Raw genomic sequence first — 115,343 nt, 5'->3', positions numbered from 1 at the left:
CACCCCGATCGACGGCGCCAGCGCGCCGAGCAGCCCGCCGACGCCGATCAGCGTCGCGCCGACGAGGAACAGCCGCCGCGCGCCGCAGAGATCGACGAGCCTGCCGACCACCGGCTGGCCGATCGCGGTGGCCAGGTAGAGCCCCGAGACCAGCCACGCGGTCTCCGCGGGCGGGGCGCCCAGCGCGATGCCGATCGGGATCAGGGCGACCGCGATCATCGACGAATTGATCGGGTTGAGGATCGCCCCGAGGATCATCGGCGCGATCAGCCGGCGGTCGAACCGGTCCGGTGCGGCGGCCGCCGTCGGCGACATCCGCTGGAGGACGGCGGGGGCGTTCACCGGCTGCTGATCCGGTCGAGCAGGTCCATCGCGGCGATCACGGTGGCGCGCTCGTCCTCGTCGAGCCGCTCGTGCAGCGCCCGGGCGAGCCACTCCTCGCCCGCGGCGCGCGTGCTGTCGAGCAGCGCGCGCCCGGCGGGTGACACCGAGATCGTCTGGCGGCGGCCGTCGTCGGGGTCGCGCCGGCGCGTGACGAACCCGCGCTCCTCGAGGACCCCGACCGACGTGGCCACCGACTGCGGGCGCACGCCCTCGGCCGCCGCGAGCTCGCTGGCCGTGCGGGGACCGTCGCGGTCGAGCCTGCTGAGCAGGGAGGTCTGCGACGGGGTGAGCTCGTCGCGGTCGTGCGACTCGCGCAGGCGGCGTCGCAGGCGTCCGACCGCCACGCGCACCTCGTGCGCGGCGCGGACCGACGACGCGCTGAGCTCCCGGGTGTCCGCCACGCCGCCTACTGTAGTTCGTCAGTCTGGACTGTTCATCTCGGACTGCACAGTTGGTCCTGACGACCGCGTCACCCCACGGGGCCCAGCAGGCGGCTGACGAGCTCGGCGGGCACGGCGTAGTGGCGCTCGGTGACGTGGCGGGCCCGCTCGCCGTCGCCGGCGCGCAGCGCGTCGACCAGCTCGTCGTGCTCGTCGAGGGCGCAGGGCACGTGCTCGGGGAAGATCTCGAGGAACGTGCGGGGGATGCTGCGACCCGCCTGCGCGATCAGGCTGATCACCCGCCGGGAGCGGCAGGCGCGGTGGACGTCGCGGTGGAAGCGCCAGTTCGCCTCGGCGATCGGTCGGCCCGCGGCGGCCTCGTCGCGCATCCGGGCGCTCGCCGCGCCGAAGGCCGCGAGCTCGTCGTCGGTGCGCCGGTCGGCGGCGAGCTCGGCCGCGAAGCCCGACAGCCGCGCCATCAGCCGGAAGTTGTCGAGCGCCTCCTGGGGGGTCGTGCCGACGACGGTGACCCCGCTGCGCGGGGCGACGGTGACGAGCCCCTCGTGCTCGAGGGCCAGGCACGCCTCGCGGATCGGGGTCCGGCTCACGCCGAGCTCGAGCCCGAGGGCGTCGAGCTCGAGACGGGCACCGGCCTCGTAGGCGCCCGTGAGCACGCGGTCGCGGAGCTCGCGCGCCACGCGGTCGCGCACGGTGTCACCCAGCCGTCCCTCGTCGCGAGGCCGGCCGAGCGCCCAGGGCCCGTCGTCGATGACCGCCTCGCCGGTCGGGGTCGTCACGCGGATCACTCTCCTCTCCTCGTATCTGAAATACCAGATACCTCTTGACGCGGCCCGGGCCACGCCGACACGATCCTGATATACCAGGTTTCAGTGAGGAGGCCCCATGGCCCGGCCGTCCCAGATGTCGCTCGTGGCGTTCCTGCAGGCCTCGAACGTCTCGGTGTACTCGGGCTCCTGGCGGTACCCGTCCGCGAGCGACGACTTCCTCGACCTGCGCTACTACCAGCGGATCGCGCGCACGCTCGAGGACGGCACGTTCGACCTCATGTTCTTCGACGACCGGCTCGCGATGCCCGCGATCTACGGCGACGCGACCGACGACGCGGTCCGCTACGGCGCCCGCCCGGTCAAGCTCGACCTCACCGCCGTGCTCGGCGTGTGCGCCGCGGCCACCGACCGCCTCGGGCTCGGCGCCACCTACTCGACGACGTACTACCCGCCGTTCCACGTCGCGCGGACCTTCGCGACGCTCGACCACCTGACCCGGGGCCGGTGCGCGTGGAACGTCGTGACCAGCGTGAACGACGCCGAGGCGCGCAACTTCGGGGTCGAGGCCCACCTCGGGCACGACGAGCGCTACGACCGCGCCGAGGAGTTCGTCGACGTCGTGGCCCGGCTCTGGGACTCGTGGGAGGACGACGCCCTGGTGGGCGACCGGGAGTCCGGGGTGTTCGCCGACCCCGCCAAGGTCCACGAGCTGCACCACCACGGCGAGTACTTCGACGTCCGCGGGCCCCTCACGGTGCCGCGCTCGCCGCAGGGCCGCCCCGTGCTCCTCCAGGCCGGCTCGTCCGGCCGCGGGCGCGACTTCGCCGCCCGGTGGGCCGAGCTGATCTTCACCGCCGACCCGAGCCGCGAGGTGGCGGTCGAGCACTACCGCGACCAGAAGGACCGCATCGCCGATCTCGGCCGGGATCCCGACGCCGTGCGCATCCTGCCGATGGCCTACGCGGTCGTGGGGGAGACCGAGGCGATCGCCAAGGAGAAGGAGGAGATCTTCCTCGACCGCCTCGTGCACCCGATGGCGTCGCTGACGCTGCTCTCCGAGCTGCTGAACCACGACTTCTCCGGGCACGGCCTCGACGACGAGATCACCGACGACCTCATCGCGAGCGTCTCCGGGATCCGGGGCCTCGTCGAGGGCGTTCGTCGGCACACCGCCGGCGAGACGCTCACGCTGCGGACCCTGGCCGCCCACCGCGCGACCCTGCTGCAGGGCCCGCGGTTCGTGGGCACGGGGTCGCAGGTGGCCGAGGAGATGCACGACTGGTTCGACGGCGAGGCGTGCGACGGGTTCGTCCTCGCCGCCACGCACTTCCCCGGCGCGTTCGAGGACGTGACGCGGATGGTCGTGCCGGAACTGCGCCGGCGCGGGGTGTTCCGGCGCGACTATCCGGGCACGACGCTGCGCGACACCCTCGGCCTGCCCCACCCGGCGCGGATCCCGGCGTGACCGCGCTGCCGCTCGCGGGCCTGCGGGTGCTCGACATGGCCTCGCTGGCCGCCGCCCCGCTCGCCGCCACCTACCTCGGCGAGCTGGGAGCCGACGTGATCAAGCTCGAGCCGCCGGGCGTCGGCGACGCGATCCGCGGCTGGGGCGCCCAGCGCGACGGCGTCGGGCTGATGTGGAAGAGCGTCTCCCGCAACAAGCGCTCGGTCACCGTCGACCTGCGGACCCCCGACGGGCAGGACCTCGCGCGCCGCCTCGCGGCCGGCTGCGACGTCGTCGTGGCCAACACGCGGCCGGCGACGCTGCGGCGCTGGGGACTCGACTACGCCCGCCTGCGCGAGCAGGACCCCCGCGTGGTGATGCTCCACGTCACCGGGTTCGGGCTCGAGGGCCCGAAGGCGGAGCGCCCCGGCTTCGGCACGCTCGGCGAGGCGATGAGCGGGTTCGCGCACCTCACCGGCGAGCCCGACGGCCCGCCCACCCTGCCCGCGTTCATGCTCGCCGACGGCGTCGCCTCGCTCACCGCGGCGTACGCGGTGATGGCGGCGCTGTACCAGCGCGACACCGAGGCCGGCGAGGGCCGCCTCGTCGACGTCAACCTCCTCGACCCCCTCGCGCGGATCCTCGAGCAGTCGCTCCTGACCTGGGACGCGACCGGCACCGTGCCCCGCCGGTCGGGCAACCGGTGGGACATCTCCGCGCCGCGCAACACCTACCGGACCTCCGACGAGCGCTGGATCGCCATGTCGGGCAGCGCCCCGACCGTCGCGCTGCGGGTGTTCCGCGCGATCGGGCGCCCGGACCTCGCCGAGCACCCGGACTTCTCCGACCCCCAGCGCCGCCTGGCCCGCGCGGGCGAGGTCGACGCCGTCGTCGCGGACTGGGTCGCCGGGCGCCCGCTGGACGAGGCGATGGCCGTGTTCGAGGCCGCCGAGATCGCCGCGGCGCCGGTCTACGACGTCACCGACCTGGTCGCCGACGAGCAGATGGTCGCCCGCGAGGTGTTCCGCCGGGTCCCCGACGACCAGCTCGGGAGCCTGCTCGTCCAGGCGCCCGTGCCCCGGCTGTCGGGGGCGGCGGGCCGCATCGACCACCTCGGGCCCGCGCTCGGGGCGCACACCGACGAGGTGCTCGCCGGCATCGGCCTCGACCCCGGCGAGATCGACGACCTGCGCACCCGAGGGGTGATCTGAGTGGCCCGCCGCCGACCGCTCGTGCGTCGCAGCGAGCTCGCCACGCCCGCCAGCAACGAGCGCATGATCGCGAAGGCCGCCGCGTCCGGCGCCGACCTCGTGTTCCTCGACCTCGAGGACGCCGTCGCGCCCGCCGAGCGCCCGGCCGCGCGGGAGAAGGCCGTCGCGGCGCTGACCGAGCTCGACTGGGGCGCGACGACGCGCGCGGTGCGGATCAACGGCGTGGACACCGAGTGGGCGCACGACGACGTCATCGAGCTGGTCACCCGCGCGGGCGACCACCTCGACACGATCATCGTGCCGAAGGCGACCGCCGCCCGGGACGTGTGGTGGGTGGACGTCCTGCTCACCCAGCTCGAGACGAAGCTGCGCCGCGAGCGGAGGATCCGCCTCGAGGTCCTCATCGAGGACGTCGCGGGCCTCGCGCACGCCGAGGAGATCGCCACCGTGTCCGACCGGCTCGACGCGCTGATCTTCGGGGCCGGCGACTTCTCGGTCTCGCTCGGCGCCCGTGTCGACACCAACTTCGTCCCGACCGTCGACTACCCGGGCGACTTCTGGCACCACGCGCGGAGCCGGGTCGCCGTCGCGGCGCGCCTCGGCGGACTGCTCGCGATCGACGCGCCCTACCCCGACTACCGCGACCCGGAGGGCTACACGCGGGAGGCGCAGCGCGCCTCGGCGCTCGGGTTCGACGGCAAGTGGGCGATCCACCCCGATCAGATCCCGATCGCGAACGGGGTCTTCGCCCCGACCGACCAGGAGGTCGCGGAGGCACGGCGCGCCGCGGCGGCCTACCGCGCGGCGGAGCGCGAGGGACACGGGGCCACCGGGCTCGACGGCCGGCTCGTCGACGCCGCCCACGTGAAGCTCGCCGACGACGTGCTGGCCCGCGCGGCCGAGATCGAGCGCCGCGGGACCTGAACGGACCCGGGATCGCCCCGGACCTCCATCGACCGACCGGACGCGAAGGAGCACCCGCCCATGCCGAGAACACTCGTGCCGCCGCGGCGGTGGGTCGTCGCCACAGGCGTCCTCGTCATCACCGCCGTCGCCTACGTCGACCGCGTCAACCTGTCGGTCGCGACACCGGTGCTGATCAAGGAGTTCGGCACCACCGCGGCCGTGCTCGGTCTTGTGCTGTCCAGCTTCACCTGGACGTACACGCTCTGCTCCATCCCCGCCGGGCTCGTGGTCGACCGCATCCGGATCCGGGTGATCTTCCCCGTGATCCTCGCGCTGTGGGGCGTCGCGAGCCTGCTGACCGCCACGGCCCGTTCGGTCGGCGGGATCATCGCGCCCCGCCTGCTGCTCGGCGTGGGGGAGGCGCCCTTCGCCCCGGCCTCGATCAAGACCCTGTCCACCTGGCTCCCGCAGCGCGAGCGCGGTCTCGGCAGCAGCATGTTCATCTCGGGGGTCGCGCTCGGCTCGGCGGTCGGGCCGCCCGGGCTCGCCTACCTCGTCTCCGTCCACGGCTGGCAGAGCGCGTTCGTCGCGACCGGGGTCCTCTCGCTGGTGATCGCGGTGGTCTGGGCGGTGCTCTACCGGGCGCCGCGCCCGGAGGAGGACCACAGCGCGCCGTCGCCCCAGGAGTCCGGCGTCCCCGCGACGGCGCCGTGGCGCCCGCTGCTGCGCAGCCGCAACGTGTGGTTCCTCGTCGGCGGGTACTTCTGCCTGCTGTACATCCTCTACACGTTCGTCTCCTGGCTGCCGGGCTACCTCGTCGCCGACCGCGGGTTCACGCTGCTCGGCTCCGGGTTCTCGACGTCCCTGCCGTGGGCGTGCGCGTTCGTGGTCGGGCTGCTCGGCGGGCGCCTGTCGGACCGCCTGATGCGCCGGGGCGTCGCGCCGCTCGCGGCCCGCAAGGTGGTCCTCGTCAGCGGCATGGTCGCGGCGCTCACGATCGTCGGCGCGGCCGTGGTCGACTCCGCGGCCGGCGCGATCGTGTTCCTGTGCATCTCGACGTCGGGCATCGTCTTCGCCAACGGTGCGGTCTGGGCGGCGGCCCAGGACATCGTCCACGACCTCGGGATCACCGGATCCGCGTCCGGCTACGTGAACTTCTGGGGCAACGTCGGCGGCATCCTCGGCCCGATCGTGACCGGGGTGCTCGCCACGGCGACGTCGACGTTCCTCGTGCCCCTCGTGGTGGCCGGGGCGATCGCCCTCGTCGGCGCCCTGCTGTGGGGCCTCGGCCTGCGGACGGTCCGGACCGCGGTCCCGGCGCCCGCGACCGTGACGGGGTGATCGGCGGCCGGGAGCTGACCGCGGCGACCTGTAGACGTCCACAACGGTGCGGTGCGAGGACGGTCCCGCGGGCGACGGTGTGCTCGCCAGCATCGGCGCATGGAGAACCGCGAGGTGGCGTTCGGGCTCTGGTACGACTTCCGCAACCCGGTGCCGGACCGGCCGTTCAGCACCTTCTACCGGCAGGTGCTCGACCAGATCGCCTGGGCCGAGGAGATCGGGCTGGACTCGGCGTGGCTCACCGAGCACCACTTCTGCGACGACGGGTACACGCCGTCGCCGTTCACCCTCGCCGCCGCGATCGGCGAGCGGACCCGGCGCCTGCGGGTGGGCACCAACCTCATCGTCTCGCCGCTGCACGACCCGATCCGCCTCGCCGAGGACGCCGCGACGGTCTCGCTGCTCACCGGCGGCCGCTTCGACCTCGGCGTCGGCCAGGGCTACTGGGAGCGCGAGTTCGCGGCGTTCGGGAAGAACATCAAGAACCGCCCGAGCCTGCTCACCGAGGGCTGCGAGCTGATCCGCCGCGCCTGGTCCGGCTCGAGCGAGCCCTACGAGGGCACGCGCTACCGCTTCCCGGGCCTGCCCGTGACGCCGGTGCCCGAGCAGCCGCCGAAGCTGCTGGTCGGCGCGATGGCGGACCCGGCGATCGAGCGCGTGGCGCGGATCGCCGACGGGTTCCTCTCCACGCAGAACCACCACCACGAGACCTACCTCGACGCGGTCGAGCGCCAGGGCCGCCCGCGCAGCGAGGGCCGTATCTACGCCGGGCAGTGGGCGCTGATCGCCGAGGACCCCGAGCGCGAGTGGGCCGAGATCGGCCCGCTGGTGCTCGAGCAGCTCAACACCTACATCACGTGGGGCGCGTTCGGGCCGCCGGACGTGGTGCCGCGCTTCGCCGACCCGGACCAGATCGTCGGGGCCGGCGCCTTCGCCCTGTGGGACCCGGCGACCGCGATCGAGGAGCTCACCGCGATGCTGCGCGCGCGGCCCCAGATCCGCGACGTGCATTTCTGGGCGCAGCTGCCCGGCGAGTCCGTCGACCACGGGTCGCGGCGGGTCGAGCTGCTGGCGACCCAGGTGGCGCCGGCGGTGCGGGAACGGCTCCGGGCGCCGGCAGAGGCCCCGGCGACGGCCCCGGCATGAGAGCGCCCCTTGGGGGAACCCACAACGCCGCCGGCGCCGACGCCTCCCGGGTCGACGCGGCCCGTTCCTAGGTTCCAGCGAGCACCAGCCGTACGTGAGCGAGATTCCCGGCTATAGCCCCGAATTTCGCTCACGTACGACGAACGGACCAGCAGCGGGAGGACGACGTGGGACACCTCGAGGTGGAGGACGGCCGGCGGATCTACTTCGAGCACTACGCCGGCACGGGGCAACCGGTGGTCCTGGTGCACGCGTGGGGTCTGACGGCGCACTCCTGGGACACGGTGGCGCCCGCCCTGCTCGCGGACGGGCACGAGGTCGTGCTGCTCGACTGCCGCGCCTGCGGACGGTCGGACAAGGACTTCGCGGACGTCTCGATCACCGCGATGGGCGCCGACGTCGCGCGGCTGTGCGAGCACCTCGGCCTGCAGCGCCCGGTGGTCGACGGGTGGTCGCTCGGCGGGGCGGTGGCCGTCGACGCCGTCGCGCGGCTGGGCTCCGCGGCGGGCGGGCTCGTCCTCACCGGCGGCGCGACCCCGCGCTACACCGCCGCGCCGGACTGGCCGCACGGCGGCACCCCCGACGACGTCGAGGCCGTCCTCGCGGGCGCCGCCGCCGACCGCGCGACGACTTTCAAGGGCGTCTCGCAGGCAGTGTGCGCGGTGCCCGTGAGCAGCGACGTCGTCGACTGGATGTGGGGCATGTTCCTCGAGAACGGCCCGCGGGCCGACGACTCGCTGCGCGACCTCGCGACGATCGACCAGCGCAAGACGATCGGCACGCTCGAGGTCCCGGTCCTGGCCCTGCACGGCCGCAGCGACGGCTTCGTCGCGTTCTCCGGCGTCGAGGCCGCCATGGACCTCTACCCCGACGCGCGCCTCGTCGCGTTCGACGGCGTCGGCCACGCCCCGCACCTCGAGGACCGCGACACCTACCTCGCCGAGCTGCGGACGTTCCTCGCTGCGACAGGTGAGAAGACGGCCCGGTGACCGTGACCGGGGGGTGGCTGGTCACCGGGGGCACACGGGGCATCGGGCGGGCGGTCGTCGACCAGGTCGCGAAGGGCGGCGGGGCCGTCGCCGTCCTGGCCCGCACGCCCGCCGCGGAGCCCTACGCGTCCGACCGCGTCCTGGAGATCCCCACCGACGTCACCGACACCGACGCGGTGGCCGGGGCGCTGGCGCGGGCCCGGGAGCACCTGGGCGGGGTCGACGTCGTGGTCAACTGCGCCGGGGTCCACCGCGGTGGGCGCATCGCCGACCTCGCGCGCCGCCGGTGGGACGAGGTGCTCGCCACCAACCTCACCGGCGCTTACGAGGTCTGCCACGCCGCGGCGCCCAACCTCGCGGCCGGCGCCGCCGTCGTCAACGTCGGGGCGGTCGTCGGCTTCCGCGGCTTTCCCGGCGACAGCGCCTACGCCGCGGCGAAGGCCGGGCTGGCGGGGCTGACCCGGTCGCTCGCGGTGGAGCTCGCGCCGGCGGGGGTGCGGGTGAACCTCGTCGTCCCGGGCTTCGTCGACACGGCGATGACCGCGGGCCTGTCGACGGCGGCGCGGCGCCGCGTCGTCGCCGCCATCCCCGCCGGGCGGACCGGCAGCCCCGAGGAGATCGCCGACGTCGTGGTGTGCGTGGCCGGCGCGACCTACATGACCGGCGCGGTGGTGCCGGTCGACGGCGGGCTGATGGCGACGTTCGGGGGGACGGGGTGACCGAGGTCTTGTGCGGAACTCCAACCGTCACCACGCGACGACGTTCCGTGCGCGGCGGGAGAGTTCCTAGCGTCCGACCCATGAGCACCGCGACCCAGAGCAAGGAAGCCGCCAACAAGGCGGTCGTCACCGAGTTCATGGAGGTGTTCTCCCGCGGCGACGTCGACGCGATCCTCGGGTACCTCACCGATGACGCGACGTGGTGGGTCGCGGGCACGATCGAGGGGATCTCGGGCGAGAAGGACAAGGCGGCCTTCGGCGAGATGCTCGCCGGCCTCTCGACGCTCTCGACGACCGGCGCCATCGGTCTCACGCCGAAGGCCCTGACCGCCGAGGGCGACCGCGTCACGGCGGAGACCGAGTCGTACGCCGAGCTCACGAACGGCCGCGTCTACAACAACCTCTACCACTTCGTCTTCGAGCTCTCCGACGGGCGCATCCGCCGCGTCAAGGAGTACCTCGACACCGAGCACGCCCGCGCGATCTTCCTCGGCTGACCGGCCGCCATCTTTCTGCCCCAGGAGGTACATCCATGGACGTCGGCGTCCTTCTCGTCTTCCAGAACTGGTTCTCCGACAAGACCGACGACGAGGTGTTCGTGCAGGACACCGAGCTCGGGGTGCTCGCCGAGCAGTACGGGTTCGACTCGGTGTGGGCGGCGGAGCACCACTTCGACGACTACTCGATGTGCCCGGACAACCTGCAGCTCATGAGCTACCTCGCCGGGCGCACCGAGCGGATCAAGCTCGGCACGGGCGCGGTGATCCTGCCGTGGAACGACCCGCTGCGCGTGATCGAGAAGGTCATCATGCTCGACCACCTCTCGGGCGGGCGGACGCTGTTCGGCATGGGCCGCGGCCTGGCCAAGATGGAGTACGAGGCCTTCCGCACCGACATGGGCGAGGCCCGGGGCCGCTTCGACGAGGCCGCGCCGATGATCATCAAGGGCCTGGCCGAGGGCCTGGTCGAGCACGACGGCGCCCACTACCACCAGCCGCGCACCGCGGTCCGTCCCGGACCGAGCCGCTCGCTCGAGGGTCGCCTGTTCGGCGTCGCGATGTCGCCGGACTCGATCCCGGCGATCGCCTCGCTGCCCGTGCAGATGATGACCTTCATGCAGTACGACATCGGCACCCACGCCGAGGCGATCAACCGCTGGCGGGGCCTGCACCGCGAGCACCACGGCAGCGAGCCCGGCCCGCCGCTGCTGCAGGACTTCACCTACTGCCACGAGGACCCGGACGAGGCGAAGGCCGTCGCGCACGAGTACATCTCGCGGTACTTCCTGTCGGTGATCAAGCACTACGACTTCGCCGGCTCGCACTGGCGCGAGACCCCGGGCTACGAGGCCTATCAGGTCGGCGCCGACATGATCCGCGAGGCGGGCATGGAGACGGCGGCGAGCGCGTACGTCGACGCCAACGTCTACGGCACGCCCGAGCAGATCATCGGGAAGTACGAGGAGCGCCGCGACGCCGTCGGCGACTTCATGGCGAACCTGGCGTTCTCGTACGCGGGCCTGCCCTACGAGAAGGTGCACGCGAGCATGAAGCTCTTCGGCGAGAAGGTCGTGCCCGCACTGCACAAGATGCGCACCAAGACGCCGGCAGGCGTGTGACCCCTCCCGTTCGGCGCGTCCCGCAGGGCAGACTCGGCCTGCGGGCGCGTCGACGGGGAGGCGGTACCGGGATGACTGCTCTCGCTGCCGCACGCCCGGAGCCGCCCGGCGGCACCCCGCGCGAGCGGGAGGTCATCGCCGCCTTCGCCGAGATCACCACCGAGGCGATCACCGCGACCCGCCTCGAGGACCTCCTCGCCCTCGTCGGGCAGAAGCTCTGCCAGCTGCTCGGCGTGAGCCGCTGCTCGGTCTACCTGCGCCAGGACGACGACCGCTTCCGCGGCGCGGCGGGCTGGTGCGGCGACGACGGCAACATCAGCGCGGCGGTGCAGGCGCAGGAGGCCGGGATCCCCGGCGACGCCTTCAGCTGGGAGGTCATCCGCAGCGCCGCGCCGGTGCTGATCAGCGACGTCCGCAACGACCCCCGGCCGCACCGGCGCACGATGGAGCACTGGGGCGTGCGCGCCATGCTGGGCGTGCCGCTGGTGTTCGACGGCGACGTCATCGGGCTGATCTTCGTCGACAACGTCGCCCGCGAGCACACCTACACCGACGACGAGATCGCCCTCGGCGAGCTCTTCGGCGGGCTCGCCGCCCTCGTCATCACCCAGGCACTGCAGGCCTCGCGGCTCGCCGCGCAGGCCGAGGAACTGGACCGGCAGAAGCGCACGCTGGAGTACCTCGCCGACGTCCACGCCAAGCTCACCGGCGCCGTGCTCGAGGGCGCGGGCATCCGCGAGGTGGTCGGGCTGCTGAGCGACCTCGCCGGGTCGCCGGTCGGGCTGTTCGACGAGGACCTCGCGCTGCTCACCTGGGCCGCCCCCGCGCGCCTGCGGGCCACCGAGCCACCGGCGCTCGGGGAACGGGCCCGTGCCCGCCCGGCCCTGCGCGCGACCCTCGCCGGGCTCTCGGCGGCGCGCCCGAGCACCGTCGTCGACCCGTCCTCGGCGTCCGGGCTCGGCCGGCGCCACCTGGTCTGCCGGCTGATCGTCGAGGGCCGCCCCAGCGGCTACCTCACGGTCGTGGAGGCGGGACGGTCGCTGTCCGATCTCGACACCAAGCTCGCCGAGCGCGGCGCCGGCGTCCTCGCCCTGCAGGTCCTCTCCGAGCGCCGCCAGATCGAGGCCGAGGGCCAGGCCCGCGACGACTTCCTCTCCGACCTGCTCCACCACCACCGCGACGTCACCCAGCTCGCCCGCCGCGGGGTGCCGTTCGGCGTCGACCTCGCCGAGCCCCACGTCCTCGTGCGCCTCGCCGTCGAGAGCGGTGACGCCGACCTGCACGCCTCGGTGGCCCGCCGGCACATCGTCGCCGGCCTCGCCGCGCGCCTGGGCACCGACGAGCCGCCCGCCACGACCCTGCCCGGCGCGGTCGTGCTGCTCGTGCGGCTGGCCGGGACCGCCGGTCCCGACGAGGTGCGCGACCACGTCGCCGCCGTCGCGGACGCCCTCGCGCCGCGGGTGCGCGTGCGCGGCGCGGTCGTGTCCGCGGTCTGCCGTGAGCCCGAGGACTTCCCCCGCGCCCACCGCGAGCTGCGGGAGGTCGAGGAGCTCGCCCGCTCCTTCGGGCGCTCGCGCGGGGTGCTCACCGTCGACGAGCTCGGCCTGTTCCGCGTCGTCGTCGCGAGCGGGCGCGTGAAGGAGGCCGTGCGGTTCGCCGACGAGCTCGTCCGGCCCGTCCGCGAGCACGACGGGCCCGACGGCTCGCTGCTGGCGACCTGGCGCGCGTTCGTCGACGCCGAGGCGCGCGTGCAGCGGACGGCGGCCTGCCTCGGCGTCCACGAGAACACCGTGCGCTACCGCCTCGGGCGCATCCGGGAGATCACCGGCCGCGACCCGGTCGCCATGGACACGCTGCTGTCGGCCCGCGTCGCGTTCCAGGTCCTCGAGATGGCCGGCTGGTTCGACGGCGCCTCGTGATCGGGAGCCGTGATCAGGACCGGCCGGCGGCCAGCGCGACCGGCCCCAGGGCGGTCGGGGGGAGGTCCGCGTAGACCCGCCACACGTCGTCGGACGGGGACCAGCCGACGTCCGGGTCCTCGGCGGCCGCGGTCAGGAGCGGGTGCGGACGGTGGTGGGGCCGGCCGTCGCGGGTGGAGACGGTGATCCAGCCGCGACCGAGGGACTCGAGGAGGGCGTCGACGGCGGCGTCGCGCTCCGCGAGCGGCATCGGTCCGAAGTCGTTGCAGTACAGCAGCGCGAGCCGGCGCAGGAGGTCGCGGCCGAGGGGGAACGGGACCTGGAGGCGGTCCCAGTCGATCGCGGCCCGCAGCAGCGCGACCGTCGGGACGCGCCAGTACTCCGGGAGCAGCTGGGCCCGGGCGCGCGCCATCCGCAGGGTGAGGTGGTCGCGGGGTGCGGGGCTGTCAGGGGTGTCAGGGCTGGCGGGGTTCTCGGGGTCCGGGTCGATCGCGACGGCGTGGCCGGCGAGGGCCTCCCGGGCCGGCTGGGGGAGCGCGCCGGACCCGACGACCGCCCGCCGCGCGGTCACGAGCAGCCGGACACCGTCGGGCACCGTGGCGAGGAAATCACTGTCGATCCGGGCGAGCAGGGCCTGGTGGGCGTCGTCGAGCCAGAGCACGGCGCCGTCGCAGTGTCCGACCCAGGTCGTGGCCTCGTCGACCAGTCGGCGTGGGTCGGACCGCACGGCCTCGGGGAACCGCACGACCCGGTGGTCGGGCAGCCGGCAGCGCGCCGCGTGCACCAGCGCCCGGCTCGTCCCGGCGAGCCGCGGTCCGTGGGCCACGACGAGGGGACCGCGGTCGACCCGCGCGGCGAGGTCGGCGTCGGCGGCACGGGGGACGTAGCCCGGCGTGCCCCGGTCGCCCTCGTGCACGCCGAGCGCCACGGCGGCGGCCTCGGCGACTCGGGGTGGGCGCCGGCGCCACCCGCGCCGGAGCAGCGGTCGCTGGCTGGTGCTCGACATCGATGGCGACCCTACGTGACATATCGCATGCGCACCGTGACTGTCACGCGGTCGTGCGGGGCGGAGGCGAGGGGCGGGTCGGCGCTCGCGAGGCGCACCCGGCGATCTTGGCGGGCGCGACGTGCTCGGGCCGGATCGTCAGTGGATGGGGACCGCGGGGAGCTCGTCGGCGGTCCCGCCGCGTTCGAGCAACCGGCGCTCGACGGCGCGGGCGATGCCGTTCGCGGTGGCCCGGAGCGCCGGCACGAGGCGGGCGGTGGAGAGCTGGGCGGCCGGGAGCGTCGTCGACACCGCGGCCGAGACCGTGCCGTCGGCGGCGACGACCGGCACGGCCACGCTGCCGAAGCCGACCTTCGTCTCCTCGATCTCGACGGCGAACCCCGCCTTGCGGATCTCGACGAGCTGGGTGCGCAGGGCGTCGGTCGACGGTGTGCTGCGCGAGGTCGGACGGGCGACACCGGTCCGGGCGAGGCCCGCGACGACGGTCTCGCCCTCGGGGCGGGTGGCGAGCAGGACCTTGCCGGTGGCGGTGCACGTCGCCGGGAGGCGGCCGCCGACCTCGGAGTGGGTGAGGATGTTGGCCTCGCCGGCGACCTTCTCGACGTAGAGGACGTGCGAGCCCTCGAGGACGGCGAGGTGCACGGTGGCGCGGGTGGCGGCGAACAGGTCGACCAGCAGCGGGCGCGCCACGACGCGCAGCACCGCGGAGATCGGCACGCGCTGGCCGAGCTCGAAGATCTTGAGGCCGAGCTGGTAGGAGTCGCCGACGCGCTCCAGCAGGCCCCACTGCACGAGCTCCTGCGCGATCCGGTAGCAGGACGCCTTCGCGACGCCGGAGCGGCGGCTCAGCTCGGTGAGGCGCAGCCGGTAGGCACCCGCCTCGAACGCGCCGAGGATCAGGCGCGCCTTCCCGAGCACCGAGTTGGGGCAGCCGGCGTCCGGCTCCTCCAGCTCGGCCGGCTCGGCCCGCTTGTTCAGGGCGTCCACGGCGGGTGCAGCCATGGGTCCTCCTCACCGTGGTGGTGGCGTCACGCTCGTCCGGTCCGGACGGCACCGTCAAGGCCGTCACAGCCCCTGCGGGCGCCCAGGAACCGCCGGACCTCGCCGGCGACCTCGGCGGCGTGCCGTTCCATGAGCGCGAGCGTCCCGCCGGGGATCACCGCGCGGGACACCGACGCCGCGCCCGTGAGCGCGTCGGCCAGGGGATCGAGGGCGGGCAGCGCGAACGGGTCGGCGTCGCCCGTGAGCACCAGCGCCGGTGCCCGGACCTCGGGGGCGCGCCGCTCCATCGCGTAGCGCCGGCACGCGAGATGACCTTCGCGCGGGTCGACGCCCGGCGCGAGGGCGTCGCGCACCAGGCGGTCGAGCAGCGGGGAGACCGGCGCAGGGTAGTGCGGCGCCCGCTGCGCCCACCAGGTCGTGAGGTGGCCCCCGTCGTCGTCCCGGTCCGCGTCGTCGACGCCCGGGCCGGTCCGCGGGGCGTTCCGGAAGGCCTCGTCGGCCCACGGGGCGGACGAGAGGACGACCGCCTCGACGCGGTCCGGCGCGGCCGCGGCGACCTCGAGGGCGACCGCGCCACCGGTGTGGTGGCCGAGCACCGTGGCGCGCGGGACGGCGAGCGCGTCGAGCAGGTCCAGCGCACCGCGGGCGTAGTCCTCGATCGTCTGCGGCGCGGGGAGCCCGTGGCTCTGGCCGTAGCCCGGCATGTCCATCGCGATCACGCGGTGGTCGGTCGCGAGCAGCGGCATCAGCTCGCGGAACTCGTCGAGCGAGCGGGGGCACTGGTGCAGCAGGAGGATCACCGGGCTGTCCGCGCCCCGACCGCCGTCCTCCGCGTAGTGGAGCTGACCGCCGGGGGCGTCGACGTAGGCGAAGCGCGCTCCCATCGGCCCAGCGTGGTGGGCCCCACCCGTGCCGACGACGGGTCGGTCCGCTGAGCGGACCGGTTCGCCAGGCGGACCGCCGCGTTGTCCCGCGTGCGGCCGGGCGCGGACGGTGCCGGTCGGGGAGGTGGTGCGGTGCCGGGGACGGACGAGGTGGCCGACGGGGTGATCACACCGCTCGCGGCGCTGGCGCGGCGCGCCGCGCGCGATCCGGACGCCGAGCTCGTCCGCTTCTCCGACGGCGCACGGATCGGGGTCGGCGAGGTCGCGGCCGGGGCGCGGGGGCTGGCCGAGCGCCTCGCGGGCCTCGTCCCCCGTGGGTCGGCCGTCGCGACGTGCCTGGCGCCAGGCCCGGCGGCGGTGGAGACGATCTTCGCGTTGGCGGTGCTGGGCGCGGTCGAGGTACCGGTGGCCGCCGACCTCCCGGCGCCGCCGGTGCGGGCACTGCTCGCGACGACGGGAGCGTCCGTCGCCCTGGTGGACGCGCACACGGACCCCGAGCGGGTCGCGGTGCTGCGCGAGGTGGGGCCGGTCCTCGTCGTGGGGGACGCGGGCGGAACGCCGGCGCGCCACGTCCTGGACGAACCCCGCCGCCCGGTCGACCGACCCGCTCCCGAGCCCGGCGACCCCCTCGCCGTCATGAGCACGTCCGGCACGACCGGGCGGGCGAAGGCGGCGGTGCTGCCGCACTTCGCGGCGCTGCGCCAGGCGTGCACGGTCACGGCGGCGATGGGCTACGGCCCGGGCGACGTGCTGTTCAACGTCTTCCCGTGGCACCACATCAACGTCCGCCACGCGGGCCTGCTCCCCGCGCTGCTCTCGGGCGCGACGCTCGTCGCGCACCCGCGGTTCACGGCCTCGGGGTTCTGGGCGATCTGCCGCGCGGAGGGCGTGACGGCCTTCAATTTCATGGGCGCGATGCTGGCCATCCTGGAGCGCAGGCCGCCGGCTCCCGACGACGAGGTCCACGCCGTGCGCCGTGCCTACGGCGCCCCGGCCCCACCGGACCTGGCCGACCGCTTCCGGGACCGCTTCGGCGTCCTCGCCCTCGAGGCCTACGCCTGCACCGAGCTCGCCGACGTCGCCATCAGCACGCCGCGCCACCGGCGGCCGGGCACCGCCGGGAGGGTCGTGCCCGAGTACGAAGTGGCGATCATCGACGACGCGGGCCGTCCGGTGCCCGCAGGCGAGGTCGGGCAGATCGCCGCGCGGCCGCGGGCCGCGCACGTCGCGTTCCTCGGGTACGCGGGGGAATCCCCGTTCCCGGCCGGCGGCTGGTTCACCACCGGCGACCGCGGGCGCGTCGACGCCGACGGCTACCTGGCGTTCGCCGGACGCCGCGCCGACGTCGTGCGCCGGCGTGGGGAGAACGTCGCGGCGTGGGACGTCGAGGAGGTCGTGCGGGCGATGCCCGGCGTCGTCGACGTCGCGGTGGTCGGTGTCGACGCCGAGCTCACCGAGCAGGAGGTCCTCGCCGCCGTCGTGGCCGACGGCCCGGGCGTGACGGCCGGGGCGGTGCGCGCGTGGTGCGCGGGACGCCTGCCCCGGCACGCCGTGCCGCGCTACGTGCGCCTGCTCGCGGAGCTGCCGCGGACCGCGAGCGGGAAGGTCCGCAAGCCCGCGCTCGCCGCGGAGGGGGTCACCGCGGACACGGGGGACGGCGAGGTGGACCCGTGCGCGTCCTCGACCTGACCGACCGCCTCGGCGCCGCCGGGGCCCGCGCGCTCGTCGGGATCGGCGCGGACGTCCTGCGCGTCGACCCCGGGCCCGACGACGATCACGCCGGCCGGATCCACTGGCACGCCGGCAAGCGGTGGGTCCGCCTCGCCGAGGCCCCCAGCGAACGGGGACTTCGGGCGCATAGAAGCAGCGAACAGCGCGTTCGCTGCAACACCGGGGACCTCGACGACCTCGCCGCGCAGGCGGACGTGGTGCTGGAGAGCGGGCCGCTCGACGCCCTGCGCGGTCTGACGTCCGAGGGAACCTCCCGGTGGCCCGGCGCCGTGCACGTCGTGGTCACACCGTTCGGGCTCACCGGCCCGCGCCGGCACTGGCGGGGCGACGACCTCGTGCTCGCGTCGGCGGGCGGCATGACCTGGCTGGGCGGGCGCCCCGACGGGCCGCCCACCCCGCCGCCGTTCGAGGCCGCGCTCGGGCTGGCCGGGGTGCACGGGGCGATCGCGGCGCTGCTCGGGGTGCTCGCCGGCGGCGGCCAGCTGATCGACGTCTCCGCGCAGGAGGCCGTCGCGGCGACGCTCGAGACCGGCGCGATCACGTGGATCCACGCCGGGTGGGTCCCGGGGCGCACCGGCGGGGTCTACGAGCACGTCGCCCACCGCGTCTTCCCGGCGTCCGACGGGTTCGTCGCCGGCGGCTGGTCGGGCAGCGAGCGGATGTGGACCGACCTGCTCGCCTGGCTCGTCGAGGTCGGCGAAGCGGAGGACCTCACCGACGCCCGCTTCGCCGACCCTGTCACGCGGTGGCAGGAACGCCCGCACGTCGACGCCGTCGTCGCACGGTTCGCCGCCCGGCGCCCGGCCGCCGCGATCGCCGCCGAGGGGCGCCGGCGCGCGCTGCCGTGGGCGGAGGTCGTGGCGCCGGAGCGGCTGAGCACCAACCCGCAGCTGCACGAGCGCGGGTTCGTCCGCTCCGTCGGCGGTGTCGAGGACGTCGGCGCCGCGTGGAGCCCGGACCCGGTCACGGAGGTCCCGGCGCTGGTCGAGGCACCGGCGTCGGCCCCGTGGCGCCGCGACGCCGCGACGCGCCGGACACCGCGACGACGACCGCTCGACGGCGTCCGCGTCCTCGACCTCACGTGGGTGCTCGCCGGCCCGTACGCGACGCGGCAGCTCGCCGAGCACGGCGCGGACGTCGTCAAGATCGAGTCGTGGCACCGCCAGGATCCCACCCGGTTCTCGCCCGGCATGCGGCTGCGCCCCGGCGCCGGGCCGGACGACAGCGGCTACTTCCTCAACGTCAACCGCGGCAAGCGCAGCGTCGCACTGAACCTGCGCACCGACCGGGGCGCCGAGCTGCTGCGCCGGCTCGTGCCCGACTGCGACGTGGTGATCGAGAACTTCAGCCCGGGCACGCTCGCGCGCTGGGGCCTCGACCACGACGGCCTGCAGGCCCTGAAGCCGGGCATCGTCCTCGTCTCGATGGCCGGGCTCGGCGCGACCGGTCCGTGGCGCGACGCGGTGACGTTCGCGGATACCCTCGCGGCGATGTCCGGGCACACCCACGCCACGGCGGAACCCGGCGGGCCGCCCCAGGGTCTGACGTTCGGACTCGGCGACATGATCGCGGCGAACGCGGCGGTGCTCGCGACGCTGACGATGCTCGCCGAGGGCCGCGGCGGGCACGTCGACCTGTCCCAGCTCGAGGCGATGGCCGCCGCGGTGGGGCCGGCGGTCGTGCGGTCCGCGCTCGGCGAGGAGGTGCAGGCGACCGGCGGCGAGGTCCTCCGCGCCGCCGGCGACGACCGCTGGGTCGCGGTCTCGGTGACCGGCGAGGACGAGCGGCGGGCCCTGCACGCGCTGGTCGGCGACCAGGACCTCGCCGCCTGGACCGCCACGCGCGACGCCGCCGACGCCGCGACCGCGCTGCAGGGCGCCGGGGTCCCGGCCGCCGTCGTCGCCACCGGCCGCGACCTCGTCGAGGGCGACGAGCACCTCGCGGCCCGCGGCTTCTACCCGGTGCTCGAGCACCCGCTCGCCGGGCCGGTGCGCCACGAGGGCGTCGTCGCCCGCCTGTCGCGGACGCCCGCCGCGCTGACGACGCCCGCGCCGCTGCTCGGGCAGCACACCGCCGAGGTGCTCGGCGAGCTGCTCGGCCTCGGCGCCGACGAGCTCGCCGCGCTCGAGGCCGAGGGAGTGACCGAGTGAGCGTCCTGCAGGTCAGCCACGAGAACGCGGTCGCCACGGTGCGCATCGACCGCCCGCCCGCGAACGCCGTCGACCCCGCGATGATCGAGGAGTTCCTCGCCGTCCTCCCGCCGCTGGCCGTCGACCCCGCGGTGCGCGCGATCGTGGTCACCGGCACCGGGCGCTTCTTCGTCGCGGGCGCCGACATCGCGGTGATGCGCGACCTCTCGGCCGGCACGCAGGACCGGATGCGCCGGTGGATCGAGGTCCAGCGGATGATCGAGCGGGCCCCCAAGCCCGTGATCGCCGGGATGAACGGTCACACCCTCGGGGGCGGCGCGGAGCTCGCGCTGGCCTGCGACCTGCGGCTGCTCGCCGACACGGCGACGTTCGGCTTCCCCGAGATCGCGCTGGGTCTGTTCCCCGGCGCCGGCGGCAGTCAGCGGCTGCCGCGGCTGGTGGGTCCGCACGTCGCGACGAAGCTCATGATCTCCGGCGAGCGGCTGCCGGCGGAGCGGGCGCTCGCGCTGGGGCTGGTCGACGACGTGGTCCCGGCGGCCACGTTCGACGCCGCCCTCGCGGACGAGGCCGCCCGGTGGGCCGCCAAGCCGACCGCCGCGATCGGTCTGCTCAAGCGGGTCGTCGACGACGGCTGGGGGCGGCCGCTGCCCGAGGCGCTGGCGGTCGAGGCGGACGGTGTCCGCGCGCTCACCGCCACCGCCGACGCGGCCGAGGGGCTGCAGGCGTTCCTGGACCGCCGGGAGCCGCGCTTCCGCGGCCGCTGACACCCCCGCACGGTCCGGTGAGCGGACCGGGGCCGTGGGAGGGGGTCGCGCCCGGTGCTGCACTGGCGGGGGCAGTCGCGGGGACGGAGCACGGGCACATGACGGTGCACAGCAGGACCGGGCACAGCGGGACCGAGGCCGAGCGGGGGGCGCAGCGGCCGGTCCGCCGGAACCGCCGCGCGGGGAAGCTGCCGGGCCGCCAGGACTGGTCGACGTGGCCGCACTACCAGGCGGCCGCCGCGGGGTTCCGCGGCTACTGGTACCCCGTCTGCTACTCCTCGCAGCTCACCGGCAAGCCGAAGCAGGTCACGCTGCTCGGCGAGAAGATCGTCCTGATCCGCGACGCCGGCACCGCGTACGCGCTCGTCGACCGCTGCCCGCACCGCGGGGTCCCGCTCTCCGAGGGCTCGCAGCAGTTCCCGGGCACGATCTCCTGCCCGTACCACGGGTGGACGTTCGACCTGGCCTCCGGCGACCTCGTCGCGGCGATCACCGACGGCCCGCAGAGCCCGATCTGCGGCAAGGTCACCCAGCCCACCTACGAGGTCGCGGAGCGGCTCGGGATGGTGTGGGTGTTCGTCGGCGACGGGGAGGAGCCGCCGCCGATCGACGAGCAGCTGCCCGAGGAGCTCGTCGACAACGAGGCCGTCCTGGGCTCGCGGATGCAGCCGCGCGAGGGCAACTGGCGCTTCGCCTGCGAGAACGGCTACGACGAGGGCCACGCCAAGTACCTGCACCGGACGTCGCTGTGGCGGCTGTTCAAGTCGATGCCGGTGTGGAACGAGACGCGGATCGTGCGGCGCGGCCGCTGGATCTACCGGGTCCAGGAGAATCAGCACTGGACCGCGGACTTCCCCGGGCTCGGGCGCTGGGACTCGCAGGCCTGGTGGAAGCTCAAGCCGCCGACGACCACCGGGAACATCGGCAACACCGGCAGCCACCGCGAGGTCGACCCGGTGATCGCCGCGCAGGAGTTCCCCGGGTTCGCGTCGGTGAGCATGCCCGGCGTCCTGCGCATCGCGTACCCGAGCTTCATCCACTACGAGTTCTACGTGCCGGTCGACGCCGGGAACCACCTCTACGTCGGCGTCATGGCCGACTTCCGCAAGGGCACGGCGGCGCTGCCGTTCTACGTCAAGTACCTGACCTTCGTCCGCTGGCTCTTCCACGGGCAGTTCTCGGCGCAGGACAAGTGGATGGTCGAGCTGACCGACGCCCCGCCCGAGCGGCTCTACCGCCCCGACGACTCGCTGCTGCGGTGGCGCAAGCTCGCCGAGGAGATCACCTCGGAGCGGCACGCGCGGCTGCGGGCCGAGGGGATCGAGCCGTCGTGAGCAGCCGCATCGTCCTCGGCGTCGGCGCCTCGCACTCCACGCTGATGAACACCCACTGGGACCAGGTCGTGCACACCGACGGCGCCGAGCGGTTCCGCGACGGCCTGGCCGCGGCCCACGACGCGGTCGTCGCGGCGCGTCCCGACGTCGCGGTCATCGTCGGGTCGAACCACTTCCGCGGGTTCTGGCTCGACATGATCCCGGCGTTCACGCTCGGGGTCGGCGAGGTGCTCGGCGCGGGGGAGGCGGGCACGCCGAAGGGCCCGCAGCGCACCCGGCCCGACCTCGCGCAGGCCCTGGCCGAGGAGCTGGTCGACCGGGGCACCGAGGTCGCCCTCTCGGCGCGCCTGCAGATCGACCACGGCCAGACCCACGCGATCCAGTACCTGCTGCGCGACCTCGCGGTGCCGGTGATCCCGCTGGTGGTCAACGTCTTCGCCGCGCCGCTGCCGCGCGTCGACCGGTGCACCGCACTCGGCCGCAACCTCGCCGACGCGGTCGCGACCCTGCCCGGCGACCTGCGCGTCGCCGTCATCGCCTCCGGCGGGCTGTCGCACCGGCTGCCGTGGCCGTCGGACTGGCGCGACCCGCACGGCGAGGACGAGGAGTTCCTCGTGGAGGCCTGGCTCAACGGCCGCGGCGACTGGGAGTCCTACGACGGGCGCCGCCGCCAGATCATCACCGCCGCCCGGCCCGCGATCGCCGAGGAGTTCGACGAGGCCTTCCTCGCCGACCTCGAGCGCGGGGCGCTCGCGACCTACGGGATGTGGACCTCGGCCGACATCGAGCGAGCCGCGGGCAACGGGGGCCAGGAGCTGCGGACGTGGCTGACGATGGCGGCGGCGCTGGACTTCGCGCCCGGCCGGTCGCTGGCCTACGCGGCGATGCCGGAGTGGCTGACGGGGATGGGCGTCGCCCTCGTCGAACCCGGGACCGGGCCGTGAACGACGTCCTCGAGAAGGTCCTCGCCGAGGTCACCGAGGACCGCCTGCGTGCCGCGGCCCACGCGGTCACCGCGATCCCGAGCCCGACGGGCCGCGAGGCCCCGCTGGCCCGGCTGCTCGCCGACCGGATGGGCGCGGCCGGGCTCGCGGCCACGACCGTCCCGATCGACGAGCAGCAGGCGAGCGCGGCGGGGCGTCTGCGGGGCGCCGGGCGCGGTCAGGACCTCATGCTCTACGCCCCGATCGACACGCTGACCACGGGCGAGGAGGCCATCGACGTCCCGTGGATCGGCCCGTCGCTGCGTCCCGACATGCGCCCGGAGCCCCGCGACGAGGGCCCGTACGTGTCCGGGCTCGGCGCGAGCAACCCGAAGGGGCACGCCGCGTGCCTGCTCGTGCTGGCCGAGGCGGTCGGCGCGGTACGGCCCGCGACGGCCGGCGACCTCGTCGTCGCCTTCGGCGCCGGCGGGATGCCGACCAACGCCGTGGAGGCGCCCGGCTACCCGGCCCGGGCCAACACCGGTCAGGGCGTCGGCGCCTCGTTCCTGCTGGAGCGCGGCTGGTACACCGACCACGCCGTGATCGCGAAGCCCGGTGACTTCGTGGCCCACGACGAGGTCGGGCTGGCGTGGTTCGAGGTCACCGTGCCCGGGATCCACACCTACGCCGGCAGCCGGCACCGCCTGCCCTACCGCAACCCGATCGTCGCCGCCGGCGAGGTCGCGGGGCGGCTGGAACGGTGGCTCGCCGACTACCCGGCCCGGCACCGCACCGCGACCGCCGCGCCGCAGGGCGTCATCGGCGCCGTCGCCGGCGGGTGGGAGCGGATGCTCGCCGTCACGCCGGCGGTCTGCCGGCTGCGCCTCGACCTCCGTGTCGCGCCCGGCGACACGCCGCTGGGGATCAAGAAGGAGCTGGCGGCGTTCCTGGCCGGCGTCGACCCGGAGATCGGGCTCGAGATGGTGCTGGCGATCCCGGCGACGGCGACCGATCCCGACGCCCCCGTGGTGCGCTCGACGATCGCCGCCTGGGAGGCCACCCACGGCCGCCCGCACGCGCCCGTGCCGGACATGAGCGGCGCGACCGACGCCAACATCCTGCGTGCCCGCGGCATCCCGACGGCGCGGGTCGGGATGCCGAAGGTGTCCGACGCGGGCCTCGACCCGGACCCCGCGCAGGACTTCTCCCGGGGCATGAACACCGTCGACGTCCGCGCCATGCGCCGCCTGTGCGAGGTCCTCGCGCGCACGGCGCTCGACCTGACGAGCTGAGGAGGCTCACGCCGATGGCCCCACCCCCGCAGAGCCACTACGCCGACGGCGGCGGCGTGAAGTACCACTACCACGACCTGGGCGCCGGCCCGGACACGATCTTCCTGCACGGCGGCGGGCCCGGGTGCAGCGCGTGGACCGACTTCGGGCCCGTCGCCCCGTTGTTCGCCGCCCACCGGCGCTGCCTGCTCGTCGACATCCACCAGTACGGCGGGTCGGAGAAGTCGCGGATCACCGGCCCGATGTGGGACCACCACGCCGCGAAGACCGTCGCGCTGATGGACACCCTCGGCGTCGACCGCGCCGACCTCGTCTGCAACTCCTGGGGCGGCACCATCGCGATCGCGCTCGCCGCGACCTACCCGGAGCGGGTCCGGTCGCTCGTGATCACCGGCAGCATGCCCGTGTTCCACGGCCCGCTCGCGCCGCTGCCCGAGGGCGGGCGCCGCGGTCGCAACGCCCGCGACGCCTACTACGGCGGCGAGGGGCCGACGCGCGAGAAGATGCGCGCGCTGATCACGCGGCTGGAGTGGTACGACCCGGACGCCCTGCCCGAGGAGACCCTCGACCTGCGCTACCGCCAGAGCCTCGACCCCGGCGAGCGCGAGCTCGCGGCCATGTCGGACTCGCCGCGCGGCGACTGGCAGGACCTGTCGGGCGAGCTCGGCCGCATCCAGGCCCCGGTGCTGTTCATCTGGGGCATGCAGGACGCGTTCCTGACGCCCGACTACCCGCTGATGCTGGCCCGGATGGTGCCGTGCGGGAACCTGCACGTCATGGACCACGCCTCCCACCACCTGCAGGAGGAGCGCCCCGAGGCGTTCCACAGCGTGGTGCGGGGGTTCCTGGAGTCCGAGCCGTCGCCGGGCGCCCGCTCGGGGTCCCTGCAGGAGGAGGTGGCCGGACGGTGAAGCGCCTCGTCATCGTCCTGGTCGCGCTGCCGCCGGTCGCCGTGCTCGTGCGCCGGCTCGCGGCCCGCAGCAACACCCAGGTGCACCGGATCAACAAGGGAGCCCCGTCGTGAGCATCTGGACCGAGCTGAGCCCGCTGCCGTTCCGGCTCGAGTACGTCGACGCCGGCGGGGTGGAGACCCGCACGCTGCGCGCGGGCGACCCCGACGCCGAGGCCGTCGTGTTCCTGCACGGCACGAGCGGGCACCTCGAGGCGTTCACCCGCAACGTCGCCGCGCACGCCGCGTACGACCTGCACGCGATCGACATGCTGGGCCACGGCTGGACGGGCAAGCCCGACCGTCCCTACGAGATCGCCGACTACGTCGACCACCTCGTCGCCTACCTCGACGCGGTCGGCGTCGAGCGCGCGCACATCGTGGGGGAGTCGCTCGGCGGCTGGGTCGGCGCCCGGCTGGCGACGACGCGCCCGGAGCGGCTGCGGAGCCTCCAGCTGCTCTGCGCGGGCGGGACCGTCGCGAACCCGGAGGTCATGGACCGCATCCGCACGAGCACGAAGCAGGCGGTCGAGAGCGACGACGTCGAGCTCACCCGCCGGCGCCTCCAGCTGCTCATGGCCGACCCCGCGAACGCGACCGAGGAGCTCGTCGAGGTCCGGCACGCGATCTACCACGCGCCGGAGTTCGTGAAGAACGTCGACAACCTGCTCTCGCTGCAGGACATGGAGCGCCGGCAGCGCAACCTGCTCACGCCCGAGGAGCTGGGCCGGATCACCGTCCCGACGCTCGTGGTGTGGGGACGGGAGAACCCGTTCGGCGAGGTCCCCGAGGCGACGCGGATGCACGAGGCGATCCCCGGCTCGCAGCTCGAGCTGCTCGAGCACTGCGGCCACTGGCCGCAGCACGAGCAGGCCGCGCGCTACGACGAGATCAGCCTGGCGTTCCTGCGGAGAGCTCGGGGCTGACCGGCTCCTCGGTGGGGTGGTCGCTGCGCAGCGCGATCCCGGCGCCGATCGAGATCAGCGACCCCACGGCCATGTAGACCGCGATGCCGACCCAGCCGCCGGTCGCGTCCTGGATCGAGGTCGCGATGGCGGGCGCGAACGCGTTGCCGAGGATCGTGCCGAGCGTGAAGCCCAGCGAGAGCCCGCTGAAGCGCAGCATCGCCGGGAACGCCTCGGAGAAGAACACGGGGTACATCGCGTAGTTCGCCGCGTACGGGATGAAGATCGCGAGGAAGCCCAGGAACATCAGGAACCACGAGCGCGTGTTGAGCAGCGCGAACCAGACGAACGGCGTCACGACCAGGCCCGCGGCGCCCCAGAGGAACACCTTGCGGACACCGACGCGGTCGGCGAGGTGCCCGAACCACGGCACGAGCACCATGAGGAACAGCGCCGCGGGCAGCAGCGCCGCGAGCACGGCGGTGTTCGACAGCCCGAGCATCGTCTTGCCGTAGGACACCGAGTAGACCGTGGTGACCGTGAACATCGTGCCCGCGGCGATCGTCGCGAACGCCACGAGCAGCACGTTGCGCCAGCCCTGGCGCAGGACGTCGAGCACGGGCAGCTTGCGCACCAGGCCCGAGGCCCGCGCCTCGAGGAACGCCGGGCTCTCCTCCAGCGTGATCCGCACCCAGAACCCGACGCCGACGAGGATCGCCGAGAGCAGGAACGGCACCCGCCAGCCCCAGCTGAGCAGGGTCTCCTGCGGCAGCGTGAGCACGACGAGGAAGACGACGTTCGACAGGATCATGCCGGCCTGCGTGCCGGTGTTGACCAGGGCGCCGCGGAACCCGCGGCGGTGCGGCTCGGCGTGCTCGACGGTCATGAGCACCGCGCCGCTGTACTCCCCGCCGACCGAGAGGCCCTGCAGGATCCGCAGCGCGACGAGCAGGACGGGCGCCCCGACCCCGATGCTCGCGTAGGTCGGGAGCAGGCCGATGACGAACGTCGACCCGCCCATGAGCACGAGGGTCGTGACCAGCACGGCCTTGCGCCCGATCCGGTCGCCGAGGTGGCCGAACACCACGCCGCCGAGCGGGCGCGCGATGTAGCCGACGCCGAACGTCGAGAGCGCGATGAGCGTGCCGGACAGGGTGTCGAACGTCGGGAAGAACAGCTTCGCGAACACCAGCGACGACGCGAGCCCGTAGATCGCGAAGTCGTAGTACTCGACGGTGGTCCCGATCCAGCTCGCGAGCACGGCCTTGCGCGGGCTGTGCCGGATCTCCGATGCACTGGTCATGAGCGGGCTCCCGGTGGCTCCCCGTGGTGGGTTCCGGACAGCCTGCGACCGGTCGGGGCGACGTCCCAGCGCTCGGTCCGGTCAGTGAGACGGGCGGGGTGACCGGTCCGGGTCGGTGTGGGCGACGATCCGGTCGACCGCCTCAGCGGCGGGTCGGCGCGGTGGTGCTCTCGCGCAGGACGACCTCGGCCGGGAAGCGGAGGCGCCGGGGCCCGCCCGCGCCGCTCTCCTCGACCACGCCGTCCTGGGGGACGTCCAGGACCAGCCGCATCGCGGCCCTGCCCATGCCCGCGAGGTCGAGGCTCACGGTCGAGGTCGGCGGCGCGAGGTGGCGCATGACCGGGATGTCGTCGAACCCCATCAGCGACAGGTCGCCGGGCACCGAGACGCCCTCCTCGCGCAGGGCCGCGAGCGCTCCGAGGGCCATGACGTCGCTCGCGCAGAACAGCGCCGTGGCGGAGAGGCCCTCGCGGACGAGGTCGCGGGCGGCGTCGTACCCGCCGTCCTCGCTGAACTCGCGCTCCACGACGCGCACGGCCGAGCGGGGGAGGCCGGCCTCCTCGACCGCGTCCACGAACCCGCCCACGCGGTGCTCGACCGTGGTGAGCGACGACGGGCCAGAGGCGACGGCGAAGCGGCGGTGCCCGAGCTCGAGGAGGGCCCGCGCCACCGCGGCGCCGCCGACGGCGTTGTCGGGGAGCACGGCGTCGCCGGGCAGGTCGTGATGGCTGACGAACGCGTAGCGCCCGCCCGCGTCCTGGTGGATGCCGAGCTCGGCCCGCATGGCCTCGAGGTACTCGGCGTCGTCGAAGCCGCTGCCGACGACGAGGATCGCCTGCGCGCGCTGGGCCCGGAACGTCGACACGTACTCGATCTCGCGGTGCGGCGAGCGGAACGTGCTGCCGAGCATGACCAGCGCCCCGTGGGCGGACGCGACCTCCATGGCCCCGCGGGTGATCGCCGCGAAGTACGGGTCGCTGACGTCGTGCATGATCAGCCCGACGGTCGCCCGCGTCCGGTTGGCCAGGGCCTGCGCGTGCGCGTTCGGCACGTAGCGCAGCTGCCGCGCGGCCTGGAGCACGCGGGTCCTCAGCTCGTCGGTGACCACCCGGTCACCCCCGTTCAGCGCCCGGGACGCGGTGGCCACCGAGACGCCTGCTGCCTGCGCCACCTGGGCCAGCGTCACCTGACGCGTCGGCTGATCGCCCAACTCCCCACCCCTTGACCCCTCGCGACGGCGAAGTCTAGCTTCCCGGACAGCGCTTTCCGGAAAGCGCTTTCCCACGAGTGGAGGGGCCCGTGTCGCGACGCAGCGTCGGGATCGTCATGAACGGCATCACCGGGCGGATGGGCTACAACCAGCACCTCGTCCGCTCGATCCTGGCGATCCGTGAGCAGGGCGGCGTGCCCTGTCGTCCCGGTGCGGACGGCGAGGCGGTGCTCTGGCCGGAGCCGATCCTGGTCGGTCGCAACGAGGAGAAGCTCGCCGCGATCGCCGAGCGCCACGGCCTCGAGCGCTGGACGACCAGCCTCGAGAAGGCGCTCGCCGAACCCGATGCCGAGATCTACTTCGATGCGCAGAGCACCCCGCTGCACCGCGAGGCGATCACGACCGCGATCGCGGCGGGCAAGCACGTCTACGCCGAGAAGCCCCTGACCGAGGATCTCGCGGGCGCGCTCGAGCTGTCCCGGGCCGCGGAGGCGGCCGGGGTGCGCACCGGGGTGGTCGCGGACAAGCTCTTCCTGCCCGGCCTGCGCAAGCTGCGCCGCCTGATCGACGGCGGCTTCTTCGGGCGCGTGCTCTCGATCCGCGGCGAGTTCGGCTACTGGGTCTTCGAGGGCGACTGGCAGAGCCCGCAGCGCCCGTCGTGGAACTACCGCGCGGAGGACGGCGGCGGCGTCACGCTCGACATGTTCTGCCACTGGGAGTACGTGCTGCACGACCTGTTCGGCCGCGTGCGGGGCGTCCAGGCGCTCGCGCGCACGCACATCCCCGAACGGGTCGACGAGGCCGGCGCCACCTACACCGCGACGGCCGACGACGCCGCCTACGGCATCTTCGAGCTCGACGGCGGGGCGGTCGCGCAGATCAACTCCTCGTGGGCGGTCCGTGTCTTCCGCGACGAGCTCGTCGAGTTCCAGGTCGACGGCACCGAGGGCAGTGCCGTCGCCGGCCTGCGCCGCTGCCGCGTCCAGCACCGGTCCGTGACGCCGAAGCCGGTGTGGAACCCCGACATCGAGTCCGCGCTCGACTTCCGGTCCCAGTGGGCCGACGTCCCCGACAACGAGGTCTTCGACAACGGCTTCAAGGCCCAGTGGGAGATGTTCCTGCGCCACGTCGTGGACGGTGCGCCCTGGCGGTTCGACTTCCTGGCCGCCGCACGGGGTGTGCAGCTCGCGGAGCTGGGCGTCCGCTCCGCGGCGGAGGGCCGGCGCCTCGAGGTCCCGGAGCTGGGGCTGTGAGCGGGCTGCGCCTGCCGCGCGCCGACGGCTCGCTCGCGGCGTACGAGCTCGTCGGGGAGCCGCTCGTGATCGACTCGGCACGGGCGCGAGCGTCCAACCGGGTCGCCTACGCGGCCGCGCACGTCGTCGCCGACCCGCTCGCGGACAACACCCCGGGTCGTCCCGCGGTGCTCGACTGGGACGCCACGCTCGCCTTCCGCCACCACCTGTGGCGCCAGGGTCTCGGCGTCGCGGACGCGATGGACACCGCCCAGCGGGGTGCCGGCCTGGACTGGGCGGCGACCACCGAGCTGATCCGCCGCTCGGCCGCCGAGGCCGCGACGGTCGGCGGGGCGCTGGTCTGCGGCGCGGGGACCGACCAGCTACCGCCCGGCCCGCACGACCTCGCCACGATCCGACGGGCGTACACCGAGCAGCTCGCGGTCGTCACGGACGCCGGCGCGACACCCGTGATCATGTGCAGCCGAGCGCTCGCCGCCGCCGCGAGGGGCCCCGACGACTACGCCGCGGTCTACGGCGCCCTGCTCGACCAGGTCCAGGAACCGGTGCTGCTGCACTGGCTGGGGCCGGCGTTCGACCCCGCGCTGGAGGGCTACTGGGGCTCCGCGGACCTCGACCTCGCGACCAAGGGTCTGCTGGCGATCATCGGCGAGCACGCCGACCGCGTCGACGGCGTGAAGATCTCACTGCTCGACGCGGACCGCGAGATCGGCCTGCGCCGCGCCCTGCCGGCGGGTGTCCGCTGCTACACCGGGGACGACTTCCACTACCCGGAGCTGATCGCCGGCGACGAGCTCGGGCACAGCGACGCCCTGCTCGGCGTCTTCGACGCGATCGCGCCGGCCGCCGCCGCCGCGCTCGAGGCGCTCGACGCCGGCGACCGTGACGGCTACGCGCGCCTCTTCGCCCCGACCGTCCCGCTGGCCCGGTGGATCTTCGACGCCCCGACGTTCCACTACAAGACCGGGATCGTGTTCCTCGCCTGGCTGGCGGGACACCAGTCGCACTTCACCATGGTCGGCGGGATGCAGAGCGCCCGCTCGCTGCCGCACCTCGGCGAGCTGTTCGTCCTCGCCGACCGGGCCGGGCTGCTGCCCGATCCGGAGGTCGCGGCGGACCGGATGCAGCTCCTCCTGCGCGTCGCGGGGGTGGAGCAGTGACCGGCGCGCTCCGGCGGCTGAGCATCAACCGCGCCTCGATCCGCCAGTGGACGGTGCGCGAGCTCGTCGACGCCTGCGCGGCCCGCGGCGTCGGCGGGGTCGGGCTGTGGCGCGACGACGTCGAGGACGTGGATCCGGCCGCGGTCGGGGCACGGGTCCGGGACGCCGGGCTCGCCGTGACGTCGTTGTGCCGCGGCGGCTTCGTCACCGATCCCGACCCCGGCGAGCGCCGCCGGCGCCACGACGACAACCGCCGTGCCCTCGACGAGGCGGCCGCGCTCGGCACCGACGTGCTCGTGCTGGTCGCGGGCGGGATGGACGGCAACGGCACCGATCTGCCCGGTGCCCGCGTCCGGGTCGCCGACGCCGTCGCCGCGCTCGTCCCGGACGCCCTCGCCCGCGGCGTGCGGCTGGCCGTCGAGCCGCTGCACCCGATGTTCTGCTCGGACCGCTGTGTGATCAGCACGCTGGACCAGGCCCTCGACCTCGTCGCGGACTGCCCGGTCGAGGCCGCCGGTGTCGTCGTGGACGCCTACCACGTCTGGTGGGACCCCGGCCTCGACGCGGCGATCCGTCGCGCCGGTCCCCGCATCGCCGCCTTCCAGGTGTGCGACTGGGTCACCCCCCTGCCCGCCGGTGTGCTCACCGGCCGCGGGGTGATGGGCGACGGCGCCATCGACCTGCGGGCCATGCGGCGCGCCGTCGAGTTCGCCGGCTGGACCGGACCCATCGAGGTGGAGATCTTCAACGACGGCTGGCGCGAGCGACCGGGCGCCGAGCTGCTCGACCTGATGATCGAGCGCCACCTCGCCCACGTGATCGACCCCGAGAGCCCGACGCAGTTCGACGACGAGCGGAGCGAGGCGGCATGGACAGCATCGACGACGTGAGGGCCGGCGCGTCCACCGGCGACACGAGGGCGGTCACCCAGGACACCGTCGCGCGCCTCGAGCGCCTGCCCTTCGGCCGTGTCCACTTCCGGGTCGCGGCGCTGCTGGGCACCGGGACGTTCTTCGACGCCTTCGACTCCCTGGTCATCGCGTCGGTCCTGACCGTCGTGGTGACGACCTTCGGGGTGGGCTTCGGCTCGACCGGGCTGCTGATCAGCTCGGCCTACGTCGGCCAGTTCGTCGGCGCCATCGCCCTCGGGGCTCTCGCCGAGCGCTACGGCCGGCGCACCGCCTTCATCATCTCCCTCGGCTCGTTCGGCCTGCTCAGCCTCGCCGCCGCGTTCTCGTGGAACTTCGAGTCGCTGCTGGTCTTCCGGCTGCTGCAGGGCATCGGGCTCGGCGCGGAGGTCCCGATCGCGGGGGCGCTGTTCAACGAGTTCGTGCGCGGCCGCGCCCGCGGACGCATCGTGATGATCTACGAGAGCATCTTCAGCTGGGGCATCCTGCTCGCCCCGCTCATCGGGCTGCTGTTCTTCACGCTCTTCGGTCAGGACGTCGGCTGGCGGCTGCTCTTCGGGTTCGGCGCGCTGCCCGTGATCGTCGCGATCATCGCCTGGTTCAAGCTGCCCGAATCGCCGCGGTGGCTGGCGGACCGTGGCCGGGGCAGCGAGGCCGAGGCGCTGCTCGCGGAGATGGAGGCCGACGCACGACGCCGCGGCGGTGAGCTGCCCGCACCCGAGGTCACACCTCCGGTGACGGCACGGCCGACGCGCTTCGGCGAGCTGTTCAGCCAGGCCTACCGGTCGCGCACGATCCTGTCCTGGGTCACCTGGTTCTGCGGCTACTTCATCCTCTACGGCTTCTCCACCTGGCTGCCGACGCTGTACGTGCGCCTGGGTGGCCTGCCCACCGGCAACGCCCTGGCCCTCACCGCCGTCGCCAGTGCCATCTACCTGGTCGAGATCTACGCCTTCGCCTTCACCGTCGACCGGGTCGGGCGCAAGCCGTGGTTCGTCGCCGGCTTCGCGGTGGCCGTCCTCGGCGCGGCGGTCGGGGCGATCGCGATCGCCATGGGCGCCGTCGCGTGGCCGGTGCTGTTCATCGCGGGCCTGCTCATGGGGCTGGGCATCAGCCCGGTCACCGCCGGGCTCTACCTCTACACCCCGGAGCTGTACCCGACCCGCATGCGGGCCTGGGCCACCGCCACCGGCAGCAGCCTCAACCGTGTGGCCAGCGCGATCGGCCCGATCCTCGTGGGCGTCCTGCTCGGCGCAGGGCTCGGCCTGAGCAGCGTGTTCATCGCGTTCGGGGCCGTCGCGATCGTCGGGCTGGTCGTCATGACGTGGATGGGTATCGAGACCAAGCAGCGCGTGCTGGAGGAGCTGGCCCCGTGAGCACCCCGATCCGCACGACCCTGGTCGGCAGCTACCCGATCCCGTCCTGGCTGCGGGGCGCGCCCTCGCGGGAGGGGCTCACCGACGCGACGGCCGTCGTCCTCGCGCTCCAGCAGCGCCTCGGCATCGACCTCTCCACCGACGGCGAGATCTCGCGCTTCGACGTCGACCACCCCGAGACCAACGGGATGATCGAGTACTTCGTGCGCCCGCTCGGCGGCGTGCGCACGGAGATCACCCGCTCGGACGTCGCCCGGTTCGCGGCGACGGAGCACCTCGGGTTCCGGGCGAAGCCCGCGGGTGTCGTCGCCCGCGCGATCGACGAGGGCTCCCTCGACCTCGTCGCGGCCTACCGGGCGGCCCGCGAGCTCAGCCCGGGACCGTTGAAGTTCACCCTGACCAGCCCGTACATGCTCGCGCGCACCCTGCTCGACGAGCACTACGGCGACCTGCGGGCCCTGGCCACGGCGATCGCGGACGTGCTCGCCGAGCAGGTGCGCGAGATCGACGCCGAGGTCGTCCAGGTGGACGAGGCCAACGTGCCGGGTCGCCCGCAGGACGGCGAGCTCGCCGCCGAGGTGATCAACCGGGTGCTGGACGCCGTGCCGGGCACCCCGTCGGTGCACCTGTGCTTCGGCAACTACGGGGGCCAGCGCGTCCAGTCCGGACGCATGGCCACGCTGGTGCCGTTCTTCGCCGCCCTGCGCGCCGACCACGTCGTGCTCGAGGCGGCGCGGCACGACAGCGACGACCTGGGGCATCTGCGGGAGCTCGACGCCCTCCGGTTCGGCGTCGGGGTGATCGACGTCAAGGACACCCAGGTCGAGGGCGCCGACGAGGTGGCCAAGCGCATCGAGCAGGCCAGCGGGTGGCTCGGCGGGCCGGAACGGATCGACTACGTCCACCCCGACTGCGGGTTCTGGATCCTGCCGCGCTCGATCGCCGACGCGAAGATCGCGGCGCTGACGGCCGGGAGGGATCTGTTCCTTGGGCGCTGAGCACCTCGACGAGGACCTGGCGGCGGCCGACCGGCGCCTCTGGCAACCACCGGCCGAGGTCGTCGAGGACCTGGCCGCGGTGCCCGGTGACGTGCTCCTGGTCGGCGCGGGCGGCAAGCTCGGGCTGAGTCTCGCCCGGATGGCGCGGCTCGCCGCCGACGCGGCCGGCGGCTCCCGCCGGGTGATCGCGGCGTCCCGGTTCTCCGAGCCCGGGCGTCGCGACGAGTTCGAGGCGGCCGGCGTCGAGACCGTCGTCGCCGACGCGTCCGACCCCGCCGCGCTGGCGGCCCTGCCGGATGCCGACAACGTGGTCTACCTGGTGGGCCGCAAGTTCGGGACCCACGGCGACGAGTGGACCACCTGGGCGACGAACACCTACCTGCCCGCGCGGGTGGCCGAGCGCTACGCCGGCGCGCGGCTCGTCGCCTTCTCCACGGGCAACGTCTACCCGCTCACCCCGGTCGGCTCGGGCGGCGCGGACGAGCACACACCGCCGGGTCCGGTCGGGGAGTACGCGCAGTCCTGCCTGGGCCGCGAGCGTCTGCTGCAGCACCTCGCGATCACCCAGGCCACGCCGACCGCGATCCTGCGCCTGAACTACGCCATCGACCTGCGGTACGGGGTGCTCCACGACGTCGCGCGCTCCGTGCTCGCCGGCGAACCCGTCGACGTCACGATGGGCAGCGTCAACGTCATCTGGCAGGGCGACGTCAACGCGGTCACCCTGCGCTCGCTGCGCCACGCCGACAGCCCGGCCGACGTCCTCAACGTGACGGGGCCGGAGACGGTCTCGGTGCGGTGGCTCGCCTCCGAGTGCGGGCGTCGCCTCGGTCGCGAGCCGGTGATCGCGGGGGAGGAGGCGCCGACCGCGCTGCTCAGCAACGCCGCGCGGTGCACGGCCCGCTTCGGCTATCCGCGGGTGGGGCTGGCGGAGATGCTCGACTGGACCTGTCGGTGGGTGGCGGCCGGGGGCCCGAGCCACGGGAAGCCGACGAAGTTCGAGCAGCGCGCCGGGGCGTTCTGATGGACGCCGTGCGCGAGCGGCTGCTGCGGGACGGGACCGTGATCCCCGCGCACCCGCTGGCGCTGGATGCCGCGTGACGTCTCGACGAGGACCGTCAGCGGGCACTGACCCGGTACTACCTGGACGCCGGGGCGGGCGGGGTCGCCGTGGCCGTGCACACCACACAGTTCGCGATCCACGAGCCGTCGACCGGCCTGTACGAGCCGGTGCTGGCGCTGGCCGCCGAGGAGACGGCGCACCGTCCGGTGCTGCGCGTCGCCGGGGTGCTCGGCCCGACGGCACGGGCGGTGCGGGAGGCCGAGACCGCCGTGGCGCTGGGATACGACCTGGCGCTCGTCGCGGCGAGCTCGTGGGGGGACGCCGAGGAGGCCGTGATCCTCGACGGGCTCGCGGCGGTCGGCGACGTGCTGCCCCTGGTCGGCTTCTACCTGCAGCCGGCGGTGGGCGGGCGGCGCTTCGGCTACGGGTTCTGGCGGCGGCTGGCCGAGCTCCCGTCGCTGCGGGCGATCAAGATCGCGCCCTTCGACCGCTTCGCGACCCTCGACGTCGTGCGGGCGGTGACCGACTCCGGGCGCGGCGCGGGGCCCGACGCCGTCGTGCTCTACACCGGCAACGACGACGCGATCGTGGCCGACCTGCTCACCCGCTACCCGGGCGGGACACGGATGGTGGGCGGGCTGCTCGGGCAGTTCGCGGTCTGGACGGCGGCGGCCGTCGTGCTGCACGCGCGCATCCGGGAGATCGTCACCGCCGGCGCGCCCGTGCCGCCGGCCCTGCTCGGGGTGGCGGCCGACCTCACCGACGCCAACGCCGCGATCTTCGACGCGGCACACGGCTTCCGCGGGTGCATCCCCGGGATCCACGAGGTGCTGGTGCGCGAGGGCGTCCTGGCCGGGCGCTGGTGCCTCGATCCGGCGGAGGACCTGTCACCGGGGCAGGAGGCGGAGATCGACCGCGTGTGGCGGGCCTACCCGCACCTGCGCGATCCCGGCGTGCTCGGCGACCTCCTCAGCTCGTCGTCAGCTGTGTCGCCGGGCCCACCTGGCGCTCCCAGCGGTTGAGGGCCTCGACGTAGTAGTAGTCGCCGAACTGGATGCCCGTGTCGACCTGGCCCTCCTGCACGTTCTGCGTGCCGTGCAGCAGGACCGACGGGGTGTTCGTGCCCCGCGACAGGTAGGGCGGCGCCGAGAGCGGGGTGAGCAGGGTGCGCGCGCCGTCGACGTCGGCGTTCTTCTGCGCCGGGTCGGCGTCGAGCTCGTTCATCGCGAGCAGGGCGCTGGCGACGACGGCCGACGCCGAGGTGTCGCGCGGCTGCGACGGGTCCTGGGGCACGCTGAAGTCCCAGTACGGGACGTGGTCCGGCGGCAGGTGCGTCATGAACCAGTCGGCCGTCCGGTGCGCGGTCTCGAGGTAGCGCGGGTTCTGCGTGTACCGGTAGGCCATCGCGTAGCCGTACGCCGCCCACGCCTGGCCGCGGGCCCACGTCGAGTCGTCCGCGGCGCCCTGCTCGGTGTACTGGCGGGTCAGCTGCCCCGTCTGCTGGTTCCACGAGGCGAACTGGAAGGTGCTGCCGTCGGGCCGCACGATGTCCTGGAGCGTCCGGTCCGCGTGGCGGTTCGCCATCTCCGTGTACTGCGGGCGTCCGTTCTGCCCGGCCCAGTACAGGAGCTCCATGTTCATCATCGCGTCGATGTTCACGCGCACGTCGCCTGGATCGTCGGCGTCGTCCCACATCCGCATCACGCCGACGGTCGGCTTGAAGCGCTTCGCGATGGTGTCGGCGGCGGCGAGCGCCGTCTGCTTCGCCTGCTCGTCGCCGGTGAGCTGGTTCTGGACCGCGAAGGTCATGTACATCTTGAAGCCGAGGTCGCCGTCGTCGTGCGACGTCTCCGACGTCAGCGGCTGCGTCCAGCGCACGGCGCGGTCACGCCACGCCGGGTCCTGGGTGCGCTCGAAGACCCGCCAGAGCGTCGCGGGCAGGAAGCCGGCGGTCCAGTCGTCGGCCTCCTTGGTCTGCCACGTCCCGTCCGGGCCGGTCCGGGTCGGGTAGTTCGGCGGCTGGAGGGTGTCGGCCGTCGCGGCGAGGCGCTGGTCGGCGAAGGCGACGGGGCTCTCCTGGGTGCCCGGTGCCGCGTCGCGGGCGTCCCGGGCCGTGGCGGCCTGCGTGGGCGCGGGCTCCGGCGGCGATCCCGAGGGTGCCGAGCCGCCGCACGCGGCGGTGACGGCGAGCGCCGTGACGATCGTGGCCGCGAGGGCGAGCAGCCCCCGTGCCCTGTGCCGTTCCTGCGTCATCGCGATCCCCCCGGGTCGCCCGTCCGGTCGAGCGCAGGACGCTAACAGCCCGGGAGGATCGCGCCGATCCAGGTCAGCCGGCGAGCGGCGAGCGCTGCTGGTCGTGGTCCGCGCGGCGGGGCGCCGGGATGCTCGCGACGATCGCGGAGCGCCGCTGCGCCCGCTGCACCATCGCCGCCCGGGCGGCCTGCTCGCGCACGTCGGCGGTGGTCCGCTCGTCGATCGTGCCCCGGCGGGCGATGCTCACCAGCGGCGTGGCGACGAACGCGCCCATACCGACACCCAGCGCACCGACTGCGGCCAGAACGCCCATGATCTTCCCCCGATGGTCCCCGACGCGTTCCTCCGATGGAACGCTGATGCCCCGGGTGTCGCCGGGCGGCCGCTCGCTGTTATCGCCCGTGCGACACACCACTCGTTCGGCTGACGGGACGGGTCGGGGAAGTGCTTGGACGGCTCCGCGGTGCGTGCCCGAGGATGCGCCCGTGAGCCTCCCCGAGGCCGTCCGCGTGACGGCCGCTGATGATCTCTCCGCGTTCGACGCCCTGGTCGGCGACGCCCACGTGGTCGCGCTGGGGGAGAACAACCACGGCATCCGCGAGTTCGGGGCGCTGCGGGCGCGGCTCGTCCGGCACCTCGTGCGCGAGCGGGACTTCGGCGTCGTGGCGCTGGAGTCGGGCTTCGCCGAGAGCGCCCTGGTCGACGGGTGGGTGCAGGGCGGTCCGGGCGACCCGGACGAGATCGCCCGCGACGGGTTCACGTTCCGGGCGGGCGACGCCGCGGAGATGCAGGAGCTGGTCGGCGGGCTGCGCTCCCACGTCGCCGGGGGCGGGCGGGTGCGTTTCGTGGGCCTCGACCTGCCCGGTTCGGGCGGCTCGCCGGAGCCCGCGCTGCGGCGGGTGCGGGAGTCCCTGGGGTCCGAGGTGGACGCCCTCGTCGAGGCGGCGCTGAAGGCGACGGCGGGGTACGCGGCCGCGAACAACGGTCTCGCCCCGGGCCGCTACGCCGTCCTCGACGCGGAGGCCCGCGACCGGGCCACCGCCGCGCTGACCCGGGTGCTGCTGCGGGTGGAGGCGCTCGGGCCGAGGGCGTCGGTGGAGCGGCACCTGGCCCTCGGGGCGCTGCGCCTCGACGAGCAGCTGCGCGAGTTCGCCGTGCTGTTCGCGCCCGACCCGCCGGCGCGCGTGGTGTCGTCGCGCGACGTGTACATGGCCGAGACCGTGCGGCGCCTCCGGGAGTGGGCGCGCCCCGACGAGCGGATCGTCCTGCTCCTGCACGACGGCCACGCGCAACGCGTCCCGTTCACCTTCCTGCCCGGCGTCACCGCCCCGTCGGCGGGGACGCTGCTCGCCGAGGCCCACGGCGACGACTACGCCGTCGTCGGCCTCACGGCGCTCGCCGGCACGACCACGGGCCTCGCGGTCGACGAGACCGGACGCCACGGCATCACCGTGCACCCCGAACCCCTGGGGAATCCCGCGCCGGGCGGCGTGGAGCAGGCGGTGCTCGAGCTTGGCGGGGCCCCGGTGCTGCTCGACCTGCGCGCGGCTCGCGGGGACGTCGGCGGCCCGCTGAGCATCCGGCACGCGACGACCCACATCCCCGTCGACGTGTGCGCCGGCTACGACGGGATCTACTGCCTGCCGCAGCAGCAGACGTCGGCGTTCGTGGGCTGAGGGCGACAGCAGCGACGGCATCCCGCCGCTGGACGAGGGCTGCTGGAGATCAGGAGTGCGGTACGCACCTCGACGCGGTGCGGGAGGTGGCTGACGCACTCCTGATCTCTCTCAGACGGACGCCGTGACCTCCGGGACGGGGCCGAGCAGCTCGATGCCGTTCTGCGCGGCGACCGTCAGCACCGCGTCCATCGTCGGCTCGCGCTCGGCCGCGAGGGCGGCCACGGCGCGGGAGAAGCCCTCCATCGGCGCGCCCGGCGCGTGGACGACGAACGCCTCCGCGGCGACGCCGGTCTCGTTGCGGATCGTGTGCGGCGTGCCGCCGGCCAGGGGCATGACCTCGCCGGCCGTCGCGGTGGTGCGCGTGACCCGGCCGTCGTCGTCCGCGATGGAGAAGGCGAACTCGCCGGTGAGCACGTGGTAGACCTCGCCGGGCGCGTGCCGGTGCATCACGGGTGGTCCGCCACCCGGTGGCATCCGGACCAGGACGGCGAACAGCGCGCCGTCCGTCGCCTCGCTCGTCGCGAGCACGACGATCTCGTCCCCGCCCAGCCGCAGGCACTCGGCGGTGGCAATATCGACAGGTAGCTTGTCCATGCGTCGATAGACAGGAGGCCTGTCGATGTCCACCCGCATCCCGGTGCTGGCCGGTCACGAGCGCCCGGCCAACCTCGCGGTCCTGCTGCGGGAGGCGTTCGTCGCCCTCAACGACGTGGTGCTCGACCGGCTCGCCCACGACGGTCACGACGCGGTGCGCCCGGCGCACGCGGCGGTGTTCCAGTACCTCGACGACACCGGGACGACGGTCAGCCTGCTCGCCGAGCGGGCGCAGATGACCAAGCAGGCGATGGCGGAGCTCGTGCGCCATCTCGAGGAGCACGGCTACGTCGTCCGCGTCCCCGACCCGACCGACCGCCGCGCGAAGCTCGTCGTGCCGACCGACCGGGGCTCCGACGTGATCGCCCGGGCGCAGGGCCTGGCGCCGGAGGTCGAGGGCCGCGTCGTGGACGTCCTCGGCCGTGAGCGTCGCGACGCGCTGTGCGCCGACCTCCGGGCGCTGCGGGAGGCGTTCGCGTCGAGCTGAGGACCGTCGCCGGTGTCACCTCCTGTCGCCGGTGTCGTGTACACTCGAACACGTGAGCGAACGGGTGGGGGCGGCCGAGCGGGAGATGCTCGACCGCGCCCGCGCGCGGATGGTCGCCCGCAACGTCGAGCACTACCGGCTGCTCGAGGACGTCGCCGAGCTCGACCGCCGTGGGGTGGCCGAGCTGACCGGGGACCGGTGGGTCGACCGGCTGGTCGCCGAGCTGGGCCGGTACGACCGCGCGGAGGCGACCCGCCTGGTCGGGGAGTCCCGCGACCTCGTGCCGCAGTGGGCGCTGTCGGGGGAGCCGCTGGCCGCGCGCTACCCCGGCACCGCCGACGCGCTCGCCACCGGGGCGATCAGCTCGGCGCACGTGGCGGTGATCCGCCGGACCATGGCCAGGATCGAGAAGCTCGAGCACCTCGAGCCGGCGGTGGTGGCCGAGGCGGAGAGCAGGCTGGCCGAGGACGCCCGGGAGCTGGGGCCGCGCGGTCTCGAGAAGGCGGCGGCCCGCCTGCTGGCCCACCTCGATCCCGACGGGGCGGCTCCCGAGCCCGCGGGCGACGGCCCGGACGAGGTGCGGGTGCTCCGTCGCCGGGACGGCACGCTGGACCTGCGCGGGAGCATCCGCGACACCACGGCCGCCGCGTTGATCGACGAAGGGTTCGACGTGATGTCCGCCCCGGCCGGCCCGGACGACCACCGCGGGCTCGCCGCCCGGCAGGCCGACACGTTGATCGAGCTGTTCGCCGGCGCGACCGGGGCCGGCGGGCTGATCACCGACACGCGCCGCGAGGGCGGGTCCGAGGTCGACACCGAGGTCGGCGCGTGCGCCGCTGAGGATGCCGCGCAGGGTGCCCTGATCCCCGGCCCGCGGCGCCCCGAGCCGACGGAGACGTCCGCGCCGGCGTCCGCGGGCCGGGCGTGGCTGACGATCACCATCGACCACGGGTGGCTGCGGCAGGCCACCGGGCACGGCACCCTCGACGGCGAGGCCCTGGCCGACGTGCACACGGTGCGCCGCTGGGCCTGCGACGCCGAGATCATCCCCATGGTCCTCGGGACGCGCTCCGAGCCCCTCGACATCGGGCGTCGGTCGCGCGCGGTCACCGACGCGATCCGCCGCGCGCTGAACGTGCGCGACGGCGGCTGCGCCTTCCCCGGCTGCCCGCGGCGTCCCCGGCGCTGCCACGCCCACCATCTCGATCACTGGGGCGACGGCGGCGAGACGTGCCTCGAGAACCTGTGCCTGCTCTGCCTGTACCACCACCAGCTCGTGCACCACGGTCAGTGGACCGTCGCGATGGTGGAGGGCCGGCCGTGGTTCACGCCGCCGAGCTGGGTGGACCCCGACCGAAGACCCCGCCCCGGCGGGCGGCATCCCGTACAGCTCGAGCCCCGGTAGCGGCCCAGGCTCGCGAGCAGCACCGGTCCGCGACGTCGACGGTCAGCCGAAGCGGTAGCGGCTGCCGACCGAGCCGGGGACGAAGGCGTCGGGCAGCTCGGTGGCGAGGCGCATCTGCGCGCACCAGCCCGTGCAGTGCGCGGGCACGACGACGTCGGGCGCCAGGTCGGCCAGCGCGGCGACCGTGGGCTCGATGACGGGCTCGAAGCCGGGCCCCGACAGGTGCAGGCCGCCGAGCAGGGCGTGGAGGTGCTCCGCGCCGGTGAGCCGTAGGGCGTGACGGGCGATGTTGACCGCGCCGGCGTGACCGCAGCCCGTGATCACGACGAGGCCGCGGTCGCGGACATTCACGACGAGCGCCTGGTCGTCGACGATCCACGGGTCGGGGCGCCACGCACCGTCGACGTGGCCCTCGTGGTGCGGCAGGCCGTTCTCGAAGTCGGTGACCCGGTCGACCTCGCCGGTGACGAGCACGCAGCCGTCGAGGAGCACCGAGGGCGTGCGGCGCTCGACGAGGGTGAAGCCCTCGCCCTCGAGCGCGCGGCGCGACAGCGTCGGGATGGCGAACGGCGGCGCGCCCGGCGGGACGAGGCGCCGCGGGGTGAACGCACCGGGGTGGAGCACGAGCGGCAGCGCGCGGCGACCGAGCCAGCGCACGAGGCCGGGGAAGCCGCCGGTGTGGTCGCCGTGGCCGTGGCTCAGGACGACGGCGGCGAACGACGACGGGTCGACGTCGAGCCGGCGCCCGTTGCCCGCCATGCCCTCGGGGGAGATGCCGGTGTCGAACAGCAGCGTGTGCTCGTGGTCGCCGCGGCGCACGGTCACGACGGCGGCGAAGCCGTGCTCGGCGACCAGACCGGGCGCGGCCAGCCCGTCGGTGTACTGCTCACCGGGGACGCGCGGGCCGGTCCCCGTCCGCGCGCGGGTGGCGACGGCGTCGCCCGCGAGCAGCGCGTCGAAGAGGTTGTCGGTGAGCACCGTGACCGTGAGGTCGTCGACCGGCGCGAGAGCGATCGGGTCGACCGCGGGGCCGGGCGCCGAGCGGGGCGCGGCGAGCCGGACCTCGTCGGTGGTCGGTGTCTCCACGCACACGCGTCGGAGAGTAGGACCGCGCGGGATTGAACGGCAGGCGCACCGGGCACGCGGTGGGTGAGCACGAACCGCCGACTCCGGCCGGTTCTCCCTCGGCCCGTCGAGATGGTGGCGGGACGTCATCTTTCCCCGCGAGATCGCTGCGGCGGCCGAGGCCTCGAGACGCTCGACGGATCCGGCGCCCGTGGCGGTCTCTGCTGTTCTGCCACCAGGAGACCCTCCGATGACCTCCACGGTGCCTCGACAGGACGAGGCCCCCGAGACCACAAGCAACCCCGAGAACCCCGTCCGGACCGTCGGCCTGCTCGCCGACCCCGGGCTCCCCACCAAGCTCGCGGCCCAGGTCGCGCGCGACCTCCCCGACCTCCTGGCCCGGCGGCTGCCGGGCCGCACCTGGCAGGTGGAGACCGCCGAGGGCCCGGTCGGCCTCGACGCCGAGGGCCTCATGCCCATGCTGCGGACGGGCTGCGAGCACCAGCGCCGGCACGGCTGGGACGTCGTCGTCATCGTCACCGACCTGCCGCGTCGGGCGGGGACCGAGCCGCTGGTGTCGGACTTCGGGTCCGACGACGGCGTCGGTCTCGTCTCGGTGCCCGCGCTCGGAGCGGTCGGGCTGCGCCGGCGGCTGCGGGCCGCCGTGGTCGACCTGCTCGCGCATGGCCTCGCCGACCCGACGGCCACGACGGCCGCGACCGCGTCACCGACCCGGCCCACCCTCCTCTCCCCGCCCATCTGCCGGATCGCCTCGCAGCACGAGGGCATCGACAGCCACCTCGCGCTGACGGGGACACGAGGGCGCCTGCGCCTGCTCGCGGGCATGGTGCGCAGCAACCGCCCGTGGCGGCTGGTGCCGAGCCTGTCGACCGCCCTCGCCGCCGCCGCGGCCGGCGCCGCGTTCGGGATCTTCTACTCGAACATCTGGGCGCTCGCGGGCGAGGCGGGTCCCGGCCGGCTCGCGCTCGTCGCGGTGCTCGCGGTCGCGGCGATGAGCTCCTGGCTCGTCGCCGACAACCACCTCTGGGAGCACCCGCGCTCACACCGGCTGCGCGCCGAGGTGCACCTCTACAACGCCGCGACGACCTCGACGATCGTGCTCGGCGTCGTCTGCTGCTACGCCCTGCTGCTGGTGCTCGCGGGGACCGCGGCCGTGGTCGTGATCCCGCCGTCGACGCTGGCGGCGACGCTCGGGCACCCGGTCGGGCCGTCGGCGTACCTCGCGGTGGCGTCGATGGCGACGTCGATGGGCATCGTGGCCGGCGCCGTCGGGTCCGGCCTCACGTCGCCCGACGCCGTCCGCGCCGCCGCCTACAGCACCCGGGAGCAGCAGCGGCGGGCCCGGCTCGACCGCGAGGACGACCGGGCCGCCGAGGGCGAGCAGGCCGGCACCGGGTGATCCCTGCTCACGCCGGCTGACGCCGCCGGCGCGGCACCCGCGCCGGCGTGGGCGCGAGCACGACGCCGAGCGCGGCGAGGTCGTCCGCGGCCCAGCCCAACCGACCCCACGCGTCCACCAGCCGCAGCGTGGCCTGCGGGTGCTCGCGGCGCTCGGGGGCGTCGGCGACGGCGCGCAGGGCACGGTCGACGAAGTCGACGGGGACCCCGAGGACGACGTCGGGCGACCGGTGCAGGGTCAGCGCCTGCGCGACCGCGGTGTAGCCCGTGGCGAGCGCCCGGGCGTCGTGGTCGAGACGGTCCACGAGGTCCGGCCACGGCACCGCCGGTTCCCGCTGCGCGGGAGCGGCCGTGTCGTCGAGGGCCGAGCGGACCGCGCGCATGGTCCGGTGCACGACGCCGAGGACCGTGAACCAGTCGGCGTCGTCCTCGTGGCGCCGGCGCCGTTCCGCGCGGTACTGCAGGAAGTCGGCCTCGAAGTAGATCAGCTGGTGGTCGCTCACCCACAGACGCCGGGCGAGGTCCGTGCGGCTGCCGCGCCCGGTCAGCCACGCGGCCGTGGCCCCGAGCAGGTCGGCGAGGGCGTGCAGCGCCCGCGCGGCGTCGTGGCGGACCTCGCCGTGCCCGCCGGCGGGCCACACCGCCGCCCCGACCGCGATCCCGACCGCGGCGCCGACGGCGACGTCGAGCAGCCGCACCCCGGCCAGCGACGGGCCCGCCGGCGCGAGCTGGGCGAAGAGCACGGCGACGAGCACCGTGAAGAACGCCTGCCCGGCGATCATCCCGACCAGCTGCCCGCCGAGGACGGACGCGACGCACAGCACGGGGAAGAGCACCGCGTAGACGACCGCGTCCTGCCCGACGACCTCGAGCAGCCCCGCCGCCACGACCGCTCCGAGCGCGGTGCCGGCGATCGCCGGCAGCAGCGTGGCGCGGGTCGAGGTCACCGAGGTGCGCATCAGCGTCAGCGTCGCCAGCAGGACCCACAGCCCGTGGGAGAGGTCGAACGCGCCGGCGACGAGCCGGGCGAGGGCGAGGCCGACCCCGAGGCGGACGGCGTTCTGCAGGTACACCGAGCGCAGCGAGAGGTGCGCCCGGATGCGGCGGCGCCACAGCAGGGCGACCGGGGCCGTCGCCCACCACCCGAGATCCGCGGGCACCCCGGCGCGCCCGCGCGGGTCGGCGACCACCCGCGCGGCCGCGACCGCGATACGCGCCTCGGCGAGGACCTGGGCGACGGCGACGGCCGACCGCGCGTGCTCGACGGCGGCGTCACCGCCGTGGATGGTCGCGATCGCGGTGATCCGGCGCTGCGTGTAGGCCGCACGGGCGTCGTCGAGGAGGGCGACGTCGGGGAGCGTGCCGCGCCCGCGCAGCGCCGCCGACGTCCGGCGCAGCGCCGCCGCGGTGGTCGACAGGGCGGCGACGGCGTCCCCCGGCACGGCGCCGGCGCCGCGTTCCTCGGCCGTGAGCAGGGCCTCGACCCGGCCCTGCACCGACCGCAGGGCCGCCCCGAGGTGCGCGAGCCCGCGGTCCCGCGCCCCGGGGCCGGTCGGGCGTTCCTCCCAGGGCGTGACCTGCAGCTTCAGGCGGCCGACCGCGTGCGCGGCGGCCGCGCGGCGGGCCGGCAGGTCGGTGGCGCCGTCGCGCGTGACCGCGTCCAGCAGGTCGGCGAGCGCGCGGGCCGCCCCGGCCGCGCGGCAGGCGTAGGGCTCGACCGGGCGCGGCGGCCAGAGCAGGCGGTCGGCCAGCGCGAGCAGCCCCATCCCGAGGGCGAGACCGAGCACGCGCTCGGGCAGCGTGTCCGGGGCGAACGGCGGGAACGACGGGAGGATGTAGAGCAGCTGGAGCCCGTTGGCCACGCCGGCCGGACGCGGGCCGCCGATCGGCAGGAACGCGACGACGACGCCGACGACGAGCATCCCGGCCGTCGCCGCCCACGTGCTCCCCGCCAGCAGCGTGCCGATCGTGAGCAGCACGGTGCCGGTGACGAAGCAGCCGGCGAGGGTGCGCGTGCGCTCGCGCGGGGTGCCGACCACCTGGGAGAGCACCCCGAACCCGATCGCCCCGAACGCCGCGTAGGTCGCGGCCGTCGGGCTGCCGGCCCCGTAGCGGCAGAGCATGAAGGCGACCGTGGCGACGACGGCGACGCGCGCCGCCTTCCGCGTCGCGACCAGGCCCGGGTCGCGGCGCACCAGCCACCGCAGTCCTCGCCGTCCGGCCACGCGCCGAGTCTGCCGTGCCGACCACGGGGATTCACAGCGCTTGCACAGGCCGTGGGCGCGCCACCACACACGGCGATGATGGTGGCGCGGAGCACGGTGGGATCCGTGCCGGTTCCCCGCTACGGCCACGGCCCGTCCCTGCTCGACGGCTGGCTCCCCTGGACCGTCCAGGCGCTCGTCCTGCTGCTGCTCCTGCTGGCGGTCGGCCGGCGCAGCGGGCGGTTCCGGCGACGGCGGCTGCCGATCGTCGTCGTGCTCGGCGCGGCCGGTGCGCTCGGGGCGTGGCTGTCGTTCCGGGGGAGCGGGCTCGCGTCCGACCCGGCGCCGCTGCTGCTGTGGGTCTGGGTCGGGCTGACCGTCGCGGCCGTGGCGCTCGTGGTCGTCGGGTGGCCGGGCGCGCGCTGGTGGCGGCGGACGGTGTCGGTGCTCGTGGTCCCGCTCTGCGTGCTGTGCGTCGGTGTCGTGCTCAACCAGTGGGTCGGCTACGTGACCACGGTGTCCGAGGGCTGGGGCGAGGTCACGGCCGGACCGCTGCCGGACCAGATCGAGGCCGACCAGCTCGCGTCACTGCGCGGGAACCCCACGGCGACCGGCCACGTCGTCCCGGTCAGCATCCCCGCGACGGGTAGCGGGTTCGCCCACCGCGAGGAGTACGTGTGGCTCCCGCCCGCCTGGTTCACCGGCAGCACGCCGCTGCCCGTCGTCATGATGATCGCCGGGGAGTTCAACACCCCGGCGGACTGGATGCGCATCGGCGACGCCGAGGGTGTGGCCGACGCCTACGCCGCGGCGCACGGTGGCGTCGCCCCGATCCTCGTGTTCGTCGACGCCGGCGGGACGTTCAACAACGACACCGAGTGCGTCGACGGCCCGCGGGGCGCGGCCGCCGACCACCTGACCCGCGATGTCGTGCCCTACGTCGAACAGCACTTCGGGGCGTCGTCCGACCCGCGCCAATGGGGTGTCGTCGGGTGGTCGATGGGCGGGACCTGCGCGGTCGACCTCGCGGTGATGCACCCCGAGCTGGTCGACAGCTTCGTCGACATCGCCGGCGACGCCGGGCCCGAGGTGGGGACGCGGGACCAGACGATCGCGCGCCTCTACGGCGGCGACGCGGCGGCCTGGGCGCGGTTCGACCCGGCGACCGTCCTCGCCGGGCACCCGCCGTACCCCGACACGGCGGGCCGGTTCGTCGACTCGGCCGACGGGCCGGGGAGCCCCCGGCGCCCCGGCCGCCCGCCGGGTGGGGCCCGCGGTCCGGACGCCACGGATGCCGCGGACGCCGGCGTCGGCGGGCGCGGGGGCGGCGGCGCGACGGGCCAGGAGCTGCCCGAGGCGCAGGCGCTCTGCGCGCAGGCCACCCCGCGCGGGATCGCCTGCGCGGTCGACACGCAGCCCGGGCGGCACAGTTGGCCGTTCGCCTCGACCGCGTTCGCCGACGCCCTGCCGTGGCTGGCCGGGCGCCTGGCGGCGCCGGGCTCGCCGCCCACGGCGTGAGACCCGTCCGGTGTGCGACGTGCGCGAGGAAAGGTGCGCTCGCGGGCGCGCCGGAGGGGGATGACGATGGATGCCGACCGAGGAGCGAGGAGGACGCCGGTGACAGCGAGCGAGAGCGGACCCGTCGTCACCCGGGGCCTGCGGTACGCGTTCGGCGAGCACGTCGCGGTCGACGGCCTCGACCTCGCGCTCGCGCCCGGCGAGGTGTTCGGCCTGCTCGGCCCGAACGGCGCCGGCAAGACGACGACGATCCGCGTCATCACGACGCTGCTGCCGGCCCCGCCGGGCACGGTCACCGTGGCCGGTCTCGACGTCGCCCGGAACCAGCGGCGCGTGCGCCGGCTGCTCGGGTACGTGCCCCAGCAGCTCTCCGCGGACGCCTCGCTCTCCGGCCGCGAGAACGTGGCGCTCTTCGCCCGCCTCTTCGACGTGCCCCGCAGCGACCGGTCCGACGCGGTCGCCGGCGTCCTCGACGCCATGGGCCTCACCGAGGCGGCCGACCGCACGGCGTCGACATACTCCGGCGGCATGATCCGACGCCTCGAGCTCGCCCAGGCCCTGGTCAGCGCGCCCCAGGTGCTCGTGCTCGACGAGCCGACGGTGGGGCTCGACCCGGTCGCCCGCTCCGGCGTCTGGGACCGCATCCACGAGGTGCGCCACGAGACCGGCATGACCGTGCTCGTCACCACCCACGCCATGGAGGAGGCCGAGCTGCACTGCGACCGCGTGGCGCTGCTGCACCGCGGCCGCAAGCGGGCCGAAGGGTCGCCGGCCGAGCTCATGGCCGCCCTCGGTGACGAGGCGACCCTCGACGACGTCTTCCGCCACCACACCGGCGACACGCTCACGCCGGGGAGCCCCGCCGAGGAAGGAGGCCTGCGCAGTGTCCGTGCTGCCCGCCGCACCGCCCGCCGGGTCGGCTGACCGGTTCTCGCCCGCGGCCGAGGTCGCGCTGCTGGTGCGCCGCATCGGGGCGATGTGCCTCGTGGAGCTCCAGAAGCTGCGCCACGACCGCACCGAGCTCGTCACCCGCACCGTGCAGCCCGCCCTGTGGCTGGCGGTGTTCGGGACGACGTTCAGCCGCATCCACGCGATCCCGACCGGCTCGATCCCCTACCTCGACTTCCTCGCGCCGGGGATCCTCGCGCAGTCCGCGCTGTTCATCGCGATCTTCTACGGCATCCAGGTCATCTGGGAACGGGACGCCGGGGTGCTCGCGAAGCTGCTGGTGACGCCGACGCCCCGGGCCGCGCTGGTCACCGCGAAGGCCTTCGCCGCGGGCATCCGCGCGCTGGTGCAGGCGCTCGTCGTGGTCGTGATCGCCCTGCTGCTCGGGGTGGGGTTCACGGCGAACCCGCTGAAGCTGCTCGCGGCGGCCGCGGTCGTCGTGCTGGGCTCGGCGTTCTTCTGCTGCTTCTCGATCACGCTCGCCGGCGTCGTCCTCTCGCGCGACCGGCTCATGGGCATCGGGCAGGCGATCACGATGCCGCTGTTCTTCGCGTCGAACGCGCTGTACCCGGTGGACGTCATGCCGACCTGGCTGCAGTGGGTCAACCACGTCAACCCGCTGAGCTACGAGGTCGACGCCCTGCGGGGCCTGCTCATCGGCACCCCGGCGCGGCTCGGCGTCGACGCCGTGGTGCTCGTCGTGGCGGCCGCGGCGATGATCGTGATCGCGTCGGCGCTGCTGCCCCGGCTGGCGCGGGGCTGAGGGTCACCGCGGCGGTCACCGCGCCCGTGACCGCGTCCCTGCCCCGCGCTTGATGACCCGTTCCGAGGAGGTCGGCGCCGACGGGGCGGGCCCGGGCGACGCAGCACGTGCGTCAGCGGGCGGGACGGCGGGGGTGGCCGTCTCCCGGGTCCGGGGCAGGCAGCACTTCTTGTACTTGGCGCCCGAACCGCACCAGCACGGGTCGTTGCGGCCCGGCGGCCAGGCCAGGGGCTCCCCGACGGGGTCGGCGTCGGTCTCGCCGATGATCGCCGCCACGAGGGCCGGGGTCGCGACCTCGACGTCGAGCACCTCACCCTCAGCCGCGGCGTCCTGCAGCTCGCCCTCCACCAGCGCGCGGTGGGCGTCCCAGTCGGCGCCGAGGTCGCCGGCCGCGCCCGGCAGCGCGGCGAGGAGCCTCGTGAGCTCCGCCTCCGGGAAGAAGACGAGGTCCGGGGCCGCGTCCATCTCCTCGGCGAGCACGTCGTACTCGTCGGCCGGCAGGCCGAGGTGGGCGCGGACGTGGCGGCGGCGCGTGACGAGCTCGTCGACGACGTCCGCGGCCTCGAGCTGCTCGTCGGAGTCCGGTCCCGACGTCGACGTGGCCCGCTCCTCGCGCTCGACCGCCGTGTGCAGGGCGGCGGTGAGCCACTGCTCGGCGAGCTCGGCCCGCCCGTTCTCGGTGAGCGCGTCGGTGATCGCCGCGACGGCGCTCGCCTCGCGGTGCAGCCGCGGGCGCAGGGTCGTCAGCGCGGCCATGCCCTCGTCGTCGCGCCCGGCGCGCAGCAGGCGGTCCGCGTGCATCGCGTGCAGCCAGGTGGCGTCGTCGGTCCCCGCGCCGGCGGTGACCGACCGGGCCGAGAGGGCCAGCGCCTCGTCGTGGTCGCCGGCGCGCTCGTAGAGGTCGCCGGCGAGGCTCAGCGCGTAGCCGGCGTCGTCGGGGTCGGCGAGCCCGCCGTCGTCGACCGCGGCGACGATCCGCCGGGCGGCGGGCCGCGGGTCGCGCGCGTCGAGCGCGTCGGCACCGAGGTCGTCGAGGTCGTCGGTCGTCAGGAGCGGGGCCACCGCGTCACCGTAGGCGGCGGCCCCGCCCCCGGCGGTGACGCGGTCAGGCCGGCAGGTCGACCAGCTCGGCCAGCACGGCGCGGTGGTGATCGGCCGACCCCAGCAGCAGGGCCTCGGCGCGGGCGCGCTTGAGGAACAGGTGCGCCGGGTGCTCCCAGGTGAACCCGATGCCGCCGTGGAGCTGCAGGGAGTCCTCGGCCGCGAGCAGGGCGACCTCGGAGCCGTGGGCCGCCGCGACCGCGGCGGCGACCGGCAGGTCCGGCGAGCCGTCGGCGGCGCACCGCGCCGCGTAGCGGGCCGTCGCGCGGGCCTGGGTGATCGCCACCCAGAGATCCGCGAGCCGGTGCTTGAGCGCCTGGTAGGACGCCAGCGCCCGCCCGAACTGGTGCCGTTCGCGCAGGTAGGCGACGGTGTCGGCGAGGCAGCGCTCGGCGAGGCCCAGCTGCTCGGAGGCGAGGACCGCGGCCCCGATCCGCAGGGCGTGCTCGACGTCGGCGCCGGCGACGATCCGCGCCGGCGCGCCGTCGAAGGTCACGTCGGTGAGCCGGCGGGTCATGTCCAGCGACTCGGCGGTGGTGCGCGTGACGCCGTCCCCGCCACCGTCGACACCAGCCTCCACGACCGCGATCTCGGTGCCCGAGACCGGCACGAGCAGGACGTCGGCCGTGACGGCGTCGATCACCGCCGTGACGGTGCCCTGCAGCAGGTCGCCCCCGCCCTGGCGTTCGACGGTCACCGGTACCGGCCGCCCCGGCCCGCGGGTGGCGCCGACCGCGACGGCCGCGGTGCGCTCGCCCGCGGCGACGGCCGCGAGCAGCTCGTCCTCACCCGTACCGAGCAGCAGCGCCGTCGCGACGACCGTGCCGAGGAAGGGCACGGGCGCGACCGCGCGGCCCAGCTCCTCGGCGACGACGGCCACCTCGCGCCACGACGCGCCCGCGCCGCCGCGCTCCTCGGGCACGGCGAGCCCGGCGACGCCGATCTCCTGCGTGAGCCGCTTCCAGAGGTCGGTGTCGACCGGTTCCTCGGTGTCGGTGCGGGCGAGGACGACGTCCCAGGGCGCCTGCTTCTCGACGAGCGCGCGGACGCTCGCGCGCAGGTCCTCCTCGACGTCGGAGTAGAGGAGGTCGCCGGTCTCCGGAGTGCTCGGGGTCGGTGCTGCAGCGCTCATCGGGGCAGGTCCTTCCACGGGACGTCCTTGTCGGCGCGGGCCTCGGCGGGCAGGCCGAGCACGCGCTCGGCGACGACGTTGCGCAGGATCTCCGACGTGCCGCCCTCGATCGAGTTGGCGCGGAAGCGCAGGTAGCGCCACGCGGCGTCGCGGCGGCCGTAGTCCTCGACCTCGGGACGCCGCTCGGTGTAGTCGGGGTAGCGCAGGCCGTCCTCGCCCCGGAGCTCCAGCTCGAGCGACGAGCACTCCTGGTTCAGCCGCGCGTAGGTGATCTTCACGCCGGACCCCTCGGGGCCGGGCTGGCCCGCGGCCTGCTGCTGGCCCAGGCGCTCGGCGGTCAGCCGCGCCGCCTCGGTCTGCACCCAGAGCCGCAGCATCCGGTCGTGCAGGCCGGGAGTGTGCGCCTCGGGGTGCTCGCGCCAGCGCGCCGCGAGGGGGCCGACCGCGCCGCTCTCGCGGGGCAGCGTGCCCCCGCCGATCGCCACGCGCTCGTTCATCAGCGTGTACTGCGCGACGGCCCAGCCCTGCCCGACCTCGCCGAGGCGCTGGTCGTCGGGGATGCGCACGTCGGTCAGGAAGACCTCGTTGAACTCGGCCTCGCCCGTGATCTGGCGCAGGCCGCGGACCTCGACGCCCGGCGCCTGCATGTCCACCACGAAGTAGGACAGCCCGCGGTGCTTGGGCGCCGACGGGTCGGTGCGGGCGACGAGGATGCCCCAGCGCGCGTGGTGGGCCATCGACGTCCACACCTTCTGGCCGTTGACCACCCACTCGTCCCCGTCGCGGACCGCGCTGGTGGCCAGGCCCGCGAGGTCGGACCCCGCGCCGGGCTCGCTGAAGAGCTGGCACCAGATGTCCTCGCCGGTCCACAGCGACGGCAGCCAGCGCCGGTGCTGGGACTCGGTGCCGAAGCGCAGGATCGTCGGGGCGGCCATGCCGAGCCCGATGACGTTGAGGCGCGGCCGGTTCTCCGGTGCGCCGGCCTCGGCGAACGCGGCGTCGACCGCGGTCTGCAGGCCGTTCGCCGCGCCCAGGCCGCCGAGGCCGGCGGGGTAGTGGACCCAGGCGAGGCCGGCGGCGAAACGCTCGCGCAGGAACTCGGACGGCTCGGTGGTCGACGGATCGTGCTCGGCGAGGAAGGCCTCGACGCGCGCGGCGAGGTCCTCGGCGCCGAGGTCCGGTGGGGTGTCGGTGGACGTCACCCCTGCACCCTCCGTCGCCGATCGGCCCCTGTCGAGACGAGAAGGGTGGTGATCGCCCCGGGTGCTCCGCCGGGGCCGTGTCGTCGACCTCCCGGAGCACCGCGGCGGATCATGCCGCCGACGCCACCGCCTCGGTGATCATCGCGAGGACGGCGTCGGGCTCGCCCTCGAGGTCGTGCCAGGTCACCCGCAGCACCGTCCATCCGGCGAGGACCAGCGCGTTCTGCCGCCGACGACGTCGCCGCGCACGACCTCGGCGTCGTCACCGCGGCCTCGCCGACCACCGGCGAGCTGCGGGCCGGGATCGCCACGATCACGGCCGCCGGCACGGGGCTGCGCCGGCGCGCGAGCGCGTCCTTCCACGCGCGCTTCACCGCCCCGACCTGGTGCGAGGCGATCACGCGCGTCTACGACGGCACGGTCGCCGCACCGGTCGAGGAGGCGCTGCCGCTGTCCGCGTGACGACCTGTCAGGGTGCTCGCCGTGACCGACGGCAGCGGTGGTGAGGTGACGCGCTGGCTCGCCGGGCACGCCCGGCCGCTCGCGGCCCCCGACGAGCTGGTCGAGCAGACGGCCGACGAGGACTCCCCGGTGCCCGACGAGCGCCCCCACGACGGGGTGGGCGGGTGGGTGCGGGCGGCGTCCGGCGCGCGGGTGGTGGCGCTCGGGCCGGCCGTGGTGGGTACGCGGGAGCTCCCGCGCCTGGCGCACCGGGTGCTCGACGGCCTCGTCGCCGACGGCGGCGTGCACACGCTCGCCCTCCAGGCCAGCGAGTCGGGCGCGTCGCTGGTCGACGACCACGTGCGCGGCGGGACGGGCTCCCCGGGCGCGGCGCTCGAGGCGCTCGGGTCCTGGAGCTGGAACACCCGCGAGGTGCTCGACGTCGTCCGCGACCTAGCCGGCGAGCCGGGCCACGGGACGCTCCGCGTCGTCGGCGTCGACCCGCGGCGCCCGGCCACGGCCGTGCAGGTCGTGGGCCGGTTCCTGCGCACCGCGGCCCCGGACGTGCTGCCCTCGGTGCGCGACGCCCTGGCCGACCTCACGCTGGGGCACGGCGACCAGGCCACCCGCCGCGCGGTCGACCGCGTGCGGGAGCGGCTGGGGCAGGACGTGCCGGCGCTGATCGCCGCGACCTCGGCGCGGCAGCACGACGAGGCCGTCCGGCACGCCGGGTACCTCGCGCGGGCCGCCGAGCTCGCGGCCGCACCGCCCGGCGAGGCGGACGCGGTGGCGGGCCGGCTGATGGCCGACGCCGTGGTCGAGGCGCTCGACGCGGGCGGGCCCGACGAGCGCGTGGTGCTCTGGGCCCACGCCGATCACGTCGTCGTGCGGGACGGGTCGGGCGGGGACGCCCCGACGCTCGGTGCGCACCTGCGTGAGCGCTTCGGCGACCGCTACCGCGCCCTGGTGCTCTCGGCGGGGGAGGGCCGGACGCGCGCGGTCCGCCGGCGCCGGTTCACCGGTCGTGCCCGCACCCCCTCGGTGCACCGGCTCCCCGCCCCGCCGGTCGGTGCGCTGGAGGCCGACCTGCTCGCCGCGTCCGTCGCATCCGCCACGCCCGCCCCCGACCTCGCCCTCGACCTCGGTGCCCTCGAGGACGCCGGCACCCCCGCCGCGGTCACCGCCTGGGCCGCGGCGACGGCGTCGCGGCGCTCGGTCGGGGACGAGGTCTCGCCCGCCGCGCCCGCGACGGCGCTCGTGCCGTGCGTGCCGGGGAGCGAGCTGGACGGGTTCGCCGTGGTGCGCACGGTGCACCCGTGCTGGGTGCGCTGAGCGCTCCCGGTCGACCGGGACGTCACCGAGAGCACCGGGGTGATGGCGTGGGGCCCTGTCACTCCCGCGCGGCGAGCACCGCCCGCCCGCGCGGCGAGAGCTCGTAGCCGACCGCCAGCGAGTGGGTCAGACCCAGCGCCTTGAGCCGTCGGACGTCGGCCTTGAACGGGGCGGTCTCGCGGCCGAACGACGCGGCGAGGTCGGGCGCGCGCACCCCGGGACGTTCGCCGATCGTCGCGAGCGTCGACCAGGCCCAGGGCCCGTGGCCGCTGCGCGCGTCCATCGCGTCGAGCCGCCGGCACACGGCGGCGAGGTCGTCGCCGTCGGGCACGGACGCGGCGAGCTCGGCGCGCGGGTCGGGCTCGTCGAGCGGGTGGAAGCGCACGCGGAACAGCAACGCGTCGGGCGCCGCGTGCCGGTCCGCCTCGGCGAGCGCCGCGTCCACCGAGGGGAAGCCGGCGCGGCGGGCGTCGTCGGGGGTCAGGTCGCCGGGCTCGACGACGTCGACCTCGTCGACCTGCAACCGGCCCACCGGCGTCCGGTAGAGCCGGCCCGGGCGGACCTGGGCGCGGCGCCAGCGCCGGAACGTCAGGTCGACCTCGCCGCGCGCGATGGGCCCGGCGAAGCGCAGCGCGAACAGCACGCGGTCAGGTTCCCACGACGTCAGGCCCCGCCGTACGCGCCGCCCCGACGCGCGGTGGCGGTTCCGGGGTGGTCAGGCGGGGTCAGGCCGTCGCGCAGGTGGGCGATCACGTCGCCGAGGCGGTCGCGCGCCGTGCCGCCGGGTGCGTCGAGCCAGAGACCCACGGCCACCCGCACCGCCGTCATGGCCGCCGCCGCGACGGTGAGCACGTACGGGTCGGCCGCGGTGCGTCCGGTCCGTCCGGCGACGCCCTCGGCGAGCGCGGCCTCGGTCTCCCGGGTGGCGGCGTGCATCCGCCCGAGGAGCTCGGGGTGCTCGCGCAGCAGCAGGAGCTGTTCGTGCCAGATCCCGGACCCGGTGGCGGTGTCGAGGACGTCGCCGAGGACCGCGGCCACGGCGTCGAGCGGCTCCTCCGCGGCCGGGCGGGCGACGACGGCCGCGGTGAGGTCGCCGGCCGCCTCGGGCCCCGTGCCGAAGAACGCGTCGTCCTTGCTCGCGAAGTGGTTGAAGAACGTGCGCGGCGAGACGTCGACCTCGGCGCAGACGGCCTCGACCGTGACGCCGTCCGGGCCGTGCTCACGCCCGAGCCGGACCGCCGCCGCGCGCAGCGCCTCGCGCGTCGCGGCCTTCTTGCGCTCCCGCAGCCCGGTGCGCGCGGGAGCCGGGGTGCCGCTCGTGGTCAGGAGGACCTCCTGGCTCGCGGAGGGAAATCGCTTCGGTGTCCGCAACTCTGCAGTCGCTGAACCTTCAGCTACGGTAACCGGTCCCGCGCGCGGCGAACCGTCCCTGTGGAGGACCTCTCAGGCCCGCTCAGACGCTCGCGGCGCCGAGGACGACGACGAACAGCCAGAACACGATCCAGCCGACGATCGGGATGTAGCCCAGGACGAGCCCCGCGATCGTCATGCCGTGGCCCGTGTAGTGCCCGTTGCTCGTGTCCGGCCAGGCGAGGTGCCCGCAGATGACCGCAGGGATCGAGGTGATGCCGGCGGTGAAGAAGCCGAGGATGCCGCAGACGAGCGCGGCGATGGCGAGGCCGGACGCGGGCGGGCTCGGCTGGTAGCCGTAGGCACCGTAGGGGCCCGGCGCGCCGGGCGCCCCGGGGTACGGCATCGGCGAGGACGGGCCGGACCCGTACGGCTGCTCGTACGGCGCGCCGTAGGGCTGCTGGTACGGCGCGCCGTACGGCGAGGGGCCGTACGGGTCGGAGTAGGGCGTCAGTCCGCCGCCCGGGCCCTCCGTCGAGCCGTAGGGCTGCGGGTACTGCGGATCACGCGGCGGTTCCCACGGCGAGCTCACGAGTGGATCCTAGAGGTCGGGTCGGTGGTTTCGGGCGATTCCCGGCGCGACGTGACGCCGGGGTGTGCGTCAGGGGCGTGCGTCAGGGGAGCGGGATGACGACGTCGGCGTAGGTGTCGCCGTCGGTGTCCGCGACCGCGACCGGGCCGTGGTCGCCGTAGGGCGCGCCGTCGGTGACGGCCGCGTCGCCGTAGCCGTCCGCGTCGGTGTCGAGGACGACCTCGTCGACCTTGCCGTCGTGGTCGTGGTCAGAGACGGCGTACTCGTCGAAGCCGTCGTGGTTCCGGTCGGCCGACGCCGTCTCGGCGTACCCGTCGCCGTCGGCGTCGGTGGCCGAGGTCTCGTAGTAGCCGTCGCGGTCCTCGTCGAACGAGGTCATGGTGGGCGTGCCCGCCGGCTCCGAGAGGAGTCCGCCGTCGGCGCCGAACGTCGCGCCGTCGCTGGTGGTGTAGGTACCGGGGCTGGTCATCTCGGGGTCTCCCTCGCCGGAGTGGTCGGTGCGGACGACCCTGGGACGGCGCGGGGGGCCACGGATGTTCCTGAGGGAACTCTGGCAGCGTCCCTAGCCCGCGCGCCGGCGGCGGCGGATGGGCTCGACGCGGCGCAGCAGCACCGCGGTCGCCACCGCGAAGAGCACGACCAGGGCGGCGAGCGCGCCGAGGTCGAGCAGCCAGGTGGCGGCGTCGTGGTCCCACAACGGGTCGTGCTCGCGGTACGGCGTCGGCAGGCCGGGTCCGCTCGGCAGGCCGATGGTCGACGCGCCGAGCGCGAACCCCCACCGGGCCGGGACCAGCCACGACAGCTGCGCCAGGACGGGGCTGCCCTGGATCTGCAGCAGCGCGCTGGACAGGATGAACTGCAGCATCGCGAGCAGCACGAGCAGCGGCATCCCGCGGTCGGCGTTGGTGATGGCCGCGGACACCGCGAGCCCCAGGGCCATGCTCGCGACGGCGACGCCGACCAGCGCGACGACGATCTCGAGCGTGCCCGAGCCGAGCAGCACCGCCTCGTCGGGTGCCGGCCTGCCGAGCATCCCCAGCACGCCGAGCAGCACGGCCTGCACGCCGGTGATCGCGATCAGCACGCTGAGCTTGGAGAAGAGGTAGGCCCCGCGCGAGAGCCCGATCGCCCGCTCGCGGCGGTAGATCTCGCGTTCCTTGACGACCTCGCGGATCGACGCCGCCGACCCCATCAGCGCGGCGCCGACGACGAACACCAGCAGCAGGCTGTTCGGCGAGCCGGGCGTCCCGCGCGCCTGCGCGGCCTGGGACAGCCCCGTGTCCCCGGGCAGGGCGTGGGTGAGCACGGCCAGCAGCAGCGGCAGCGCCGCCATGAAGATCGTGTACTGGCGGTCGGCCAGCACCACGGCGAGGTAGCGCCGGCACAGCACCGCGAACTGCGAGAGCACCGGCTGCTGGCGCGGCGCCTGGTTCGGGGCGGTCGGGACGGGACGCCCGCGGCGGGCGTCGGGCGCGCCGACGTAGCGCGCCCACTGGGGCGAGCGGCGGTAGCGGTCGGCCCAGTCGGTGTGGTGGTGCTGTTCGAGCAGCAGGAACAGGTCGGCGAAGTCGGTGACGCCGAAGTAGGCGAGGGCTTCCTGGGGTGGGCCGAAGTAGGCGACGGTGCCGCCGGGGGCGAGCAGCAGGAGGCGGTCGCAGGCGTCGAGGTTGGCGACGTTGTGGGTGACCACGACGACGGTGCGGCCGTCGTCGGCGAGGCTGCGCAGGGTGCGCATGACGCTCTTGTCGAGGCCGGGGTCGAGGCCGCTGGTGGGTTCATCGAGGAAGAGCAGGGAGGGGCGGGTGAGCAGTTCGAGGGCGACGCTGGTGCGTTTGCGTTGGCCGCCGGACAGGGAGTCGATGCGTTGGTCGGATTGGCCGGTGAGGCCGAGCTCGCCGATCACGTCGTCGATGCGGCGGTCGCGGTCGGCGGCCGACACGTCGGTGGGGAAGCGCAGCCGGGCCGCGTACGCCAGGGCCCGGCGCACCGTAAGCTGGGGATGCAGGATGTCGTCCTGGGGCACGAGCCCGATGCGCTGGCGGAGCTCGTCGTACTCGCCGTAGAGGTCCCGTCCCGCGTACTCGACGACGCCCTCGTCGGCGGGCCGGAAGCCGGTCAGCGCGCGCAGCAATGTCGACTTGCCGGCCCCGGACGGTCCGACGACGGCCAGGAGGCTGCGCTGGGCGAGGGAGAACCCGACCCCGGAGAGCAGCGTCTTGTCGCCCTCGCGCACGACGAGCCCGTCGGCGCGGAAGCCGATGTCGCCGGTGTCGACGTGCTCGACCAGCCGGTCACCCTCGAGGTGGAACAGGGCGTGCCCGATGCCGACCACCGACGTCGACGACACCGGTGCCCGCCGCACCCGGGCCCCGTCGACGAACGTGCCGTTGGGGCTGCCGAGGTCGACGATGTCCCACCCGCCGTCGGGGCGGCGGACGAGCTCGGCGTGGTGCCGGGAGACCAGCAGGTCGGCGACCACGACGTCGTTGTCGTCCGCGCGGCCGATCCGCACGCGCGGCGACGTGCTGCGGCCGGGCGCCGGCGTGGTCGCGAGCTGGTGCACCGCGGAGAGGCGGCCCTGCGCCGACGACCGCGCGGCGGCCGGGACGACGGCCGTGCCGTGCGGGCCGGCCGCCGGCTCGGGGGTCGGCGACGGGGGCGTCAGGACGGCGAGGTGCACCTCGGGGCCGGCCGCGGGATCGCCGAGGCGCACGGCGACCGGGCCCGTCAGGATCATCTCGCGGAACGGCCGCCCGAAGGCGAACGACCCGTTGCGGCTGCGGTCGACCAGCTGCCAGCCCTCGGGCGTGGCCCGGATCCGCAGGTGCTCGCGGGAGACGCGCGGACCGATGACCTGCAGGTCGGACGCCTCGTCGCGGCCGACACCCAGCGTGCCGCCCGGCGGGACGGTCCGCCGCTGCCCGCCCGCGCGCACCTCGAGGGGACCGGTGGCGGGGGTACCGGGGCGGGCGAGGTGGTCCGGGGCTCCCATCAGGGCAGGAGCATGAAGGCCATCCGGCCCTGGGCGTCGACGCCGACCACGGCCCCGTTCGCGGCGTAGCGGTAGATGCCGGAGCGGCGCTGGGGTGGCTCACGCAGGGCCGCGAGGAGCTGCTCGCGGTTGGGGGCGGTGGTGAGCAGCGGCGCCACCTGGGACCACGGTGCCGCGTCGAACGCGGCGGCGGGCCGGTAACGCGACTGCACGCCGGGCAGGTCGCCCGTCCCGAGGGCGGTGTAGAGGCCGCCGACGCCGGTGGCCACCGCGGCGGGGAGCGCACGACCGGTGGTGTCGGTGACGGCGGGCTGCCCGACCGGGACCTGGGGCGGCGCCGGGTTCCCGGTGCCCTGGAGCGGCGGGGCCTGGGGCAGGGGCGCCGCGACCGGCTGGTCCTGGGTCGCGGCCGGCGCGGCGGCCGACCCCGCGGGCTCCCGGACGAGCGTCACGACCGCGAGACCCGCCGCGACGACGATGGCGACGGCCAGGGCGACGCTCGCGATCCACGGACCCTTCGACGGGGCGGCGCCGGTCGTGGTGTCCACCGTGTCCGCGGTGGCCGTCGACGCCGTCATCGTCCCGACCCCGGGCGCCACAGCAGCGGCGCGGTGCTCGTCATGTCGGCCTCCTCGGTCGGGTCCCGCGGCAGTCTCGGCCATCTCGATCGCGAGCGCACCCCCTCGGCGCACTCTTCGACGTCACGGCGCCGGGAGCCGGGGCACCGCCGCCGCGGCGAGGCCGGTCGCGGCCGCGCAGCGGTCCTCGGGCGGCCCGTGGACGGAGACCTCCAGCAGCTCGACCCGCGGCGAGCCGTCGACCGCCGTGTACGCCCGCTGGGCGACCGCCACGTCGCACGAGTCGCGGCGGTCGGTGACCGTCGCGGGCCGGCCGCCGACGTCCGCCGTCGCGGTGAAGGTGCGGCGTCGCTCGACGGCGACCTCGGCGACGGTGCCTCCCGCCCCCGGTTCGGAGCCCCAGCGGCACGACCAGCCGCCGACACCCGGGGCGACGCGGGCGGCGTCGAGGCCGGGCACGGCCTCGAGGTCGTCGGGGTCGAGCAGGGCGCACGCGTCGACCGTGGTCAGGGCCGCCGGCGGGTCGGCCGTGGCGCGGCGGGGCAGGGGTGCGCCGGCGAGCAGCGTCCGGACCGTCGCGTCGGTCGCGGCGTCGGCGGACGCGCACGGGTCGGCGGACGACCCGGAGGCCGGGGCCGCGTCGACGGCGACCTGCACCCCTTCGGTGGTCACGACCGTGCGGGAGCAGATCCCGTCCCGCGGGGCGGACCGCCGGACGACCAGGCTCCCGACCCGCTCCTCCCGCCCCTCGGTGACCGCGGTGGCGACCGGCTCGAGCGTCGCGACGACCACGACGTCCCCGCCCGGGACCGCGGCGAGGACGGTGCACGCGGCGGGGCTGCCGAGATCGGGCACGACCCGTGCGGTCCCGCTGATCGCGGCGGGGTCCGTCACGGCGCACGGCTCGACGGTGCGGGCGTCGCCGATCACGGCGGGGACGACCCGGTCGCCCGCACCCGCCGCCCCGCCCGTGCCGCCCGTGTCATCCGTGCCGCCGCCGCGGAACGACAGTGCCGCCGCGACCACGCCGGCGAGGAGCACGAGGACGGCCACCACCGCGACGACGACCAGGCCGCGCCGGGAGCGGGCGGGCGGCGGGGTCGACGGGCCCGGTGGGTGGGGCGGGTGTGGCGGGCCCGGTGGGTGCGGTGGGCGCGGTGAGAGGGGAGCGCGGGGCGGGGCCGACGCGGGCCCCGCGGGCGGGCCGCCAGCCGGGGAGCGGGGCGCCGGCGCGGCGGGAGCCGGGCCGGCCGAAGGGGAGGCCAGGACACCGACGCGGGTCGTGGGACGGGCGTCCGTGGGCGGCGCGCCGAAGGGCTCGGGACGGGTCGGCGACCAGGCGCCCGTGACCGCCGCGGTGCTGATGACCTCGGTGCGCCGGATCGCGGGCTCACCGTCACCTGTGTCCGTGGGTCGCCCGGCGGGCTCCGCGGGGGTCGCCGCGCCGTCCGGGGGCGATCCCTCGAGCGCGTGCAGGTCCTCCTGCAGCGCGGTCGCGAGCCCGCCGGCGGTCTCCGGGCGGGCCTGCGCGGCGCGGGTGAGCACGGCGGCGAGGCGCTCGGCCGTGTCGTCGTCGGCATCGACCACGGGCACCGCGGCGAGGGTCGCGGCCAGGGCGCGGGCGTCGTCGTCCTCGGCGCCGGGGCGGTCGTCCGGGCGCGTCCCCGACGGCGCGCCGAGCAGCCGGATCCCCGCGCCGTCCGACCCGTCCGACCCCGCAGCCCCGACCAGCACGACGTCCGCCCCGATACGGCCGTGCACCAGCCGCGCCGCGTGGGCCGCCCGGAGTGCCCCGGCGAGCACCAGCGCGTACCCCAGCAGCCGGTCGGCGGGCACCGGGTCGAGGGCGGCGAGCCCGCGGGCGCCCGCCGGCACCTCGTGGACGAGCCACAGCCTGCGGTCGGCGCCCGCGGCGACGTCGAGCACCGGCGCGAGACCGGGGTGCGGGTGCTCCCCGCCGCGCCGGACGTCCCGGGCGACGCGGGTCAGGGCACCGGGGTCCGGCGACCCGCCGTCCGGGGCGAGCGCGACCGCGACGACGTCCCGATCGTCCCACGTGTCGCGGGCCGAGCGGACGAGCCCGGAACGGGCCGCGCCGAGCCGGTAGTGCCCGCCGGAGAGCGACTCGCCGTCGCTCCCCGGCGTCCCGCCGGTCCCCTCCGTCACAGGGCCGTCCCGTCCTGGTGCCGTCAGGGGTCGGGCGTCAGCCGCCGAAGGTCGTCCGGGCCCGGAACTGCACCCGCTCGAAGACCGTGTTCGACTGGTCCAGCGTCGTCGTCCGGATCTCCCAGCTGTAGGGCAGGCCGTTGTAGATGCCGGTGGAGTAGACGGTGCCGTTGGACTGCGCCGTGTAGAGCGGTCCCTGCTCGACCCCGCCGGACTGCCAGACGTCGAAGTTCTCGATGCGCGGTCCGAGGGCGGCGGTGTCGTTGTACCAGGACTGGGCGCCCGAGGAGTCCGGCCAGCGCGCGAAGATCACCCGTGCGCCGGGGGCCGCGCTGGAGAAGTCGCAGACGTAGGCCTCGGTGGGGTTCACGCCGGTGCTGGTGGTCAGCTGGTCCGCCGATGTGGACGGGCGGCAGTTCGACGTCGCCACGTCCGGGAAGACCTGCGAGAGCGCGGGCTGCCCGGCGGGGACGGCCGGTGTCGTCGAGGCCTGCGGCTGCGAGGTCTGGGGGCCGGGGTTGACCGGCGGGGCGGCCGGCGTCGGCGAGCTGCCCTGGTTGAGCAGCACGACCGCGCCGACGGCGACGACGAGCAGCAGCACGACGACGCCGGCGACGATCGCGACGACCTTGCCCTTGCCGCCCTTCGGGGGCTGCGGCGGCTGGCCGTACCAGCCGGCCTGCGGCCCGCTGCCGCCCGGCGGCGGGAACTGTCCGGTGCCCGCCGGGCCGTACCCCTGGCCGTAGGGCGCCGTGCCCGGGTAGCCCTGGGCGAAGCCCTGCGGCCCGCTCTGGCCGGGCGCGCCCTGACCCCACGCCGGCGTGCCCTGCGGGCCGGAGCCCTGGGGCGAGCCGAACGGGGACGGGGGTCCGGAGGGTCCCGTCGGGGCCGCGGGGGTCCACGGCTGGGCCTGCGGGCCCGAGGGTGCGCGGGGACCGGGGACGTGGGTGGGCGTGCCGCTCTGCGGGCCGCTGGTCGCCGCGGCACCGGCGGCACCGGCGGCACCTGCCGCCAGGCCCGCCGCCGCGGGGCCGACGCTCGGGGTCCGGGACGTCGCGTCGTCGGCCGGTCCGGTCGTCGTCGGGGACACCTCGCCGCCGACGGCGCGCACCGCGGCGTCGGCGAAGTCGCCGGCGGTGGCGTAGCGCGCGGCGGGGTCCTTAGCCATCGCCTTCGCCAGCACCTCGTCGAGCGCGGGCGGCGAGCCCGGCGCGATCTCCGAGAGCCGCGGGGGCGTCTCGTTGAGGTGGTCGTACATGAGGCCCGGCCCCTCGGAGACGAAGGGCGGGCGCCCGGCGATCGCCTCGAAGAGCAGGCAGCCCAGCGCGTAGACGTCGACACGGCGGTCCATGTCGCGGCCCACGAACAGCTCGGGGGCCATGTAGGCGAGCGTGCCGATCGCCGAGCCGGTGCCGGTCAGCGAGCTCTTGGTGTCGCCGCCCATGGCGCGGACGATGCCGAAGTCGACGAGGTAGACGAAGTCGCGCCCGCGGTGCTGGGTGATCAGGACGTTGGACGGCTTGACGTCGCGGTGGATCAGCCCGTCGTCGTGCGCGGCGTCGAGGGCGTCCGCGGTCTGCCGGACGATCTCGGCGGCGCGGCGGGGCTCGAGACGTCCGTGGCGCTCGATCTCCTCGGCGAGGTCGACGCCGGAGACCAGGCGCATGTCGATGTAGAGGCGCCCGTCGATCGTGCCGAAGTCGTGGATCGGGATGACGTGCGGCGACGAGAGGCGCGCCGCCGTGCGCGACTCGCGGCGGAAGCGCTCCTGGTAGTCGCCGTCGTCGGCCAGCCCGCCGTGCAGCCGCTTGACCGCCACCGTGCGCTGACGGGAGGTGTCGAACGCGCGGAACACCTCGCCCATCCCGCCCCGCCCGATGCGCTCCTCGAGGCGGTACGGCCCGAACGTCTCCGTCGGCTCGCCCGACGACGGCGACGGCGAGTGGCCGGGGGCCTCGGTGCTCATGGGGCGTTCTCCTGATCGGGGTGCGGCGGAGGAGGTCGAGCGGGCAGTCGGGGCACTGCTCCGGGAGGTCGATCCCCCGGGGGTGAAAGTCACCGAGAGTATGTGCGATCGCGGTGTGTGAGGGCCATAGCTCTCACACTTTTCGCAGAGTTCCCTCACGTTTGGTGATCTCTCGGTCGTCGGAGAGCCACGTCGGGGTGGCACGTGGCTCCGGACGGGGTCCGCTCAGGCCGGCACCCGGGCGGCCGGCAGGAGGCCCATCGACGGGAGCACGCGGTGCGCGTCGTCCAGCGCCCGGGCGATCACGTCGAAGCTGTACGGACGATCGGCGTAGGCCGCCGTGGTGTAGACGGTGCCGTCGGTCGCCGCGCGGGTGTGCCGCGGTCCCTGCGCCGCGCCGGTGCCGTCGACCCAGGTCGCGAGGCCGTCCAGGCTCGGGCCGCCGCTTGCCTGGTCGGTCTGCCACCGCCGGGCGTCGGCCGCGGTCGGCCACTGCGTGTAGTAGACGTACGTCCCCGGCACGACCGCGCCGTGGTCACAGCGGATCACCGCCACCGGCCGCGCGCCGGTCGACGTCGCGTACTCCTGGGACCCCGGCGCGTACGGCGCGCAGGCCCCGCCGAGCCGGGCGACGTCGGGGAACGCGGCGGCGAGCCCGCCGTCCGGGGCGGGGGCGGTGAGCGGGGCCGTCGGCGGCGGATGGGGGTCGTCCCCGGCGACGACGCCGGTGACCGTGAGCAGCCCCAGGACGGCGACGACCGCGGCGACGATCCCGCCGCCGATCCACCGGGGCGTCCGGGACGGCGCCCGCCGTGCCGGTCGCGGCGGGGCGGTCGTCGCGATCGGACGGGGCGGCGCCGGGGAGGGGTCGACGACGGGCGGGGCCGAGCGCTGGCCCGGCACCGCGGCCGGCATCAGCGGCTGGTGGGTCCCGGTGCCGTTCCGGCCGGGCGCGGTGTCGGGGACGACGACGTAGCGCGCCCCACGTGGCGGCGTCACCACGGGCGGTCCCGCGGGCGCGCTCGCGGCGGACGCGCCCGTGAGCGCGCGGTACGCCGCCTCCGCGAGCTCGCCCGCCGAGGCGTACCGGTCGGCCGGTGCGGTGGCCAGCGCGCGGGCGACCACCGCGTCGATCGCCGGGGGCAGCCCCGGGACCCGCTCGGTGACCAGCGGCGGCGCGGCGTCGCGCGGCGGCGTGGTCGCCCCGGGGAACGCCGGGCGCCCGCTGAGCGCCTCGACGAGCAGGCAGCCGAGCGCGTGGACGTCGCTCCCCGGGCGGAACCCGTGGCCGGTGGCGTCCTCGGGCGTCGTCGCGGCGGACGTTCCGGCGGCGGCGGCGGTGGCGGACGGCGCGCGGTCGTTGACGTCATCGAGGCCCTCGTCGCCGTCACCGTGCACGGCGCGGGCGATCCCGATGTCGGTGAGGTAGACGACGTCGCGCCCGGCCTGCCGGGCGAGCAGCACGGTCGACGGCGTGAGGCCGCCGTGCACGAGCCCGTCGGCGTGCGCGGCGTCGAGCGCGTCCGCGATCTGGCGCACGATCGACGCCACCCGCCCCGGGCGCAGCGGGCCGTCCCGGTCGATCTCCGTGGCGAGATCGGTGCCGGGGACGAGGCGCATGGCGAGGTAGAGCCGCCCGTCGATCGTCCCGAAGTCGTGGATCGGGATGACGTGCGGCGACGACAGGCGGGCGGCCGTGCGCGCGGCGCGGTGGAAGCGGTCGGCGTCCGATCCCGCGGGCAGGCGCTTCAGCGCGACGGTCCGTCCGCGTCCGGTGTCGTGGGCACGGTGGACGTCGCCCGTCCGGCCCCGACCGAGGCACTCCCCGAGCCGGTAGGGCCCGAACACCTCCCCGGCGTCGGAGCCGGTGGTGGTGTCGGTGGTGGTGTCGGGGAGCGCGTGGCGGCCGGAGGCGGTGACGGTCATCGCGGTCTCCGCGCCCGCGGGTCGAGGCGGCGGAGCAGGAGCGCGGTGACGACGACGAACAGGACGGTGACGCCGGCGAGGGCGCCGAGGTCGAACCACCAGGTGCCGGCGGTGTGCTCCCAGAGCGGTTCGGCGTCGGTGTAGGGCGGCGGCGTGCCCGGTCCGCTGCGCACGCCGATCGTCGACGCGCCGAGCGCGAACCCCCAGCGCGCCGGCACGAACCACGACAGCTGCGCGAGGACGGGGCTGTCCTGGATCTGCAGCAGCGCGCTGGACAGGATGAACTGCAGCATCGCGAGGAGCACCAGCAGCGGCATCCCGCGGTCGGCGTTGTCGATCCAGGCCGACACGGCGAGCCCGACGGCCATGCTCGCGACGGTGGTCGCGGCGATCGCGACGAGGATCTCGAGGCGGGGATCGCCGAGGGCGACGGCCTGGTCGGGCCCGGGGCGCCCGAGGATCCCGAGCACGCCGAGGACGACGCCCTGCAGGCCGGTGATCACGGCGAGCACCGCGACCTTGGACAGCAGGTACGCCGCCCGCGACAGCCCGATCGCGCGCTCGCGGCGGTAGATCTCGCGTTCCTTCACCAGCTCGCGGATCGACGCGGCCGACCCCATCAGCGCGGCGCCCACGATGAACACCATGAGCAGGCTCTGCGGCGCGCCCGAGACGCCGCGCAGCTGCTCGGACAGCGACAGCCCGGTGTCCACGGGCAGCGCGTGCGACAGCAGCGCCAGCACCAGCGGCAGCGCGGCCATGAAGATCGTGTACTGGCGGTCCGCGGCGATCACCGCGAGGTAGCGGCGCGCGAGGATCCCGAACTGGGCGGGCGCCGACTGCTGACGCGGCGGCGGAGCCGACGCCGCGGGCTGCGCCGAGGCACCCCGGGCGACGGGTGCGTGCGACGGCGGCGCGGTGCCGATGTAGCGCTCGGCCAGCGAGGAGCGGCGGTAGCGGTCGGCCCAGTCGGTGTGGTGGTGCTGTTCGAGCAGCAGGAACAGGTCGGCGAAGTCGGTGACGCCGAAGTAGGCGAGGGCTTCCTGGGGTGGCCCGAAGTAGGCGACGGTGCCGCCGGGGGCCAGCAGCAGGAGGCGGTCGCAGACGTCGAGGTTGGCGACGTTGTGGGTGACCACGACGACGGTGCGGCCGTCGTCGGCGAGGCTGCGCAGGGTGCGCATGACGCTCTTGTCGAGGCCGGGGTCGAGGCCGCTGGTGGGTTCGTCGAGGAAGAGCAGGGAGGGGCGGGTGAGCAGTTCGAGGGCGACGCTGGTGCGTTTGCGTTGGCCGCCGGACAGGGAGTCGATGCGTTGGTCGGATTGGCCGGTGAGGCCGAGCTCGCCGATCACCTCGTCGATGCGGCGGTCCCGCTCCGCCGCGGTGGTGTCCGACGGGAACCGCAGCCGCGCGGCGTAGGCGAGCGCGCGTCGCACGGTGAGCTGCGGGTGGAGGATGTCGTCCTGGGGCACGAGCCCGATGCGCTGGCGCAGCTCGTCGTAGTCGGCGTACAGGTCGCGGTCGGCGTAGGTGACCACGCCCTCGTCGGCGGGGCGGAAGCCGGTCAGCGCGCGCAGCAGCGTCGACTTGCCGGCCCCGGACGGTCCGACGACCGCGAGCAGGCTGTTCTCCTCCAGGGCGAAGCCGACCCGGTCGAGCAGGGTGCGTCCCTGTGGTGTCCGGACGACGAGGTCCTGCGCGCGGAACGCGATCGCGCCGGCGTCCTCGCGCTCGACGAGCCGGACGGATCCGTCCGGGCTGCCGTCCAGGTGGAACAACGCGCGGCCGATCGCGACGAGCATCCCGGGACGCAGGACCGCGCGGCGGACCCGCTGCCCGTCGACGTAGGTGCCGTTCGGGCTGCCGAGGTCGACCAGCTCCCAGCCGCCCGCGCCGTCGCCGACCAGTTCGGCGTGGTGACGGGACACGAGCAGGTCCGCGACCACGACGTCGTTGTCCTCGGCGCGCCCGATCCGGATGCGGCCGTGTGTGGCGGGGGCGTGTGTGGCGGGGACGTTCCCGGCCGGGCCGCCGGGCGCGCCCGGCCCCGGAGCACCGGCTGTCGTCGGGGGCGCCGACGGCAGCCGGTGCACCGCCGACAGCCGGCCCTGGCGGCTCGGTCCCGACAGCTCGGGGACGTCGGCGGGCCGGACCGGGGACGGGGCGGGGCGGTCGGGCGCGGGGCGGTCGGGGGCAGGGGTGCCGGCCGCGGGGGTCGGCGTCGCTCCGGCGGGGACCGGCCCCGGGTGGGCGTCCGGGGGTGTCAGCGGCGCCGCCATGGGCACGGGCGGGGCGCCGGGGTCGGCGGCGACGGCGCGGAGCACCAGCGACACCTCGGGCCCGCCGCGGCCGAAGGCGAGGGTCAGGCGCGGCGTCGCTCCGGGGGACAGGCGGAGCTGTTGCAGCCGCTCGTTGGCGACGAACACCCCGTTCTGGCTGCGGTCGATCAGCTCCCACCCGCCGGGCAGCGCCCGCAGCTCGGCGTGGACCCGCGAGACCAGGGGGTGCACGACCTGGAAGCCGGCTGCCTCGTCACGGCCGATCGTGACGCTCTGCCCGGGCGGGACGACGAGGCGCTGGTCACCGTGCGTGAGCTCGAGCTGCGGCACCGTGAGCGGCCGGCCCCGGACCGCTCGACGCCCGGCCGCCGGCCGGGGCACGGGTTCCACGGAGTGCACTCCGCCGACCTCCTCGCGACCGGGCGCTGCGGGCCCGGCGACGTCACCTCCCTCGGCGCGGTTGCCCGAGAAGGTGACAGTCTGTGTTCGCGAGCGGAGTACTCACCAGGGGGTTCGCGATAATCGCGGCGCAGTACTACCCGGAGTGACGCCGCGTCGGCGGGTGCGTGCGCCGCCCGCTCAGGCGGGTCGGGGCATCGCGGCCGTCGTGGGCTTCGTCGGCGTCGCCGTGCGGTGGCGCGGCATGGGCGCGCCGTCGGGGAGGGCGAACGGCCGCGTCAGCGGGTCGCGGCGGGCGGCGTCGTTGTCGATGGCGTGGACACGGCCCGTGACCTGCACGGAACCGACCTCGGCGAGACGCCGGTGGACGCGCTCGAGGCGCGCCTTGAGCGCCGCCTCGTTGCTGGCCTGCTGCTGCTGCGCGCGGCGGGTGTGCCGGGCCCCCGCGACGGACTCCGGTGCCTCCTCCTCGGGGGAGACGGAGAGAGCGGCGGAGGAGGTCGAGCGGCGGAACATCTGGATCACGTCCCTCGGTGCGACGGGCCTGTGCGTGAGCCGCTGTGCGGTCACCCTCTGCATCGGAGGGCACGCGGCCGCTCTTGATGCGCCGTCCGGTGGACTCCAGCCCGCGCCGTTCCGTGCCGAGTGCGCGCGCGAGCGTGGTTGGGGGTGGAGCGAGGGCGTCCTTCGCTGCGTGGGACGCAGCGAGGGCGCCCCTCGGCCCGTGACGGGCGAGGTGCGACGCAGCGAAGGCGTCCCTCGCTCCGGCGCTCGGCGAGGCGCGACGCAGCGAGGGCGTCCCTCGCTCCGGCGCCGCGCGACGCAGAGAGGGCGTCCTTCGGTCCGTCGCCGGCGAGGTGCGACGCAGTGAGGGCGTCCCTCGCTCCGGCGTGGCCCTCCCGGCGCGGCGCCCGTCAGCCGAACAGGCCGCCGATCCCGCCGCCGTCGTCGTCGCCGCCGTCGCCGCCGTCATCGGCGCCCGTGCCGTCGTTCGCGGCACCGCCGCCTTGCGCGCCGCCCTGGGCCCCGCCTGCGGCGCCCCCGGTCCCGGTCGCCCCGTTCCCGGCGGCGCCGGACGGCGGTGCTCCCGACGAGGGGGTGGAACCCGCGCGGACGACGTCGACGGTGACGGTGCTGCCGCGCGGCACCGAGGTGCCGACGCCCGGGCGCAGCGCGACGACGGTGCCCGCGGCCCCGCCGCCGTCGACCTCCTGGAACGAGACCTCCAGGCCCACGCCCTCGAGCGTGGCCTCCGCCGAGTCGCGCGAGCGCCCCGTCACGTCGGGGACCTGGAGGGTCGCGCGCCGCTGCCCGACGGTCAGCTCGATCGCACCGCCGGGCGGGCGCAGCGAGCCGGGCACCGGGTCCTGGCCGACGACCTGGCCGACCTCGGTCGGGTCGCTGGTCTCGCGCAGCTTCGGGACGGGGGTGAGCACGAGGCCCGCGCCCTCCGCGGCGATCCGCGCGGCCTCCGGGCTGCGCCCGACGAGCAGCGGGACCTGGATCAGTCCGGGGCCGCGGCCGATGCGCAGCGTCACCGGCGACTCCTCGTCGACCGACGCGCCCACGTCGGGCGTCACCGAGAGGACGTGGTCCTGCTGCTCGGGGGCCGAGGGCACGGGGACGACGAGCGGCGAGAGGCCGGCGTCGGTGACCGCGCGGACCGCGTCGTCGCGGGTGAGGCCCACGAGCTGCGGGACCTCGCTGTCGCCGCCGGCCAGGAGCCCCCAGCCGCCGAGACCGAGCACCGCGACGAGCCCGAGGGCGATCACCGCGAGGCGCCGTCGCGGACGGGTGCGCGTGGCCGCGGCGTGGGCGCCGGTCCGGGTCCCGCGGGCGATCTCCGGGGTCAGACGGGTCTCGGCGGTGCTGCTGACGTCGTCGACGTCCACGACCCGCTGCGACCCGGTGAGCCCGCGCCAGGAGCGCCGGCCCGGGTCGGTCGGCTCCTCCTCCTCGCCGCTGACCCGCTCGTGCTCGGCGAGGATCGCCGGTGCGTCGGGGCGCTCGCCGGCGAGGACGCGCAAGAGGTCCGCGCGCATCTCGGCCGCGGTCGCGTACCGGTTCTCGGGGTTCTTGGCCATCGCCTGGCGGACGACGGCCTCGAGCTCGCTCGAGATCGCCACACCGGGCGGGGCGAGGGTCTCGAGCAGCGGCGGGTCCTCCCGCACGTGCTGGTAGACGATCGCGACCGGGCTGTCGCCGGTGAACGGGGGCTCGCCGGTGAGGAGCTCGAAGAGCACGCAGCCCGCGGCGTAGACGTCGGCCCGTGCGTCGACCTCCTGGCCGAGGCCCTGCTCGGGCGAGAGGTACTGGGCCGTGCCGATGACCATGTCGCCCGTCAGCGCGGGCCCGGTCTCGGTGAGGGCGCGGGCGATGCCGAAGTCCATCACCTTCACCACGTCGCCCGGGGTGATCATGATGTTGGCGGGCTTGACGTCACGGTGCACCACACCGTGCTCGTGGCTGTAGCCCAGGGCCGCGCAGACGTCGGCCATCACCGCGCACGCGCGCTCGGGCGGCATCGGCCCGTGGGCGCGCAGGATGTCGCGCAGCGTCGAACCGCTGACGTACTCCATGACGATGAACGGCAGCCCGACCTGCTCGGTGGGCACCTCACCGGTGTCGTAGACCGCGACGATCCCGGGGTGGTTCAGGCCCGCGACGTTCTGGGCCTCGCGCTCGAAGCGCAGCCGGAACGACGGGTCGCGGGCGAGGTCGGCGCGCAGGACCTTGACCGCGACCTCGCGGCCGAGACGCACGTCGAGACCCGCGTGCACGTCGGCCATGCCGCCGCGTCCCAGGGACGGCCCGAGCTGGTAGCGGCCCGCCACCACCGTCGCCTGCGACATGCGCTCCCCGAGCCTCCGCTCCTGACGAACCCCGCTGCGGCCGGACGGCCGACGGATGCCACGGCGCCCCCCGGCACCGTGTCGCGCGTCAGCATCACCCGGACGGGTCCAACGTGCCGGGAGCGGGTGGGGAACGGCGGGTCGCCCCTTCGGCGCGCGAGTTCGTCCGTTCGTCGGTCGCCGTGACGCCGGATGGGGTCAGCTCCCGCAGTCGCAACAGCTGCAGCAGCTATCGCCGTCGGCACAGCAGTCGCAGCAGTCGCAGCCGCACGAGGAGCAGTCGATGCAGGTGGGGCAGGGGCTCGACCGCGGCTGACCGCTCCACGGCCCGGTGAACTCCTCGGAGCAGCAGATCTGTCCGGCGCAGCAGACGCCGACCGCGGCGGCGCAGCCGGCGAAGAACCCGCGCGGCGGACGGACCGGTGGCCTGTCGCCGGGCTGCGGCGGTTGGTCGGTGGACGGCTGCTCCGACCGGCCGATCGTGCGGTCCAACGCCCGGTCGGTCTCGTGGACCAGGAGGCGGTGCGCGAGCCGGGCGTCGGGACCGCCGCACAGCTCCAGGTCCGGCAGGGTGGCCGCGAGCGTCGCGACCTGCCGGCGCGCGAGCGCCCGCGTGGCCCCGACGCCGGCGCCGGTCGCGTCGACGGGGTTCCAGCGGCCGTCGCGGCGGTCGTCGTCGAGGTCGTCGAGCGCGTCGAGCAGGTGCGCGAGCCGGCCGAACGCGGCGCCGGCGGTGTGCAGCGACGCGGCGTTGACGGGACGCCCGGCGAGCACCGCGGTGTGGGCGAAGGTGGCGGCGACCGCGTCGGCGGTCGGGGCGGTCGCGTCCTCGAGGGTGACCGCGCCGCCGCCGTGCTCGACGGCGTACTGGCGGGACGGCACGGCGAGCAGCGCCGACGGGTCGAACCCGGCCGGCGCCGTGGCCCGGGCGCGGTCGCTCCACCGGGACGCCACCCGTCGGCCCGCCGCGGCGACCGGACCGTGGCGGAAGGCGCCCTGGCCGTCGTCGACGTGGTCGGCGAGGTGCCCGGCCGCGAGCAGCAGCGCCGCGTGCGCGGCGAGCTGGGCGGCGTCGCCGGACACGACCGTCGCGGTCCGCATCCCGCGCGCCGGACACGGACCGGCGCGGCGCGTCGTCGGGTCGACGGCGGTCTGCGCGGCGGTCAGCACCGAGACGAGCAGGGCGTCGACGTTCGTGGCGGTGCGGGCGAGCTGGCCGTGGCCGTCCCGCAGCGCGAGACAGGTGCCGCAGAGGTGGCCCATCCAGCGTCGGTGGAGGTCCGCCGGGAGGTGGTGGCGGCAGGGCCGCACGATGCCGAGCACTGCGGGAACGGTAGTGGTCGCAACGATGTCGATCACGATGCCGTTCGGCAGGTGGCGCACAACCGTTCGTCGCAATCGCGGTGCTCGGGGCTGTGGTGAATCCGTGAGCCCGGGAGGGTTCCCCCGACCGCGTCACGCCCGTTGTCGGGGTGGACGTGAACGCGACGAACCGGGTGGAGGACATCGTGAACGTGAACAGCAGGACGCGTCTGGTCGCGGCCCCGGTGCTGCTGGGGGCGCTGGGTCTCGGGATTCTCGGCGGATGTGCGCAGAACGCGGCGCAGCAGGGGCCGCCGCCCGCCCAGCCCAGTGCCGCGGGCCAGGCCGGCGCTCCGGGTCAGGCGGGGGCGCCGGGTCAGCCCGGGGCGCCGGGTCAGGCCGGGGCTCCGGGTCAGGCGGGAGCGCCGGGTCAACCGGGCGCCGAGGGGCAGCCGGGTGCGGGCGGTGAGGCCGGTGCCGGCGGTGCCGGTGGTGCGGGTGGTGCCGGTGGTGCCGGCGGTGCCGGGGCCGACGGCTCGGGCAGCGGCTCGGGCTCGGGCAGCGGCTCGGGCTCGGGCAGTGGCTCCGGTGGTGGCGCCAGCCAGACGCCGTCCGGCGGCGTCGAGACCGGCGGCGGCTCGACCTCGGGCATCGAGCACGCGGGCATGATCGGCGCCGGTGCGCTCGCCCTCGCGGGTGCGGGCGCGCTCGGTGCGGCGGCGGCCCGTCGCCGCCGCCAGGAGAGCTGATCACGCGCGGACAGGGAACGACGGCGGCGACCCCGCACACCACGCGGTGTGCGGGGTCGCTGTCTGCGTAGCCTCGGCGCGGCGGGAGGAGGGCCGGTGGACGCCGCACCCGACGACGGCTCCGGAGATCAGGAGCGCGTGACGCACGCGGCGGGCGCCGCGGAGGTGGATGACGCGCTCGTGATCTCCAAGGACTCCGGCGGTGAGTCCGGCGGCGGGTCCGTGTCCGGAGATCAGGGGCGCGTGATGCACGCGGCGGGCGCCGCGGAGGTGGATGACGCGCTCGTGATCTCCGACGCCGACGCCGACGCCGACGCCGCCTCCTCCGACGCCTCCTCCGCCTCCGACGCCGCCTCCTCCTCCGACGCCGCCGACGATCCGGCCGCGCCCGTCCCCGACCTGGCCGCGCCCGCGCCGACACCCGCACCCGCCCCCGACCGGGCGCGGCGGATGCTGGTCGTCGGTGCGGCGCTGCTCGCGGTGCTGGGGGTCGCGCTGGTGGGCTGGGCGCTCGCGCACCAGACCGGTCCGCCGCCCGCACCCGTCGCCACCGCGGCCGGCGCCGCCGGACCGCCGCCCCCGCCGTCGCTGGCGTCCCCGCCGCCGGGGCGGGCGGCCGAGCCCGCGGAGGCGCTCGGGTCGTCGTCGCCTCCGGTGACGCTGACCGTGCCCGCGATCCGCGTGGCGTCGCCGGTCGACCAGGTCGGGCTGAACCCGGACCGCACGATGGAGGTGCCCGCCGAGGGCTCGCCCGGCTACGACCACGCCGCGTGGTTCCGCTACTCCGTGGCCCCGGGCCGTCAGGGGCCGTCGGTGATCATCGGGCACGTGGACTCCGCCGCGAACGGGCCCTCGGTGTTCTACGAGATCGGGCGCCTGCGCCCCGGCGACCGCGCCGAGGTCGCCCGCGCCGACGGCGCGTCGGTCACGTTCGAGGTCACCGAGGTCGCCGTCTACCCGAAGGACGCGTTCCCCACCGACCGCGTCTACGGACCGACCCCCGGGCCCGAGCTGCGCCTGATCACCTGCGGCGGGAGCTTCGACCGCAGCGCGGGCTCCTACCGCGACAACACCGTCGTCTACGCCCGCCAGGTGCCGCGGTGAGTCACGCGCTCTGCAGCACCCGGGCGCGGAACTGCATGGCGCGATAGGGCCAGTTGGTCTCGGTGTTCCACTGGCTGATCACGAGCTGGAAGTCGTCGGGCGTCGAGCCGGGCAGGATGTAGCCGCCGTAGGGCTGGGCGACGCGTCCGCAGCCGTGGTCCTCGTCGTGCCACCAGCACCCGGCGATCACGGTGAGGCGCTCGGCGGTGTGGAGGTTGGTCGTCGGACCGTCGGGGAGCGGGATCAGGTCGACGCGGTAGTTCCCGGCGTCGAACGCGCACAGCCACCACTCGCCGTCGACGCGTCGCAGGCACAGCTCCCCGAACGCACCGGGCAGCACGGGGGTGGCGGGCCGGCCCCAGGCCCACGTGCCGTCGGCGAAGCCCCAGCTCTCCCACGCGGCGGCGTCGAGCAGCTTCGCGGCCGGCACCCGGTGCAGGAGCAGGCCCTTGTCGCGCTGGAACCCCGTGGTCAGCGCGTAGACGTAGCCGTCGGGGCCCAGCTCCCAGGTCAGCATCTGGAAGTGCCCGTCGAGGTGGTCGCCGGGCCACCAGGTGTCGGTGGGCTCCCAGGTCACGCCGTTGTCGGTGGAGCGGTGGACCTCGGTCCAGTGCACGGTCCCGAGCTGCTGGCAGACCATGACGTGCAGGTACATCGTGTCGCCGACGGTGATCAGGTCGGTCGGCAGCACGGTGCCGATCTTGAGACCGCCGACCAGGCCCAGGAACCGGCCGCCGACCCGGGAGCCGTGGTGGTACTCGACGACCTGGTCGGCGTAGCCGTGCGTCGGCCCGGCGGACCCGGTCCACGTCAGCCCGGTGCCGTTCGTGACCGAGGACGGGTCGGCGAAGAGGATCACCGGCGAGCGCCATCCCGGACCGCCGACCCCGGCGCGCTCGAAGGTGTCGCCGAAGACCGCGACGAGGCGCCCGTCCGGGGCCAGGGCGGCGGCGCCGAGGTCGGTGCCGCCGACCCCGAACTCGTCGGTGTGGCCCGGCCCGGTCAGATCCCGCAGCTTCGTCACCTCGAGATAGCGCATGCGGAGTTGATACCCGCTCCCGGTGGCCGCACGGAATCGATCCCTCCCACCCGGCGCGTCCCGCCGGCGTAACGAGCTGATCTCGACCGACGACTCCGTGGGCATCCCGCCGTCGGGGCGGGCACCGGGGAGGTCTCGACGTGGGAACCGTGATCGGCACCGTGGCGGTGCTCGTGCTGTTCGCCCTCACGCTCGCGGTCGCGCTGCGCCACCGACCCGACCTCGCGCCCGCACCACGACTCTCGCCGGACCTCGCGGAGACGATCCTGCTCCGCGCCGGCTTCCCCGCGACGGCGCACAACGTGCTCGCCGTCCGCGAGCACCTCGGCACCCTGTTCCTCGAGCAGGGCCGCCGCGACGTCGACCCCGCGCGGTGGGCCGAGGTCGAGGCCGCGTGCGAGGCGGGGCGTCCCGACGTTCACGGCGACATGGGTGCGTGGCCGCAGCACGTGCTCGACCAGATCGCCGCGGCCGGTCGCGGGCCCGACGGCGCCGGCGGCGGCGCGGCCGCCGCGCGGCTCGCCCGGCGCTGCCAGGACGCGCTGCTCGCGAGCGTCGGCACCGGGCGCGGCGTGTTCGGGGGATCGCTGTTCGAGCCGCTCCCGCGGCCGGGCGCCGCCGCGGTCTGACGCGACGCGACCGCCCTCGCCCGTGCCGTCGCCGAAGTCGTCCGACGCGGCGCGACCGGCCGCTGCCACTGACGTCCGACGCGACCACGCAGGTCGCCGTTGCCGTTCGGCGCGGCTCTGGGTGCCTCAGGCGGAGACGCGGTCGTCCAGGTCGCCGCGGCGCTGGGCGGGGATCGTCAGGACGGACGGCGGTGCGGCCTGCGCCGCGGCACGGCAGGCGGCGCGCGTGCGCGAGTCGACGGTGCCCCGGGCGCTCATGGCCACCACCGGCGCGAGCATCCACGCGGCGGAGAGCCCTCCGAGGGCGAGCACCAGCGTCTTCATGATCCCCCCTGTGCCCGCGTTCGGGCGTGATCGCATTGCTCCGACCGGCGGCCGGGTGCGTTGCTCACCGTAGAGCGCCGGCCCGGAACAACACTGAGCCGTACGCGTGACGAGCGCTCAGGTTGCTCTCAGAGTTTTGTGAACTGGCTCACCCGGCGCGAGCGGCGTCAACGCGGCACACTCCGGACGGTCAGCTCTGACCGTTCGTACGCATCGGAGGCCCCGTGACGGCGACCCCACCGGATGGTCGAGCTCCGCTCCGCTCCGGCTCCCGCCCCGTCCGCATCGCCAACTGCGCCGGCTGGCTCTGGGACCGCTTCTCCGGCCTGCGGGACGCGCTCGCGGGCCCCGTCGACGTCGTGACCGGGGACTACCTCGCCGAGCCGACCCTGCGCCAGCTCGCCCTCGAGCGGGCGAAGGACCCGGCCCTCGGGTACGCGCAGAGCTTCCTCGCCCAGTTCACCGACGCGGTCGGGCTGCTCGCCGAGCGGGGAGCCCGGCTCGTGGTCGACGCGGGCGGGCTCAACCCCGCCGGTCTGGCCGACGAGGTCCGCCGGGTGATCGCCGACGCCGGGCTCGGGCTCGTCGTCGCGCACGTCGAGGGCGACGACCTCTCCGCCCGGCTCGACGCCCTCGGCGCGCTCGAGCACCTCGACACCGGCGTCGCGCTCGCCGACTCCGGTCTCGAGCCCACCACCGCCAACGCCTACCTCGGCGGCTGGGGCATCGCGGCCGCGCTCGCCGGCGGCGCCGACGTCGTGATCTGCCCGCGCGTCACCGACGCCTCGCTGACCGTCGGCGCCGCGGCCTGGTGGCACGGCTGGTCACCCGAGGACGTGGGCACCGCGGACCGGGATCGTCTGGCCGGCGCGGTCGCCGCCGCGCACGTCATCGAGTGCGGCCCGCAGGCCACGGGTGGCAACTTCTCCGGCTTCACGACGGTCCCGCGCGTCGACGACCTCGGCTACCCGATCGCCGAGATCGCCGCCGACGGCACCGCTGTGATCACCAAGCACGACAGCGCGGGCGGCACCGTCACCACCGACACCGTCACCGCGCAGCTGCTCTACGAGATCCAGGGCCCGACCTACCTCAACCCCGACGTCACCGTGCACCTCGACGACGTCACGCTGACCGAGGTCGGGCCGGACCGCGTGGAGATCGCCGGCGTGACCGGCTCGCCGCCCCCGCCGACCACGAAGCTCGCGATGACGGCCCCGGGAGGCTACGAGTCGAGCGTCGCGTTCTACGCCACCGGGCTCGACCTCGAAGCGAAGGCCGCCCTGCTGCGCACGCACGTCGAGCGGATCACCGCCGGGCTCGACCTGAGCCTGCTGCGCGTCGACCGCATCGGCACGCCGGTCGAGGACCCGCCCGACCAGTGGGCGGCCGCCCAGCAGATCCTCGTCACGGCCCAGTCGCGGAGGAAGGACCAGGTCGACGCGCGGCGGTTCGTCGCCCCGATGACCGGGCTCTTCCTGCCCGGCTACCCGGGGCTCTACGTCACCCCGCTCAAGGTGTGCGCGCCGGTGGTCGAGTACTGGCCCGCGCTCGTCCCCGTCGACGTCCTCGACCACGTCGTGGTCACCGCCGACGGCGCGCGCACGCCGGTCAAGGACACCCCGGTCCGGGCGCCGGCGAGCGGGCAGCGTCCCTCCGACGAGGCCCCGCCCCCGCGCGATCTGGGGCCGACCCGGCGCGCCCCGCTCGGACTGGTCGCCCACGGGCGCTGCGGGGACAAGGGCGGCAACTCGAACGTCGGGCTGTGGATCCCGGCCGGGGCCGACGAGCGGGCGTGGGAGTGGCTGCGCGCGGTGCTGTCGACCGACCGCCTCCGGGAGCTGTTCGGCGACGCCGCCGGCGTCGAGGTCGAGCGCCACGAGTTCCCGACGCTGCGGGCGGTGCACTTCGTCGTGCACGACGTCCTCGGCAAGGGCGCGTCGTCCAATGGCCGTCCCGACATCGCCGGCAAGGCCGTCGCGGAGTTCCTGCGGGCCCGTCACGTGGAGGTCCCCGAGTGTCTGCTCTGACGACCCGGCTCGCGTCGGCGTGGGCGGACCCCCTGCGCGGGGACGACGGCTTCGATCCCCTCGCCGAGCTGGACGAGGTGCTGGCCCCGCTCGGGCTGTCGGGCGCCGACGCGGGCGGCGCGGTGACGGTCACCGGCGCCGACCCGGTGGTCCCGAGCCCCGTGCGCGTGGGGTCGGCGGCGAGCATCGGGCTGCTGGCGAAGTCGGTCGCCGCCGCGGCGCTGCACCGCGACCGCGGCGGGCCCGGGCAGGACGTGCACGTCGACCTGCGGGCCTCGCCCCACCGCCTCTGCCCGTTCTACGACCGCACCTGGGAACGCCTCGGCGGCTACCCCGTCGCGTCCACCCTGGAGACGGGCAACGTCATGGGGTTCGCGTTCTTCCGGTGCCGCGACGGTCGCTGGGTGATGCCGCAGAACATGTACCCGGGGCTGCGGGAACGAGCTCAGGACCTGCTCGGGGTCCCGCTGACGAAGGCGGCCGTCACCGACGCGATCGCGCGCTGGGACGCCCCCGCGCTGGAGCTCGCCGCCGCCGAGGCGGGGGTGGTGATGCCGATGGTGCGCTCGCTGCCCGAGATGCTGGCCGAGCCGCAGTACACCGACGTGCTGGCCGGGCAGCCGCTCGTCGAGGTCACGAAGATCGCCGACGGCCCGCCCGAACCACTGCCGCCGCTCGGCGCGCAGCCGTTCTCCGGGCTGCGCGCGCTGGGCATGGGGCACGTCATCGCCGGTGCGGGCCTCGGGCGTTCGCTCGCGCTGCACGGCGCCGACGTGCTCAACCTCTGGCGCCCGGGCGAGTCCGAGCACGAGACGACCTACGCGTCGGCGAACGTCGGGATGCGCTCGGCGTGGCTCGACCCCCGCCGCGACCGCGCGGAGCTGTCCGAGCTGCTGGCCGTCGCCGACGTCTTCTTCCACAACCGCCGCCCGGCGTTCCTCGACGAGATCGGGCTGACACCCGGGAAGGCCGCGGTCGAACGCCCCGGCATCGTGGGAGTCTCGGTGTCGCTGCACGGGCTCACCGGGCCCTGGGCGGGACGGCCGGGGTTCGACCAGTCGGCCGGCTCGGTCACCGGGATGATGCTGCTCGAGGGCGGGGGCACCGAGCCCCGGCTGCCGCCGATCCTCGTCGTCAACGACTACATCGTCCCGTGGCTCGCCCAGGCCGGGGTGGTCGCCGCGCTGCGCCGGCGAGCGAGTGAGGGCGGGTCGTACCACGTGCACGTCTCGCTGACCCGCGTCGCGCTGTGGATCCTGTCGCTCGGGATCCTCGACCGGGAGTGGGCCCACGCGACGGCGGGATCGGACGAGCGGCACCGCTACCTCGACCCGGAGACGTTCACCGCCGACACCGGGCTCGGCGCCTACCAGGGCGTCACCGACCAGGTGCACATGTCGGCCACCCCCGGGCGCTACGACCCCGTCCTCGTCGCCCGGGGCTCCTCGGACCGTGCCTGGCTGCCTTCGTGAGCACGTGGCGCCCCGGCAGGGGCGCCAAGTGCTCACGTACACGTAGCGCACACTGACCGGCCGTGCGCGCGGCTCCCCTGATCGTCACCGGCCTGCTGCTCGTCCTCGCCGCCTGCGGGGGAGCGGCGCCGCCACCGCCGCCGGCCGCGCCCACGCCGCAGGCCCGGGAAGCCCGAGCCGCACCCCCGACGTCACCGGCGCCCGTCGTCGTCCTCGACCCCGGGCACAACGGCGGCAACGCGGCGGCGTCGGACGAGATCGCCCGCGAGGTGCCCGACGGGCGCGGCGGCACGAAGCCCTGCAACACCACCGGCACCGACACCGCCGGCGGCTACGCCGAGCACGCCTTCGCCTGGGACGTGGCCGCCCGCGTCACGCGCCTCCTGGAGGCGCACGGTGTGGCCGTGCGCTCGACGCGGCCCGACGACACCGGCGTCGGCCCGTGCGTCGACCGCCGCGCGGAGATCGCGAACGACGCCCGCGCGGCCCTGACCGTCTCCATCCACGCCGACTCGGGGCCCCGCGGCGGGCGGGGTTTCCACGTCGCGCTCTCCGACCCGGCGCTGTCGGCCTCGCAGGGCCCGCCGTCGGCGGCGCTGGGCCGGGCGCTCGTGGCGGGCCTGCAGGCGCAGGGGTTCGAGACCTCGACCTACCGGGGCGAGGACGGTCTCGACCGGCGGCCCGACCTCGCCGGGCTCTCGCTCGCCCGCGTGCCGGCGGCCCTGGTGGAGTGCGCGAACATGGCCGATCCCGCGGACGCGGCGCGCACCGAGGACCCGGCGGGCCGGCAGCGCTACGCCGAGGGCCTGGCGGCCGGGATCCTGCAGGTGCTCAACCGCTGATCAGGCGGCCTGTCCCGGCCGGTTCTGGTGCCACCGCACGACGCGGACGACCACGTCGGCGAGCTCCTCGCGGTCGAGCGTCTCGCGCAACGACTGCGCGGCCTCCAGCGCCTCGAACCCCGCGAACGGGCCGTGCGCATCGACCTCGCCGGTCTGCGGGTCCACGGCGAGCACCACGTACCCGTCGCACTCGTCGACCTCGATCTGCGCCGTGAGCCAGTCGACGCCGGGCGGCGGGTCGTGCACCGGCGCCGCGGCGGCCGGATCGGCGTCCAGGCGCGCGGCGTCCAGGCGGGCGGGATCCCGGTGGGCGGGCTCCCGGCGGGTGGTGTCCCGGCGGGTGGTGTCCCGGCGGGTGGTGTCCCGGCGTGTGGTGTCGCAGTGGGTGGCGTCCGTGCGGGTGCACCGGGGATCGTGGTCCAACGGTCTCTCCTCCACGTCGGCGCGGTGCACCACCGCGCATCCCGGTCCGACCCGCGGCGTCGCTCCGTCGAGGGACGGGCAGCGCGCCGGCGCGGGTCGCTGTCACGAGTGGTGACGTGAGGATGCCCAATATCTGACTCAAGATTTCAACTATTCACCCGGGAGGGTGGAGCGCTCGGCGACGCGAGGGTCGAGCCGCCGCAGAGCGTCACGGGTCGTGTCGGCCTGATCACTCATCGTTGATGCACGCTCACGATCCCATAGATTGTTAGCCGAACTAACGTCTACGGAAGGCTGTCCCGAGTGAGCCGTTACGAGCAGTGGGACATCGTGTCGAGCGTGGGCCTGACCGCCCTCGTGGTGGCGGCCGGGCGGTCCGTCGACACCCACCGTACGGATGCGCTGATCTCCGATCCGTACGCCGAGCGCTTCGTCGACGCCGCCGCGCCGCCCACGCCGCTGCCCACCCGGCCCGTGGCGCCGCGCGACGACTCCGAGGACGAGCTCTGGCAGATGATGTCGGGCTACATGGGGGTCCGCACGCGGTTCTTCGACGAGTTCTTCGACGCCGCGGGCGACGCGGGCGTGCGCCAGGCCGTCATCCTCGCGGCGGGCCTCGACGCCCGCGCCCAGCGCCTGGACTGGGCGGACGGCACGACGCTCTCCGAGGTCGACCAGCCGGCGGTACTGACCTTCAAGGACGACGTCCTCGCCGACGACGAGGCGCGGTGCGACCGGCGCCCGATCGCGGTCGACCTGCGCGACGACTGGACCGGCGCGCTCGACGACGCCGGCCTGGACCCGGCCGCCCCGACGGCCTGGCTCGCCGAGGGCCTGCTGCCCTACCTGCCCGCCGAGGCGCAGGATGGGCTGCTCACAGCCGTCGACGAGCGCTCGGCGCCGGGCTCGCGGATCGCGGTCGAGGACTTCACCAACCTCGGCGACCAGCTCTCCGACCCGGGCTTCCGCCGGATCGCGGCGGGGATCGGCGTGGACATGTCCGCCCTGATCCACACCGACCACCGGCCCGACCCCGGCGGAAGCCCGGGTCGGAGAGCGCGGCTGGGCGGTGCGGCGCGACCTCGCGACCGCCGTCGCCGACGGCTGGGGCCGCGAGTTCGACCCGCTGACGCAGCGACTCAACGGGAAGTCGACCTTCCTGACCGCCGAGCGCACCTGACCGGTCCGTCCCGCAGGGTCCGGATCCGCGGTCACGCGGCGTGGCGGTCCCTGTCCCATCCGTTCCCGGCCCCTCCGGTCCGGCGGTTCCCGTGGGCCGGTCGTCCTGCCTAGGGTCGATGGCTGCCCACGACCGCCACACGGGAGGACGGCCATGAGCGACACCCAGCTCCACGTTCCGGAGAACCTGACCTGGTCCGCGGTGACCGGCCGGGTCCGCGACCTGGTGGGCGAGGCCTTCACCGACGACGGGCCCGCCAACCTGGTCGACGGCGAGTGGCGGGCGATCGGCACGCCGTCCGAGCAGATCAGCCCGAACGACGGGTCGTCGCTCGGGACCATGCTCAAGGTCGACTCCGCCACCGCCACCGACGCGGTCCAGCGCGCGGCGCAGACCCATCGCGGATGGGCCGGCACGGAGCTCGACGAGCGCCGCCGCAAGGTGGCCGCCTCGCTCGACGCCCTGGAGGGGGCGCGCGACGACCTCGCGCTGCTCCTGGCCTGGGAGATCGGCAAGCCCTGGAAGGCGGCGTGCTCCGACGTCGACCGCTGTATCTCGGGGGTGCGCTGGTACGTCGACGAGATCGAGGGGATGCTCTCCCGCGACGTCGAGGGCGCGCCCGCGAAGCGCGTGGCGCTCGAGGGCCCGGTCTCGAACATCGCGAGCTGGAACTACCCGATGAGCGTGCAGGTGCACGCCGAGCTCGTGCAGCTCCTGGCCGGCAACGGTGTCGTCGCCAAGACCCCCACCCAGGGCGGCTGGATGACGCTGACCGTCGCCCACGCCCTCATGGCCCGGGAGGGCCTGCCGGTCACCCTGCTCTCCGGTGACGGCTCCGAGCTCTCCGACGCGCTCATCCGCTCGCCCGAGATCGGCGCCCTGGCGTTCGTCGGCGGGCGCTCCAACGGCGGCAAGGTCGCCGCCCAGCTCGCCGACACCGGCAAGCGGCACATGCTCGAGCAGGAGGGCCTCAACACCTGGGGCATCTGGGAGTTCTCCGACTGGGACGCGTTCTCGGAGATCCTCAAGAAGGGCTTCGAGTACGCCAAGCAGCGCTGCACCGCCTACCCGCGCTTCGTCGTGCAGCGCAAGCTCGTCGACCAGTTCCTCGCGACGTACCTGCCCGTGCTCGACGGGGTGCAGTTCGGTCACCCGCTCGCGGTGGACTCCTCCTCGGCGGGCGGCACCGACGACCTGCCCGCGCTCGACTACGGCCCGCTGATCTCCGCCGGCAAGGCCGAGGAGCTCGACGAGAGCGTCGCCGAGGCCCTGCGCCACGGCGCGATCCCGCTCTACCGCGGCAGCCGGGAGAACGGCCGGTACCTGGACGGTCAGGACACCTCGGCCTACCACGCGCCGGTGTCGATGCTGGCCCCGCCGGGGGCGTCGCGGCTGATGCACGAGGAGCCGTTCGGCCCGGTCGACTCGATCGTCGTCGTCGACACCGAGGCCGAGCTGCTCGCCCAGATGAACGCCTCCAACGGCGCCCTCGTCGCGAGCATCGCCTCCGACGACACCGACCACGCCGAGCGCCTCGCCGAGCAGGTGCAGGCCTTCAAGGTCGGCATCAACAAGCTGCGCTCGCGCGGCGACAAGGACGAGGCGTTCGGCGGGCGCGGCGAGTCGTGGAAGGGCGCGTTCGTCGGCGGCGAGTACCTCGTGCAGGCCGTCACCGAGGGCCCGCCCGGGGAGAACCTCTTCGGCAACTTCCCCGGGTACCACCGCTACCCCGCGACCTGATCGGGACGGTGGTCCGCACCCGGTAGTGTCCTCCCGGCGCGGCCGCGGGCCCGCTGAGCCGGCTCGCACGGGCCGGTCCGAGTACGCGGTCGGTCGGGAGGGCCGGGGATGGTCCTGCGGAACCGGGTGACGCGGGATGTGCCGCAGGGCGCTTCGCCGGTGGGCGCGTCGGTGCAGATGCCCGAGACGCGCATCGGGCCGGTAGTGGCCCTGCTGCGCCGCCTCGCGCTGGCGCTCGGGGCGCTCACCGCGGCCGCCATGATCGTCTACGTCCAGCGCGACGGCTACATCGACAACAACAACGACGACGGCATCGGGATCATCGACGCCTTCTACTACGCCACGGTGTCGCTCTCGACCACGGGCTACGGCGACGTCGTCCCCGTCAGCGAGACCGCGCGGCTGTGGACGATCCTCGTCATCACCCCGCTGCGCCTGTTGTTCCTCATCGTCCTGGTCGGCACCACGGTCGAGCTGCTGACCGAACGGTCGCGCCAGGCGTTCCGCATCCGACGGTGGAGGTCGCGCGTGCGCAACCACGTGGTGGTCGTGGGCTACGGGACGAAGGGCCAGGCGGCGGTGACCACCCTGCGCGGCGACGGCCAGGACGTGGACCACATCGTCGTCGTCGACACCGACCGCGGGCGCCTCGACGCCGCGTCGGCGCTCGGGCTGGTGACGGTGCGCGGCGACGCCACCCAGTCCTCGGTCCTGCGCACCGCCGGCCTCCCGCACGCGACCGCGCTCGTCGTCGCCACCAACCGTGACGACACGGCGGTGATGGTGACGCTGACCGCCCGCGAGATGGCACCCAAGATCATGATCACGGCGGCGGTCCGCGAGGCGGAGAACGTGCACCTGCTGCGGCAGTCGGGCGCGGACTCGGTGGTCGTGTCCGCCGAGACCGCGGGCCGACTGCTCGGGATGGCGACGACCACGCCCGCCGTCGTGTCCGTCGTCGAGGACCTGATCTCGCCGGAAGCGGGCATGAGCATCGGCGAGCGCCAGGTGACGGAGAGCGAGATCGGCGGCTCCCCGCGCCACCTGCGCGACATCGTGCTCGGCGTCGTGCGCGACGGGCAGGTGCACGCGATCGACGCCCCCGAGGTCGACGCCCTCGAACGCGGCGACCGCCTGCTCTGCGTCCGCCGCGCCGGCCCCGACGAGGGTTAGCGAGGTGTCAGCGAAGTGCCGTCACGGACGCTGAGCGTCCGTATCGGTACTTCGATCACCGCCACGCGTCGTGCCGTGCGACCCCGCTCAGCGTCGGGCGTCGAGGAGCTTCGCGGCGCCGTGGACGTCCGCGAGCTCCGGGTCGAGCGGGCGCCCGTAGCTCTCCGCGAGCTCCGAGGCCGAGCGCCCCGTCACGGTCCACCCCAGCTCGCCGAGGCGCTCCGCGGCGTCCGGACGGTCGTCGGCGAAGAACAGCTCGCGGATGTCGACGCCGAACCGCCGCGACAGCGACGCGAGCCGCGAGTCCTCCCGCCCGAAGTGGTGCACGATGTCGCCGAAGTGCTCGACGGCGAGGTGGCTGCCGGGCGCCGAGAGCTCGCCGATGCGGTCGAACAGGTCGATCTCGGCCTGGGCGGGCAGGTACGGCAGCAGGCCCTCGGCGAGCCACGCCGTCGGCGCGCCCGGGTCGAAGCCGGCCTCGCGTAGCGCGGCGGACCAGTCGTGGCGCAGGTCCACCCGCACCACGACACGCCGGGCGCCCCCGCCGGCGGTGGTGGCCCGCTGCTCGGCGAGCACGTCGTCCTTGAAGTCGAGGACACCGTGCTGGTCCACCTCGTAGACGACGGTGTCCGCGGGCCAGTCCAGGCGCTGGGCGCGGGTGTCCAGGCCGGCGGCGAGCAGCACGACCTGGCGCACGCCGTCGGCGGTGGCCGCGGTCAGGGCGTCGTCGAAGAAGCGCGACCGCACCCCGATGTACGCCGACTGCTCCTGCCAGTCCGCCTCGGTGGCACCGTCGTCCTGCGCGGCGCCGTTCTCCGCCGCCATCGCCCGGGCGTCCTCGGGGCCCTTGGGCAGCCGGATCTCGCCGGCCGCGGCGTCGACGAACGCCTCGGCGTACGGGTCGTGGACGAGGCCGTCGGGGCGATGGGTCTCCATCGCCCGGCCGCTGGCCACGCCCAGGGCGGTGACGCCCACGCTCTCGGTGATGCCCCACTGGTCGTCCTCGGTGCGCATGCGCCCGGGGTTCCCCGATCGTTGCGCAGGCTAACGACCAGTCTGGGCTCAACGGTGCACCGAAAGCAGACAACCGGGGCAATCCGCCTGCTCCGCACGCAGGCCGGGCACGACCTGCTCGACGGCCGCGCCGCAGCGTGCCCGCAGGCCAGAGGGGTCGCCGAGCTCGCCGGAGGTCACGTCGACGACATGGCGGTGACGGTCCTCACGCCCGGCCGCGACGAGCACGAGCGTGCCGTCCGGGGACGGGTCGCCGGGCGTCGGTCGGCGCGGGTCGTCCGGTGACGGGCGCGGCCGGTCTCCCAGCGGCGGGGGCGGTGTCGACGACGGCATGGGGTCCATGCCGGTGCTCGGGCGCCCGGTGGGGCGGGCGTCGGGGTGGCCGGGGTCGGGGACGGTCACGGCGTCCCTCCTCTCGTGCCGGCGTGGCCCGTCCACCGTAGGTGCCGCGCGCCGACCTGTCGGCCCGTGTTCGCGGCGCGCGGACGGAGTCGGCCGTGCGGTTACTGGCTGGTATTCCTCGCCTGGTGAGGGATACCAGCCAGTAACCCGGCCCGGGCCGGGAGTCGGGTGCGGAGCCGGGTAGCGGGACCGGGTGCCGGGGCCGGGTAGCGGGGCCGGGTAGCGGGGCCGGGTAGCGGGGCCGGCCGGCGGCGCCGGGTTCGTCGCCACGGCCCGAGGGCGGCCACCGGCGCTCAGTCGTCGAGATCCACCGGCACCACGGCGCCGTCCGGCTGGTGCACCGCGGCGGCGGCGACCAGGTCGGCCGCGTCGGGGATCGCGTGCTCGACCGACACCTCCGCGATCGTGCGGTCGCGCGGCCAGTCCCCGAGCGGCCGGGCGGTGTGCGGACCGCGCGGCGGCGGCGTGATGAGCGTCGCGCCCATGTTGATCGGCGAGAGGCGCACCGCGGCGCCGTGACGGTCCAGCAGCGCGGCGGTGTCGAGCTCGAGCACCAGGTGGGCGCGGTCGCGGTACGCGCGGGCCGCGAGCAGCCCGGCCACGCGCCGGCGGGTCGGCCAGAGGTACACGCGGTCGTTGAGCATGCGGTAGAAGGCGCCGATCTCCATGCCCTCGAGGCACCGGGCGAGCTGACCGTCGTGCAGGACGCCGTTGTCCCGCAGGACCACGGGGTCGCGGCCCGGCGCGGAGAGCGTTACCGCGACCGGGCGCCGCGCCGACACGAGCTCCGTTGCCGCGCCGAACCGCTCCACGAGGGCCGCGGCGCTCGCCAGGCCGTGCGCGCGGATCGAGGGCCAGGCGCCGGGCTCGGCCATGTGGAACAGCCGCGGGTGGCGGGCGGCGAGCTCGCCGGGGGAGAGGCCGGCGGGGGTCAGGAGCGGCGGCGGGGGAACGGGAGCGCGGTGTCGCCGCCCGATCCGTCGGCGGTCCCGCGCACCGGGCGCCGCGCGGCCGGCAGGTCGCGCAGGCCCTCGAGCACGCGGGCGAGGACCTCCGGGCGCGGGGCGGGCACCGGGCCGACCGCCACGGCCGCCGCGTCCTGCGCGGTGTCGACCGGGTCGAGAACGGGCTCACGATCGGGCGTCACCCTTCCGAGCGTAGGGACAGCGGCCGGGCAGGAGGGGCAGGATCGCCGGCCGGGCGGGGGACGGCGGGCTGGGAGCGACGAGGAGCGTCCGGCCGCCGGAGGCCACTGGTGCGCACGCTGTCACGCTGGGTCGTTCCCGGCGGCCTCACACCGTGCGGCGCGTAACGATGGCCGCTCGCCGTCCGAGGTCCACGGGAGTGAGTCGTCGGCCGGCGGAGGCCGGCGGCCGCGGGACGAGGGTGGTCGGGGAATGAGCCTGGGAAGCATGATCGACCCGGAGCCGGGTCAGGACGAGGACGACCGCGGCCGGCGACGGAACGGCCTGCGGGCGTTCGCGTACGGGATCATCGCGCTGCTGGTGCTCGTGCTCCTCGCCGCGGCCGGCGTCGTCATCGTCACCCAGCAGCTCGGGTCGCAGGTCGGGCGCTACCCGAACGTCTTCGCGAACGTCGACCCGTCGACGCGCCCCGCGGACTCCGGCGGGCAGACCTTCCTGCTGATGGGCACGGACACGCGCTCGCCCGACCCCACGACCGGCACCGACGCCGCGCCCGACGCCGTGTTCGGCTCGCAGCGCAGTGACGTGATCATGGTGGCGACCGTCGCCCAGGACGGGCAGAGCGCCAGCGTCGTCTCGATCCCGCGCGACTCGTACGTCGACATCCCCGGCCGCGGCAAGAACAAGATCAACGCCGCCTACGCGTTCGGCGGGCCCCCGTTGCTGATCCAGACCGTCGAGGGGCTCACGCGCGTGCACATCGACCACTTCGCGGTCATCGACTTCGCCGGCTTCGCGCAGATGACCGACGCGGTCGGCGGCATCGACGTCAACGTCGGCCAGTCCTCCGAGCGCGACGGCGTCGTCGTCCCGGCCGGTCAGCAGCACCTCAACGGCGCCCAGGCGCTGGTCTACGTCCGCGAGCGCTACAACCTGCCCGGCGGCGACCTCGACCGCGTCCGGCGCCAGCAGGCCGCGCTGCGCTCGTTCGTCAGCAAGGCGCTCTCGTCCGGCACGCTGTCCAGCCCGACCAGCGCGTACAGCCTCGTCGACACCGTCACCCAGCACGTCGGCGTCGACGACTCGCTGAGCAACACCGGCCTGGCCGAGCTGGCGTTCAACCTGCGGAACCTGCGGAACTCCAACATCTCGTTCCTGACGACCCCGGTCACCGGGACGGGCATGGAGGGCGACCAGTCGGTGGTCTACCTCGACGAGACGGCCGGGCGGGATCTCTGGTTCGCGGTCAACAACGACCAGGTCCCGCAGTGGGTCGCCGCCCGCCCGCAGGAGCAGCTGTCGAACACCCCGCGCTGAGCGGGTACCCGGCGGATCATGAGCACGGGTCCGTCGTGGGACGTGGTGATCGTCGGCGGGGGCTCGGCGGGCTGCGCGCTCGCCGGGCGCCTGTCCGAGGACCCGCGCCGGCGGGTGCTGCTGCTCGAGGCCGGCGCGGCCGTCGCCGATCCCGCCGGGTTCCCGGCGGAGGTCCGTGACGTCGCGTCGCTCGCCGCGTGCGACCCGGACGGCCCGCACACCTGGGACGTCGGCGTCGACCTCGCGCCGGGCCGGCGCACGCGTGTCGGCCGTGGGCGGTTGCTGGGCGGGTCGAGCGCGGTCAACGGGGCCAACCACGTGCGCGCGACACGGGCGGATCTCGACGCGTGGCCGGGCTGGTCGTACGACGCGACGCTGCCCTACTACATCCGCGGCGAGGACGACCTCGACGTCCGCGGCCCGCTGCACGGCGACGCCGGGCCGGTGCCGGTGGTCCGCCCCGCCGGGGAGCTGCGCGCCACGGTGACCGAGCGGTTCCTCGACGCGGCCGCGCGCGTCGGGGTGCCCGCCGAGCCGGACAAGAACGGCGACGCGCCGCCCGGGGCCGGCCTCGTGCCCGCCAACGTGCGCCGCGGGGTGCGGGTGAACGCGGCGCTGGCGTACGTGCTGCCGCACCTCGCGCGCCCGAACCTCACGGTGCGCGGCGACGTCACCGTCGCCCGCGTGCTGCTCGACGGCGACCGTGCCGTCGGCGTGGTGACCGCCGACGGCGAGCGCGTCGACGCCGGCGAGGTGGTGCTCGCGGCGGGCGCGGTGTTCTCGCCGCAGCTTCTCGCGCAGTCGGGGATCGGCCCGCCCGACGTCCTGCGCGCGGCGGGGCTGCCCGTGCATCACGAGCTCCCGGCGGTCGGGCGCGGCTACACCGACCACCCGAACGTCTACCTGCCCTTCACCGACACCACCGGTGGCGAGCCCCTGCACCCGGAAGCGCCCGGCGCCCAGGCCGCCGTGCACCTCGACGCCGGCGACGACCCGGCCGGCGACCTCGAGATCCTCCTGTTCGCCCGCCCCTTCGCCTCCGGCGGGCCGTGCCACCTCATGTGCGCGCTGCAGGCGCCGGAGAGCCGCGGGATGCTGACGCCCTCGCCGGAGCTCGGCGGGACCCCCCGGCTCGAGCACCGCTACCTAGAGTCCGGCCGGGACCGGGCGCGGATGCGCGAGGTCGTGCGCCGCGCGGGCGAGATGCTCGCCGCGGGCGGGCTCGCTTTGGGCACCGAGCGGGGCCTCGGCGACCGCGAGCTCGACGCCTGGATCTCGGCGCACCTCGGGACGTCGGCGCACCTGTGCGGCACCGCCCGCCTCGGGGTCGCCGGCGACCCCGACGCCGCCGTCGACCCGGAGCTGCGCGTGCAGGGGCTCGCGGGGCTGCGCGTCGTCGACACCTCGGTGCTGCCGACCGTGCCCCGGCGCGGCCCGGCGGCCACCGCGCTGATGCTCGGCGAACGCGGCGCGGACCTGATCGCGGGCGTCGTCCCAGAGGCGAGCGGGCGGATTTCCTGACGTTGATCGTCAGTGTCCGCGCCTCCGGCGCGGCAGCTCCGCTGCGCTGCGTGCCGCAGGTGGACGCCAGGCTGACGACCCCCGGCGACCTGGAGTGACGCCCGGTTCCGACCTCTTCGTGTCGCCGTGTCGATCTCCGTCACCGGACACGGTCACGGCTACGACACGATGGGGTGGAGCACCGTCACGTCCCGAGTGGTCGCGACGACACTGATCGCGAGAGCCGCTCGAGGTGTTCGAGGAGTCCGCGATGTCGTTCCTGCGCCGCCGTGCCGACGCGCCGTCCGTCACGTCCGCCGCCACCGACGAGCCGCCGACCCCCCGCCCGGCCCGCCCCACCCGCGCCGAGCGCAAGGCCCGCAAGGCCGAGGAGGCCGCGGCCGCCGAGCTCGCCGCCCGCATCGCGCGGGCCCAGCGCCGCCTCGCCCAGGCCACCGGGCCGCTCCCGGTCGTGCCCCAGCGCCGCTCGAGCGACGACGCGGTGCGCACCGACTGACCGGACCCCGTCACCCCGGCGGCGGGCGCATGGAACGCTGCCCGCCGTGCTCCCCCGGAGTCGCCTCGCCGCGATCACCGCCGCCCTGGTGACCGCCCTGCTCCTCGCCGGCTGCGGCGGGACCGACGAGACCGCCGCGCCACCGCCGGCCTTCGACCCGCCGACCGGGTTCGCCGCCCCCACCGGCAGCCTCTTCGGCGGCTCCACCGGTCAGGTGTTCGGGCGCGACGCCGACGACCTGCCCGCCGCCCTCGTCGGCACCGCGGTCTGGGGCACCGACGGCGGGCGTGTGCTGCGCGTCGACTCCACCGGCGCGGCGCTCCCCGGACCCGCGGCGCCGCCGGGGGCGTGGGCGGCGGGCCGCCCGGTCGCCACCGCCGACGGCGGCGTCCTCGTCGGGGCCGCGACCACGATCCCCGGGTCCGGCACCACCCCGCCCGGTCTGTCGGTGGACCTCCTCGCGTTCGACGCGGCCACCGGTGCCCTCCGGTGGGACGCGCCGACCGTGCTGCCGTGGTCGGACCGCCCGCCCGCCGTCGCGCTGCGCGTCGCCGGGGTGGTCGCCGGGGTCGCCGTGCTCACCGCGAGCACCGATACCCAGCGGACCGCGCTCGGGGTCGACCTCACCTCCCGGCGGGTGCTGTGGACCGCGGACGGCGTCGGCGCCGACGCCGTGCTCGCCGACGGACCGGCCGGGGGCACCGCGCTCGGCGTCGCCACGGCGCCGAGCCAGAGCGGCACCTACGCCGACTCGACGGTCGTCGGGCTCGACGCGGTCACCGGCCTGCGGCGCTTCGACGGCGAGACCCTGACCGCACCGCGGATCACGTCCGCCGGGCCGGGCCTCGCCGTCGTCTCCGGTCGCACGTCCGCGACGACGCTCTCCGCCCCCGCGGCCACCCTGCGGTTCGTCGACGCGCGGGGGGCGACGGTGCGCACCGTCGACGTCGGCCGCTCCTACACCCCGCCGCGATGCGTGTGGGACGAGGCGGCCACGACCGTCTGCGGCGGCGACACCCGCGTGTTCGCCGTCGACGCGACCACCGCGGCGCCCTTGTGGGAGCTGCCCGACCCGGCCGCCAACCGCATCGCCCCGCGCCTGACGACGGCGTGGCACGGCGCGGTCTACGGCACCACGGTGAACGGGCCGCTCGTGCTGGACGCGCGCACCGGCGGCGACCGCGACACCCGCCCCGGCGCCGCGCCGATCCTGGTCAACGCCTACCTCGGGCTCGGGGCGGAGGCCGGCGGCGTCGCGGGCTTCGGCGGCGGCGCGTCGATCACGCCGGCGATCCGCTGAGGGTCGGCCCCCGGGAAGCGGGTAGCCCCGGGGATGGGTGACTACGAGCACACGACCGACGTCCGGCGCACGCCCGAGGACGTCTTCGACTACCTCGCCGACGTCTCGCACCTCCCCGAGTACTTCAGCGGCCTGGAGAAGGCGTGGAGCACGGGCCCGGAGGACGTCGCGGTGGTCGCGAACGTCGAGGGCGAGCGGTACGAGGGCACCGCCTGGATGCACGCCGACCAGGACGCCAGGAGCCTGCGGTGGGGCGCCGAGCGCTCCAGCGGCTACCACGGCGAGCTGTTCGTGACCGGGATCGGCGACGAGGACTCACGCGTCACCGTCACGCTGCACACCGAGCACGCCGACGGCCCGGCGATCCGCGCGGGCCTCGAGCAGACCCTCGCCGACCTCAAGCGGATCCTCGACGGCTCCGGCACGGAGCGGGTCGGCTGAGCCGTCCGGGTGGCCCGGGTCGCTGAATCGGTCGACGTGGCGAGGGTCACCCCGCTCTGGCATCGTGGGTCGTTCCCGATCCGAGGGAGCGGAGAGCCCGTGCGCATCCCGTTCATCCGTCGTCGACCCACCACCACGCCCCCCACCACCACTCCCGGCACCGTCCGTCGCGACGTGCCGGCCCCCGACGTCATGGCCGGGATGGAGTACCTCGACACCCCCGCCCGCGAGCCCGTCCGCCCGCCGGCGCCCGAGGTCTCCGTGTGCGGGATCGACCCCCAGGTACCGGGCAGCCCGTCGGTGCCGCGGCTGCACGTCGTCGTCGACGACGACGTGCGCCCGGACACGGTCGAGCAGCTGCTCGCGCTGGCGGGGGGCGACGGGACCGAGGGCGGCGAGGCCGGCGAGGGAGGCGACGGCGGGGTGCGGGTGCGTCGGCTGACCGTCGACGTGCGCGGCCTGCGCGACGTGCTCGAGAGCCGCGGCGGCTGGAACCTGCTCGCCGCGCTGGTGCGCGAGCCGTCCGACCGCGTCACCAACGCCGTCTTCCGCGCCGCGATGTCCCAGCCCGCCCCGGACGGCACCGGTGCGGTGCTCGAGGCGGGCGACGTCGACGTCGAGGTGTGCGTCGTGGGGGAGGGCGACACCGTGGCCGGCCGGTGCCGGCGCGAGCTCGGGCGCGGGCGGCTCTCGCTGACGCCGTTCCTCGCCACGTCGGAGCGTCTGACCCGCCGCCTGGCCGAGGCGCTGGCCCGTCCCCGTGACCGCGGGATGCGGCGCTCGTTCGAGCACGCGCTCGCCGACGTGCTCGGGGACGCCGACCTCGGCACCGTACTGGGCCGCCACGGTGCCGCGCCCTACTGCTCCGTGCCCGGCACGTGGGCGACGCCGCCCACGGCCGCGACCCCCGCGCCGCGCCGTGCCGACCTCACCGAGCAGGTCCCGGCGGCCGCGTCGCTGGAGGAGGCGGAGCCGGTCTCGGCCCGGTAGGCGGCCGTCAGGTCGTGTGGACGATCAGCACGTCGGTCGGCGAGCGGCGCGAGACCTCGGCGGGAACCGATCCGAGCAGGCGGCCCGCGAAGCTGGCGAGGCCCTTGTTGCCGACCACGACGAGGTCGGCATGGTGCAGCTCGACCTTGTCGCAGATCGCGTGCACCGGCTCGCCCTCGACGGCGACCGTGTCGACCTTCTCGGCGCCGGCCCGCTGGGCGACGTCGCGCGCGTCGCGCAGCGTCTCCTCGGCGGGGTTGGAGCCGATGATCTTGTACGCCTCGTCGCCGAGCGCGCGTTCCGCCTCGGCCTGGTCGCGGGCACCGGACCCGCGTGCCCGCTCGTAGGCGCACACGATGAGGAGCTTGGCGCCGGCGTCGGCGGCGATCTGTGCGGCCCGGGTCACCGCGGAGGTGGCCGAGGTCGACCCGTCCGTGCCCACGGCCACGAGCTGGTAGTCACCCACGGCGGCACCCTAGGGGGCTCCGGCGCGGGATCGGCGTCAGGGTGGACGCGGCGCGGCGGGGAAGTCACCCGACGGGGCGCCGAGCCGCGGAAGCGGACGGAACGGCACGTTCCGGGTGACTCAGGTCACGGTGAGGTCACGATGTCCGCGTGTCGTCACGACGGGGCCTCGCGGCGGTAACGACCCCGGTCGGCGTGCTCGATGAGTGTCCGACGGCACACCGGACGGACGGGGCGGGCACATGGGGCGAGCGGACGTGTCGGTGCGGCATCGGGGTCTCGTGCGCGGCCTGGCGTCGGGGGCGCTGGTGATCGGCGCGCTGCTGGCCGGCGCGCCGGTGGCGCTCGCCGCCGACCCCGTCCCGGCGCCGGCGCCCTACGGCGGCGCGCTGGACGCCCCCGACCCCGGTTCCTCCTTCGACGAGGAGCAGATGCTGGAGGTCGGGATGCTCGGCCTCGGGACGATCAACGGGCTGGCCGTGGCGGGCGTCGTGATCATGAGCCGGTTCCGCGGCAGCTCGGCCCAGGAGACGCGCCGGGCCCTCATGGCGCGCACCTCGGCCGGGGTGCCGTCCGGGCCCCGCCGGCCGCGGTTCGCGCCGGTCGGGCCGGTTGCGGTGCCCCACCGTCATCGGGACGGCCGCTGACGCCGGGAGGACCCCGGCGGCCGGACGGCGCAATCGGGGGAGCCCATCGGCGCCTGTTCGTGCTGACCAGCGGCCCCACGGGTGAAGTAGATCCCCCGAACGGGCTGTTCCGTGCGCCGTCCGCAACGCGTCAGGCTGGTCGCGACGATCCCCCGGGTGACCCAGTGTCGCCGTTCAGACGCCCTCGGCGAACCCGGCGGCGATACGCCCCCGCCCGTGAAGGAGCGCCGTTGTCGAGCGACGCCGCGACACCCGCCACTCCCGCGGCCGACGACCGGGTGCCCGAGCCCCGGTCCGGCCCCGGTCCCGTCGCCGTGCCCGACACCACCACCGACGCGACCGGCGCCGCCGACACCCCGGACGACGCCACCACCGACACCCCGGAGAGCACCGACCCGCCCGCGAGCGGGACGGCCACCGGATCCACGGGCGAGCCCACCACCGAGGCGGCCGACGAGGCCGACGAGAGCGATCAGGCCGACGAGGCCGACGAGACGAGTGATGACACGACCATGACCACCGTCGAGAGTGCCGAGGACGCGGAGCCGGTCGTCGCCGTCCCGGCGCAGACCCGCTCCGAGACCGTGCCGCCCGCCGGACCCGCTGCGCCCGCCGCACCGGCCGCGGCCGCCGCACCCGCCGCACCCGCCGCACCCGCCGCACCCGCCGCGACGTCGGGCGGCCGCGGCGAGCCGCCCCACGGTGGACGCCTGGCGGCTCGCATGCGGGAGGCGCGGTCGCGGCTCGAGCCCGAGACCACGGTGATCCCGGAGCCCCGCAGCCCCGACGGCGTGATCCCGCCGGCCGCGTTCACGGGCGGCTCCGCGAAGCCCGCCCGGGACCTCGTGAGCTCGCTCGACGACCTCCACGCCGAGGTCGCGGAGACCGAGGAGAGCCCCGAAGCCCCGGAGCGCCGTGCGCTCGTGCGCGTCCTCGAACTGTCGGCCGCGGGCATCCCCGAGGCGGGCTGGTCGGCCCAGGAGCGGGTCGACGCCGAGACGCTGGCCGGTGCCGCCGCGGTCGCGGGCACGCTGCTCGCCTCGGCGGAGGCGGTCCTGGAGCGACTCGACGCGGACGGCCGCGCGGCGTCGGCGGTCGAGGTCGACGCCGTCGTCACCGCCCTGCGGGTGGCCCGCATGGTGCTGGACCTGGAGTCGTTCGCCCGTCACGGTCTCTGACCCGGCGCGCCTGCCCGCCCGCCTCCGTGGGGTGAACGGGCAGGTCAACCGAGTCGACGGCTCGCGCGGCGGCTCGGGGACTGCGACGATCGGCGGTATGGACGGTCGGGGAGACGGTGCGCCGCGTCGTTTCCGCCTCCTGTTCGTGTGCACGGGCAACCTCTGCCGGTCGCCGTTCGCCCGCTTCCACACGCGTGCACTGCTCGACATGCGCCTCGGCCCGCGCTGGGCGTCGTGGTTCGACGTGGCCAGCGGGGGCACCGGCGCGGTCGTGGGCGCGGAGATGCACCCGATGTCGCGCGCCCAGCTCGGGCCGCTCGCCATGCATCCCGACGTGGCCGCCTTCCGCGCCCGCCAGCTGCCGGCGCGGGACGTCGAGCTGGCCGACCTCGTGCTCACCGTGAGCCGCTCGCACCGCTCCGCCGTCCTCGAGCTCGAGCCCCGCGCGCTGCGCAGCACGTTCACGATGCGAGAGTTCGCCCGGCTGCTCGAGGGCCTGGACCCCGCCGACCACGCCGCGCTGCCCCCCGACCCCCGCGAGCGCGCCCACGCACTCGTCGCGGCCGCGCTCGCCCAGCGCGGGCAGGGCGCGCCGGTCGACCCCGAGGACGACGCGATCCCCGACCCCATCCAGGGCGGCGTCGAGGAGCACGCCGAGGCCGCGCGCCGCATCCACGCCGCCGTGCGGCCCCTCGTCGACGCGATCGGTGCCGCCGTCCCGTGGCCCGGCCGGCGGCCGCCGCCGCGTCCCACCGGCCCGTTCGTGCCACCGGGTCCCCCCGGGTCGTCCGGCCCGCCGCGGCCGCCCGGTCCCGCCGGTCCCGCCGGGCCCGCCGGGCCCGCCGGGCCCGCCGGTCCTCCGTCGGGCGGCCCCCTCCCGCCACCCGGGGTCCGGCCGCCGGGGATGCCGCCCCCCGGGTCGCCCACCGGGTCGCCCCCTGGGCCGCCCTCCGGACCGCGGCCCGCGGTCGCCGGCGGTCCCGTACCGCCCGGCGCCGCGCCCGTCCGCGACGGCTCCGTACCGCCGGGGGTTCCGCCCGCCGCCTCCGGTGCCTCCCCGGCACCCGCGGCACCCGCGGCACCCGCGGCACCCGCGGCATCCGCGGCACACGCCTCACCGCCCCTCGGCGTCACCGGGCCGACCGGCGGCACCACGGGACGGCACGGCATGCCCGGCGGGACGATGCCGGGGTCAGCAGTGCCGCCGCCGCTCCCGTCGTCCGGGCCGACGGTTCCAGGCCCGCCCGGCCACCTCCCGCCGCTCCGCGGGGGCGACCACCAGGACGGCGGCGACCACCACGACGACGTCGACGACGTCGACGACGGGGCCTTCGACGGGGCCTTCGACGTCCGCTACGACCCGACCGCGGACGAAGGCGAGCCGTCCGGCGTGCCCGCGGGCCGCGCGGCCTCCACGCCGCGCGCCGGACGCTGATCAGGCGAGCCGCGGGTCAGGGCGAGCAGGGGTGGTCCGCCGACCGGGGCAGGGAGAAGGCGCGGCGCACCCGGGTGCGGGCCGCCGTCGCGCTCGGTCCCGACGTCAGCAGCGGACGCCACACCGACCACGCGTCGGCCTCGCCGTCGGTGGCGGGCCGCCCGTCGGCGGCGCGGTCGACCAGCTCCCGGCACGGGGCGACGGCGCCGGACGGACGCACCACGCACACGCGCAGGCGCTCCTGCCCGGCCGTGACGTGCAGTCCCGCGCGCGGCGACCGGCCGAGATCGAGGCCGAGCTCGTCGGGCGTGCCGTCGAAGACGACCCGGCGGGTCGACTCGAAACTGAGGCGGCCGTGGCGCAGGCGCAGCACGCCGGGGACGTGGGTGACCTCGCGGACGATCCAGGCGAGCCCGGCGACGTCCTCGGCGGTCGCGTCGGCCGGGGTGATCTCCCGGTCGGCGACCGCTGACGGAGCGTCCGACGATCGGGGCGCCGACCGTGGGGCGGGCACGGCGGCGAGCGTGCCGGAGGCGCTCGGGGCGGCGGAGGCGCCGGAGCGGGGCGGGATGGCCATCGTGACCTCCTCCCGGGTTGTTGCTGTGTTGTGACCTGACCTACACCTAACGCGCGCAGGGCCTCGGGTGTCATGCTCCGGGCGGGCGAGCCGGTGTGGGCATTGGAGTGATGTCGATCCAACGCCGCTGCGTGAACCCCTCCGACCGACCGTGAGGGTGAGCGAGTGCCCTGATCGGCCCGCTCGGTAGTGCCCTCGGTGACCGCGCGGTGGCATGCTGCCGCCCCATGAGCCCAGTGGGTCGGGGGAGATCCGACCCGGCCGGTCGGCCGACCGGCTCGGACCTCGCTCGTGGTCCGGTCGGGTGTCACGGACAGCAGCCATCGGGGTGCGGAACGCCCTCGTCGACGACCGCAGGAGTACAGAGCGTGAGCAACCCCGACGGTTACCAGCAGCAATCGGGCTTCGGTCCGCCCCCAGGTGGGTATCAACAGCAGTCCGGCTTCGGTGAGGCGTCCGGCGCGGATGCCCCGGGCGGCTACGACCCGGGCCAGTCCGGACAGCCCTCCGGCGCGCCGGGTCAGCAGGGCTACGGCCAGCCCGACCCCGCGGGCCACGGCCAGCAGTACGGCCAGCAGGGCTATGGCCAGTACGGCCAGCAGTACGGCCAGCAGCCCGGCCAGGGTTACGGGCAGCAGGGGTACGGGCAGCAGCCCGGCCAGCCGGCGTACGGGCAACCGGGATACGGCCAGCCCTACGGTCAGCCCGGCTACGGGCAGCCGTACGGCCAGGCGGGGCAGCCGGGGCAGGCGGGGTACGGGCAGCCGCCCGCCTACGGCCAGCAGTACGGCCAGCCGGCCTACGGGCAGCCCGGGTACGGCGCTCCTGGCTACGCCGGGGCAGGCGACCCGACCGACGTCGTCGGCTCCCGCGTCGGGCAGTACATCCTCGACGGGCTGCTGTCGTCGGTGCCCACCATCATCCTGCTCTTCATCGTGGGCGCGATCGCCGGCGCCTCGGCGGGCAGCGAGTCCGGCCTCGCCGCGATCATCCTCGTCGGCTACCTGCTCATCTTCGTCGTCGCGCTCGCCTCGGCGTTCGTCGTCCACGCCTACTGGCCGTCGACCCACCAGGGTCAGACGCCGGCCATGGGCTGGCTCAACCTCCGCATCGTGCGCGAGGAGGACGGCGGCATCCCGAGCCTCGGTCAGTGCGTGGTGCGCTGGTTGCTCTTCATCGTCGACGGACTCGTCGCGGGCCTCGTGGGGCTGATCGTCATGTCGACCTCGCAGCGCCACCAGCGGGTCGGCGACATGGCCGCGAAGACCCTCGTCATCCGCGCCTGAGCCGGCGACGCGCGCTCCCGCCGCGAGGGGCACGCTGCGCAGCTCCGCGAGCACCCGGTGCCTGCCGAACGTGCCCCTCGCGCCGTGGGGCGCCCTCGTCCGGTCCACGCGCGGTGCCGGGTCGAGTGACACCACTGGGCCAGGCGGGCGAAACTGAAATGTTCTGGACGAATCGCGAAACACCCGTCGTCCTCCGAGCGACTTCCGGGCCGTACCTGGGCGCAGGGCCGCGCCCGACGCCACGACCGGCTCGTCCGGACACCCCGGGCACGACCGGCAGCGAGAAGGCGGTTGACGTGAGGACGACACACCCCCAGCAGGGGCGATGCCGGGGAGGACACCGGTGAGCGCACCGGCACGCGGCGGTTACGCCGCCTGGGTCAGTTGGCTGGAGGCCTTCCGGCGGGGCGAGGACCCGCCGACCGAGGGGCTCGGACCGGTCCGCGGGGGCTTCGGCTCCTACGTGGAGGCGCGCCTGCTCGAGCGGCTCTCGACGGCGTTCGCCGACCGGGTCCGCCAGTGGCAGGCGGCTCTGGGCGACCGGATCGTCGCCCAGCCACCCGACGGCCCGGTGGCGGCGTCGGCGATGTTCCAGGACGCGGTGGCGCGGCTCGGGCCGCTGGTGCGGCTGGCGGACTCGCCGCTGATCCCGCGCCCGCTCGCGGTGTCGATGCACGAGATGCTCGGCACGGTGCGCGACGGCGCGCGGTCGGCGCTCGCGGAGGCGTGGCAGCGGGGGCTCGAGGACGAGCACGCGCCGGGCATGCCGGCCCAGCGCCGCGTGGACCCGCCGGTCCGCAGGCCCGGGGCCCCCGCCGGCGCGGTGACCTACCCGCGCCGGACCATCAGCGCGCCGCGCGTGCCGGACCCGAGGATGCGGCAGCACTGACCCGGCAGCACTGACCCGGCGCCCGGGACCGGTTCCGCGCGACCGGTCCCGGGTCAGCCGAGCCCGACGCGGGCGAGGACCCCGCGGTGGTCGCTGCCCGCCACGTCGACGACCTCGACGTCGCGGGCCCGCGGTCCCCCCGAGACCAGCACGTGGTCGATCTGCGCCCCGAACACCGTCGGCAGCGCGGACGGCCAGGTCCCCGTAAGGCCCTCCCCGACGTCGCTCGCCGCGTCCGTGCACCCCGTGGTGGCCTCACGTAGCTCCGCGTGGTCGAGGGTGGCGTTGAGGTCGCCGGCGACCACCGTCGGCCGGTCGCCCGTGCACCAGCGCGACAGCGCGGCGACGTCGCGGCTCCACGCGTAGGTGTCCCCCGGCTTGGGTGACTGCGGGTGCGTGGCGACCAGGCGCACCGCCCGGCCGTCGACGTCGGGCAGGTCGACGATGAGCGATGGGAACTCGGTGTCGCGGTTCGGCGTGGCCGTCGGGCGCCCGAGACTGCGGCGCACGAAGACGGTCATCGCGCTGTCGTCGCCCGGCGCGTCGGCGGCGAAGGCGCGGTAGCCGCTGACGCCCTGGTCGCCGCCCGACTCGTCGACCAGCGCCTGCTGCAGGCGGTTGCGCAGCGTGCCGCGGGCCTCGGGCAGCACGACGACGTCGGGCGTGCGCGTGCGGATGAGCGCGGCGATGGCCTCCGGGTCCGCGCGGCTGACGTAGGCGCTGGCGGTGAGGACGGTGAGCTCGGGCCCGCCCGTCGCCCCGGCCTCGGCGGATCCCACGGCCCGCGGCGCGACGATGCCCAGCCCGACGACGCCGACGAGCCCGAGCGCCACCGCGGTCGGCCACGCGTGCCGGGCGAGCACCCCGATCAGCACCGCGAAGACGACGAGCCCGGCCGCGAGCTGCGGGCGGAAGGCGATCGTCTGGACGAACGGCGTCCGGTCGTCGATGCCGAGCCGGTCGGAGAACGTGACGACGGCGGCGCCGAGCCCGAGCACCACCGCGGCACCGAGGGCACCGGGCCCGGGAACGCGGACGGAGCGCAGCCGCCCGCGCGGCCGCGGCGGCCGCTCCCGCGGCGGAGCCCCACCGAGCGCCGGTGCCTGCTCCTGCGGAGCCCGGGGCAGGGCCTGGGTCGGACCGGGCAGGCTCCAGCGCCCGTCGGGACCGCCGTCGGGCCCGCGACCGCCCGGCGCGGGCATCCGGCGCGGTGTCCCGGCCGGATCGGGGCGCCCGGGTGGGACCCCAGGGCGACCGGACCCGTGCCCCGGTCCCGGCGTGGGTCCGTACGGCGGTCGCCGCGACGGTCCCTGCCGTGACCCGGGCGGCGGTGATCCGGCCGGCGGTGATCCGGGCGGCGGTCCGGCGGGCCCCCGCGGGGGACCCGGGCGGCCGCCGCCGTGCGGGGGCCGCTCGGGGCCGGACCGGTCGGTCACGCCCGCGTCACGCGCAGGATGACGTCGTCGGACCCGGTGTCGCTGGTCAGGTACAGGGCGCCGTCGGGCCCGAGACGCGCGCCGCGCAGGCGCCCGAACGCGCCGTCGAGCTCGGGCGGGACGCGGACCTCGACGATGCGGTCCTCGTCCGCGCCGGTGCCGGGACGCATGAGGTAGAGCTTCTCGCCCTTGAGCGCGCTCACGGCGAGCATCCCGGCCATGTCGCCCCAGGCGGGTCCGTCGAGAAAGGTCAGGCCACTGATCGCCTCGGTCGGGTCGCCGGAGCTCCAGGCGGCCGGGACCGCGTCCGGGTAGCGGTCGAGGTCGGTCATGGGCACCGACTCGTCGTAGCCGCCGGGGTTCTCGCCGCCCTGGGCGGGGTCCCACCCGTAATTGCGGCCCGGCACGACGACGTTGATCTCGTCGTCGACGTCGGGACCGTGCTCGGCGCTCCACGCGCGCCCCGTCCCCGGCTGGACGGCCACGCCCTGCACGTTGCGGTGGCCGTAGCCGACGATGAGCCGCTCCGCGGCGCTGCCCGACGCGGCGAAGGGGTTGCCCGGGGCGGGCCCGCCCGTGGCCGGGTCGATCCGCAGGACCTTGCCGCCGAGCGAACCGCGGTCCTGGGCGATCGTGGCCCGCGCGGTGTCGCCGGTGCCGACGAGCAGCATCCCGTCCTGGTCGTAGGTGGGCCGGCAGCCCGAGTGGCGTCCCGAGGGGTTGATCGGGAGGCCGCCCACGAGCGGGTCGCGCACGCGGTCGGCGCGCGCGCCGTCGGGCGACAGGCGCCAGGTCACCAGGCGGATGTCGACCGGCCGACCGCCCTCCTGGTGGTCCTGGCAGGTCACGAACGTCCCGGACGTCGCGACGTCCGGCGCGGCGGCGATGCCCAGCAGGCCGCCCTCGCCGCGCGCGTAGACGTCGCCGAGATCGGCCGCGACGGGGGCGACCCGCGCCCCCGGCCCGAGTCCGGTGACCAGCGACAACGTGCCGTCGCGCTGGGTCACGAGGAAGCGGTCGCCGCCGATGAACGCGATGTCCCACGGGTGGTCGAAGCCCGCGGCGACCGTCTCGACACGCAGTCCGGTGCCGGTCGGGGCGGTGGTCGTGGGGGCGGGGGTGGCGGCGCGGGGGCTGCCGCCGGCGCCGGCGCCGGTGCTCGGGGAGGCGGAGGTCCCCTCGGTGCGCTCACCGCACGCGGTGAGGGCCAGCGTCAACAGCGCCGCGAGGGCCAGGAGGGCGCGTGCCGGGCGCTGTCGGGGCTGCCGGCACGGTCGGCTCGGGGTCACGGGGGACGATGATGCCGGGTGCCGCATCCGGTCCCGGTGGGGACCCGTCGCAGGTCACCGGCCGTGATCGCCGCCGAGCCCTCGGTGCGCCGGCGACGGGCCACGGCGTGAACCGACCGTGACGTTGTCCACGAACGAACCGCACGGTACTTTTTCCCACGGCGCCGGGGCGCCCGTGCGATTCCGGGGGGCACGCACGGACGCCGCGGGGCCGGAGGTCGCCGGTGGCGGGGCGCCGGCGCCTCCACCCCCCGCGCCCGGCTCCCGCTGGCCGCCGGTGGCCCGCGTCATCCCGGTGCCCGGCGTCCGCTGTCGGGGTGCGCACGTATCCTGGACTCATCCCCGGTGCGCCCGCTCCTCTCGGCGTGCCCGACGGTCCGTCGAAGGGTCCCTCCGCGTTGTCGCCCGCCGCGCCTGCTGTCGTGCCGCACTCCGCCCCGTCCGCCGCTCCTCTCGGCGACCTCCTCCCGTCGGTGCTCGCCGATCCGGGGCTGCGCGAGGTGGTCACGGCCGCCGGCCGCGACGCCGCGGTCGAGGGCCCCACGGGCCTGCGGCCGTTCCTCGCCGCGGCGCTCGCGGCCGAGCCCGGCGACCCCGCCGACGAGGCCGGCGGCGCGGGTGCCCCGGTCCTCGTCGTCACCGCCACCGAGCGGGAGGCCGAGGAGCTCGCGACCGCCATCGGCGAGCTGCTCGCCGGCGACGCCGTCGCGTACCTGCCGAGCTGGGAGACGCTGCCCCACGAGCGGCTCTCCCCGCGCGCGGACACCGTCGGGCGGCGCGTCGCCGTCCTGCGCCGGCTGGCCCACCCCGAGGCCGACGACACCCCGGACACCCCGCTGCGCGTCGTCGTCACGGCCACGCGGAGCCTCATCCAGCCCGTCGTGCCCGGCCTGGGCGACCTCGAGCCGGTCCGCCTGGTCGAGGGCACCGAGTACGAGCTCGAGGCGCTCACCGAGCGGCTGGTCGACCTCGCGTACGCGCGCGTGGAGATGGTCGAGAAGCGGGGCGAGTTCGCCGTGCGCGGCGGCATCGTCGACCTCTTCCCGCCCACGGCCGCCGCCCCGGTGCGCGTCGAGTTCTGGGGCGACGAGGTCTCCGAGCTGCGCTGTTTCTCCGTCGCCGACCAGCGCTCGCTGCCCGGCGACGGGCCCGACGCCCGGCCCGCCGAGGTCGTCGCCCCGCCGTGCCGCGAGCTGCTGCTCACCCGGCGGGTGCGCGCCCGCGCGGCGGAGCTCGCCGCGGAGCACACCGGCGACAAGGCGCTCGGCGAGCTGCTCACCCGGGTCTCCGAGGGCGTGCCCACCGAGGGCATGGAGTCGCTGATCCCGGCTCTGCTGGACGGCGAGGGCGAGGGCGCCGAGCTCGAGCTGCTGCCCGAGCTCCTGCCCGCCGGCGGCCACGTCCTGATCTGCCACCCCGAGCGCGTGCTCACCCGCGCCGCGGACCTGGTGCGCACCGGCCAGGAGTTCCTCGAGGCCTCCTGGCTCGCCGCCGCCGACGGCACCGACGGGCGCGCCCCCATCGACCTCGGCGCCTCGGCGTACCGCGACCTCGGCGACGTGCGCGCCGTCGCGGCCAAGGCCGGCCGCCCCTGGTGGACGCTCTCGAGCCTCGCGACCGACCCGGACGTGGAGGACGACGCGCACACCCGCGACGGCGCGCGGGTGATCCGTCCCGGGTTCACGGCGGTCGAGTCCTACCGCGGCGACGTGGCCCGCGCGGCCGCCGACCTGCGGGCGCTCGCCGCAGCCGGCGGCGTCGGCGTCCTCGTCGTGCCGGCCGCGGGCACCGCGCAGCGCGCCGCCGAGCAGCTGGGCGAGCACGAGGTCCCGGTCCGGCTCGCCGACGAGGGGCTGCTCGCGGCGCCGGAGCCGGGCGTCGTCACCATCACGCGCGGCTCGCTCGCCGACGGCGTCACCGCGGGCTCGACGTCCCTGGTGATCGTCACCGAGGCCGACCTCACCGGCACCCGCCCGGGCACCGAGGGCACCGTCAAGCGCGCCCCGGTCAAGCGCCGCAACGCGGTCGACCCGCTGACGCTGCAGCCGGGCGACTTCGTGGTCCACGCGCAGCACGGCATCGGCAAGTTCGTCGAGATGACCCAGCGGACCACGGGCACCGGCCCGGCCCGCACCACGCGCGAGTACCTGGTGCTCGAATACGCGTCGTCGAAGCGCGGGCAGGCCTCCGACCGGCTGTTCGTCCCGACCGACCAGCTCGACCAGGTCAGCCGCTACGTCGGCGGCGAGCTGCCGACGCTGAACAAGCTGGGCGGGTCGGACTGGTCGAAGACCAAGTCGAAGGCGCGCAAGGCGGTCCGCGACATCGCCGCGTCGCTGGTGCAGCTCTACGCCGCGCGGCAGGCCGCGCCCGGGCACGCGTTCGCCCAGGACACCCCGTGGCAGCGGGAGATGGAGGACGCGTTCCCCTTCACCGAGACGCCGGACCAGGCGTCGGCGATCGACGAGGTCAAGGCCGACATGGAGAAGGCGGTCCCGATGGACCGCGTGATCTCCGGCGACGTCGGCTACGGCAAGACCGAGATCGCGGTGCGGGCGGCGTTCAAGGCCGTGCAGGACGGCAAGCAGGTCGCGGTGCTCGTGCCCACCACGCTGCTGGCCCAGCAGCACCTGCAGACGTTCACCGACCGGATGCGCAACTTCCCGATCACGGTGAAGGGGCTCTCGCGCTTCACCCCGGGCAAGGAGGCCGACGCGACGGTCCGCGGGCTCGCCGACGGCAGCGTCGACGTCGTCGTCGGCACCCACCGCCTGCTCCAGACCGGCGTGGCCTGGAAGGACCTCGGCCTCGTGGTCATCGACGAGGAGCAGCGCTTCGGCGTCGAGGCCAAGGAGCACATCACGGGGCTGCGGGCGCACGTCGACGTCCTGTCGATGTCCGCGACGCCCATCCCGCGCACTCTGGAGATGAGCCTGGCCGGCATCCGCGAGATGTCGACGATCCTCACCCCGCCCGAGGAGCGGCACCCGACGCTGACCTACGTCGGCGCGTACGACGAGAAGCAGGTCGCCGCCGCCGTCCGGCGCGAGCTGCTGCGCGACGGCCAGGTCTTCTACATCCACAACCGCGTGCAGTCGATCGACGACGCGGCCGCGAAGCTGCGCAGGCTCGTGCCCGAAGCGCGCATCGCCACCGCCCACGGGCAGATGGCCGAGGAGCGCCTCGAGCGCACGGTCAACGAGTTCTGGGAGCGCGAGCACGACGTCCTGGTGTGCACGACGATCGTCGAGAACGGCCTGGACATCTCCAACGCCAACACCCTGGTCGTCGAGCGCGCCGACACCCTCGGGCTCTCCCAGCTCCACCAGCTGCGCGGGCGTGTCGGGCGTGGCCGCGAGCGGGGGTACGCGTACTTCCTCTACCCGGCCGACCAGCCGCTCACCGAGACCGCCCACGACCGCCTCGCCACCGTCGCCCAGCACTCCGAGCTCGGGGCGGGCACGGCCGTGGCGATGAAGGACCTCGAGATCCGCGGCGCCGGCAACATCCTCGGCGCCGAGCAGTCCGGCCACATCGCGGGCGTCGGCTTCGACCTCTACATACGCCTCGTCGGCGAGGCCGTCGAGGCGTTCAAGGCGCACACCGACATCGACGGCGGCGAGGAGCCGCTCGCCGAGGTGCGCGTCGACCTCCCGATCGACGCCCACGTGCCCCACGACTACGTCGACACCGAGCGCCTGCGCCTCGACGTCTACCGCAAGATCGCCGAGGCGGCGGACGCCGACGCGCTCGACGCGGTGCGCGAGGAGCTGGTCGACCGCTACGGCGAGCCGCCGACGCCGGTCACCAACCTGCTGGCGGTCGCGGCGTTCCGCCAGGCGTGCCGGCGGCACGGCATCACCGAGGTCGCGGGGCAGGGCAACCAGATCCGCCTCGCGCCCGTCGAGCTGCCCGAGTCGGCGCAGATGCGCGTCAAGCGCCTGCACCCGCGGGCGCAGTACAAGGCGGCCTCGCGCACCCTGTCGCTTCCTCGGCCCGTCGAGGGGGCGGACGGCAAGGGTCCGGTGCGCATGGGCGCCCCACCCCTGCGCGACCTCGCCCTCCTGGCGTGGTGCGAGCAGCTGTTCGGCCAGCTCTTCCCGGCGCCGGTGGCGGCGGGCTGAGGTCGCACCGGAGATCAGGAGCGCGCTGCGCACCTCCGCCGCGCCGTGGAGGTGCGTGATGCACTCCTGATCATCGCGCCGCTGGTGCGTCGGCCAGGGCGGCCTGCGGGGGTGGGCCGGGCGGGTGAGAAGGTGACGCCGTGGGTCGCCTGTTGCCGCTGGTCGCGTCGGTCGTGGTGGGTCTCCTGGGTCTCGGAGCGCTCGCCGGGTGCGGCACGGGCCCGAGCCAGGTCGGGGCGGCGGCGATCGTCGGCGACCAGGTGATCACCGTCGACCAGATCCAGTCCGGGCTGCGGACCGCCGTGCCCGACCTCCGGATCGCGGTGGACCAGCAGGGCGCCGCGCAGGGCGTCGCCCCCGGGGCGCCGATCCCGCCGCAGCTGCTCGCGCAGGAGTCGCGGCGGCTGGTGACGGTGCGGGTCCTCCACGAGCTGATCGCCGAGCAGTCGCGCCGCGACGGCATCACGGTGACGCCCCAGCAGGTGGACGCCGCGCTGGCGCGGGCCGGCGGGGCGGAGGCCGCGGCCGCGGGCAGCGGCTTCGACCCGGCGACGATCCGCCAGCTCGTCGGCGACCAGATCGCCGCCGGCGAGATCGGCCGGCGGGTGTTCGACCGGCTCCAGGTGACCATCGACTTCACGGCGCTGCCGGACCGCGCGTCGGCCGAGGCGCTCGCCCGGCAGGTCGCCGCCGACCCGTCGCAGGCGCCCCGCCTGTTCGCCGCCGCGTCCGGCGGGCGGGGTGCGAGCGGGCTGACGGTGCGCCCGGGCCAGGACCAGGGCGCGGGCCTGCAGTCGTCGGCGTCGTCGGTGCTGTTCGGGCTCCCCGCGGGCACCGTGTCGATCACGCCGGGCGGGGGTTCGCAGGCGAGCGGCCAGGACCCGGCGCAGGGTCCGTGGACCGTCATCCACGTCAGCAGGCGGGACCTCGATGCCCCGCCGCCGGGGCCGGGCGTGACGGCGGCGGCCGTGGTCGACGAGAACACCATGTTCGGGTTCGGGCTGCGCCAGCTCCAGCCGCTCGCGCTGGAGCTCGGGGTGACGGTCAGCCCCCGCTACGGCGCGTGGGACCCGACCCAGCTCGACGTCGTCGAGAACCCGGCCGCCGCGGGGGTCATCACCCCGGTCCGCAGCCAGACCCCGTGACCGAGCGCGTCACCGTCGATCCGCGCCTCGGCGCGGTCCTGTCCGCCGCGGCCGCGCGCACCGTCGCCGCGGCCGACCAGGTCCGCCTGCACCCGGACCTCCCCGAGGCCGTCGCGGCCGCATTCGCGCGCGACCTGGGGGCCGTGGGCCCCGAGGCGCCGACCGCCGGCGGCACGGTCGTCGAGCTGGTGCCCGGGCACGCCGGGGCGCCGCCCGGGACCGAGCTGCTCGAGGCGGTGCGCGTCATGGACCGGCTGCGCTCGCCGGGCGGGTGCCCGTGGGACGCCGCCCAGACGCCGGAGTCGCTGCTGCGCTACCTCGTCGAGGAGACCTACGAGCTCTACGACGCGGTGGCCGCCGGCGACCGGGACGCGGTGCGGGAGGAGCTCGGCGACGTCCTGCTCCAGGTGCTCTTCCACGCCCGGATCGCCCAGGAGGACCCGGCCGACCCGTTCGGGGTCGACGTCGTCGCGGGTGAGCTGGTGGCCAAGCTCGTGAGCCGCCACCCGCACGTCTTCGGCGACGGGGAGACGATCACCGGAGCCGATGAGCAGCAGGTCCGCTGGGAGGAGCTCAAGGCGGTCGAGAAGCGCCGGGAGTCCGCTCTCGACGGCGTCGCGGCCGCCCAGCCCGGCGCGGCGCTGCTCGGCAAGTACGTGTCCCGCGCGCTGCGGGCCGGGGTGCCGCCCGAGCTGCTGGCCCCGGCCGGCGACGGGATCGCCGGGGACCTGGCCGCGCTGGTCGTCGACGCGGTCCGTGCCGGCGACGACCCGGAGGGTGCGTTGCGGGCGGCGGCCACGGAGCTGTCCGAGCACGTCCGCGGCGCGGAGGCCGCGGCGCGGGCGGCGGGGGAGACCCTGGGACCGGACCGGCCGGAGGCCTGGCGCGCTCACTGGTCGTGAGTGTTGGGCAGCCTCAGCTCCGTCCGATTGATCCGATAGGACCGTTTCTTGCTGGTCAGTGACGGAGAATGCTCGCGCAGAGTGCCACCTCCATCTTGACGCCAGGCAAGGCAAACCTAAGACTCCTGGGCGTTGCGGCGGGGTCGTCCCGCGGGTTCGCGGGAGGGAGTCGACGGTGCTGGCGACGTTCGTCATCGGGCTGCGCGAGGGTCTCGAGGCGGCCCTGATCGTCGGCATCGTCGCGGGGTTCCTCCGCCAGCGGGGCGAGGACCGCGCGCTGCGCCCGATGTGGCTCGGCGTCGCCCTGGCCGTGCTCATCTGTCTCGCCGTCGCCGTCATCCTCCAGGTGGTGGCCGCCGACCTGCCCCAGCAGGAGCAGGAAGGCATGGAGAGCATCATCGGGGTGATCGCCGTCGCGATGATCACCTACATGATCATCTGGATGCGGCGGCACGCCCGCGGCATGCGGCGCGAGCTCGAGGCGGCCGCCGAGTCGGCACTGGCCCGCGGCTCGACGTGGGCCCTGGTGGCCATGGCGTTCCTCGCGGTGCTGCGCGAGGGCTTCGAGACCACGGTGTTCCTGCTCGCGGCCTTCTCGTCGTCGACCTCGCCCGTCGCCGCCGGTGCCGGTGCCCTGCTGGGCATCCTCATCGCGGTGGCCGTCGGCTACGGCATCTACCGCGGCTCGGTGCGCCTCGACCTCGCCCGGTTCTTCACGATCACCGCGGTGTTCCTCGTGCTCGTCGCCGCGGGGCTGCTGGCCAGCGCGGTCCACACCGCCCACGAGGCGACGTGGATCAACTTCGGTCAGGAGCAGATCGCGGACCTGTCCGCGGTCGTCCAGCCCGGCACCCCGATCTCCTCGCTCGTCACCGGCGTCCTCGGGATCCAGCCGCGGCCCACCGTCATCGAGTTCGTGGTCTGGCTCGTCTACCTGGTCCCGATGCTCGTCTACGTGCTCTGGCCCCAGCGCCGCCGCGCCGTGACCCCGGCCGCGGCGACGGCGTCCACCTGACGCTATCCCCTCGATCCCCGCCGTCCACCCAACTCTGTCGATCCCCGACCCCAGCGAGGAACCGTCGTGTCCCGTCTCGCCCGGCCCGTGCTCTGCGTGGGTGCCCTCCTCCTCACCACCGGCATCGTCGCCGCCTGCTCGTCGGGCGGGGGCCAGGAGGGCCCGCCCGAGCAGAAGGTGACGCTGGCCCTGTCCGACCAGGGCTGCGCTCCCCAGCCCGCCCAGGTGCCGGCAGGCCCGGTGACGTTCACCGTCACCAACACCGGCAGCAACGCGGTCACCGAGGGCGAGATCCAGCAGGACAACCGGATCCTCGGGGAGAAGGAGAACGTCACCCCCGGCCTCTCGCAGGACTTCTCGCTGCGCCTCGACCCGGGCACTTACACCGTCTACTGCCCGGGCGCCGCGCAGGACACCGCGACGTTCACCGTCACCGGTGAGGGCGGGCAGGCGCCGGCGCCCACGGACCCCTCGCTGACCACGGCGACCGCCGGGTACCGGCAGTACGTCATCGAGCAGGTCGGCCTGCTGGTGCCGGCGACGAAGCAGTTCACCGACGCCGTCCGGTCCGGCGACGTGGCCCGCGCCCAGCAGCTGTTCGCCCCGGCGCGCTACCACTACGAGACGATCGAGCCGGTCGCGGAGAGCTTCGGCGACCTCGACCCGGCCATCGATCTGCGCGAGCCGGACGTCGAGCCCGGCACCGACTGGACCGGGTTCCACCGCATCGAGAAGTCGCTGTGGACCGCGAACACGACCGCGGGCATGGCGCCGTACGCGGACCGTCTCGACCAGGACATCGCCCGCCTCCAGCAGCTGGTCGGCACCGCGGAGTACCAGCCCGCGCAGATCGCCAACGGCGGCAGCGAGCTGCTCACCGAGGTGTCCACGTCGAAGATCACCGGCGAGGAGGACGCGTTCTCCCACACCGACCTCTCGGACTTCGACGCCAACATCGCCGGCGCCCAGGAGTGCTTCGAGCTGCTCCGCCCCGCCCTGCAGCAGCGTGACCCCGCGCTGGCCCAGCAGCTCCAGGCCCGCTTCACCGGCATCACCGACGCCCTGCAGCCCTACCAGCGTGGCGAGGCCGCACCCGGCGTCCCGGCCTACGTCTCCTACGACACCGTGACCGAGGAGCAGCGCCGCGTGCTCGCCGACCGGGTGAACGCGCTGGCCGAGCCCCTCTCGCAGGTGTCCGGAAAGGTGGCATGACGCTCAACCGACGCGCGCTCCTCGGCCGCGCCGGCCTCCTCGCGGGGGCCGGTGCGGCCGTGGCCGTGTCCGGGGGCGCGCTCGCGGCCTGTGCCCCCGACGCTCCGCCGCCCCCGGCGACGGTCCCGTTCCGCGGGCGGTACCAGGCCGGGATCGAGACCCCGTCGCAGGACCGGCTGGCGTTCGCCGCGTTCGACCTCGAGCCCGGCATGACGCGGGCCGACCTGGTGGCGCTGCTGACGACCTGGAGCGCGGCCGCCGAGGCGATGACGCGCGGGCAGCCGGTGCCGGGCCGCAGCGACGACCAGAACTCGCCGCCGGCCGACACCGGCGAGGCGATGGACCTCGCGCCCGGGAACCTGACCGTGACCCTGGGCTTCGGCCCGTCGCTCTTCGACGCCCGCTTCGGGCTGGCCGACCGTCGCCCGGCCGCCTTCACCACGCTGCCCGCGCTGCCCAACGAGATCCTCGACCCGGCCCGCTCCGGCGGCGACATCGGCGTCCAGGCGTGCTCGGAGGACCCGCAGGTCGCGTTCCACGTCATCCGCAACCTCGCGCGCCTCGGTCGCGGCACCGTCGTCACGCGCTGGACCCAGCTCGGGTTCGGGCGGACGTCCTCGACCTCGACCTCGCAGGTCACCGCCCGCAACCTCATGGGCTTCAAGGACGGCACCCGCAACATCAAGGTCGAGGACGCGGCGGCCATGGGCCGGTCGGTGTGGGTCGACCCCGCCGACGTGCCCGGGCCGGCGTCGTGGATGGCCGGCGGGAGCTACCTCGTGACCCGGCGCATCCGCATGATCCTCGAGACCTGGGACCGCGACCCGCTGTTCGACCAGGAGGACGTGTTCGGGCGCTCCAAGGTCGACGGTGCCCCGCTGTCGGGCGGCACCGAGTTCACCCCGCCGGACTTCGCGAAGACCCTCGCGAGCGGGCAGCCCGCGATCCCGCTCGACGCCCACATCCGGCTGGCGGCGCCGGAGAACAACGGCGGGGCCGGGCTGCTGCGGCGCGGCTACAACTACACCGACAACGTCGACCCGGCGACCGGCCTGCTCGACGCCGGCCTGTTCTTCATCGCCTACATGCGCGCGCCGGAGCAGTTCGTGCGGATCCAGAGCTCGCTCGGCAACCGCGACGCGCTGAACGAGTACATCCGGCACACGTCGTCGGCCCTCTTCGCGTGCCCGCCGGGCGTGGCGGAGGGCGATCCCGCCGACTACTGGGGACGGCGGCTCGTGGAGGCCTGACCCGCACCTCGGAGGCGGGATCGGCATGCGTAATCTGCCGCACGATGAGCGCTCCCACCGATCCCACGCCGGGCTCCCGTGACCGTGTGGCGGGACCGCGCCGGTCGACGGTGCGCAGCGGGACCGACGGCGGGACCACCCCGCCGCCGCGGCGCCGGTGGGCGCTCGTCGGGCGTCTGGGGCTGGTGGTCGTGCTGCTCGTGGCCGTCGTGGGGACGGTCGTGCTGGTGAGCCGGCAGGGTGAGTTCGGGCGGCAGGACGCGGGCGCCGAGGAGATCCCGGCGCTCGAGGTCGAGCCCGCCCCCGTCCAGCTGGGCACCGTCGCGCAGCCCGACGCGCTCGCCCCGCCGTCGCTGGGCCTGCCCGGTGGCGCGCCGGAGTCCTCGGGCGGGGGCGACCAGACCTCGCTCGGGAGCTGGGCGGACGGCATCGCGAGCCGGGTCGACGTGCCCGCCAGGGCGCTGCAGGCCTACGGCGTCGCCGACCTCGCCGTCAAGCGCGAGCAGCCCGACTGCAACCTCTCCTGGGTCACCATCGCGGGCCTCGCGCGCATCGAGTCCAACCACGGGCGCTACCGCGGCGCGTCGATCGCCGCGGACGGCAAGATCACGCCGGCGATCATCGGCGTCCCGCTCGACGGCACCAGCGGCAACCGGACCATCGCCGACACCGACCGCGGAGTCCTCGACGGCGACGCCACCCTCGACCGCGCCGTCGGCCCCCTACAGTTCATCCCGTCGACCTGGGCGAAGTGGCGCTCCGACGGCAACGGCGACGGCGTGGCCGACCCCAACAACATCGACGACGCCGCCCTCGCCACGGGCCGCTACCTCTGCGCCGGCGGCCGCGACCTCGCCACCGGCCCGGGCTGGCGCTCGGCGGTGCTGTCGTACAACAACTCCGACGACTACGGCCGCCGCGTGTACGCCGCCGCGCAGTCGTACGCGCAGGCCAGCCAGGGCTGACCGTCCTTCACCCGGGCCCTCACCGGGGCAGCGAGTCGGGCGGCACGTCGCTGCTCTGCGCGTTGCCCCCGGGCACGGGGGTGAGCGAGACGGTCCAGGTCGTGTACTGCTGCCGGGTCGTCGTGAACGTCAACGTCTGGTCGAACCGGCTCGCCCGCCGGTCCGCCGTGAAGCCCCGGATGTCGGCGTTCCAGCCGGAGCCGGTGGCGAAGTACAGCGCGTAGGTGCCGTCGGGGACGTCGTCGACCGTGGCGGTACCTCCGGCGCGGACGTACACGCCACGGATGACCCGCTGCCCGTCGACGACCGTGACGTACGCGTCCTGGGCGCCGCCGTTCTCGGCGGTGAGCGAGCCGCGCCCCGACGACCCCTGATCGACGATCACGTCACCCGTGGCGGGGCGAGGACCGCTCGGCCCCGGGAGGGGCGGCGCGGTGGTCGTCGGGGCGGCCGTGGGCACCGGGGCCGGCAGCGGTGCGGCCGTGCTCGTCCGGCCGGTGTTCGCCAGCGCGACGCCGCCGACGACGACCGCGGCCACGATCGCCAGCGCCAGCAACGGCGCCGCGAGCCTCCGGCGCCCGGGACGGCGTCCCGGCGGCGGCGCCGCCGGCGGCACGGACGCGGGGGGCGGGGGATACGGCGGCGGAGGGGGCGCCGAGTAGGGCGGCGCCTGCGGCGATGGGTACGGCGATGGGTACGGCGGGGGGTACGGCGGTGGGGACGGCGACCGGAACGGGTGGGTCGGGGGATCGGGCCAGCCCGTCCCGCCGCTCGTGCCGGGCGCATTCTCGACCCACGGTGCCGCGCGGGGGGCGGGGATCGGCGGGCCGGCCTCGTGCGGGGCGGTGCGCCGTGTGCCGGCGTGGTCGTCGTGCGGCCCTGCTGTGGTCACCCTGCAGCCCCCCGTTGCTCCCGCGGCGGCGGCCGGGAGGATCCGGGCGGCTCGCGGGCAGTCTCGTGTCGGAGACTGCGCCCGCCGCGCGGCACCCGGCGACCGGGTGGCACCCCGAGAATTCGGTGGATCCCCCGGACGGCGCAGGGCGGCGCGGGGGCCGGTCAGGCCGGGGGGTGGCCGATGCCGCGCACGGCGATCGAGGCGCTGACCTCGCCCAGCGCCTCCTGGTACTCCGGGCGCGGGTCCATCGCGGCCGCCATGCGCAGCTGGGTCCGGGCCTCGGCGAGGCGGCTCTGGCGCTGGA

At 75.5% G+C, this 115,343-nt stretch carries 103 protein-coding genes (2 of these 103 running past the window's edge); 61 read left to right on the top strand and 42 right to left on the bottom strand.

The window, feature by feature from the left end; translation table 11 throughout:
* From QSK03_RS15560 to QSK03_RS15550, 3 genes are all read right to left on the bottom strand, one after another.
* Positions 1-342, bottom strand: the 5' portion of a protein-coding gene (locus QSK03_RS15560) for an MFS transporter (RefSeq protein WP_285653694.1). It extends 1,074 nt beyond the left edge of the window; the window shows 342 of its 1,416 coding nt (coding positions 1-342); the start codon lies at positions 340-342; the stop codon falls past the left edge of the window.
* Positions 339-785, bottom strand: a complete 447-nt coding sequence (locus QSK03_RS15555) for a MarR family winged helix-turn-helix transcriptional regulator (protein ID WP_285653692.1) — start codon at positions 783-785, stop codon at positions 339-341. The genes QSK03_RS15560 and QSK03_RS15555 overlap by 4 nt, the downstream gene beginning before the upstream one ends.
* Positions 786-853: 68 nt before the next feature.
* Complete coding sequence (locus tag QSK03_RS15550; RefSeq protein WP_285653690.1) at positions 854-1,561, bottom strand: GntR family transcriptional regulator; 708 nt, start codon at positions 1,559-1,561, stop codon at positions 854-856.
* Between the two features lie 106 nt (positions 1,562-1,667).
* On the opposite strand from QSK03_RS15550, the gene QSK03_RS15545 reads away from it, so the two are divergent.
* From QSK03_RS15545 to QSK03_RS15500, 10 genes are all read left to right on the top strand, one after another.
* Entirely contained in the window at positions 1,668-3,017 is a 1,350-nt protein-coding gene (locus QSK03_RS15545; protein WP_285653688.1) for an LLM class flavin-dependent oxidoreductase, read from the top strand.
* Positions 3,014-4,207 (top strand): CaiB/BaiF CoA transferase family protein, encoded by a 1,194-nt coding sequence (locus QSK03_RS15540; RefSeq protein ID WP_285653686.1) that lies wholly within the window; start codon positions 3,014-3,016, stop codon positions 4,205-4,207. Before QSK03_RS15545 ends, QSK03_RS15540 begins: the two co-directional genes overlap by 4 nt.
* Complete coding sequence (locus QSK03_RS15535; protein WP_285653684.1) at positions 4,208-5,131, top strand: HpcH/HpaI aldolase/citrate lyase family protein; 924 nt, start codon at positions 4,208-4,210, stop codon at positions 5,129-5,131.
* A 60-nt stretch (positions 5,132-5,191) separates the two neighbouring features.
* The gene (locus tag QSK03_RS15530) at positions 5,192-6,454 is read left to right on the top strand and encodes an MFS transporter (RefSeq protein WP_285653682.1); all 1,263 of its coding nucleotides are present in this window, start codon (positions 5,192-5,194) and stop codon (positions 6,452-6,454) included.
* Between the two features lie 99 nt (positions 6,455-6,553).
* Positions 6,554-7,600 (top strand): LLM class flavin-dependent oxidoreductase, encoded by a 1,047-nt coding sequence (locus QSK03_RS15525; protein ID WP_285653680.1) that lies wholly within the window; start codon positions 6,554-6,556, stop codon positions 7,598-7,600.
* Between the two features lie 167 nt (positions 7,601-7,767).
* On the top strand, positions 7,768-8,589 hold the full coding sequence (locus QSK03_RS15520; RefSeq protein ID WP_285653678.1) for an alpha/beta fold hydrolase: 822 nt from the start codon (positions 7,768-7,770) through the stop codon (positions 8,587-8,589).
* Entirely contained in the window at positions 8,586-9,308 is a 723-nt protein-coding gene (locus tag QSK03_RS15515) for an SDR family NAD(P)-dependent oxidoreductase (protein ID WP_285653676.1), read from the top strand. The genes QSK03_RS15520 and QSK03_RS15515 overlap by 4 nt, the downstream gene beginning before the upstream one ends.
* 80 nt (positions 9,309-9,388) lie before the next feature.
* Positions 9,389-9,805, top strand: coding sequence for a nuclear transport factor 2 family protein (locus QSK03_RS15510; protein WP_285653674.1), 417 nt, complete (start codon positions 9,389-9,391; stop codon positions 9,803-9,805).
* A 35-nt stretch (positions 9,806-9,840) separates the two neighbouring features.
* Positions 9,841-10,926 (top strand): LLM class flavin-dependent oxidoreductase, encoded by a 1,086-nt coding sequence (locus QSK03_RS15505; RefSeq protein ID WP_285653672.1) that lies wholly within the window; start codon positions 9,841-9,843, stop codon positions 10,924-10,926.
* 71 nt (positions 10,927-10,997) lie between these two features.
* Positions 10,998-12,845, top strand: a complete 1,848-nt coding sequence (locus QSK03_RS15500; protein WP_285653670.1) for a GAF domain-containing protein — start codon at positions 10,998-11,000, stop codon at positions 12,843-12,845.
* A 13-nt stretch (positions 12,846-12,858) separates the two neighbouring features.
* Here QSK03_RS15500 and QSK03_RS15495 read toward each other — a convergent pair whose 3' ends face one another.
* The 3 genes from QSK03_RS15495 to QSK03_RS15485 all read right to left on the bottom strand — a co-directional run bounded on the left by QSK03_RS15495 (position 12,859) and on the right by QSK03_RS15485 (position 15,737).
* Positions 12,859-13,851 (bottom strand): hypothetical protein, encoded by a 993-nt coding sequence (locus QSK03_RS15495; RefSeq protein ID WP_285653668.1) that lies wholly within the window; start codon positions 13,849-13,851, stop codon positions 12,859-12,861.
* Positions 13,852-13,989: 138 nt separating this feature from the next.
* Entirely contained in the window at positions 13,990-14,853 is an 864-nt protein-coding gene (locus tag QSK03_RS15490; protein ID WP_285653665.1) for an IclR family transcriptional regulator, read from the bottom strand.
* Positions 14,854-14,879: 26 nt separating this feature from the next.
* The gene (locus tag QSK03_RS15485) at positions 14,880-15,737 is read right to left on the bottom strand and encodes an alpha/beta fold hydrolase (protein WP_285653664.1); all 858 of its coding nucleotides are present in this window, start codon (positions 15,735-15,737) and stop codon (positions 14,880-14,882) included.
* Positions 15,738-15,869: 132 nt separating this feature from the next.
* On the opposite strand from QSK03_RS15485, the gene QSK03_RS15480 reads away from it, so the two are divergent.
* From QSK03_RS15480 to QSK03_RS15445, 8 genes are all read left to right on the top strand, one after another.
* Positions 15,870-17,426 (top strand): AMP-binding protein, encoded by a 1,557-nt coding sequence (locus tag QSK03_RS15480; RefSeq protein WP_285653662.1) that lies wholly within the window; start codon positions 15,870-15,872, stop codon positions 17,424-17,426.
* A complete protein-coding gene (locus QSK03_RS15475) occupies positions 17,408-19,618 on the top strand; it encodes a CaiB/BaiF CoA-transferase family protein (RefSeq protein ID WP_285653660.1) in 2,211 nt (736 codons plus the stop codon). Before QSK03_RS15480 ends, QSK03_RS15475 begins: the two co-directional genes overlap by 19 nt.
* On the top strand, positions 19,615-20,382 hold the full coding sequence (locus QSK03_RS15470) for an enoyl-CoA hydratase/isomerase family protein (protein ID WP_285653658.1): 768 nt from the start codon (positions 19,615-19,617) through the stop codon (positions 20,380-20,382). The genes QSK03_RS15475 and QSK03_RS15470 overlap by 4 nt, the downstream gene beginning before the upstream one ends.
* A 98-nt stretch (positions 20,383-20,480) precedes the next feature.
* Positions 20,481-21,716 (top strand): Rieske 2Fe-2S domain-containing protein, encoded by a 1,236-nt coding sequence (locus tag QSK03_RS15465; protein ID WP_285653656.1) that lies wholly within the window; start codon positions 20,481-20,483, stop codon positions 21,714-21,716.
* On the top strand, positions 21,713-22,660 hold the full coding sequence (locus QSK03_RS15460; RefSeq protein WP_285653654.1) for a DODA-type extradiol aromatic ring-opening family dioxygenase: 948 nt from the start codon (positions 21,713-21,715) through the stop codon (positions 22,658-22,660). Before QSK03_RS15465 ends, QSK03_RS15460 begins: the two co-directional genes overlap by 4 nt.
* Positions 22,657-23,931 carry a M20 family metallopeptidase gene (locus tag QSK03_RS15455; RefSeq protein WP_285653651.1) on the top strand — a complete coding sequence of 425 codons (1,275 nt, stop codon included), beginning with the start codon at positions 22,657-22,659 and terminating at the stop codon, positions 23,929-23,931. Before QSK03_RS15460 ends, QSK03_RS15455 begins: the two co-directional genes overlap by 4 nt.
* A gap of 14 nt (positions 23,932-23,945) precedes the next feature.
* Positions 23,946-24,842 carry an alpha/beta fold hydrolase gene (locus tag QSK03_RS15450; RefSeq protein ID WP_285653649.1) on the top strand — a complete coding sequence of 299 codons (897 nt, stop codon included), beginning with the start codon at positions 23,946-23,948 and terminating at the stop codon, positions 24,840-24,842.
* 109 nt (positions 24,843-24,951) lie between these two features.
* Entirely contained in the window at positions 24,952-25,806 is an 855-nt protein-coding gene (locus tag QSK03_RS15445) for an alpha/beta fold hydrolase (RefSeq protein WP_285653647.1), read from the top strand.
* Here the strand turns inward: QSK03_RS15445 and QSK03_RS15440 are convergent.
* Complete coding sequence (locus tag QSK03_RS15440; protein WP_285653646.1) at positions 25,772-27,088, bottom strand: MFS transporter; 1,317 nt, start codon at positions 27,086-27,088, stop codon at positions 25,772-25,774. The two genes, QSK03_RS15445 and QSK03_RS15440, sit on opposite strands and share 35 nt — an antisense overlap.
* A gap of 142 nt (positions 27,089-27,230) precedes the next feature.
* Positions 27,231-28,259, bottom strand: coding sequence for a LacI family DNA-binding transcriptional regulator (locus QSK03_RS15435; protein WP_285653645.1), 1,029 nt, complete (start codon positions 28,257-28,259; stop codon positions 27,231-27,233).
* Between the two features lie 128 nt (positions 28,260-28,387).
* On the opposite strand from QSK03_RS15435, the gene QSK03_RS15430 reads away from it, so the two are divergent.
* The 7 genes from QSK03_RS15430 (at position 28,388) to QSK03_RS15400 (ending at position 36,078) form a co-directional block, all read left to right on the top strand.
* Positions 28,388-29,551, top strand: a complete 1,164-nt coding sequence (locus tag QSK03_RS15430) for a Gfo/Idh/MocA family protein (RefSeq protein WP_285653643.1) — start codon at positions 28,388-28,390, stop codon at positions 29,549-29,551.
* Positions 29,548-30,711: a dihydrodipicolinate synthase family protein gene (locus tag QSK03_RS15425; protein WP_285653641.1), complete on the top strand. Its 1,164-nt coding sequence runs from the start codon at positions 29,548-29,550 to the stop codon at positions 30,709-30,711. The genes QSK03_RS15430 and QSK03_RS15425 overlap by 4 nt, the downstream gene beginning before the upstream one ends.
* On the top strand, positions 30,708-31,601 hold the full coding sequence (locus QSK03_RS15420) for a sugar phosphate isomerase/epimerase family protein (protein ID WP_285653638.1): 894 nt from the start codon (positions 30,708-30,710) through the stop codon (positions 31,599-31,601). Before QSK03_RS15425 ends, QSK03_RS15420 begins: the two co-directional genes overlap by 4 nt.
* Positions 31,580-32,995, top strand: a complete 1,416-nt coding sequence (locus QSK03_RS15415; RefSeq protein ID WP_285653636.1) for an MFS transporter — start codon at positions 31,580-31,582, stop codon at positions 32,993-32,995. The genes QSK03_RS15420 and QSK03_RS15415 overlap by 22 nt, the downstream gene beginning before the upstream one ends.
* On the top strand, positions 32,992-33,993 hold the full coding sequence (locus tag QSK03_RS15410; RefSeq protein ID WP_285653635.1) for a cobalamin-independent methionine synthase II family protein: 1,002 nt from the start codon (positions 32,992-32,994) through the stop codon (positions 33,991-33,993). Before QSK03_RS15415 ends, QSK03_RS15410 begins: the two co-directional genes overlap by 4 nt.
* Complete coding sequence (locus QSK03_RS15405; protein ID WP_285653633.1) at positions 33,983-35,017, top strand: NAD-dependent epimerase/dehydratase family protein; 1,035 nt, start codon at positions 33,983-33,985, stop codon at positions 35,015-35,017. The genes QSK03_RS15410 and QSK03_RS15405 overlap by 11 nt, the downstream gene beginning before the upstream one ends.
* A 152-nt stretch (positions 35,018-35,169) precedes the next feature.
* Positions 35,170-36,078, top strand: a complete 909-nt coding sequence (locus QSK03_RS15400) for a dihydrodipicolinate synthase family protein (RefSeq protein ID WP_285653631.1) — start codon at positions 35,170-35,172, stop codon at positions 36,076-36,078.
* On the opposite strand, the gene QSK03_RS15395 is transcribed toward QSK03_RS15400, so the two are convergent.
* Both QSK03_RS15395 and QSK03_RS15390 read right to left on the bottom strand, forming a co-directional pair.
* The gene (locus QSK03_RS15395) at positions 36,026-37,309 is read right to left on the bottom strand and encodes a glycoside hydrolase family 88 protein (protein ID WP_285653629.1); all 1,284 of its coding nucleotides are present in this window, start codon (positions 37,307-37,309) and stop codon (positions 36,026-36,028) included. The two genes, QSK03_RS15400 and QSK03_RS15395, sit on opposite strands and share 53 nt — an antisense overlap.
* 73 nt (positions 37,310-37,382) lie before the next feature.
* The gene (locus QSK03_RS15390; RefSeq protein ID WP_285653627.1) at positions 37,383-37,583 is read right to left on the bottom strand and encodes a hypothetical protein; all 201 of its coding nucleotides are present in this window, start codon (positions 37,581-37,583) and stop codon (positions 37,383-37,385) included.
* 211 nt (positions 37,584-37,794) lie between these two features.
* On the opposite strand from QSK03_RS15390, the gene QSK03_RS15385 reads away from it, so the two are divergent.
* Entirely contained in the window at positions 37,795-38,985 is a 1,191-nt protein-coding gene (locus tag QSK03_RS15385; protein WP_285653625.1) for an erythromycin esterase family protein, read from the top strand.
* Positions 38,986-39,096: 111 nt separating this feature from the next.
* Here QSK03_RS15385 and QSK03_RS15380 read toward each other — a convergent pair whose 3' ends face one another.
* Complete coding sequence (locus QSK03_RS15380; protein WP_285653623.1) at positions 39,097-39,582, bottom strand: cupin domain-containing protein; 486 nt, start codon at positions 39,580-39,582, stop codon at positions 39,097-39,099.
* A 25-nt stretch (positions 39,583-39,607) separates the two neighbouring features.
* On the opposite strand from QSK03_RS15380, the gene QSK03_RS15375 reads away from it, so the two are divergent.
* A complete protein-coding gene (locus QSK03_RS15375; protein ID WP_285653621.1) occupies positions 39,608-40,069 on the top strand; it encodes a MarR family winged helix-turn-helix transcriptional regulator in 462 nt (153 codons plus the stop codon).
* A gap of 52 nt (positions 40,070-40,121) precedes the next feature.
* Complete coding sequence (locus QSK03_RS15370) at positions 40,122-41,474, top strand: HNH endonuclease signature motif containing protein (protein ID WP_285653619.1); 1,353 nt, start codon at positions 40,122-40,124, stop codon at positions 41,472-41,474.
* Between the two features lie 42 nt (positions 41,475-41,516).
* On the opposite strand, the gene QSK03_RS15365 is transcribed toward QSK03_RS15370, so the two are convergent.
* A complete protein-coding gene (locus tag QSK03_RS15365; RefSeq protein WP_285653617.1) occupies positions 41,517-42,560 on the bottom strand; it encodes an MBL fold metallo-hydrolase in 1,044 nt (347 codons plus the stop codon).
* 229 nt (positions 42,561-42,789) lie between these two features.
* Between QSK03_RS15365 and QSK03_RS15360 the strand changes: the two genes are divergently transcribed.
* Positions 42,790-43,959: a hypothetical protein gene (locus QSK03_RS15360; protein WP_285653613.1), complete on the top strand. Its 1,170-nt coding sequence runs from the start codon at positions 42,790-42,792 to the stop codon at positions 43,957-43,959.
* Positions 43,960-43,966: 7 nt separating this feature from the next.
* On the opposite strand, the gene QSK03_RS15355 is transcribed toward QSK03_RS15360, so the two are convergent.
* On the bottom strand, positions 43,967-46,183 hold the full coding sequence (locus tag QSK03_RS15355; RefSeq protein ID WP_285653611.1) for an FUSC family protein: 2,217 nt from the start codon (positions 46,181-46,183) through the stop codon (positions 43,967-43,969).
* A 105-nt stretch (positions 46,184-46,288) separates the two neighbouring features.
* Between QSK03_RS15355 and QSK03_RS15350 the strand changes: the two genes are divergently transcribed.
* The 3 genes from QSK03_RS15350 (at position 46,289) to QSK03_RS15340 (ending at position 49,391) form a co-directional block, all read left to right on the top strand.
* The gene (locus tag QSK03_RS15350; protein ID WP_285653609.1) at positions 46,289-47,680 is read left to right on the top strand and encodes an alpha/beta hydrolase; all 1,392 of its coding nucleotides are present in this window, start codon (positions 46,289-46,291) and stop codon (positions 47,678-47,680) included.
* A gap of 99 nt (positions 47,681-47,779) precedes the next feature.
* Positions 47,780-48,604 (top strand): ABC transporter ATP-binding protein, encoded by an 825-nt coding sequence (locus QSK03_RS15345; RefSeq protein WP_285653607.1) that lies wholly within the window; start codon positions 47,780-47,782, stop codon positions 48,602-48,604.
* Positions 48,564-49,391, top strand: coding sequence for an ABC transporter permease (locus QSK03_RS15340; RefSeq protein WP_285653604.1), 828 nt, complete (start codon positions 48,564-48,566; stop codon positions 49,389-49,391). Before QSK03_RS15345 ends, QSK03_RS15340 begins: the two co-directional genes overlap by 41 nt.
* Before the next feature lie 15 nt (positions 49,392-49,406).
* Here the strand turns inward: QSK03_RS15340 and QSK03_RS15335 are convergent, their stop codons facing one another.
* The 3 genes from QSK03_RS15335 to QSK03_RS15325 are packed head-to-tail and all read right to left on the bottom strand — an operon-like array spanning position 49,407 to position 52,826.
* Positions 49,407-50,453 (bottom strand): SEC-C metal-binding domain-containing protein, encoded by a 1,047-nt coding sequence (locus QSK03_RS15335; protein WP_285653602.1) that lies wholly within the window; start codon positions 50,451-50,453, stop codon positions 49,407-49,409.
* A gap of 43 nt (positions 50,454-50,496) precedes the next feature.
* Positions 50,497-51,624 (bottom strand): acyl-CoA dehydrogenase family protein, encoded by a 1,128-nt coding sequence (locus tag QSK03_RS15330; protein ID WP_285653600.1) that lies wholly within the window; start codon positions 51,622-51,624, stop codon positions 50,497-50,499.
* Positions 51,621-52,826 (bottom strand): acyl-CoA dehydrogenase family protein, encoded by a 1,206-nt coding sequence (locus tag QSK03_RS15325; protein WP_285653598.1) that lies wholly within the window; start codon positions 52,824-52,826, stop codon positions 51,621-51,623. The genes QSK03_RS15330 and QSK03_RS15325 overlap by 4 nt, the downstream gene beginning before the upstream one ends.
* A 483-nt stretch (positions 52,827-53,309) precedes the next feature.
* Here QSK03_RS15325 and QSK03_RS15320 point away from each other — a divergent pair, with 483 nt between their 5' ends.
* Positions 53,310-54,599: an erythromycin esterase family protein gene (locus QSK03_RS15320; protein WP_285653596.1), complete on the top strand. Its 1,290-nt coding sequence runs from the start codon at positions 53,310-53,312 to the stop codon at positions 54,597-54,599.
* A 58-nt stretch (positions 54,600-54,657) separates the two neighbouring features.
* On the opposite strand, the gene QSK03_RS15315 is transcribed toward QSK03_RS15320, so the two are convergent.
* The 13 genes from QSK03_RS15315 to QSK03_RS15255 form a co-directional block, all read right to left on the bottom strand.
* A complete protein-coding gene (locus QSK03_RS15315) occupies positions 54,658-55,242 on the bottom strand; it encodes an ASCH domain-containing protein (protein WP_285653594.1) in 585 nt (194 codons plus the stop codon).
* A gap of 20 nt (positions 55,243-55,262) precedes the next feature.
* On the bottom strand, positions 55,263-55,970 hold the full coding sequence (locus tag QSK03_RS15310) for a TetR/AcrR family transcriptional regulator (RefSeq protein ID WP_285653592.1): 708 nt from the start codon (positions 55,968-55,970) through the stop codon (positions 55,263-55,265).
* Positions 55,971-56,052: 82 nt separating this feature from the next.
* On the bottom strand, positions 56,053-56,541 hold the full coding sequence (locus tag QSK03_RS15305; RefSeq protein ID WP_285653591.1) for a DUF4190 domain-containing protein: 489 nt from the start codon (positions 56,539-56,541) through the stop codon (positions 56,053-56,055).
* A gap of 82 nt (positions 56,542-56,623) precedes the next feature.
* Positions 56,624-57,010 carry a hypothetical protein gene (locus QSK03_RS15300; protein WP_285653589.1) on the bottom strand — a complete coding sequence of 129 codons (387 nt, stop codon included), beginning with the start codon at positions 57,008-57,010 and terminating at the stop codon, positions 56,624-56,626.
* Between the two features lie 93 nt (positions 57,011-57,103).
* Positions 57,104-59,533, bottom strand: a complete 2,430-nt coding sequence (locus tag QSK03_RS15295; RefSeq protein ID WP_285653587.1) for an ATP-binding cassette domain-containing protein — start codon at positions 59,531-59,533, stop codon at positions 57,104-57,106.
* Positions 59,533-60,111 (bottom strand): hypothetical protein, encoded by a 579-nt coding sequence (locus QSK03_RS15290; protein WP_285653585.1) that lies wholly within the window; start codon positions 60,109-60,111, stop codon positions 59,533-59,535. The genes QSK03_RS15295 and QSK03_RS15290 overlap by 1 nt, the downstream gene beginning before the upstream one ends.
* A 123-nt stretch (positions 60,112-60,234) precedes the next feature.
* Entirely contained in the window at positions 60,235-62,277 is a 2,043-nt protein-coding gene (locus QSK03_RS15285; RefSeq protein ID WP_285653583.1) for a hypothetical protein, read from the bottom strand.
* A gap of 37 nt (positions 62,278-62,314) precedes the next feature.
* A complete protein-coding gene (locus QSK03_RS15280) occupies positions 62,315-64,243 on the bottom strand; it encodes a serine/threonine-protein kinase (protein ID WP_285653581.1) in 1,929 nt (642 codons plus the stop codon).
* Positions 64,244-64,468: 225 nt separating this feature from the next.
* On the bottom strand, positions 64,469-66,169 hold the full coding sequence (locus tag QSK03_RS15275; RefSeq protein ID WP_285653579.1) for a serine/threonine-protein kinase: 1,701 nt from the start codon (positions 66,167-66,169) through the stop codon (positions 64,469-64,471).
* Positions 66,166-68,835, bottom strand: coding sequence for an FHA domain-containing protein (locus QSK03_RS15270; protein ID WP_285653577.1), 2,670 nt, complete (start codon positions 68,833-68,835; stop codon positions 66,166-66,168). Before QSK03_RS15270 ends, QSK03_RS15275 begins: the two co-directional genes overlap by 4 nt.
* Before the next feature lie 189 nt (positions 68,836-69,024).
* A complete protein-coding gene (locus QSK03_RS15265; RefSeq protein WP_285653575.1) occupies positions 69,025-69,369 on the bottom strand; it encodes a hypothetical protein in 345 nt (114 codons plus the stop codon).
* A 389-nt stretch (positions 69,370-69,758) separates the two neighbouring features.
* Positions 69,759-71,696 carry a Stk1 family PASTA domain-containing Ser/Thr kinase gene (gene pknB / locus QSK03_RS15260; protein WP_285653573.1) on the bottom strand — a complete coding sequence of 646 codons (1,938 nt, stop codon included), beginning with the start codon at positions 71,694-71,696 and terminating at the stop codon, positions 69,759-69,761.
* Positions 71,697-71,894: 198 nt separating this feature from the next.
* On the bottom strand, positions 71,895-73,019 hold the full coding sequence (locus QSK03_RS15255; protein ID WP_285653571.1) for a DUF5685 family protein: 1,125 nt from the start codon (positions 73,017-73,019) through the stop codon (positions 71,895-71,897).
* A gap of 191 nt (positions 73,020-73,210) precedes the next feature.
* Between QSK03_RS15255 and QSK03_RS15250 the strand changes: the two genes are divergently transcribed.
* Together QSK03_RS15250 and QSK03_RS15245 are read left to right on the top strand one after the other, a co-directional pair.
* Positions 73,211-73,747: a collagen-like triple helix repeat-containing protein gene (locus QSK03_RS15250; RefSeq protein ID WP_285653569.1), complete on the top strand. Its 537-nt coding sequence runs from the start codon at positions 73,211-73,213 to the stop codon at positions 73,745-73,747.
* Between the two features lie 96 nt (positions 73,748-73,843).
* A complete protein-coding gene (locus QSK03_RS15245; protein ID WP_285653567.1) occupies positions 73,844-74,851 on the top strand; it encodes a class F sortase in 1,008 nt (335 codons plus the stop codon).
* A 1-nt stretch (position 74,852) separates the two neighbouring features.
* On the opposite strand, the gene QSK03_RS15240 is transcribed toward QSK03_RS15245, so the two are convergent.
* Positions 74,853-75,890 (bottom strand): glycoside hydrolase family 183 protein, encoded by a 1,038-nt coding sequence (locus tag QSK03_RS15240; protein ID WP_285653565.1) that lies wholly within the window; start codon positions 75,888-75,890, stop codon positions 74,853-74,855.
* Positions 75,891-76,030: 140 nt separating this feature from the next.
* Here QSK03_RS15240 and QSK03_RS15235 point away from each other — a divergent pair, with 140 nt between their 5' ends.
* Positions 76,031-76,519 (top strand): hypothetical protein, encoded by a 489-nt coding sequence (locus tag QSK03_RS15235; RefSeq protein ID WP_285653563.1) that lies wholly within the window; start codon positions 76,031-76,033, stop codon positions 76,517-76,519.
* Positions 76,520-76,645: 126 nt separating this feature from the next.
* Here QSK03_RS15235 and QSK03_RS15230 read toward each other — a convergent pair whose 3' ends face one another.
* The gene (locus tag QSK03_RS15230) at positions 76,646-76,843 is read right to left on the bottom strand and encodes a hypothetical protein (protein ID WP_285653561.1); all 198 of its coding nucleotides are present in this window, start codon (positions 76,841-76,843) and stop codon (positions 76,646-76,648) included.
* 224 nt (positions 76,844-77,067) lie between these two features.
* On the opposite strand from QSK03_RS15230, the gene QSK03_RS15225 reads away from it, so the two are divergent.
* From QSK03_RS15225 to QSK03_RS15215, 3 genes are all read left to right on the top strand, one after another.
* Positions 77,068-78,873, top strand: coding sequence for an acyclic terpene utilization AtuA family protein (locus QSK03_RS15225; protein ID WP_285653559.1), 1,806 nt, complete (start codon positions 77,068-77,070; stop codon positions 78,871-78,873).
* Positions 78,861-80,345 carry a CoA transferase gene (locus QSK03_RS15220; RefSeq protein WP_285653557.1) on the top strand — a complete coding sequence of 495 codons (1,485 nt, stop codon included), beginning with the start codon at positions 78,861-78,863 and terminating at the stop codon, positions 80,343-80,345. Before QSK03_RS15225 ends, QSK03_RS15220 begins: the two co-directional genes overlap by 13 nt.
* Before the next feature lie 62 nt (positions 80,346-80,407).
* Complete coding sequence (locus QSK03_RS15215) at positions 80,408-81,187, top strand: N-acetylmuramoyl-L-alanine amidase (RefSeq protein WP_285653555.1); 780 nt, start codon at positions 80,408-80,410, stop codon at positions 81,185-81,187.
* Here QSK03_RS15215 and QSK03_RS15210 read toward each other — a convergent pair whose 3' ends face one another.
* Complete coding sequence (locus QSK03_RS15210; RefSeq protein WP_285653554.1) at positions 81,188-81,610, bottom strand: hypothetical protein; 423 nt, start codon at positions 81,608-81,610, stop codon at positions 81,188-81,190.
* A gap of 303 nt (positions 81,611-81,913) precedes the next feature.
* Between QSK03_RS15210 and QSK03_RS15205 the strand changes: the two genes are divergently transcribed.
* The 3 genes from QSK03_RS15205 (at position 81,914) to QSK03_RS15195 (ending at position 85,703) form a co-directional block, all read left to right on the top strand.
* Complete coding sequence (locus QSK03_RS15205) at positions 81,914-82,903, top strand: SAM-dependent methyltransferase (protein WP_285653552.1); 990 nt, start codon at positions 81,914-81,916, stop codon at positions 82,901-82,903.
* Positions 82,904-82,943: 40 nt separating this feature from the next.
* On the top strand, positions 82,944-84,530 hold the full coding sequence (locus QSK03_RS15200) for an aldehyde dehydrogenase family protein (protein ID WP_285653550.1): 1,587 nt from the start codon (positions 82,944-82,946) through the stop codon (positions 84,528-84,530).
* A 108-nt stretch (positions 84,531-84,638) separates the two neighbouring features.
* Positions 84,639-85,703 (top strand): potassium channel family protein, encoded by a 1,065-nt coding sequence (locus tag QSK03_RS15195; protein WP_285653545.1) that lies wholly within the window; start codon positions 84,639-84,641, stop codon positions 85,701-85,703.
* Positions 85,704-85,790: 87 nt separating this feature from the next.
* On the opposite strand, the gene QSK03_RS15190 is transcribed toward QSK03_RS15195, so the two are convergent.
* The 4 genes from QSK03_RS15190 to QSK03_RS15175 form a co-directional block, all read right to left on the bottom strand.
* The gene (locus QSK03_RS15190; RefSeq protein ID WP_285653543.1) at positions 85,791-86,717 is read right to left on the bottom strand and encodes an SAM-dependent methyltransferase; all 927 of its coding nucleotides are present in this window, start codon (positions 86,715-86,717) and stop codon (positions 85,791-85,793) included.
* 48 nt (positions 86,718-86,765) lie between these two features.
* Positions 86,766-87,119, bottom strand: coding sequence for a hypothetical protein (locus tag QSK03_RS15185; protein WP_285653540.1), 354 nt, complete (start codon positions 87,117-87,119; stop codon positions 86,766-86,768).
* Positions 87,120-87,412: 293 nt separating this feature from the next.
* Entirely contained in the window at positions 87,413-88,003 is a 591-nt protein-coding gene (locus tag QSK03_RS15180; RefSeq protein WP_502872174.1) for a DUF7002 family protein, read from the bottom strand.
* A gap of 47 nt (positions 88,004-88,050) precedes the next feature.
* Positions 88,051-88,266 (bottom strand): hypothetical protein, encoded by a 216-nt coding sequence (locus tag QSK03_RS15175; protein ID WP_285653534.1) that lies wholly within the window; start codon positions 88,264-88,266, stop codon positions 88,051-88,053.
* 250 nt (positions 88,267-88,516) lie between these two features.
* Between QSK03_RS15175 and QSK03_RS15170 the strand changes: the two genes are divergently transcribed.
* From QSK03_RS15170 to QSK03_RS15145, 6 genes are all read left to right on the top strand, one after another.
* Positions 88,517-89,581, top strand: a complete 1,065-nt coding sequence (locus QSK03_RS15170; protein WP_285653532.1) for an LCP family protein — start codon at positions 88,517-88,519, stop codon at positions 89,579-89,581.
* A gap of 18 nt (positions 89,582-89,599) precedes the next feature.
* Positions 89,600-91,102 carry a mycofactocin dehydrogenase MftG gene (mftG, locus tag QSK03_RS15165; protein WP_285653529.1) on the top strand — a complete coding sequence of 501 codons (1,503 nt, stop codon included), beginning with the start codon at positions 89,600-89,602 and terminating at the stop codon, positions 91,100-91,102.
* Between the two features lie 250 nt (positions 91,103-91,352).
* Positions 91,353-91,598, top strand: a complete 246-nt coding sequence (locus QSK03_RS15160) for a hypothetical protein (protein WP_285653526.1) — start codon at positions 91,353-91,355, stop codon at positions 91,596-91,598.
* A gap of 46 nt (positions 91,599-91,644) precedes the next feature.
* Positions 91,645-92,898, top strand: a complete 1,254-nt coding sequence (locus tag QSK03_RS15155) for a hypothetical protein (RefSeq protein WP_285653523.1) — start codon at positions 91,645-91,647, stop codon at positions 92,896-92,898.
* Positions 92,899-92,931: 33 nt separating this feature from the next.
* Complete coding sequence (locus QSK03_RS15150) at positions 92,932-93,339, top strand: SRPBCC family protein (protein ID WP_285653520.1); 408 nt, start codon at positions 92,932-92,934, stop codon at positions 93,337-93,339.
* A 99-nt stretch (positions 93,340-93,438) separates the two neighbouring features.
* A complete protein-coding gene (locus tag QSK03_RS15145; RefSeq protein ID WP_285653517.1) occupies positions 93,439-94,329 on the top strand; it encodes a hypothetical protein in 891 nt (296 codons plus the stop codon).
* A gap of 7 nt (positions 94,330-94,336) precedes the next feature.
* On the opposite strand, the gene QSK03_RS15140 is transcribed toward QSK03_RS15145, so the two are convergent.
* Entirely contained in the window at positions 94,337-94,795 is a 459-nt protein-coding gene (locus QSK03_RS15140; RefSeq protein ID WP_285653514.1) for a universal stress protein, read from the bottom strand.
* A 256-nt stretch (positions 94,796-95,051) separates the two neighbouring features.
* Here QSK03_RS15140 and QSK03_RS15135 point away from each other — a divergent pair, with 256 nt between their 5' ends.
* From QSK03_RS15135 to QSK03_RS15125, 3 genes are all read left to right on the top strand, one after another.
* Positions 95,052-95,441, top strand: coding sequence for a hypothetical protein (locus QSK03_RS15135; RefSeq protein WP_285653511.1), 390 nt, complete (start codon positions 95,052-95,054; stop codon positions 95,439-95,441).
* A gap of 230 nt (positions 95,442-95,671) precedes the next feature.
* The gene (locus tag QSK03_RS15130; RefSeq protein WP_285653508.1) at positions 95,672-96,619 is read left to right on the top strand and encodes a hypothetical protein; all 948 of its coding nucleotides are present in this window, start codon (positions 95,672-95,674) and stop codon (positions 96,617-96,619) included.
* A gap of 97 nt (positions 96,620-96,716) precedes the next feature.
* Complete coding sequence (locus QSK03_RS15125) at positions 96,717-98,054, top strand: arsenate reductase/protein-tyrosine-phosphatase family protein (protein ID WP_285653505.1); 1,338 nt, start codon at positions 96,717-96,719, stop codon at positions 98,052-98,054.
* A 16-nt stretch (positions 98,055-98,070) separates the two neighbouring features.
* Here the strand turns inward: QSK03_RS15125 and QSK03_RS15120 are convergent, their stop codons facing one another.
* Positions 98,071-98,631 carry a hypothetical protein gene (locus QSK03_RS15120; RefSeq protein ID WP_285653503.1) on the bottom strand — a complete coding sequence of 187 codons (561 nt, stop codon included), beginning with the start codon at positions 98,629-98,631 and terminating at the stop codon, positions 98,071-98,073.
* Positions 98,632-98,999: 368 nt separating this feature from the next.
* Here QSK03_RS15120 and QSK03_RS15115 point away from each other — a divergent pair, with 368 nt between their 5' ends.
* Together QSK03_RS15115 and QSK03_RS15110 are read left to right on the top strand one after the other, a co-directional pair.
* Positions 99,000-99,917, top strand: a complete 918-nt coding sequence (locus tag QSK03_RS15115) for an RDD family protein (RefSeq protein ID WP_285653501.1) — start codon at positions 99,000-99,002, stop codon at positions 99,915-99,917.
* 343 nt (positions 99,918-100,260) lie between these two features.
* Positions 100,261-100,806 carry a hypothetical protein gene (locus QSK03_RS15110; RefSeq protein ID WP_285653498.1) on the top strand — a complete coding sequence of 182 codons (546 nt, stop codon included), beginning with the start codon at positions 100,261-100,263 and terminating at the stop codon, positions 100,804-100,806.
* A 53-nt stretch (positions 100,807-100,859) separates the two neighbouring features.
* Here QSK03_RS15110 and QSK03_RS15105 read toward each other — a convergent pair whose 3' ends face one another.
* On the bottom strand, positions 100,860-102,008 hold the full coding sequence (locus QSK03_RS15105; RefSeq protein ID WP_285653494.1) for an endonuclease/exonuclease/phosphatase family protein: 1,149 nt from the start codon (positions 102,006-102,008) through the stop codon (positions 100,860-100,862).
* Between the two features lie 230 nt (positions 102,009-102,238).
* Positions 102,239-103,531 carry a PQQ-dependent sugar dehydrogenase gene (locus QSK03_RS15100; RefSeq protein WP_285653491.1) on the bottom strand — a complete coding sequence of 431 codons (1,293 nt, stop codon included), beginning with the start codon at positions 103,529-103,531 and terminating at the stop codon, positions 102,239-102,241.
* A gap of 422 nt (positions 103,532-103,953) precedes the next feature.
* On the opposite strand from QSK03_RS15100, the gene mfd reads away from it, so the two are divergent.
* From mfd to QSK03_RS15065, 7 genes are all read left to right on the top strand, one after another.
* Positions 103,954-107,655 (top strand): transcription-repair coupling factor, encoded by a 3,702-nt coding sequence (gene mfd, locus QSK03_RS15095; RefSeq protein WP_285653488.1) that lies wholly within the window; start codon positions 103,954-103,956, stop codon positions 107,653-107,655.
* A gap of 140 nt (positions 107,656-107,795) precedes the next feature.
* Positions 107,796-108,800, top strand: coding sequence for a hypothetical protein (locus tag QSK03_RS15090; protein ID WP_285653485.1), 1,005 nt, complete (start codon positions 107,796-107,798; stop codon positions 108,798-108,800).
* On the top strand, positions 108,797-109,702 hold the full coding sequence (locus tag QSK03_RS15085) for a nucleoside triphosphate pyrophosphohydrolase (protein ID WP_285653482.1): 906 nt from the start codon (positions 108,797-108,799) through the stop codon (positions 109,700-109,702). Before QSK03_RS15090 ends, QSK03_RS15085 begins: the two co-directional genes overlap by 4 nt.
* Before the next feature lie 175 nt (positions 109,703-109,877).
* Entirely contained in the window at positions 109,878-110,717 is an 840-nt protein-coding gene (gene efeU / locus QSK03_RS15080; protein ID WP_285653479.1) for an iron uptake transporter permease EfeU, read from the top strand.
* 66 nt (positions 110,718-110,783) lie between these two features.
* Positions 110,784-111,929: an iron uptake system protein EfeO gene (gene efeO, locus QSK03_RS15075; RefSeq protein ID WP_285653477.1), complete on the top strand. Its 1,146-nt coding sequence runs from the start codon at positions 110,784-110,786 to the stop codon at positions 111,927-111,929.
* Positions 111,926-113,179 carry an iron uptake transporter deferrochelatase/peroxidase subunit gene (efeB, locus tag QSK03_RS15070; RefSeq protein ID WP_285653474.1) on the top strand — a complete coding sequence of 418 codons (1,254 nt, stop codon included), beginning with the start codon at positions 111,926-111,928 and terminating at the stop codon, positions 113,177-113,179. Before efeO ends, efeB begins: the two co-directional genes overlap by 4 nt.
* A 44-nt stretch (positions 113,180-113,223) precedes the next feature.
* Positions 113,224-114,144, top strand: coding sequence for a lytic transglycosylase domain-containing protein (locus QSK03_RS15065; protein WP_285653470.1), 921 nt, complete (start codon positions 113,224-113,226; stop codon positions 114,142-114,144).
* Between the two features lie 19 nt (positions 114,145-114,163).
* On the opposite strand, the gene QSK03_RS15060 is transcribed toward QSK03_RS15065, so the two are convergent.
* Positions 114,164-114,529, bottom strand: a complete 366-nt coding sequence (locus QSK03_RS15060) for a hypothetical protein (RefSeq protein ID WP_285653468.1) — start codon at positions 114,527-114,529, stop codon at positions 114,164-114,166.
* 7 nt (positions 114,530-114,536) lie between these two features.
* Between QSK03_RS15060 and QSK03_RS15055 the strand changes: the two genes are divergently transcribed.
* Positions 114,537-114,806, top strand: a complete 270-nt coding sequence (locus tag QSK03_RS15055) for a hypothetical protein (protein WP_285653465.1) — start codon at positions 114,537-114,539, stop codon at positions 114,804-114,806.
* A gap of 394 nt (positions 114,807-115,200) precedes the next feature.
* On the opposite strand, the gene QSK03_RS15050 is transcribed toward QSK03_RS15055, so the two are convergent.
* Positions 115,201-115,343 carry the end of a tetratricopeptide repeat protein gene (locus QSK03_RS15050; RefSeq protein WP_285653463.1) on the bottom strand. The gene runs 280 nt beyond the window's last position, so the window shows 143 of its 423 coding nt (coding positions 281-423); its start codon lies beyond the right edge, outside the window; its stop codon occupies positions 115,201-115,203.

The sequence above is a fragment of the Actinomycetospora sp. NBRC 106375 genome (assembly GCF_030269665.1).
Classification (GTDB): domain Bacteria; phylum Actinomycetota; class Actinomycetes; order Mycobacteriales; family Pseudonocardiaceae; genus Actinomycetospora.
This window is presented reverse-complemented; position numbering and strand designations above follow the sequence as displayed.

What these genes read in the sequence shown, in the direction of transcription:
- QSK03_RS15545 (WP_285653688.1), top strand. Translation starts at nt 1,668, where the DNA reads ATGGCCCGGCCGTCCCAGATGTCGCTCGTGGCGTTCCTGCAGGCCTCG.
- QSK03_RS15530 (WP_285653682.1), top strand. Translation starts at nt 5,192, where the DNA reads ATGCCGAGAACACTCGTGCCGCCGCGGCGGTGGGTCGTCGCCACAGGC.
- QSK03_RS15525 (WP_285653680.1), top strand. Translation starts at nt 6,554, where the DNA reads ATGGAGAACCGCGAGGTGGCGTTCGGGCTCTGGTACGACTTCCGCAAC.
- QSK03_RS15510 (WP_285653674.1), top strand. Translation starts at nt 9,389, where the DNA reads ATGAGCACCGCGACCCAGAGCAAGGAAGCCGCCAACAAGGCGGTCGTC.
- QSK03_RS15505 (WP_285653672.1), top strand. Translation starts at nt 9,841, where the DNA reads ATGGACGTCGGCGTCCTTCTCGTCTTCCAGAACTGGTTCTCCGACAAG.
- QSK03_RS15500 (WP_285653670.1), top strand. Translation starts at nt 10,998, where the DNA reads ATGACTGCTCTCGCTGCCGCACGCCCGGAGCCGCCCGGCGGCACCCCG.
- QSK03_RS15495 (WP_285653668.1), bottom strand. Translation starts at nt 13,851, where the DNA reads ATGTCGAGCACCAGCCAGCGACCGCTGCTCCGGCGCGGGTGGCGCCGG.
- QSK03_RS15490 (WP_285653665.1), bottom strand. Translation starts at nt 14,853, where the DNA reads ATGGCTGCACCCGCCGTGGACGCCCTGAACAAGCGGGCCGAGCCGGCC.
- QSK03_RS15485 (WP_285653664.1), bottom strand. Translation starts at nt 15,737, where the DNA reads ATGGGAGCGCGCTTCGCCTACGTCGACGCCCCCGGCGGTCAGCTCCAC.
- QSK03_RS15465 (WP_285653656.1), top strand. Translation starts at nt 20,481, where the DNA reads ATGACGGTGCACAGCAGGACCGGGCACAGCGGGACCGAGGCCGAGCGG.
- QSK03_RS15450 (WP_285653649.1), top strand. Translation starts at nt 23,946, where the DNA reads ATGGCCCCACCCCCGCAGAGCCACTACGCCGACGGCGGCGGCGTGAAG.
- QSK03_RS15440 (WP_285653646.1), bottom strand. Translation starts at nt 27,088, where the DNA reads ATGACCAGTGCATCGGAGATCCGGCACAGCCCGCGCAAGGCCGTGCTC.
- QSK03_RS15415 (WP_285653636.1), top strand. Translation starts at nt 31,580, where the DNA reads ATGGACAGCATCGACGACGTGAGGGCCGGCGCGTCCACCGGCGACACG.
- QSK03_RS15395 (WP_285653629.1), bottom strand. Translation starts at nt 37,309, where the DNA reads ATGACGCAGGAACGGCACAGGGCACGGGGGCTGCTCGCCCTCGCGGCC.
- QSK03_RS15390 (WP_285653627.1), bottom strand. Translation starts at nt 37,583, where the DNA reads ATGGGCGCGTTCGTCGCCACGCCGCTGGTGAGCATCGCCCGCCGGGGC.
- QSK03_RS15380 (WP_285653623.1), bottom strand. Translation starts at nt 39,582, where the DNA reads ATGGACAAGCTACCTGTCGATATTGCCACCGCCGAGTGCCTGCGGCTG.
- QSK03_RS15375 (WP_285653621.1), top strand. Translation starts at nt 39,608, where the DNA reads ATGTCCACCCGCATCCCGGTGCTGGCCGGTCACGAGCGCCCGGCCAAC.
- QSK03_RS15360 (WP_285653613.1), top strand. Translation starts at nt 42,790, where the DNA reads ATGACCTCCACGGTGCCTCGACAGGACGAGGCCCCCGAGACCACAAGC.
- QSK03_RS15330 (WP_285653600.1), bottom strand. Translation starts at nt 51,624, where the DNA reads ATGAGCGCTGCAGCACCGACCCCGAGCACTCCGGAGACCGGCGACCTC.
- QSK03_RS15300 (WP_285653589.1), bottom strand. Translation starts at nt 57,010, where the DNA reads ATGACCAGCCCCGGTACCTACACCACCAGCGACGGCGCGACGTTCGGC.
- QSK03_RS15295 (WP_285653587.1), bottom strand. Translation starts at nt 59,533, where the DNA reads ATGGGAGCCCCGGACCACCTCGCCCGCCCCGGTACCCCCGCCACCGGT.
- QSK03_RS15290 (WP_285653585.1), bottom strand. Translation starts at nt 60,111, where the DNA reads ATGACGGCGTCGACGGCCACCGCGGACACGGTGGACACCACGACCGGC.
- QSK03_RS15280 (WP_285653581.1), bottom strand. Translation starts at nt 64,243, where the DNA reads ATGAGCACCGAGGCCCCCGGCCACTCGCCGTCGCCGTCGTCGGGCGAG.
- QSK03_RS15275 (WP_285653579.1), bottom strand. Translation starts at nt 66,169, where the DNA reads ATGACCGTCACCGCCTCCGGCCGCCACGCGCTCCCCGACACCACCACC.
- pknB (WP_285653573.1), bottom strand. Translation starts at nt 71,696, where the DNA reads ATGTCGCAGGCGACGGTGGTGGCGGGCCGCTACCAGCTCGGGCCGTCC.
- QSK03_RS15240 (WP_285653565.1), bottom strand. Translation starts at nt 75,890, where the DNA reads ATGCGCTATCTCGAGGTGACGAAGCTGCGGGATCTGACCGGGCCGGGC.
- QSK03_RS15230 (WP_285653561.1), bottom strand. Translation starts at nt 76,843, where the DNA reads ATGAAGACGCTGGTGCTCGCCCTCGGAGGGCTCTCCGCCGCGTGGATG.
- QSK03_RS15200 (WP_285653550.1), top strand. Translation starts at nt 82,944, where the DNA reads ATGAGCGACACCCAGCTCCACGTTCCGGAGAACCTGACCTGGTCCGCG.
- QSK03_RS15195 (WP_285653545.1), top strand. Translation starts at nt 84,639, where the DNA reads ATGGTCCTGCGGAACCGGGTGACGCGGGATGTGCCGCAGGGCGCTTCG.
- QSK03_RS15190 (WP_285653543.1), bottom strand. Translation starts at nt 86,717, where the DNA reads ATGCGCACCGAGGACGACCAGTGGGGCATCACCGAGAGCGTGGGCGTC.
- QSK03_RS15170 (WP_285653532.1), top strand. Translation starts at nt 88,517, where the DNA reads ATGAGCCTGGGAAGCATGATCGACCCGGAGCCGGGTCAGGACGAGGAC.
- mftG (WP_285653529.1), top strand. Translation starts at nt 89,600, where the DNA reads ATGAGCACGGGTCCGTCGTGGGACGTGGTGATCGTCGGCGGGGGCTCG.
- QSK03_RS15160 (WP_285653526.1), top strand. Translation starts at nt 91,353, where the DNA reads ATGTCGTTCCTGCGCCGCCGTGCCGACGCGCCGTCCGTCACGTCCGCC.
- QSK03_RS15150 (WP_285653520.1), top strand. Translation starts at nt 92,932, where the DNA reads ATGGGTGACTACGAGCACACGACCGACGTCCGGCGCACGCCCGAGGAC.
- QSK03_RS15125 (WP_285653505.1), top strand. Translation starts at nt 96,717, where the DNA reads ATGGACGGTCGGGGAGACGGTGCGCCGCGTCGTTTCCGCCTCCTGTTC.
- QSK03_RS15120 (WP_285653503.1), bottom strand. Translation starts at nt 98,631, where the DNA reads ATGGCCATCCCGCCCCGCTCCGGCGCCTCCGCCGCCCCGAGCGCCTCC.
- QSK03_RS15105 (WP_285653494.1), bottom strand. Translation starts at nt 102,008, where the DNA reads ATGCCCGCGCCGGGCGGTCGCGGGCCCGACGGCGGTCCCGACGGGCGC.
- efeB (WP_285653474.1), top strand. Translation starts at nt 111,926, where the DNA reads ATGACGCTCAACCGACGCGCGCTCCTCGGCCGCGCCGGCCTCCTCGCG.
- QSK03_RS15065 (WP_285653470.1), top strand. Translation starts at nt 113,224, where the DNA reads ATGAGCGCTCCCACCGATCCCACGCCGGGCTCCCGTGACCGTGTGGCG.